Source organism: Cohnella lupini, from assembly GCF_003386205.1.
Taxonomy (GTDB): domain Bacteria; phylum Bacillota; class Bacilli; order Paenibacillales; family Paenibacillaceae; genus Cohnella; species Cohnella lupini.
Map to the genome: position 1 here is coordinate 1 of NZ_QRDY01000019.1, position 106,034 is coordinate 106,034.

Here is a 106,034-nt window from a genome sequence, read left to right on the forward strand (position 1 = left end):
AGACGACTTATATCCCAATTTTAGGGAGTAGAAGTCGTCTTTTTCTTCGCTCATCTTAAGGCTTAAATTAAAACAGTTAGTTCTTCAGTGGCCTCGTTTCTCGGGTTGCTTTTTTGTATTCTCAGAGTGTGCTTATATCACGTATTAAAATCCCACTACTTCGTTCTTGTCACAAATTCGTTAACAGCTTGCGTAAATGGTTCGGTATGCTCAACATGCAGCATATGGCCGCTCTGCTCGAATACAACAAGATGGGATTCAGGAATTTTTTCCGCCATTTCATTGGACCACCGCGGCCCGCAGTTGACGTCATATTCACCGACAAGAATGAGCGTTGGCGTGGTGATCGTGTGCAGGATATCTCGTACATCCCACTCATATGGCTGGCGGTTGGGGTCTCCGAAGAAATCGAGATTAACCTTCCATTTGTCTACTTTATCCTTGACATTCCAATAGTTACCGAAGTATGCAGGCAATAAGCGGTGGAGAACAGCCAAGGCCGATTCTTTGTCCCTCACGTTTTTTGAATCCATCATAGCTTGCTTCGCATCTTGAGCTTCCGCGTTATCAGGCCAACGTTGAGCAAAGTTCTCGATTTGCTTAAACTGCTCCATATATAGATCCATGCTCATTGTTGGAGCACTGGATTGGAGAATCAGTCCGCTAAGTTCGTTCGGATAATCCAGAGCGTATTGAATGCCAACGCCGCCGCCTTGAGCATGACCCAGGAAATAGTACTTTTGAGCTCCGATATGCTCGGCTACTTTATATGCGTAAAACGCATACCGAGGCATACTATAGTTTCCGTCTGGAAGCATATCTGACTTACCTGTTCCTACAGGTTCTAAATACACCATAGTCATTGTTTTCTCCAGCTCTGACATCTGAAGATACTTCCAGTGAAACCCAGGTCCTCCCGAGTGAACCAAACAAACTGGGCCGTTGCCAGCTACATGATAAACTTGACGCACACCTTCGATATAGACTTCATGTTCTCCAACTGACAGCGGGTTATCATTAGATAGATTCATTATTAAATTCCTGCTTTCTTGGTTAAAATGCAAGTCACTTGCCATTAAGGCCGAACGACCTCAAAAATTCCTCTAATTCTTTACGCCATGGACGAAAGTCTTCAAATCCATTAGCAAGAATCGCTGTATGCACCATTGCCGAGTAGCGCGGACGAGGCGCAGGTCGTGGAAAGTCTTTCGTGGAACATGATCCCCGGTTTGCTTTGCCCATATACAAACACGCCGCAAAAACTTACTTATCGGAAGGTAGGTATAACAGCGATTATAAGAGTATAGCTACACACATTTAATATGTCAACCTTTCTAACATTAATGAATTTTAACTATTCAAGCTCACGTTTTCTGAAAAAATATTGTGGAAAACTTACGTTTTTTTCCACTACTTAAAGTATCCTTCCCTAAAGGAGAATCCCGCAAAAGTTATGAATATTACCTTATCCCCGAAACGTTAATACGGTGTTAGATGATGCCGGTGTTTTCTGAAATTCATGTAATTGTTATTAATATTGATCTTCCAATTAACTTGAATTTCTATAATGTTATTAGAATAGCTGTAATCATTCCAATTATTGATATCCATACAAAATAAGATTTAAAAATAGTTCTCACGAATGTATCCTGGTTTTTAGTTACTTCTAAATGGTTATGTTCTTTTAATTGAAGATCAGTTGTTGCACCTGACTCATCTACCATGTATCCCAGCATTCCCCGACCCTTAACAAAAAGAGTAACGATTAGGAGACCTAATGATCCTAAAAATAAATAATCTGATATTTGAGCTAAAGTCATTAAATAACTCCCCTTAAAATAGTAATAGTTCCCATATAGACGGAAAAATTGTGTAAAACCACCCTAAAATCCGATTTGTGCAAGTCGTAAAATACTATGTCTTCGTAAATCCCAGACTTTAAAATATGTGTTGGGATAGTGTCTTTTAATTTCATCCCAACTTTACTCATTACTTTGTAAGATGCTGGATTTTTCGTCATCGCAGCGGCGTAAATGCGATTTAACTGCAACCCTACAAAGCCGAATTGCACTATGGTCTGGGCGGCTTCTGTTGCAAAGCCGTGCCCCCAAAATGGGTGTCCTATCCAGTAAGCCAATTCTGCTTCATTATCTGTTTTGGATACGCGCAAGCTCATGCAACCGATTAATAACTCGTCCACTTTCCTGACAATTGCGAATGAAAATATTTCGCCTTTTTGAGCCGCTTTTAGGATGCGTTCAATCCATGTGCCATAAAGTAAGGACGACTAACTCAAGTAACGATTTCGGATGACCCCCATGTGATGAAGCTCGTGTCCCGCGATGCCGTAAGCGAGGGCGCGCACCGTAATGCTTAAGTTGTTGGCTGTGCCCTTGCGGGACCACGCCTCCGTCGGTAACCCACGCAGTAGTGTAATCGTCGATTGCCGTACGGCCCGGTAGTCTTCGGCCAATTGCGCGGTTGTCCAGCTTTCGAAAGGAGGTATGAACAACTCCTGGTCGTAACCGGGCAGAGGCGTCTGATCCCCTCTTGCAAATCGGAGCAGGCGGTAGGTCATGACGCGTTCACTGTCTGCGATGTGGCCCACGACTTCTTTCAGCGTCCATTTTCCTGCCGCATACCGATAGGCGCTCTGGCTTTCGGTCAACGATGCCAGCAGCTCGGTCATTTGCTTTTCCTGGGCGAGTAGAATATCGATGATGTTGCCTTCCGGCACCAACCGGATATACTCCCCGGCGTCCCCGGCGTATTCTACTTCTGAGGGTCTTTGGTTCATGCGCAATCACCTTTCAATGAAGATATAGAAAACTAAAATGCTCTTTCCAATGCTCTACCGCGATTTTTTTGCGAAATTCATAACTTAGGCATTTCTAATGAATTCGCGAAAGAATAAAACTTTCCTTCTAACAATTGCGAGTAAGCAACACTTAGTTAGTTGGCCGCCACGTTATCCCGCCCGCCCGGATATCAAAGAAAGATTCTTCTACTCTCTGCTGAACGATACTGTTTGTTCAGCGATAATCGACTGGACGACTTATCCCGTTAGAGGCGTTGGGTTTGAAGACAAAAAAAGGCCGCGCTTCGTCCGAAGACAAGCGCAACCTCTTTGTGCGATCCTTCTATTCCACATCGACCTATTGCAACGAACCCTTCAAATCGGGTAACAGGAGGAAATCCGATAATCCGGGAATGACGCTTAGTTCGCGTTCGACGGCCACATTCAGGTTATTTCCCTCGAAGCGGAACGTCCACGTGTCCTTGAAGGGCATCTCGATCAGCCACGTCGTAACTTCGTACGTTTGATCGTCTGTCCATGCGCCGCCCGTTGCCACCCGGAGATCTCCTTCGCTCGTAGCAATGACGTTCTTTATCCATTCCCCGTTGCCGATCGTCAAAGAATGTTCGCCTAAGTGATCGCAGTAGCGGATTACCGCATTTTCGCTGACGAACGATACCGCGAGCGTTTCGATGCATGCCGGGTTGGATTCTATCGAGTAAGTCTGGCCGGACCATCGTTCGGCGGAGGATGGCGTTTCCGACTTGTTCGCTGGCGCATAAGCCAGTGACTTCAAGCGTTCGGTCAGCATGGATTGCTCGGCTTCGTCGATCGGAATAGCTTCCGGTTTCATTCCCGGCAAGAGATGCTCCCAAGCGAGATCCAGAACTTTGCCCATGTTGCCCAGCCCCGAGGTGATCGCGATGACCGCATCCTGCTCAGGAAGCACGACGCAATATTGCCCGAACGCCCCATCCCCTCTGTAACCGTGACGGCTTCTCCAGAATTGGTAACCGTACCCTTGCTCCCAATCGTTTTCGGGATCGACTCCGTTGGACACCTGTTTCGAAGTCGCTTCCTCTACCCACTCCTCCGACAGTATCCTTGCGCCGTCCCATATTCCGCGTTGCAGATACAACTGGCCCAGCTTGGCGACGTCCTCCGTTCTGGCGCTAATGCCGAAGCCTCCGACGTGAATCCCTTGCGGGGAAACGATCGTCGTCATGTCCGTCATGCGAAGCGGATCGAACAATCGCGGTTGAAGGAAGTCCAGAAGCTGCTCCCCGGTTGCCCGGTATAAGATAACGGATAACATATACGTCGCGCCCGTGTTATATAGAAAATGAGTGCCCGGCGGGTGCTCGATCGGCATGCTTAAGAAGGTAACCGCCCAGTTCTCAGAATCCCTCATAGGAGGCATCGTATCGGTCGCGTGTCCGGTCGACATCGATAACAAGTGACGAATTCGAAGCTCGCCCATATTGCTCGCGATCGCTTCCGTCGTTTCCTCGGGGAAGTACGAAATGACGAGGTCGTCCAAGGACAGCTTGCCTTCTTGCGCGGCTAAGCCGATAGCCGTCGAAGTAAAACTCTTGCTTAACGAAAACAACAGATGCGGCAGCTCCCGCTCGTACGGAGACCACCAGCCCTCCGCCACCGCTTGTCCGTGCCGTAACAAGATGAAGCTATGTAGACCCAACTTCTCTCGTTCGACGCCGTCGATGAAATCAAGAACCGATCGGGAAGCGACGCCCTGCTCCTCCGGTTTGCTTCTTGGCAACTTTAATTCTTTCCCCATTCGTGCTGCCTCCTTTAGTGGAACTGGGATTATTATACCTTTTACTCAGGTCCGGAGATAGTCCGATTACGGATGACATGCAGCACGTATGACTATTCCATACTTGAAGTTAACCGGCTCTTTCAAAACTCTGGAACGTTCCGGATTCGCTTAGCTAATATACTCAATAACGCGATGGCTAATAGAGCAAAAATTACATTGCCCATCCAAGCTACTTTGTCATTCGGCCATAAAATCCATGTCATGAAAAAGCCGCCCCATGCATAGGTAAGCAGAGCACCGGCAACTAACGCGAAATGGTGCCATATTCCCCAATTCAGATGACTTGACCAACGGCTAATAAGCAACCATGAAACAATAAGAATAAAGACTCCCAATGTTACGCCTCCCCAATTTTCGGGTTTGGCAAAATACAGGCTAGATACCGCAAACGATCCAATACCAAGGTACAGCGGCTTTATTAGAGCACCTGGCTTATATGTAGCTCTATTTTTTCTCTTCAGAAGAAAGCCTGTCGTGATAAGCCCGACCACGATAAAGGCGGAACTCGTCAGTTGAACTGAAGATGCGATGAATTTTTCCTCAATATAGCTAAAGGAAAATACGATAGCGCAACCGATCAGATATAAAATAGCGGTTATGAACAGACCTTTCTTACCTAACCAAGGAACCTTCCTTCTTGAAGGGGTAAACAATTCGATAATTGCTATAGGTACACCTATACTCCATATAGCATGGCCTCCAATATAAGCCAGGGAGTCATAGGCGTTGACTCCGACCAGAGGGATAGGAGCGATTTTTTTCGAGTCCATATCGAAGAATGAAGGATTAAAAAGGGATTGGTCAATAAGACAGGCTTCAATAACTCCATAGGCAGCACCAAGAATAAGCAGCGTCGGCCAGCCGCGGCCTGCTCGTCGAGTTACTTCCCTTATCAGTAAAGCGCCTCCGCCATACATAGGTAAAAGCAGTACCAAAGCTGCTGCCAAGTTCTGAATAGGGCTGGTACCAAGCAAAAATTCCCCTACCCATGGAGCAAGCAAAAGCAAACCAAACGCGGGAGCATATCGACGAATCGCGGATAAAAAATTAGGCATCTCCATCCCTCCTTATCATTTTTACAACGACCTTTCTACAATCTATACTCCATTGTTGTCATAATTGGTACTGAAAGTAACGATAAATTTAGTTGCAACACTGCGCAACCACAGGTTGCCATAAGATCCTTATATAATCGCCATTAGTTAAAAGGTATGACTTCCTCTAGGTTTGCCGTTAAAATGCGATTGAGCTTAAATTGCCTTTAATGCTCACCCATTTCTCATAATTCTAATCATTGCCGCCCTCTATTTGCTTAAATTGAACTTCCGAACTTTCACAATAACGAACTTTGCGGAAGCCCTCCCTTAAATATCAGCACTTCAAAGGCTAAGTGATTGATTCCGCCCTCATTCAAGACCTACCGTCGGTAATGGGATCAAGTTCTTGACATCGACCAGTGACAAGCACTTGATCCCATAAATGAAAAAGCCGCGAATTACGCGACTTTTAATGGGGCACCGTATTTGACTCCCGACATTAAAAGCCAACACCATTATAGGCGTTGGCTTTTATATGGTCGTTGATAAGCCGATTGAACATAATCATCCAGCCCGTTTGGCAAATGATGTTGCCGCTACGGTCGTAGGCTACGACTACGCTCACTTGCTCCTTAGAGATACCGCGGTTATGTTTCACTTCGCTTTTATTCTCGACCTTGCGTCCCGTTTGCGAGTCGAATATCTGTCCAGAGTCCGCATGTATTGCTCGATAATTGCCGAAGAATCGTTCATCATCCCAATCCTATCCCGCTAATCCCAATTCATTACAGCACCTGTGCAATCTCCCATACATGCCCGTCCGGATCGGCAAAACAAGCCGTCCGCCGCCCCCAGGAACGCGTTATCGGTCCATTCAATAACTTAACGCCCCGCAATTCCAACTCGTCGCATACCCGGTCAACGTTTAGCACTTGGATCGTGAACTGAAACCGTGCGCCATTTCCGCCGCGACCAACCTGCGCCGGCTCAATCAAATTGCGGGCATTCGATTGATTTAACAGATTGATACTGGTATTCCCATAATCGAACACCGCACAGCTTTCATCTTCATATATGATCGCAAGGTTGAAAGTCTCTTGGTAGAATATCTTCGACCGTTGCAAATCTTCCACAAACAATGTGATTTCGGTAATTTTGTTCGCCCAGTCAGCTGTCGCCATCCACATTCGACCCCATTTGCATTTTTATACTAACCTAATTGATCATATGAATTGTCTTTTCAGATGTCAAAGCTAATATGGAGGCTGTGCTCGTCGCTACGATCCTGTAATCCTATGGTTGAGCTTCCTGTCTATCTATGGTTGATCACCTTTGCTGGTGTCATTGGCATCGCGGCGATGACTTGCGTAGTGCTGTATCGAGGTGCAAGTAAAGCCGGTCTGAATCATAGGGGAATCGCTCTTTTCGTATTTATCGCGGCGGCCGTGCTCGGTAGTTGGTTCACCTTCAGTGCAATCTTTGCTGCCAACGGTGGCTACCAAGTCCAGACTGGTAAACATCAGTTGCCTTTGCTACCAGCGGCAGTCGTAGTCTTCCTAGGCGGCTTACTGGTTCTCACTCTTGTCCCCACGGTGAGGCGAACTTTGAAGGCACCCACGATGATCAGTAGCCTCATGTATCCGCATTGGTTCCGGGTCGTCGGCGTCGTATTCCTGACTGCGATGGCTCTGGGTTACTTACCTGCCGCTATCGCCATTCCCGCGGGGGTAGGCGATAGCGCAGTAAGCATCGCCGCGCCATTCGTCGTGCGGAAGCTCGCACGCGGTAAAGGTCGAAGTGCAGCATTGTGGTTCAATGCGCTTGGAATCATCGATCTGGTCCTCGCGTTAGCACTCGGAGCCCTTGTCGCATTCGGGTTCTTCCCGGACACCACGCCGGCTCAGGCGATCACGGAAACCTCCAGTTTCTCTGGACAGAGGTTAAAATTCAAGACGTGCCCCCTTCTTTATCCCGTGGCAATCGGACAATATTCTTGTCATCCGACATTTATTGTCGAGGGACAAGAACATACATCGCTACCCGTTGAAAATAGCGTAAAAAACTGCCGGCACGATCCGGCAGCTGGTGTTAAACTAACATGTCCCGTTAGTTCAAAAATGGAAGCCGCTCATAACTTCCGGCGCCGTAATTTCACTTGATTATAGTAAGTCCGAATGCATAACTCCTGAATCTCACTCCAGCGTCGCGGTCAGACGATCACGCGGTAGTGAAGATGAACGACGCCGCCTTGGAAGCGGCGCTCGTCAAGCAGCTCGAGCCTCATGCTGAGGTTGTCCGTCAATGCTCGCTTCCCTCCACCCAAGACAATCGGATTAAGAAGCAGATGACACTCGTCGATCAGTCCCGCGCTCATCGCCTGCCCGGCAAGCTCGGCGCCGCCAATCGTAATGTCGGCCGCAGAAGACTCCTTCAGCCTCCGGATCGCATCAAGATCGAATTCGCGCTCTATCCTGGTGCTGGCGCTTGACACTGCCTGAAGCGTCCGGGAATATACAATCTTCTCAGCCGCTCGCCAGGTCTGCGCGAATTCCTGCTTTATCTCCGGTTGATCGCCGCCGGCGTCAGCCGTCTCCCAGTACACCATGTTTTCGTAGAGTCGACGCCCGTATAGGTAGGTGCCGATCGGCCGTTGGAAGCCAGTCCAGAACGCATACGTCTCGTCATTGGATATCCCCCAATCGAAATTGCCGCGCTCGTCCTCAATGCACCCGTCCAAAGATATGTTATTAGCGTAGATCAGTTTAGCCATTTCATTAACGCCCTCCAATTATTAGATTCCAACGCCTGCCTGCTGCTTGAGGTTCTGGATCTCTTCCTCGACATTTTCTTTCACCAATCTGGAATTGTTCCATTCGACTTTCTCCAGTGTCGTGGAAAAAACGATTTTGGCTGTCTTTTCGATCCATTCGGCATGATTCCGTTCATGTTGCGAAGCTGATGGGTTCAAAGACACAGATGGCCAATAACTGTGCGTTCCCTGATAAGTTCCACGTCCCCAAATGACAGTGTCGGCAGTACTCAGAATTTCTATTGCGTGTTTCTCCAAGTCAGCTTAGCAGATTTCAGCTTAGGTTGTTTCTTATGAATTGCTAATTTATACTGCTCGTTAGCTGAACGGAGGCAGCCGATCGATTGTGAACAACTGCCTCATGTTTGTTAGTGGAACACCTTGAACGGCAACGGCACGGCTATTTCTCCAACTCGTAGCGCGCCGCGATAATGCCCGACTTGAGCGTTCTGCTGGACAGCAGCTTGAGCCTGATTTTCTCGCCGAAGTCGTGAAATGCCGATTTTCCACTGCCCAAGATGACCGGACCAATCGTCAGCAGGAATTCGTCGATCAGGCCGAGCTCAAGCAACGTCCTCGCCGCCCCCGGACTGCCGAAGATAACAAGATTTTTGCCTGGTTGCTCCTTGAGCGCCTTGATTTCCTCAGCGATATTGTCCTTGATCAGCATCGTATTGTTCCATTCGGCATTATCCATAGAGCCAGAAATGACGATCTTCTTAACATCCTGCACCCATTTGGCATGCTCCATATCGTGCCTCGACGCATTCGGATCGTCGAGCACCATGGGCCAGTGGCTCTCCATCATCCGATACGTCGTGCGTCCGTATACGGGAGAGCCGACTTCGGCTACGATCTCCTCGGCGTATTTCTCAAATTCCTCGTCGTACGGAATCCAATCCAGTCCTCCGTTCGAATCCGACGCATACCCGTCCAACGACACATGCATGAACAATACGAGTTTTCTCATGTTTGCTTCTCCTCCGATTTCGAATTTAATTGTTCGATTTTTTGGCAGTAGGCTTGTTTTCTCCTGTTCTCACGTTCACTATAAATCATTACGTTACGTAAGGATCAAGATGAATTTTCAATAAAAACGTTCATGACCCGAATCGGGTCACAGGCTATGATGAAAATTTATTATAGTCTTTTTTAATTTCACTAAAACTTTCCAATACTAAACAGTGGAACCGAGCGACGTCGTGGCTTTTTGCGGTGGTTAGACCCCGAAATAAAAACGGACGTGGCAACCTTGAAACACAGGATATAGGACTTCGAGTCCGGATAAAAAAATTTCACTTTCCAGGTTGCCATTCGGTTCTCCATTTTGGTATCGGAGCGTAGTTTACGTGATGGATGCGATTCTTAAAAGATGTGCGGGCCTTGATGTTCACCAAGAAACGGTTGTAGCTTGTGTTTTAACAGGTCCGCTAGAACGCTCTCCTGTTCGAGAAATTAGAACGTTTGGAACAATGACCGAAGACTTGCTTGAGCTTGGCGAGTGGCTGGTGGAACAGCAATGTTCTCATGTCGCCAAGGAAAGCACAGGTGTCTACTGGAAGCCGGTTTGGAATGTCCTCGAGGCCTTTGACCTTTCTTTGCTCTTAGCTAACGCCTATCACATCAAGAATTTGCCGGGTAGGAAAATAGACATGAAAGACGCCGAGTGGATTGCCAAGCTTCTACGATGCGGCCTCATCGAGGGCAGCTTCGTGCCGCCCCTTGAGATTCGTGAACTCAGTGATCTTACGCGCTACCGCAAGAAGTTAGTTCAGCGGTACCCTTAATTTCAGCAGGAGCATTTGGCAAGGTAAAGTCGTTTTGCGTGTCAATCGTGATCAATACGGAAGTGCTCCAATTCGAAGTCGTATAACTCATGAAAAGTTCACCTCTTAGTGTCAATTTTGACGAAGATATTAGCTGGATTTAGCTTAATAAAGATAGGTGATCTCTTCATTTGACAGTCCCGATCTGAACGTCGGTAACTTCCTCAGCCGTCACCGGCTTGGAATTCGCTTCGCCTTTTTCGTTGAGACCGATGAATTCCCGAATCAGCTGTCGTCTATATACACGAAGTCATAATGAACTCAAACTAATTTGACGAAGAGGTGTTTTGAAAATGGCATTAACGTCCGCATTCACGAGCTTCAACCTGCCTGTAAAAAACGTAGAACAATCGAAAGCGTTCTTCACAGGACTCGGATTCGAACTCAACCCGCAATACCCGGATAACGAGAATTCGGTAGCCATCGTGATCGGCGACAACCTGCAGGTCATGCTGATCAATCAAACATTCTTTAATATGCTCACGGAGAAGGAATCCGTCGATACGAGCAAGTATGCGCAGATGACGATCGCATTGGCCTTCGAGAGCCGGGAAAAGGTAGATGAAATCGTGAATACCGCGGTCTCCTTGGGCGGGAAATTGCACGCTGAACCTGAAGATCATGGATTCATGTATCATTGGGGTTTCGTGGACTTGGACGGCCATCTGTGGGCCATTAACTACATGAACTTAGAGGCGGCACAAGGTTAAGGCTAACGGGGAGTACGCTCGTACCGCGGTTCAAAAAGAAAGACGCCGGGCATCTTCCCCGGCGTCTTCTTCGCGATGATTAGTTTTGTTCGGTATAGGTTTGGAAATTGTCCATGATCGCTTGCCAGCCTGCTTGCTGGAACTCGACGGGATTGGAGCTTTCCGCGTCGAACGTTTCAATGACCTTCGTCTCGTTCCCTTGATCGATGAAAGCAATATCCACTCTTCTTCCGTCTTCCATGGTGTAGCCGATCGCCTCATGCCGATTCACGACATCGTAGACGCCGCCAAAATCAAAGCCCATACTGCCATCTTTCGCTTCCATCCGCGTCAGAAACTTGCCGCCGACCCGCAGATCGTTTTCGGCTCTCGGCGCATGCCAGTCCGCGGACGCTTGATTCCACTTCGTGATGTGATCCCGCTCGGTCCAATAGCGCCATACCTTCTCGACAGGGGCTTGAATGACGGCTTGCACGGTTACTTTCGTCGGTTGACTCGATTCCATTTTAAATAGACACCTCTCTCATGATATTCGTCGTTTGGTTATTCTCAATGATATAGACGTAAGCTAATGATGAAATTCATCGGTCAATTCGCTCAGGCAGCCCAAATCGAGAAAATAATGGCGTATGAATGAAGTTTTGAACGTGCAGGATTTGATTTTCTTTGGTTTCGATGACGTGAATGCCCCAGGGTACCAGGCCAGAGCCCTCTTTGTCCGGCATATACTGGGCCAAGGCCGGATAACCGCCATTCACCGTAATGGGCACAAATCGCGAACCTTCGCAATGCCAGCGAGTAAGCGAATAGAAGGCGGACAAATCTTCCTTGCCGCGGATCCACATCTCGAAGGGCGGCATCGACATGCAGCCTTCCTCGTGGAACAACGCGACGAGCGCAGCAATATCGAATCGCTCGAAAGCCTCCACATACCGGGACAGCAGCTGCTGATCCGGTTGAACGACCATGCTGCTGAGCTCATCCGAGCGAAGCTGCGCCCGGTCCATCGTCTCTCGGGCTCTTTGCAAGGCGCTGTTCACCGCTGCCGGCGACATCGCCAACGTTTCCGCGATCTGCTTAGAGGACCATTCAAATACATCCTTCAAAATGAGTACCGCACGCTGCCGCGGAGGCAAGGTCTGCAAGAGAGCGATGAAGCACAGTTGAAGGGTATCTCTGCGGACGAGCCGATCCTCCGGACTGCCCCCAAAGTCGGTAGACGGCCAGATCCAGGCAGAGTCCGGCAGCGTGTCGCGCGGCTCGACGATGGCGACGGCCGGGTCGAACAGGTCAACGGGAAGCACGCGGCGTTTGGATTGTCGTAGCTTGTCCAAGCAAAAGTTGGAGGCAATCCGATAGACCCAAGTTTTGAACGAGGAATCCTGTCTGAACGTGCTCCAGCTCTGCCAGACCCGAATACTCGTCTCCTGAACGGCATCGTCCGCATCGTCCATGGAGCCTAGCATTCGGTAACAGAACGAGGTTAAGCCCGGCTTCAAGCTTGCAAATAATGGTTCGTCAAATACGGTCTCGTTCATCGCGGCCTCCCTTAACGATCTCCCCGAAGGGTGGTACCTTCATTATATGCAATGAAGCGGACAGCCTCAATCTGAATAAATATGATTCCTGTCTTTTAATGAAGTTCTCCAAATAACAAAAACACGACCTATGGGCCGTGTTTTTGTTATTTGGGTAATCGGGCGGTCATCACTTGAACAGTGTGAAGATCCGTGGCTATTTATTTTTCACTAAATCATGCCCATACAATTCTTCGTCCTTTAGATTAGGAGTAGGACCCAATATATTTTCTAAAGATGATTCCATCGGAAGACCATTCTCTGCTTTGAAAACCCAGTCATGATTAGCTAGTGCCGCTTTTCCTAGTGAAATCAAATCTGAACCTGCCTCCAGCGCCCTTTCGGCATCCTCTGGCTGATCCAGTTGGCCATTAGCAATAACAGTCGTTTTTCCATATTTTTTCGCTAATTCAGCAAGCGTCGAACCGCTATCCCCGAAGGCCGGTAAAAGGGCATTATATTCAGTGATGTGGATATAATCCGGCTTTTCTGCGCCAATGGCTTCGAAAATGGTTCTTGCGTCTTCTTCACCATTCGCCCACTTGTGCACAAAGTAATTGGCTTTAGCTTGCGAAATTCGAACGCCGACAACAAAACGTTGACCCACTTTTTGCTTGACGGCTCTAATAATTTCGGTTGTAAAACGTACACGGTTCTCAGTTGATCCGCCATATTCATCTTGACGTAGATTTGTGAAATCCGTCAAAAATTCGTCCACTAAATAACCGGCAGCCGCGTGAATCTCTACCCCGTCGAACCCTGCTTGTTCGGCTCTTAAAGCTGATTCCGCAAAACCGGCTATGATAGCTTTGATTTCTGCTAGTGTAAGTTCCTTCGGAGTTAAATACTCGCCGCCATTACCTCCAAATGCTTGTGGTTGCTCACCGTGAGGCTTCACAACCGAAGGAGCCACTGTCCCCTCTTTATAAATATTACCAATAGAGAGAGCCCCAGCATGGGCAATTTGCAATATAATTTTACCACCCTTGGCATGAACAGCTTCAGTTACTTGTTTCCAAGCTCCGACATGCTCAACATTTGCGATTCCTGGTTGATGACTATATCCTTGACTGTATTCTTCATCTGGGTATGTTCCTTCGGTAATCATAAGACCAAACCCACCCGCAGCATAGCTTTGATAATACCGCGCCATTCTATCGTTTGCATTTCCATTCTTTTCGGCAGATATGCGAGTCATCGGGGCAACTACTGCTCGGTTTTTCAAGGTAAGACTTCCTAGATTATAGGTTGAAAGAAGTTTTTTAGGTGTTGTCATGAAAAGTATCTCCTTTGATGCCAAAAGTTATTTTTCCAAAAAAATGATTCGTAATATATCCTAAGTCGGGAGCCGAACCGTAAATTTCCTCGGCACTAGCGTCCCCCTCTAAGTCACCAAGTATGTGAAACAAACAGTGGTTATGCTTTTGTGGCCACGAGAGTCATTATGGGTTATATGTTTCTAAATGAAAAGTACTTACCTTCTGGTTACATAGTAACTGAAAGGTGATATTTTATGCCTAACGCATCAAATGATTGATATGGAATAACATTCCAATTCTTATCGCCTTGATTATTTGAGACTTTCGTTTTCAAGTGTTTTCTGCGAATAATCTTTTCCCCAAGCGCATAATGCCCTTAGCATAGGTTCGAGAGTCTGACCAATTTCCGTTATTGAATATTCGACTTTAGGTGGTCTCTGATTATACACCTTTCGACTAATCAGTTTATCGTGCTCTAACTCCTTAAGGCTTTGGATGAGCATTTTCTGCGAAATGGATTGCAGAAGCGTTTTCAGTTCCCCGGTTCGTTTAGGACCTTTTATTAAAAAATATATAATCAACGGCTTCCATTTTCCACCAATGAAATCCAAAGTTATTTCTAAATCACAAACATAAGTTTTCATTTCTTATATAACATCTCCTGAACTTAGTTTTCATCATTAATCGATGTATAACGGTATCCTTATCAAATGGCAGTCATTCGACATTTTTGCCGGAAGTGAAGAACTTGATCCCTGGGATGTCGAATCAGACTACCTAAGTTAAATAATTGGGGTATTTAGCGGTTCTGTTAATAGTTATTATTTCGTGACGATAAAGTTAGGGATATTTTTTTCAAGATATTTAATTCTTTCCGAATAATCTTGTTTTGCAAAAGTTTCCGAAAGTATATGGCTCGACACTAACAAGTCATAAAATGATTTCAGCATCTGGGCTGATATAGCGGAAGTAATCATCATTCTTTGACCGTCGATCAGGACGGAAGATAATTGTTCAGGCTGTATAAGTTCAATCTGTACGCCGTTCCTGTCGATTATGAAATACATCTCCTTTACGTTTTCAAACACTAAATGATTTACTTCTGCCCCGTTTGCCAAGCGACTCTGAACTTCTTCCATGGAATAGCCCGGAATCGGATCATTGATCAGCAGCCATTTTGCAAAATCTTTTGCATCGACTTCATCTGTATCGTATTTTTTCCAAACCTCGCCATTATCTTTGCTTATCTGTATTGTGTTATCCCTCATGACACGAAGATATATTTCGTTGTCCATATAAACTGCACGATACTTGGATTCCATAAGGCTGTCTATCAACTTCGGCACATCATATTTCTTGTTGTATGTTAAATCGTGCGGCATTAAATCTGTAATGGTGGCACCTTGAGATAATACGGGCACTACATTCGTAGTGATGGCACCATGAGATAATGCGGGCACTATTTCGGCTGAAGGTTCGGCTGCAGCACTGTCGACATCCGTAACAGCTTCCGTTTTATCCCAAGCAGAAGTCGCGAAGATGGTAACGACACCGGCTACAAGCCCAATAGCGAGCAGCATCGTGGCGATCGTGATTTTCTTGGTTTTCATAATCGATATAATCCTTTCTTCGGTCGAGTTTTTGGAAAAGCTACTCATCATCGGCGACAAACCGATTTTCTTTTCTTCCAAACGTACAATTGCCCTAGCATAGGTAGGTTTCGTGTTTTCTCCGAATTTCCGTATGACTGTTTCATCACAGAATAGCTCGATATCACGGTTGGCAAGAATATACATGACCCATACTAAAGGGTTGAACCAATGGACGCATACGCTAGCGGCAAGAATCCATTTTGTTAATGTGTCGAACCGCTTGATGTGCGTAAATTCGTGGGTCAGGATAAGCGCAAGTTGTTCCTCATCGTCATAATCTAAATTTTTCGGCAAGAGTACAACAGGTCGAAAAATACCGTATGTAAGCGGAGTTGAAATATGATCTAGTTGCCTGATTTGAACATTTCGCCATAACAAATTTGAATGCTGCCATTTTCTTATAAAATCATTTCTATTAGGAACAGCCATTTTGTAGATTTTGCGATACCTTAAATGCGGAATGATAAAAAATAAAGCACATAACGTAAAACCAACTAACCACACCCATACAATTGGCGATATTTGTGAAGCCGTCTCCAATGGCATAATCGGCGCGGTCAAATGTTCCGTAATTGGTGGCATGATTACCGTAGTTCCATTAATAAATGTTGAACTTTCCGACGTAGAAATCAATTTGGGCACTGTGAACATTCTGCTTAAATGTTCCGCTGCGGTAAAAATGCTAAATGGCGATTGAACTGTAACAGGCACAAGCAATTGAACTAGCGCAACAGCCCAAAGAAACATAAAGGTCATTTTAGGCAGCCTGTGAATAAGCAAGGAACGTAAGAAAATAACTGCAAGTATAAAGACGGAAGCCGAGATACTTAGTTGAAGTAACGACATTCCCTCACCTCATTCCATGCTATCGATAAGACGTTTCAAGCGGCTAATTTCTTCTGTCGACAGTCGTTTCTGTCCCAACAATGAAGCAATCAGTCTGTCGGGGGCGCCATCATACATTTTATTAATCAGTTCCGTTGTTTCGTGTTCTTGCGCCTGCTCTCGAGTAACAACCGCATGGCAAACGAAATTAGGCTCATGCCGCTCTATCGCCCCTTTATCAAGGCATCTCTTGATAATGGTGTACGTTGTTGTTTTACTCCAACCTACTTTTTCTTTTGTCATTTCCGCAATTCTCTTTGCGGGGGTATCGCCATCTCTCCACAAGATTTCCATGATATTAAGTTCGCTATCGAATAGTTTCATAATCAACTGAATACACCTCGTTCATCATTATTCTACTGCTGTAGAATCATATTTCATTATTCTACTGTAGTAGAATCATTATGTCGAGCGGCTTCGTGCTAGACCCATGTATAGTTTTTTTCGACAAAAAATAATCCCCTCACGGTAAACAGGTTTTATTGCACCTGTCTACCTTAAGGGGAGCATATCATAAGCCGGCAGCCTCGTTCAGATTGAATATTGAGCTATAGTATCCGTTTGGAGTTCAACGAATATTAGAAATCAGCTGTTGCTGTTGAGTACCAAACAACACTATGCTACTGCCCAACTTGCTCCCGAGCTTGATCGGACCACCGGTCGTTGAACACCGCACGCCGCAGCGGGGGCAAAGCTCCGCATAGCCTCAGGAAGCCCTTGCCCGTAATCCGAGCAAGGCGGCCGGCCAATGCCTGCTTTGTATTGCGCATCGAATCCTTAACGGCGGCAAAGCCATACTCCAACATCAGTGCCTCATAACTGTGAATGGCCTGAACAAGGGAGTGTTCTCCTTGCTTAACGCCAATCAGTTTGCGGCAGAGAAGACTTGCGTCGCGCAGTGCGGTATTGGCCCCAATGCCCCCAGCTGGGGTCATACTGTGAATCGCGTCTCCAAGCAGAGTAACATTCGTGCTCTCCCATGGCTTTATCGGAACGGAAGTTTTAAACTCGAATGCCTGGATCGTGTCGGTGCTCGTCTCAACAATCATCTTACGTAAGTCCGGATGCCAGCCTTCGATCAACTGGCCGACTAACTTTTGCAAAGCTTTACCTTGCCCGTTGGCGGCTTCAATTGTATGGTCATCTCGGCGGGTGATGAACGCCCACAGAATATAGTCCTTGTTTTCAAGGCTACGGAAGAGCTGATCAGGGTCCAGACCTGCGGCTCTGACCTTGTCCCCGAGCAACTTCAGCGCTTCCTCGGGCTTGCGCCGCCGGTTAAAGATGGCGGTGAACAAAAAGTGCTTCGGACCCAAGATTACGTTCATCCCGTTCGTAATGCGGTTTGGCAGCCAAGCCCGAGAAAGATCATTCAGTTCGAGCTTGCCGCCTATGCCGACGGCGCCAGTGTCAACTCGCTCAGCCTTTGGAAGGTATTGGCGGCGTACCCTGGAGTTTGCGCCGTCTACGCCAACAAGCAGATCGCCGTTCGCCGTAGTACCGTCTGTGAAGACTGCAGTGACCCGTCCGTTTGATAATTGTTCGTATCGGCTAAACTCTTTGTCAAAGTGTATCACATCGTCTAGTCCTGCCAACAAAATCTGGCGCAGGGTGAGCCTACTAACCGCGTGGTGGCCTCCTGCCGGATCGTTCGCCTCCCCCTTAACGATTTCATCTTCAACAAGCACTAGCTTCCGCAGCTTTTCGTCCAGGAACCCGAAACCGTCGCCTGGATCACCTGCAGTGAAAACAAAAGCATCCCAAAGCGCAGGTGGAAGACAACTGTGCAGTGCCTGGCTTCCGGTCGGGTCAATATGAATACGATAGCCCTGTTCGCGGGCTGTTGGCGTGCGGTCCCTCTCGTAAACCGCTACGCTAATACCGGCTTGCTTCAGTCCTTGGGCTAGGCACAGTCCACCAATTCCGCCGCCGATAATGAGAACATGCTGCGGCATAGGATTAAGCACGGATAAATTCGACATCAAACTAACCCCCGATCTGATTCCGTATATTTTGAACATACTCAAGATCGGACTTCCAAAAATTAATGTTTCGATTCATGACAGTAATGACCGAACTCAGTTGACCATCGCTATTTTGAAGCCTTTGTTGAAGATCATCTAATTCACTCTGAATATAGAACACGTGAGTTTGGCAGTAGTTGATGTAATGATCCAGCAAATAAGTACGCTGTTCTTGCGTCAGCAAATCAAAAAAAATGATTTTGTACCAAAATAATTTCTGGTACTCCCCCTGATTGGAAGTGGTGTCCATAATCACATCGAAAAAGTGTTTTTGACCTGATTCTGTTATTTGAAACATTCGTTGCCTATCTTCATTCGGAGCACCGGCAGGCGTAATGAAAGCCTGTTGTTCCAGCTTTGCAAGCAAAGGATATAGACGTCCGCTGCTGAACTTGGTATAAGGTCCGACAATATCATTAACAATCTTTGAAATCCGGTAACCATGCATGGGGTAACGCATGAAGAAACCTAAAACAATCATTTCGTACACCAGTAATTGATCTCCTTTCCATTCAACTCACATTTTAATAAGACATTATGATATATCATGATGATATAATAAAATGAACTTAAGATAAAGTCAATGGGCGCTGTACCAAAGCTCGTCGCTTGAGAGCGTTGAACTGACTGCTTCCCGTTGATATTGTATCGTTGTACTATCGTTCCTCGTTAGCGTGTCACCAACTTCGAATGAACTTCAACAACAATACTGCCGAAAAGCTTTTCTCCTACATAGGCATCTAATCGCCATAAACCTGGAGATGGCAATGACATCGATGAGGGTTTATGTCCGTCTGCACCGTTATTAGGTTGACCTATTCCTCCCAAAGCATTAAAGACGAGTATACTTTCTCCTGTTTTCATACTTGTACCGATCACCACAAAGGAACCTTTAAGTTCTTCGGGTTTTCCCCAAAAGTGCCACATGTATTTTTGTTTTTTATTTGGATAAAACCGTGACACTTCCCCATCATCATATATAAATCCGATTTTGCCTTCTTCTCCAATCAGGGTATAGCTACCTGATTTAAACAAAGAACTTGCTTTCCAATCCTTGTTTTCAAGAACGGGTTTATCCTTTGCGCATCCCGATAAGGACAGCATTATTAAGATAACAGACAATAATAATCTCATTTTAATCCTCCTCTTACATGTTTTAGTCAATTCATTAATTATACAGCGTTTTCCACTAATCTGTCTGTTAGTCGAGGTCCGACATTTTTTACTGCTCTCCCATTACCCATAGGAAAGAAATTTTAGTAGAGATATTTTACAACTATTTTACAAATTGGAAATCGACGTACGCTGTTTTGGTGAGATATAATTTAATGTACTCTTTTATTACACATACTAATAACATGCACTTACATCTGTTCCCAGTATAGAGGTTGATATGGAGAAAATATTAATTGTTGAAGATGATGTGGCGGTATCTGATCTGATCCGGTTGAATCTTGAGATTGCGGGTTATGACAGTAGACAAGCCTTCAATGGCTCAGAAGCACTACAACTAATTGCTGGCTATGCGCCGAATTTGATTTTGCTGGACGTTAATCTACCAGATAAAGACGGGTTTGAAATAATGGGAGAGCTTAAGTCTTGCAATCTCCCCGTAATTCTCCTAACCGCCCGGGGTAGCGTTGCAGATAAAGTTAAGGGTCTGAGGATGGGAGCCGACGATTATATCGTGAAGCCCTTCGAATCCATGGAACTTATTGCGCGAATCGAAGCCGTACTCCGGCGGTACGGTGTGAAGCACGATCAATTGGTGTTCGGCGAACTTGAGGTCAATCTGGAAGAACGCATAGTGCGTAGCGGGAATTTGGTAATCGACCTTACGATGAAGGAGTTTGAGCTCCTTATCCTCCTCATCCGCAACAAGAATAAAGCCATGTCCAGAGAGCGCATGCTTGAACTGGTATGGGGGTACGAATATATTGGAGAGACACGCACAATAGACATTCATATCCAGAAAATCCGTAAGAAGCTTAAGCTGGAAGATCACATCAAAACCGTTTATAAATTCGGATACCGGCTGGAGGACCATAAATGAAGTTATGGCACAAGGTATTTCTCTGTACCTTCCTCCTCTTCGAGGTGCTGTTTAACGGCGCCTCATTCTATCTTATCGAACACAATTTCAACAGAAATCTGAAAGCCGAAATCGATCGCGGTTTGACCGAGCGACGCGCCATAGCTTCGCAAATGCAGTCCGACTGGTCTTACGTCCTTTCGCTCAGCAATAATTTGGGCGTCAAGACCGATGACTCGATCCAATTGATCCGGAACAATTCTCAGAAATATATACGCACTTTCGATAACGACAGGGTTTTTCTGGAGATTAGTGATTCTGCTCAAATAGAGGTTTTTAATAATTTCAATAGACGAATAAACGGCAAACGACCAGAGCTAGATGCCCCCTCTTCTGATCGGCCGGTGTACATTCTACGTGATATCGGCAAGCAAACGTATCTGTTCGTAACCGGCAAACTGATGCTCGGCGGGACAGGTTTTACCATGAGTTATATTCGGGACATCTCTGGAGTATACAGCGACAAATCCGCACAGTTCCGTTTGTTTTTTCAAATAAACATCATTATTACCTTTATTTTGGGGGTCGGCTTATATTGGGTCATCCGATATTTGACTCGCTCGATCCGATCGCTAACGCAGTCGGCTCAAACAGTTGCGCGTGGTCTTTATTCGCAAAGGGTCCGCGTACACTCGGATGATGAAATCGGCATTCTGGCGCAAAATTTCAATCGGATGGCCGATGCTGTCGAGGAAAAAGTGATTGAGCTTGAGGTGACAGCGATGCAACGCCAGAAATTTATAGATGTTCTTACTCACGAGCTGAGGACGCCGCTAACCTCGATTATCGGGTATGCCGATTTGTTGCGCACAACGAAATATAATGAGGAAGTCTTCTTCAAGGCGATGAATTATATTTACTCCGAGGGTAGACGGCTGGAGAGCTTATCCTTTAAGCTGATGGATCTCATTCTCATTGGGAACGAAATGCCAAAGCTTAAACAGCAGGATATCATGCCGCTATGTCTTGACGTAGAGGAAGCCCTTCAGCCCCGATTAGAGAGATTAAAACTAACGCTGGTTCTGTCCATAGAGCCATATAGGCTGTTTACCGAAAAAGATCTGTTCATGCTGCTCTGCACCAATCTGCTGGACAACGCGATAAAGGCCTCGCGCGATGGCGGAAGAATCTATCTTAGAGGCTATCTCGTTGATCATCATTACTACGCAATTGAAGTAGAGGACGAAGGAATCGGTATTCCGGAGCAGGATGTGCCTAAGGTTTTCGAGCCTTTCTTTATGGTGGATAAAGCTCGGACACGTTCGCAGCACGGTGCTGGTCTGGGACTTGCCATCTGCTCCGAGATCGTAAAGCTGCATGAGGGTAGAATCGAGATCACCAGCCGGGAAGAAGTCGGTACGCAAGTAAAAATACTGTTCCCTCATATTTAACAACTAATTTACAACTTTTCGATAGTTCTGAGATAACGCTTTTTTATAGTAAGGAGGCAAGAAGGAATCGGATTCCGAACTCAATCTATTAAACGGAGGGAATAACATGAGATCAAGCAAATCAAGCAGCGTTAAAAAAATATCGGGTATGGTGGTGGCTTCGGCTATAGTCATCGGCAGTCTCGGCTCCATTGCAGCTTATGCGGCCAACAGCAACGACGCTGTACCTAAAAATGTCTTGCTTACCGCCCCAGAAACGTCAACGTCACCTTCGGCAACGGCGGTTGTGGAACAGGCGCCAGGCAACATCGAACATGTCTTCTCGACCTATGTAGAGGTTGACGGTAGCAAATTTTACGAAAACGAAAGCTGGTACAATACGAAAACCAAGAAGCTACGCGCCGATCACAGAGAATACACGGCCGACCATAAACTTCTCCTGCAAAATAGCACTTATGAAAACGGAAGTGATTCGTCACCGTGGACCTTTAAAGCAAGGAAAGCGAACTTGGAAAGAGCCGAATGGATCCATGTCGGCACCGCAACCTCCGAGGACGGCAAGGAGCTGGAGAAGCTCTCCCTGAACCTCGACACGGAGTCCATACTCATGTATGTCGACAAAGAAACGGGACTTCCGGTGAAAGACGAATTGTTTAAGGTTTCGAACGGACAAGCAAAGCTGTTCAGCAACAGCACCGTCACTTATGATTATCTCAACGATGATGGAAAGATCTTTAATACGGACGGAGTAACTCTTACCCAAAATTAGGTAATACTGAATATTTGGATATTCAAAAAGATAACTCGGATTTGTACAGAACCCACCCTTCTGCCGCACTCGGTATGCGGAAGGGTGGGTTTTATGAATTGGCTTCATCATCGGCCGAGGGCCCGTAGACTCCCGGTACCGGAATATCAAGAAGCCGTAAGTAAACCCCTAACTGCGCACGGTGGTGGATCATGTGGTTTAATCCGAAAGTACGTAGCGCGATCGCCCGCGATTGGCGAAGAATAATAACATCGCCATTCCTCAACGTCCATTCCTCTCCGAGCGTATTCTCATCGCATTCGGCGAACAGTGTATTAAGTTTGATCACGTTCGCATCGAATTCCTCAAGAACGTCTTCAGGTTTATCCAGAGGTTTCCGCTTAGACGGCACGGTGGATAGATCGAATTCCAGGTCACGAAGAATAGCGACTTGCCAGTTCAGCAGGTTGATCAGATGTGTAGCCAATCCGCCCAACGCCATCGATTTCAAGTGCGGCTTCCACGTCATATGCTCTTCGGGTAAGCATTCCAGAATGCGTCGCGTCAAGGTTAGCTCATGGATAGCGTCACCGATGATCATTTGTTTCCACATATTTCCCTCTCCTCCCATTACGAGGTGTCTCCTATTACTAAAACTTCGCTTCGGCCTCTATGGTTTCCTTCATAATTTCCGCACCGCGGTGCATTCGAGCCTGAATTTCTGCGGCAAACGATGAGTTCGCGAACCCTATTGCCATTCAATTCGGTATTGGACATTCTCTTCTCTTGTATCTGTAAGGAAAGTTCGTCGATGATACACAAACGGTGCCTGCTTCCAAAGAAGCGGCACCGTTTGTGTATTCAAGCTTTACTAAACTACCGTGAGCGTCATCTTGGCGGTTTTGGTTTCGCCGGCATCATTGATCAGTATGGCTTCGTAAACGTAAGTTCCCGGAGCTTTCCCTGAAATCGTTGTCGATGCCGATTGCGCGTTTGGAGTACGGTCAACCAGACTTTGCGAATCGATTCGAATGCCATTCTCATACAGCTCATAACTTGTCGCATTCGTGCCCCACCATAAATTCATGGATACATGAAAGCTGCCGTCTTGGTCCCAGTTATCGTTCGACAACACGGCTTGCCCCGGCGATGCATCCGTTACGGTAACGGTCATCGGCGTGCAGGATGTCGAACCGTATGAATTGATCAGCTCGCATGTGTAGACGTAAGTGCCATTCTTTCGAGCGGTAATTGCTGAGTCCACTGTTTGTGCGCCCGGAGAGTAATCGGATAAGTTCACGGTGCGAATAATCGTTCCGTTCTCGTAAAGCTTATACTTCGTGCCGTTATTGCCCCACCATAGGTTCATCTTCACCGTGTACGTTCCGTCTCTTAGCCCCGTATCGTATCCATTGTCGTTCGATAGATCTGGCTTGCCAGGCGCAGCACTCGCATGGTCGGTCGATGGCGTCAGATCGATCGAGAATGAAAGCGATTTCGGATTCTCCTCGTTCCCTTCGCGGTCGACGCTCCAATACCGAACGGTATGATTTCCTTCCGTCTCAATCGTCGTTTGGGTCCCGATTACCGGCTCGTTATCGTCAATTTGATAATAAGTCGAAGCAACGCCGGAGTCTTCATCGGACGATACGAAGGCGATCTGGACGGCCGATCGGTACACTCCCTCCTTCAGATCTCCGGAGGGCACGGCTGACGTAATCGGCGGAACTTGGTCAGTGGCAGGCTCGCCTACCACGCCTTGGTAGAAGACGATGTTGTCGAAGTACCCTTTGCCACCGGCGGCAGTCGCGCCAAGCTTTAACATCAGCTGTACGCTTCCGGTAACGTTCGCGTCGCAAGGACCGGCAGCCACGGAGACGTTGTCCAGATAGAGCGTAAAGTTCCATTTCGCGCCGTCGTGGGTAAACTCCACTTTGAAATGATGCCAAGCATCTTTCGAATAATACTTATTGCTCCAAGTGTTCCACGAACGCAGATTCAAATCGCTGCCCTGCGCCGGGCCGTCGCTATCATAAAATCTCTCGCTCCACCCGAGATAGAGAGCGTTTCCGGTATTTACGCCGCTGCCTCTAAAGTCATATTCCAGGGTGTAGTTAACGTTCGGCTCAAGCGTAATCGCGGGAAATTGATACATGCTATTGCCGTCGGTCTGAGTGATCTCAAGCACCTTGCCGCCCACTCCGCCCGGAGCGGCAACAATCGCGCTACCGGTGCCGGCCCATCCGATAACCTCGTTGGGAGCGCTGTACGGGTCAAAATTTTCCTCAAGCAGGACAGCGTAGTCATCCTCAAACTCGGCCGTTACGGTGATATCTCTGGCTGGCATAATAAATGCGAATTTGTTGCTGCCGACAGGCGTTAACGCGACTTCCATGCCATAACCGTCGATCGTGGCTACGATTTTCTTAAGTCTGTAGCCGTCCTCGCGGGTTATGGTCAACGTGACGGTATCGCCTTCGGCCGCGGTTTCCTTGTCAGTAGAGACAGAGCCTCCATTGACCTCACCGGGCAGCGTGACCGCGTACTCGACCCCCGACTTCTCGCCTTGGTAGAGCTTGACGTTGTCGAAGTAGTTTAACCCGCCAGCCCCGCCAACCTTCAACATCAGTTGCTGGTTGAGAGAGACCGCGCCGTTTACATCGTTATCGTCTACGAGCACGCCATCCAGGAAGATTCTTACGCTCCACTTCGCGCCGTTGTGTTTGAACTCCGACTTGAAATGGTGCCACGAGTCTTTCGTATACGACTTTGCGATCCAGCTCTGCCACATGCGCAGATGCAACTTGCTTGCATCGCCGCCGCCGTCGCTGTCATAAAATCTCTCGCTCCACCCGACATACAGAGCGTTTCCGGTGCTCGTGCCACTGCCCATAAAGTCATATTCTAAGGTGTAGTCGATCCCCGACTCGAACGCGATCGCGGGGAATTGATACAAGCTATTGCCGTCGGTTTGCGTGATCTGAAGCGCCCTGCCACCCACTCCGCCCGGAGCGGAGACGATCGCGCTGCCGGTACCGGCCCATCCCATCACCTCGCCCGGAGCGCTGCGCGAATCGTAGTTTTCTTCATACAGGACCGTGTATTGAACCTCATGTTCCTCGAACGCAGCCGTTACGACGACATCGTCGTCGGGCATGAGGTATACGTGGCTACCACCGGCTATCGCCTGCTCCACGTCGTTGATCTTGAGCCATGACAGCGTATAGCCGTCGTCCGGGGCTATGGTCAGCGTGACGGTTTCGCCTTCCGTAGCCGTAGACTTGTCTGCTGTGACCGAACCTCCGGCGATCTCTCCGGGTACCGTGATACTGTGCGGCGTCTCCATGCCCTCTTGCTGACCCTGATAGAGGAGGAAGTTGTCGTAATACGCTTTGCCGCCTTCATCGCTAAGGTAGCCGTTCTTCAGTTTTACCGTCTGGCTCCCGGTAGCGGTAGCGCTAGCGACGGGACCGTTAGCCATAAGGACGTTGTCGATGTAGAGCGTAAACGACCATTTCACGCCGTCGTGCCTGAACTGCATTTTGAATTGATGCCATTGGTTATGGGTATAAGTCTTCGCGCTCCAGGTGCTAGCCGAACGCACGTTCATCATGCCGTCCACCGGAGCGTCGCCGTCGAAGAGCCTTTGGCTGTCGTTAAAATAAAAGCTGGTTCCGTCGATGCCGCCGTCGCCCCTAAAGTCGAATTCAAGGGTATAGTCGACGCCCGACTCGAAGGAGATCCCGGGGAATTGATACAGGTTATTGCCGGCGCCCTGCGTAATTTCGACCGCCTTGTCGCCCGCGTCACCCTGTGGACGAGCGACGATCGTCGCTCTATCGCCGGCCCATGCCCCTCCGCCGACACTGTTTCTGGCGTCGAAGTTCTCGTCGTACAGGACTGCGTATTCGTCGTCGGCCCCTATCTCGATGAACGAAACCGTCACGGTGACGTCTTCGTCGGGCATGGCGAACAGGTACTTGCTATCGCCGAGACTGGTCAAGCCTGCGGTGCTGCCATTGACCTTGAGCGAGCCAAGCTGCATTTGGTATTCGGGGTTCGGAGCAACGGTGAGGGTGACCAGCTCGCCCTCTGTCGCATGAGCTTTATCGGAGGTGACGTTTCCGTTCACCGTCTGGCCGATTGTAACGTTGCGAGTCGTAGGCTCTGGATTATCACCCGTGTTCACCATGACGAACACCGGTTTTTCGGTGACTCTTACTGTTACCTTTCCGTCGGATAACTGAGACAATATTGATGTGGAGGATCCGGTCTCGCTATCGCGCACCAGCTCGACCAGCGTTATATCCTCGATATCCGTTTGAGGGATTACGGAAAGATCAAGCTCATAATCGACATAGTTGCCGTCAACATCGCCCTTGGAGGTTCCCAACCAGAGCGCGTAGCCTTTGCCGTTATTCTTGTCTTGTTCGTCTTTCCCGATGTTCTCGTCTTCGTAGCCGAACTGAAGGACGTTTAGCGCGTTTTCGGGCGTAGTATTGTTATTGGTGAAGGCGTTGCCCGATGGATCCCATGCTTCTACTTTTTTGGTATAGGCGGGGGTTTCCACTTCCTTCTCGAAGCGCATATCGCCCAGCCAGTTCCGCATGGCCGTTACATAGTACCATGCGGGTTTCTTGGCGGTCGGACCCTCGCCCAGCACTTCTTGGGTATCCAGATAGCCGCTGGTATTGAACTTTCCGGCGGTACCCGTTCCCGAACCGCGCAGCATGAACTGCTGGGCGCGATCCACGCCCCAGGACGCCAGGAGCAGGAATTCCCTGACCATCCAGCGGCCTTGCATCTCGAAACCGCCTACTACGTTCTGCAAGGTTGCCGGATTGTCCTTTCCGGGGAAGCTGGGATAAAGATTCGAATTCAATTCGAGCTCGGCGTTGACGCCGGGATAATAAACCTGATTCGCTTTGGCGGTGGTCGCCGTGCCTTGGGCGCTGTCCCAGCCCAGCTCGGAAAGCCATACCTCGGCGTTCGGATAATACAGCGCCCGAAGATTCATGACCCACTTCATGCCGTACTCCAGTGGAACATCCTGGTTCCATGTCTGGTTGGTCCACTGGTCTTCCTCGGGCGCCACGCCGCCTATCGGCCGGCCGTTCGCGACGTCCTTGGAGTCGGGGGTGTAGTGATGCACGTTCAGCACGTCTACCGGGAACTGCTCGAATCTGTACAGGAAGTTGGCCTGTTCCTCGGGATTTTCCTCTCCCGAGAGGGCTTCCTCTTTGGTGTAGGGCTTCGTCTTCTCGGTATCGTGTCTCCTGTAGTACGAGCCCCCCTCGAATACATAGTTGATGTCAAGGTAATCGCCCGCGGTTCTGTAGGTCAAGAACCATTCTGTCATCTCTTCCATGAACTTGAGGTCGAGGCCGCCCACGCCCGCGATGGACAGCTTGGCGTTCGGGTCGGCATTCTTTACGCCAACGCCGGAGTACGGCTTGCCGGTTGCGTATTCGGTGTAGATGTAATTCCCGTTCCGGGAGTTAACGGCGATGTCCGTATCGTGCATCCACGCCTTCATGGAGTTCATGTGGCCGTCGTAGTCCGCGCTGGTCATGGCCGCGAACTCATAGCCGTCCACGCCCTTGAGGTTCAATTCGTTGCCGTTCTCGTAAGTCTCGATCAGGTTCAACCCGATTTCCTTGGAGGTGCCGGGGGCGACGTGCACCAGATCCGGATCGATTGTGCCGCCCTCCGCCGTGCTCTTGGCGCTTCCGTATCTAGCGACGTGCTGCCATAAGCTCATGGCATGACCCAAATAGGATTTGGGGTTCTCTAAGTCCCCGTCGCCTTGATAATTGGGCATGTTGTATGCAGGATCCGTTCTATCGGCGTCTCCGACATGCAGATTCTGCAGGCACAGATAGACGATCGCGCCGGCTGCCTTCATGTTTCTGTAGAAGGCGTCAAAAGCGCCCCACGTGTTGACGAACGCCACAAGCGGCTTTTCCGGATCGTCGATCAGGCGCGGATCGTTGTCGCCATAGCCCAAGTCGTTGCCGACCATATATTCCGTCCAAGCCCAAGTGTGGTATTCTCTCGTCGTTCCGCTGACCGGGACGACGTACTCATTGAGGTCGGGGTCGTTAAAAAAGCTGTTGGTGCCGACGAACGTACCGAAGTCGATGCCGAACTCGGGCACCGTCTGAGGTTCTTTGTCCCAGTCTATCGGTACGATGTCCCTTTTGCCGGTATCCGCGACCAGCGGTTCAAGCGGCAGACCGAGAATAACGAACTCGGAAAGATTGACGTCGCGATTGACTGTAATGATATCGTCCGCGAAATTCACGTATTTGTACGTGCCGCCGCTCAGCTTTTCGATTTTGATTTTCGAGGCATTCTTAATCTCATCGTAGATGTAGCCGCCGCCGAAGCTGGCGGGAGTGTCGAGATCCATACGTACCCAGCTGTCGTCATTGTTCATCGCATAGGTGAACAGCTCCACATAATGGTCATCCACGTAGGCGGACACCTTGACGGAACCGCCGGCTACCTGCCATTCGCTGGTCTGATCAGGTATGGCATCCGATGTGGAGCCGTACTCCGCACCGTCAAAGAACCACATCTCCTGAAGCGTATGCTTCTGATTGAGTGCGATCTCTAGCGTGCCGCTGCCGCCCTCTCCCGTTCTCCACACGCTGTCGTTGGTTGGAAGCGCTTTCTCTTCTTCGGTAAGTATGGGCTTGAAGCCTTCCGGAGCCGCTGCGCTGATCTCTTCGAACATCGTGAAGTCCTTGTAGTTCTCGTACCCGTCGAATAGCAAGTATGGCGATCCGTCGCCCTCGGCCTTGCCGTCGTTGCCCAGCCACGATCTCTGAACCGCCGCCACCGTGCTGCGGGTGATCGGCTTGCCGAGCATGACGAAGCTCGAAAGGTTTACGTCGGTGTCGAAGTTTCTGTATACGTCGGCTCCTTCCCACCAGTGGTATTTATTCTCGCTCACCTTTTCGATTTTGATTTTCGAGACTCTCTTGATTTCCTCGTAGCTAAGGCTGGTATGGTTGGAGTAATCGCTAAGATCGCTGAGGTCTACCTGCACCCAGCTGTCATCGTTGTTCATGTCGTAGGAGAACAGTAGCTCATACCTCTCCGCGTCTTCCAGATAACCGTAAACATTGATAGATCCGCCGATGACCTCCCACTTGCTGCCCACGCCTTCAGGATCGTTCGGGACGTCGGGCACGGGGTTATCCGGATCCGTGAAGTTCCAATACGCCGAGGGACGGTAAGCTCCTCCGTCGAAGAACCAAAGCTCCTCAAGTTCATGCCGCTGTTTCAGCTCGATCTCGAGCACTCTGTTCGTGTTCCATGCTCCTCCGGCTCCTGATCGCCACACCTTGTCGGTATTGCCGTTCGGGATCAGCTTGTCGGCTTGGCTAAGTATAGGCCAGTAGCCGGACGGACTCGCTGCGTTGATCTGCTCGAAAGTCGTGAAGTCCTTATAGGTCTCGTATCCGCGGAACAGCAGATACGGATTGCCGGAGGTCGTATCCTCGCCTTTCGTGCCCAGCCAGGATCTTTCCACGTCGACAACTTCTGTGTCTCCTATGGCGATCCATCCGTCTTCGGTGACAGCGGTCGTTGCTTTGCTGACGACATTGGATAGAGCGCCGATGTTCGGCACTTCGTCGGAAGCGCGGATCGCGAAGTAATACGTGGTATTGGCCGATAATCCGGTGACGTTATAAGACTCCGTTGTACCCTCGACCGCCGGCGTCGGTTCGCCCATCACTTGCGTGGCGGAAGACCAGTTACCGGTCGTGATCGTCGACGTGCTGTAGCGGATGTCGTAGGACGTCGCCTTGCCGGTCAAGTTGTCGTCGCCCGGAGCCGTCCACGTCAGATTGACGTTTGCGGAGCCCGAAGTCGGAGCGGCCAAGTTGGAGACGGTCGCCGGCTCGGTCGTGTCGCTACTGCCTCCGCCCGAGGGTTCGCCGTAAATCACGATTTCCGAAAAGTTCGTCGTGGTTGTCGTCATACCGACCCGAATATATCGCGTCGTAACGCTGACCGGATGCGCGTTCCACTGCAGGTACTGGGTCAGCGGATCGGTGAACAGCGAGGTCCAATTTCCGGGGCTTCCCGCGTAGATCGTCACGTCGGAATTGCCGGGGCCATCTCGCATATAAATATCGGTCACATCGTAATTCGACCCCAGGTCGATGTACGCGTAGGCTGGGAGAAGCGCGTTGTTCCAGCCCGGCTGCCAGTTGTTCGTCGTCGCACCGCCCGTGCCGCCTCGGGGATCGCCTGATATCGACTGTTCGTCGACAAGCATCGATGCGTCTCCAAGACCGGATTCGTTCGTCACCATGCCCGTGTTCAAAGTGAGCTTCACGCTTGCCGCTTCCGCTCTGTTCGGCGGAGTGACGACAATGCTGCCGACGAGCGTCGCGATCGCCAGCAAGCCGGTTAACCATGCCGATAGACCCTTCTTCAAATCAATTCCCTCCTTTGATTTTAAGAAACATCTAAATCGTATCAATTGGGCCAAGCGGAAGATATCGCGAATCTATGGCTTTCGTATACTATTTTTATCTTAATTCTCATTCGGCAGTAAATTATCGAAGAATAAAGTAAAAGACCGCTCAAGTTCTTTACATCGGCCAATGACAAGAACTTGATCGCATAAATAAAAAGCCGCGATTTACGCGACTTTGATGGAACAATGTTTTTGACTTCCTACAATCACCTTAATTATCTTGAATAAAGTTGTATATTTGTTTGACCTCATGGTATTTATGTTTTTAGAGTCATTGTTCGACAATACAATTTTGATATTAAGGTTTTATTGCCTGTATCACAGCCGATTGAACATAATCATCCAATTTGGTACCAGGCATCCAATCTTTTATGAATGCGCGTGATTCATCTTTTGGTTCGACTTTAATTTCAACGAATCCACTTTCATAAAGCATTTGTTTTACTTCATCTACTGTTGAAGCACCTGATATGCAACTTGCCAAAGAATCTAGATCTCCTTTAATATCGGCTGGCAACTCCGCAGTTGTCACTACATCAGAGATAGCCAATCTACCTCCGGATTTCAGTACTCTAAATGCCTCGTTGAAAACTTGTTGTTTATCGGGAGAGAGATTTATAACGCAGTTCGAGATAATCACGTTGATCGTAGAGTTTGTTATTGGAAGGTATTCAATCTCACCAAGACGGAACTCCACATTGGAATATCCCGTTCTAAGCGCATTACTCCGAGCGCGACTTACCATCTCCGGAGTCATATCGACTCCATAAACCCTACCCCTCTCTCCGACTTGTTTAGAGGCTAAGAAACAATCAAATCCGGCTCCGCTACCCAGATCAAGCACAGTTTCTCCTTCGAGAATAGATGCAATGGATTGCGGATTACCGCATCCTAGACCTAGATTAGCTCCTAACGGAACAGATGAAAGCTCTTCAGATGAATATCCAAGCTTGGATGATACTTCATCTGATGTACCGCAACATCCAGATGTAGATGTGCTAGGCGTGCAGCAACTTTCATCGGAGTTACTTGAGATTGCAATCTGTTTATATCGGTTCCGTACGTGTTGACGTACCTCATCGTTCTGAACTTGACTCATAGAAATCCTCTCCATTCATCAAATTAATTTGATTAATACAGCATTAAAGATCATTAAAGATCATTTCACTAACAACATCCAGTGGGGCGTTCGTCCAATTTGCGGAAAATACAACATAATTCAGGGGATAGTATTCGATTGACCTCATTATGGTTCAATTCATAATAACTCCAAGTCCCTCTTGTTTCGCGGGTAATGAGATTAGCATCCAATAAAATCTTTAAGTGATATGATAATTTGGATTGAGTCATTTCTACGATATCAGTTAGATCACAAACACAAACGCTACCTCTTTGAGTAAGCTCGAACATGATCTGTAATCTTTTTTGATCAGCGAGTGCTTTGAACTTCGCCTCATACTGTGCTAAATCAACTACGGATTTAACTTTTGACTCAATGATGGGCAATTCTTTAATCATATTCATCTGCTCCTTAGCAGCAAACCGCGCAACAAGCAGTGGCAGGTTTCGCTGGAGTGAAAACTTTTGTATTCTTTACCATTTTCTTCGGAATAGTCTTCTGTTTAGCCCACATCCAAGATTTTCGAGCTTCTTTTTCAATTTCTGACTGTTGTTCAAACATTAACATTTCGGTTGAGAACACATTCATTTTGCACGCTCCATACATCAAATTAATTTGATTTATATGAGTATGATAACATGCAAAATAATCCAAATCAATATTAAATCAAATTAAATTGATTTAATTCCGCCCGTTATCTGCCATTACTCTGGATTTCCTCTAAACATTCCGACCAACTCAGACATTTGCAGTTTAAGCCATTATCTAAAATTTGAATCATCGAATTGATTTGATTCTTCCTTGCTTCTAACTCAGAGCGCTTCTGTTTAGCCATTTGCTCCCACTGTTCAGTAAATGAACTGTCTTCTTGGAAACCTTCCAAAAGAACAACAATTTCTTGAATGCTGAATCCAGTCTGTTGTGCGACTTTTATAAAACTAAGCCGGTCTATTAGCTTCACATCGTAACGTCTTTGTCCATTTTTGCGTTCCGGAGATGGCATTAAACCAACGGACTCGTAGTATCTCAAAGTCGATGTATTCAATTCTGCCCTCGATGCTAACTGACCAATACTAAGTTGATTCATGATTTATCTCTCCTTGACTTAAAGCTAACTTGAAGTTTTATAATCGAAGTATAGCTTGAAAAGGGGGTTAAGTAAACGAAGATGCGAAAGGTTTTTTTTAGATCTGAATATCCAGAGTAAATCAAACGAATAACAGCGATAATAAAGAGAAGTAGGAGAATATTATGCTCGCAATCGGTTCATTGATTTTTGTATTCACGCTTGTGTTTGTGATTTGGCAGCCTATGGGATTAAACATCGGTTGGTCAGCTTGTGGCGGAGCTATCATCGCATTGATTTGCGGAGTTGTGAACTTCGGCGATGTCTGGGATGTTACGCAGATCGTTTGGAATGCCACTCTGGCTTTTGTTGCTGTTATTTTGATCTCATTGATTCTCGATGAAATTGGTTTCTTCGAGTGGTCAGCTCTTCATATGGCCCGCTATGCAAAAGGGAACGGCAATCTCTTGTTCGTTTACGTCATTCTTCTTGGCGCGGCAGTTGCTGCATTCTTCGCAAATGACGGCGCGGCTTTAATTTTAACGCCGATTGTCCTAGCAATGGTTAGGGCTCTGAAGTTCGATATGCGAATGATTTTGCCGTTTATCATGGCGAGCGGTTTTATCTCCGATACGGCCTCGTTACCCCTCGTCGTTAGCAACCTGGTTAACATCGTATCCTCGGATTTCTTTGGAATCGGATTTGTAGAGTACGCCAGTCGAATGGTAGTTCCCACGATCTTTGCCATTGCGTCAAGCTTGCTTGTTCTGTACCTTATGTTCCGTAAAAGCATTCCTAAAAATTACGACCTCGCACAATTGAAGAAGCCTAGCGAGGCGATCAAAGATGTTCGGTTATTCCTGATATCGTGGATCATACTCGCCGTGTTGCTCATTGCCTATCTGACCAGCGAATTCATTGACGTTCCTGTCTCGATAATTGCCGGTGCAGCTGCACTAGTTTTCCTACTTCTCGCCAGACAGAGCAAAGAAATTCATACGTGGAACTTGGTTAAGGGGGCGCCTTGGGCTGTTGTCGTATTCTCCATCGGGATGTACGTCGTCGTCTATGGGCTACGGAACGTCGGTCTTACCGATGAATTGGGCAAAGTGTTCGACTGGGTCGGAGATCAAGGTCTATTCGTCGCCACGATCGGTTCAGGTTTTATAGCCGCGATTCTCTCTTCGATCATGAACAACATGCCAACGGTTATGATTGACGCATTGGCTATCCAGGGCACGGATGCTACGGGCATCATCCGTGAATCATTTATCTACGCCAATGTAATCGGTTCTGATTTGGGTCCTAAAATTACACCGATCGGCTCGTTGGCTACCTTGCTGTGGCTCCATGTCCTATCATCCAAAGGCGTAAAAATCGCATGGGGATACTACTTCAAGGTCGGAATTATCCTCACCGTCCCTGTTTTATTCATCACTTTAACTAGTCTATACTTCTGGTTAAAACTCATCCACTAATATAATCTCATCACACTAAAGGAGAAAATCAAAATGGATAAAAAACTCGTGTACTTCCTATGTACGGGCAATTCTTGCCGGAGCCAAATGGCGGACGGATTTCTGAATGCAATCGGCGGACATTTGTACGAAGTCCAAAGCGCGGGTTTGGAAGCGCATGGACTGAATCCTCGTGCCGTTAAGGTCATGGCGGAAGCCGGAATCGACATTTCGAACAACGCTTCGAAGACGATTGATGCAGAAACCTTGAATCGTGCGACTTATGTGGTCACACTATGCGGACATGCTGATGAGCATTGCCCGGTGATCTTAAATCCTAACGTAATCAAATGGCATTGGGGATTCGACGATCCCGCTAAAGCTACCGGTACCGAGGAAGAGATAATGGATCAATTCCGCGCTGTCCGGGATGCCATTAAATTCAGAATCGAGCAATTTGTACAGGATGGTAAATAAGCATGGCCTCGATCAAAAGAATGCATGTTGCCGTTAATTGCACGGATCTGGACAAGGCTCTTGCCTTCTACCGCAGCCTCTTCGGGGCTGAGCCCACTAAAGTGAAGGACAATTATGCGAAGTTTGAACTCGATAATCCTGCTCTGCATTTCTCTTTGAATGTTCGACCTTATGAAAAAAATGGAGTACTGAATCACCTTGGCTTTCAAGTAGACAATACCGAGGATGTATTAGCTATGGGCGAACGGTTACGACAGTCTGACCTGCTTCTCATCGATGAGATGAATACGACATGCTGCTACGCGGTACAGGACAAAGTTTGGGTATACGATCCGGACGACAACGCGTGGGAGATTTTCTACACCAAAGAGGATTCAGAGTTTGAGTCCGCGGGTGATGCACGGGATTTATCGCTATGTTGTGCCCCTCCTGCCGCCACGGTTTCGGTAGAATTCAATAGTTTTCGTAAAAGCAAATAACTAGCACTGGAGAGTTGGCTATGGATCGCAACTATCATTCCCTCCACGAGAACCGGATTTTCATGGGCGGAGCAAAAGACGTTGAAGCGATGGAAAAGAATGAAGGAATAGATGTAGTAATTGATCTGCGCGAAGAATCAACAGGTTGCGCATACCCCGAGTCGAAGGCGAAATGGATCAAAGTCCCGTTAGGCGACAACTCCACGGAAAGTGAGCACCTGTTATTTAAAGAAGCAATCGATGAAGTCGTGAATGCCTATAATGCCGGCCAGAAGGTTGCATTTCATTGCGGCGGTGGAAAAGGCCGTACAGGAACCGTTGCGGCGGGTACCCTCCTCGCTCTTGGCATCTCCAAGGATATTGATGAAGCTGAAGCAGCTGCGAAAAGTATTCGTCCTATTATCGACATCAAACCTGTTCAGAAAGATGCTCTCAAAAAGCTGTTTTCATACTAGTAAAAACAAAAGGAGTGCCGTTATTGTCGGTATTCCTTTTGTTTAAATGCATTAATATTTTTCTACGGCCTGCTCTTCTTAAGCTATGTCCTGCGGTAACTGTTTAACCATTATCGTAGGAGTTCGGATGGTTCATAAGGCGGATAGTCTCCGCTTTCGATCAGAAATAACTCTGTTATGGAGAAGTTTCCGCCTTTCTTCTCTCCACTATTCACTTATAATTTCATTGTAGAAATATGGTCTCTCGTCTCTTCCGTTCCTAGTTGTTGAATCGTCTTGTATATTTCCCTAAGATAATAGTCATAACCATCTTCAAACTCATATGCAGCATCCCCTTGCTGTGACATGATTGTCCTAGATTGTACCGATACATAGTATTTCTGTTTCTCCATGACCTAACTCCTTTTTATTGAGTTGAGAAGATCCAGATCATCGCAATTATGATCGTTATTACAGGAATCGCCACATAAAGAATAAATATCGGGTTGGCGATAATTGGATGTCTCACTGTCGTTAGACTCACTTCTTTATCTAAGGTCGTCTTCTTCTTTTGTTGTTTGCGGAATACCATGATTGATCCAATCAGCAAATACGCACATGCCGCTATGCCCAAAATATAAAGCAGAGCATACATCTATCCATCTCCCCCTCTTTTGCGTATCCTTATTTTGTTCTCAAGCTCATTTATATATTCACCGATTTCTATGATGGCGATAAACAATAAAGCCCGCGGTTTACGCGGACTTCACTCGGACTTCATACTTTTGCGAAATTAATTCAACCTTATCATTATTCCGCACGATTCATCGCGATTGCTTTCGTTTCATGAACTGTACCGTATGGATGCTCAGGCGGCGCATAAATAACATAAATTTTGAGCAGTGTGTTACCTGTATTGGTTATATTGTGCCATTTTCCAGCAGGAATCATAATTGCATAGTCGTCATAGGCCATTTCTTGAAAATCTAACTTATCTTTGCTATCTCCCATTTGTACAAGTCCCTGACCTTCTTCAATACGAATGAATTGATCAGTTGTCGGATGCACTTCTAATCCAATATCATCTCTAACGTTAATACTCATCAGAGTCACTTGAAAGTGTTCTCCCGTCCATAAAGCGGTACGGTAATTATTATTTTGCTTAGAAGCTTGGTCAATGTTAACAACAAACGGTTTGGGTCCATAATCACTTAAAATGATGGCTCCAGTATTTCTGTTGTAATTGTACCAATTGTAATAAAAAGGATTCCAATTATTACTCCAATTGTTGTTATTCCAGTTGTTTTGAATGGGAATAGACCCTTGATCGTAATACCATGAGTTACGGTACATATTCATCCTCATTTCATGTTTTCATTCTTACCATGTATTCTATGCGGTTGCCTATTAAAGGGAAATTATAATAGGCAAGAGCCTAGCGGTAACAACTAAAATGTTATAGTATGATTGTCTTGCTCATTGCTTTAATATTTATAATGTTGTTTTAACTGAAGGAGGTCACTTTTATTGTGCTTAATCCAATTGCTCTGACACTTGGACCAATCCAAATTCATTGGTATGGAGTCATCATTGCCGTTGGAGCTATGCTCGGGCTCTACTTAGCTATTAAAGAAGGCAAAAGATTCGGTATCTCGCAAGAGTTTTTCTTCGACTTATTGGTGATAGGACTCCCATCTGCTCTTATCGGCGCACGGCTATATTATGTTGCATTTGAATGGGAGCAATACAGGGATAACCCTATAGAGATCATAGCTATTTGGCATGGGGGAATCGCGATTTATGGAGCGCTCATAGGCGCAATTATCGCTGCCCTAATTTATACGCGTCGTAAAGGTTATAGCTTTCTTCGTATTGCAGACATTTGCGCACCAGGTCTAATCGTAGGACAAATGATGGGACGTTGGGGAAACTTTATGAATCAAGAAGCCCATGGAGGACAAGTATCTGAAAGTTTCTTGAGAAACACCTTACATCTACCTAACTTTATTGTGAATCAAATGAACATCGAGGGTTCGTATTATCATCCAACATTTCTATACGAGTCTATATGGAGCCTACTGGGGCTCTGCGTTCTGTTACTGTTACGCCGAGCCAAATTCCTTCGCGTTGGAGAGTTGTTCATGAGTTACTTCATTTGGTATTCCATCGGTCGTTTCTACGTGGAGGGCGTTCGGACGGATAGCCTTGTTTTTGCTGGACCGAGTTGGGTAGCAACGTTACTCAAAACGATATGGGAACCGATGTCCTCATTCGGTTGGGGAGCTATGGAGGCAGGAAAGAATATTCGAATATCGCAGTTATTAGCCGTATGCATAATAATTGTCGCGGTAGCAATCATCATCGTGCGTAGAGCAAAAGTGAAGCAACTCGAGTCGTACTCGGACTCTATTAATGTAAATGTACGTCAAGGAACTCTTACTCAACATGTTGAGAGTTAACAATCACATTGCTTGATTTGAATGTGCTCAAGATCAAAGCAAAAGCCACTGACATATTTAAAATTGTCAGTGGCTTTTGCTTTTGTGCTGTTTCATGTTTTCACCCAAGCATCCGTGTCGTATCCTCTTTCTTCCCAGTAACCGATATGATCCTTATCGATTAGCTCGATCCGGTTAAGCCATTTCACTGATTTATAAGCATACATCTTAGGAACGATTAATCGTACAGGGCCGCCATAGTCCCGATGAATAGGCTTTCCGTCGTGCAGTACCGCCACCAAGACATCTTCCATATCGGCTTGTTCCAAAGTTAATGTATCGGTGTAAACGCCGTCACCGGAGTAGAATTTAACGAACTTAGCGCTTGGTTTCAAACCGGCTTGTTTTAGCATAACCGATAACGGGATCCCCTCCCATGTATTCTTATATACAGACCACCCCGTGACACAATGGAAGTCGCTCACCTGAACGGTTCGGGCCATCTTAATGAACGACTCCCAATTCCACGCGGAGGGGATATCCACTAAGCCGTCGATCGAGAATTTCCAAGTCTTTGAATCGAATGTAGGTAAAGGAGTCACGGAGTAGACGCGAAAATAACCCTTAGCGCCTCCCCCGATCACGTTAACCGAATCGGGCAAAGGCGTAGGATTGGGTAGCATGAGATTCGCATCGTCTGCGATATCCTTCGTGGTACCCGTTACATTGGTAATCGTTCCCCCAAAAGACGTTGTCATCCACCGGAAAAAGGACGGTGCAACAGATACCGTTAATGCCGCACCCACAGACCATTTCAGAAACTGGCGGCGATTGATCCAAGGTGAACGCTCCGTATAAGAGACATTCGAATGCGCGGCAATTTCATGGTTGGGGCGAGTGGGTATCACATCTTCCGCCTGGGATGATTTGATTGACCTTCGTTCAGGCTTTTTCATCCATTTCAACCGGGTCAGCGAATGAAAGATGATATAAGGAACGCCAATCCAAGTAAGTAAATCATGCGCGATAATCGCCCCGTTCGCCCATTGAGGCGGAAACCTGCGAATTTGCCATAAAATGATTCCGGAAAGCAACCAACCGACAAGAAGAATCACCATAAAACCCAAATTACCCTTTTGTTTAGTCCGTTTCTTGATTTGCTTTAAGTGTTTTTTCATAAGCGGGATGTAAAGGAATAGGATTACAGCGCTTAGAACACCTAGAATAATGTGCAATTGTTTAACAGGATTGCGGAAATGGCCATCTAACCATCCTCTCACGACATCCCATGGCAACAGAAGTCCGGTGACGGCAAGAAGGAGTACGATCCATCCATTCCAGCGATGTAAATCCGCAAGTTGCTTGCCGAATCCGGGTTTACGTCTACTCATCCTTGCTCCCCCTTAGATGCGAAGTCTCTTCCGAAGGAACGGTGAACCAGAATACGCTTCCTCCCCGCTCCGCTGGATTCACTCCTATCCGCCCGCCTTGACGTTCAACGAGCGAGCGCGCGATCGCAAGCCCTAACCCCGAACCGCTACCGTCTCGTTTACGACTATGATCCGTTCGGTAGAATCTTTCGAATACTCTTTCTCTGTCCAGTTCGGCAATGCCATCTCCCTCGTCCTCAAGACGAATAATCAGTTCATCATTCAGTCCGTATTCTGCGGAAAATACGAGACGAGCTCCTATAGGAGAATGACGTATCGCATTGTCGAGCAGATTTCCAAGTATTCTTCGCAAATACGTTTCCATGGAAAGGACGATTGGCGAATGTTCCGGCAACTGAACGTTGACTTGTAAATTCTTCTTCTCCAAACTCGGCGCGAAGGCATTTAATGTCTGTACCAGCACGTCTTCCAAGGCAACTCTATGTGGCACGAACGGTTCTTGACCAGCGTCGATTCTCGAGAGCTCGAACAAATGCTGTACCAATGCCCCTAATCGAATAGCCTCCAAGCGTATGGTCTGCAAATATTTATGTCGCTCCTCTTCTTGGACAAGACCATCTTGAATCGCTTCCGCATGGGACTGTAATAGAGCCAAAGGAGTCCGCAAATCATGAGCGACATTCGCTACCAACTCACGCCGAGAATTCTCGGATTGTTGAATTTGTTCGAAGCTTGCTTTTAACTGTCGACTCATCGAGTTAAATCGCTCCGCAAGCTGGCGGAACTCGGTTGGGCCTACGATCGGCACTTCCATACCGAGTTTACCCGATGCAATATCGCCCGCCACGTCTCCTATTCGCGTTACGGATTTTTCCAATGGACGAATCAATACGAAGTTCAATACAAACGATAACGCCCCGGCGAGGAGTGTCGCTCCGCCAAGCCAATAGAGCGTGCTAACATCCAATAGCATCCGACTATAACAGAAAAATAAGAATCCAAGAATAACGGCAATACTAATCGCGTTCGTCATAAGCAGGTAAGTTTTTAATTTGATAGGGAAAAGTCTCATCATAACGGCTTCCCTTCGAATTTGTATCCAATGCCCCATACGGTCTTTAGGAATTGCGGTGACGAGGGCTGCGACTCGATCTTCTCGCGTAAGCGCCTAATGTGGACGGTCACCGTCGTCGTGTCGCCTTCGAATTCCATATCCCATACACGGCTTAGAAGTTGGTTGCGCGAGAAAACTTGGCCTGGATGCCGGACGAATAAGTACAGAAGATCGAACTCTTTCACTGTAAGATCAACCTCTAGCCCTTGAATCATGACCCTTCTGCCGGATGGGAAAATCGATAAACCTTCGAAATGCTTGTCAGGAGTCTGCTGATCTCCCTGTTCTGCCACGTTACGCTTATTGCTTTCGGCAAGGTTGTGACCATTAGTACGGCGCAACAGATTCCGTACTCTAAGTACCAGCTCCCTCGGACTGAAGGGTTTCGTCAAGTAATCATCGGCGCCTAGCGTTAAGCCCATGATTCTATCGCTTTCTTCTCCTCGGGCGGTGAGCATGATGATGGGAACATCTTCTTGGTGCCGGATCGCGGTACATACTTCCCAACCTGTTTTGCCCGGCATCATAAGATCGAGGATAACAAGTTCCGGCCGATTCAATTCCCAAATTTCAAGAGCCTCGTTACCATCATTGGCGATCAATACTACATATCCTTCACGTTCCAAATACCGCCTGCATACGTCGGTAATATCTTTTTCGTCATCCGCTACCAATACGGTTGTAGTCGTCATGTTACACCCCTCAGCCCATTCCATATAGCCGAATTATAGCACAAGGTACTAATCGCGTTTTATATGAACGTTATGAATAGAAAAGGTTATCCATAGGAAATCGCATAGACTTTCCGTCTGAATAACCATGAATTATGCCGCTAGCTTACGATTTTTACTTGCTCATCATTGAATTCAACAAATAAGTTTCAACGAATTCCTTCGAGACGTATGTCGTATTTTTAATCAACATAGGCGCTTTCATCATCATCATTTTGTCCATGCCTATCATGAATTCCTTTTGACCGGGTTTGATGACGATCGAGTACATTTTCGGGATCTTGTCCATGTCGCCCATCGTGTCCATATCGTTCTTCATGTCCATGTCATCCATCATGTCCTTTTCTGGCATCATTTCATCCATCATTTTCTTGGTTAGCATGATGCCGTCCATTTTACTCCAATGAACACTGTATCCTAAAGATTGTGCGATTTGACGTAGAGGCACCCAGCTTTCACCGTTCTTTTGAACTACGTTAAACTTTGAATAATCCACTTTAGTCATCATGTCTGCCGCGGATGCGAACCCGGGAATCATAATTGCTGCTGCTACCAGAGATACCGCTACTGTTTTCATTGTTTTGTTCATCGATAACGCCTCCTTGGGATGGGCTTACTACATTAATTTAAACCCAAGTTATTATCGAAGGCTAAAGCAATTATTAATTATTTCTTACAGGATTCCTACGAAAGTTGAAGGCTCCATAAAGTTTAGATTAGCAATCCACAAGAAACAACCCTTTACTTCCTACGATGCTGATTTGGAGAAGCACGCGAAAGAAATTCTGAGTACTGCCGACACTGTCATTTGGGGACGCGGGACTTATCAGGGAATGTACAGTTATTGGCCATCTGTGCCTTCGAACCCATCAGCTTCGCAGCATGAACGGAATCATGCCGAGTGGATCGAAAAGACAGCCAAAATCGTTTTTTCCACCACGCTTGAGAAAGTCGAATGGAACAATACCAGGCTGGTGAAAGAAAATGTCGAGGAAGAGATCAAGAACCTCAAACAACAGCCAGGCAAGGATATGGTCATCCTCGGCAGTCCTAGGTTCGCACACTACCTTATGCAGCTTGATTTAATAGATGAGTATAAGATTACGGTTTCTCCCGTCCTGATCGGCAGCGGGTTGCCGTTATTCCAAGGTCTCAAAGAGAAGATCAATCTTAAACTTATCGAGAACAAGACATTTGATTCTGGAGCCATAGGCCTCGTTTACCAGACGGTTAGATGACCTAGTCTCCCTAAAAGTAGATTACGCTAACGGATTACGTTAGCACAATAAAAGCAGCGGCAGTCTAGGTCTTTCGAGTTCCTAGTCAGTCGCTGCTTTTTTAACGAGTCCGATCAAATTTTGGCTAAATACTCGATCGAAGTCACTTGATCGTTTTCGATGACGAACCGCAATTGGGACTTGCCTTGGTCATAAACGTACAAATTCAAGTTGTTGGTGAACTTGTCGCCGTAGGCTTTGATCACGTCGCTTTTCTTGTTGAACAAGGTGACGCCTTCCTTGGTGGTCACCGTATCGTCGAACAGAATAACGGACGCGATATAGTCGACGCCGTCCTTCTCGTAGGCATACACGTCGAAGCTGCTGTATTGGTAAATTTTATTGAGTCCCGGGAACGCGCAGGCTTGCGATTCGAAATAACTTTGCGGTTTTCCGAGTTTGTCCAAGATCGGCGCCGCTTTGGCATGCATCGGAATGGAGATGCCGTTCGCCTCGAACACGAAGCCGTCGTCGCTTGCTTGCTCGGGCGTCTCGGAGGCCGGGGTGGAAGCAGCCGGCGAAGTAGCGGCTCCTTCCGTCTGCGACAACGCACTAGGCGAAGCGGCTCCCTCCTCCGTCGGTTTGTTCCCGCAACCGGATAGCAACATTAGGAGGGCGATCAGCCCTATACTTGCTTTTTTCAAAGTAAACACTCCTCTTCCATTCGTTATCACGTTTCGGCTTTATAACGTTTCAGGTATCCGTATTTCGCGAGCTCATCCAATTGATCCTGCTTCATCCGATCGTAAAAGTCGATTTTCTTTTGCCAGATCCCGCTCCACGTTTCGTCGGTACGATGATCTTGCAAGCGGTACGTATCCGCCAGGAATGCTCCGAAGTATGTCGCCAGCTTTTCCGCTCCGTATACGTTCAAGTGCAAGCCCGCGTCATAGGTATCCGTCTGCAGGTCGATTCCGGCGTCATCCATGTGCTTGAGAAAATTGATGTAGGTTAAATCGTGGGCCGCGGCGTATTGCTCCATCTGGGTATCCCACTCGTCGTACCAATTCGGGTAGATCGTCGGCGCTTTGACCAATACGAGTTCGATTCCGTTATCCTTGCACAATTTCGTCAATCGATCCAGGTAACTATAGGCGTTCGTACCGAATCGATAATCGGGCAGCCTCGGCGCTCTCGGAACTTTTCCCGCCGGCTTTACGTCCACCCGCATATAATACCCATTGTTGAACAACTTCTCCTTGCCGAACAGGTTCGTGAAGTCGTCTTCGCTTAATTGATCCCATCTGGAATGAAAACGCAATAAGGGCGCAAGGTAATCGACAACATGCTCGCCCGCCATCTTGGACGCTTGAATACTCTTCAGCTTGATTGCCGAGAGTTTCATCCCATCCAGCGACATACGGTTATACTCTTCTTTTTGCGGTTCGTTGTACTTCATGGCAAGAACGTTATAGACGACGACTTTCGGCTTCTCGTATTTCAGCGTCTCCTCCAGCAAATAGTACGACTGCCAGATCAACTGTTGCGCGCTACCGCGGATATAGCTCGTAATACCGTATTTCTCCCACAGCGTAACCGGCGAGAAATTCTCGTACACTTCGCAGTCCCCGAGAAATACGACGTCGAAATCCTTGCGGTCTTCTTTGTAATATTCGCCGATGAGCGAACCCTCGACGATGCCGGATACGTATTTGGGCATCAGCAGGCGTTGCAGCACATACAACGAGCCGAGCAGCAGAACGATCGCGACCGTTCCGATTATAAGCTTCTTCCGTACCAACATCCCCTCATCCCTCCGCCTTGATCAGAACTGATTATAGATGAATTGCGTCGCGTCATAGCCGACGCCGTAAGCGCCGAAGACGAGGATCGATAGGATCAGCAGGCCATAAAGCGAATACCGTAGGCCGATCGGTTGCGCCGCTATCTTCTCCCTCACGCTTCCGCTTCTTTGAAGCAAGCTGACGATTCCGACGACCGTTAGGCTCGACAGGATCAAGATGTAGTGACTAAACGTGATGCCCAGATGAAGCAACGAACCGTCGAATAAGACTTGATAATTGAAGGTCGTGAACATGGACCCGAACATCCTGAACGTCAGCGGCACGTCCATGTAACAGTCGAACAGCCGGATCGCGCTCATCAGAAGCAGCGTTCGCACGATTTGGAAAGAGCGGAATCCGAACGTACGCTTCACATTGAACTTCCCGTGGAACCGATCGTATAATGGTTCCAATTCTTGCGAGATCAGGATGATGACGCCGTTGGCAAGTCCCCAGGCGACGAAGTTCCAGCTGGAGCCGTGCCAGATGCCGGTGGCGAACCAAGTCGTTAAAGTCGCGAGATACACAGGCGCGCGTTTGCCGATCGTATCGCCGAATCGCCTGCGGGAGAACTTCGACAAGGCAAGCATCGGCTTCGAGACGGACATCGGGAAGAAGACGTAATCACGGAACCAAGCGCCCATCGAGATATGCCATCTGCGCCAGTAATCCGTGATCGACTTGGCGAAATACGGCCTGCGGAAATTTTCCTGAACCGTGATGCCCAGCATCTGGGCAATCCCGATCGTAATATCGATTCCGCCGGAGAAGTCGGCCAGCAGTTGAAACGCGTATAACAACATGCCAATCAACACGAACGCACCGTTATAGTGTTCGGGATCGTCGAAAATTGTGCGAACGGCGACCGTCAGCTGATCGGCGATGACCAGCTTTTTGAAAAATCCCCATGCGACCCGCTGCAAGCCGAACTTTACGTTGCGGCCATCGAAGGCGTGCGGGCCGTACAACGTCTTACCCAATTGATCGAATCGGCTAATCGGTCCCTGTATGACTTCAGGGAAAAAGGAAACGAACAACGCGAACTTGAACGGATTGCGCTCCGGCGGAAATTTTCCCCTGTAGACATCGATCAGGTAAGCCGCGCTCTTGAACGTATAGAAGGAAATGCCGAGCGGCACGGCGATCGTCCAGAAGGAAATGCCGCCTTCGCTTCCGAAAGCCCGGGCGATGTAATTGATGTTCGCGATCGCGAAATCGGAGTATTTGACGAAAGCAAGGATGCCCAAAGCCACGAACAAGGCGAGCAGCATCGGGATCCGTTTTCTTGCTTTCATCTTGGACTTATATTCGTTGATCTGGGGCTTGGTCAATTCGTGCTTATGTTCGCGCAAATACTCGGATTCGGTCTGCCGCAAGTCGCCGATTCGGCGTCCGGCATAGTAGACGCAAACCGTCGTCGCCGCGATATAAGCAAGAAATTGAAGCCCGGATAGCGCATAGAACAAGTAGCTTGCACCAAGCAGCAATACCCACTGGAATTTTCTCGGAATAAGGTAATAGACGACGAACAGGATAACGAGAAAGAGAATGAAACCGTATGAGGTTAAAAGCATTGTCTCCCCCTATAGATCGTCGGATAGTCTGGTGATTAACGCGTACAACGCTTGGGCGGAATCGAAGTTATCCGGCGTGATCTCCTCCACGGGAATCGTCACGCCGAATTCGCCGTCGATTTCCGCAAGCAGCGTGACGATGTCGAATGAATCCAACACTTTATCCTTGATTAAATTATCGCATTGACGAAAATCGACGTCAGGGTGCATATCTTCCAATATTTTCAACAACTCGTCCATCGTAGTTATCTCCCCTTCTTGCTACTAGCTTCTTTGAGGTAAACGCGATCGATTTTTCCGTTCGTCGTGAGCGGCATCGCGTCTAACGGTTCTATCCGATTAGGAATCATGTACTTTGGCAGCAACTGCTTGAGCTCCTTTACGATCGATCTGGCGTCCGTCTCGCCTACGAAGAATAAGACGATTTTCTCCGTGGTTTTGTCGTAAACGCAGCAAGCGCTCTTGATGCCTTCCAGCCTAGTCACGTTCGCCTCGATTTCTCCGAGTTCGATGCGATACCCCATATGCTTGATCTGGTAATCTTTACGCGAGACGAACATCAGCTCGCCATGCTCGTTATATTTACCCAAATCCCCCGTCCGGTAGATCAGGTCGGGATAAAGCGAGTTCAAAGGATTTTGTACGAAGACTTCGTTCGTCTTGGCGAAATCCTCATAATAACCTAACGTCAGGCAAGTACCCCGAATGCAGATTTCTCCGACTTCCCCGGGAGCGGCTTCGCGATCGTCCGAACCTAGCAAGAGGATTTCGGTATTCCGGAACGGCTTGCCGATAGGTAAAATCTCGTGTTCCTCGAACTCCCGTTCCACCTTGTAGTAACACGACATGCCGGTCGCCTCGGTAGGGCCGTATAAGTTAACGAACTTCGCGCCGGGCAACGCGCTTCTCCACAGATTGAATTGTTTTACCGGGAATACTTCGCTGCCGAACGCGACGGTATGCAGAAATTGCGGAACCAGCTTGTCCAGCACTTTGAAGGAAGAGATCATCGTTAATGCCGATACGACCCAACATACGGTGTTTATGCGATATTCGTTCAGGAATTCCACCAATTTGAGCGGGAACATAAACAAGCTCTTCGGAATGATATAGGTCGTCGCTCCGAACTTCAGAGTCGGGAATAGCTCTTTGAAGCAAGCATCGAGATACAGCGGCGTCTGGTTCCCGAATATCGTGTCTTCGCCAAATGCAAGCACGTCGGATAAGTTCTCGATATAATCGATGACCGATCTATGGTTGGCGATGACGCCTTTCGGAACGCCCGTCGAGCCGGACGTGAAGACGACGTACAAAGGATCCGTGTCCAAGGCGGAAAGGCGTACTCGTATTAATGCCTCGTCGTCGACGGGACATTGAATCAGGTCGTCGAACAGATGAACGTTCCCTTGAAAGTCGATGGCATCAACGGTTTCCTTCGTCGACTCGTCGCAGATGATCGCGCCGGGATTTACCTTCCGAACGATCGTCTCGATGCGGCTGCGGGGCATCTCGTCGTCGAGCGGCACGTAGAAATTGCCGCTGTAGATGACACCGTAATAAGCCGCGATCGCTTTCGGACTCCTGTTCATGAATACGACGATCGGTTGCTTGTGCAAATTGTGTCTGTTCAGGAACGTGCCTATCGCTCTGGACTGCCCGTACACTTCTTCGAACGTAAGGCCGAACTCGTCGTTCGCATAAGCTAGTTTGTCCGGTACTCTTCGTACTGTATGCTCCAAATACTCCATGACGTTAAACTGCATTCGCGAATCTTGCCCTTCTTATTTAGAGATACTTGCTTCTTTCTTCGAGCGGTTTGGTTGGCGTAGCCGGATGTTTGGTCTTATCGAATAAGTAGTAGTTCTTAAATTCATTATTGAATAACGCCAGCTCTTCATCCGTAAGCAGGAAGGTCGTATTCTTTCTGATCGTTGGAGTCGTATCGAAATGATACCAGGTATCTTCGACTTTGACCAAGCTCCAGAAATGTTTCGATTTTCTGCCTTTGTCCCGGATCACGGTTTGCGTTTCGAAGCCGCTTCTCTCCATCAGTATCTTTGCGGTGGAATAATAAACGAAGCAGTCGCCCGTACCTTGTTTAAACCCTTGAAGCGCGCCTTTCCGCCAATCGTCGTGGCTGGAACTGTCGATGTAGCCGATGTTGTACTTCGTCCACTTGAAGATTGCCCATAATTTGTCGACTTCCGTCATGTCTTCCGTTATGATTTTGGCGAGTACGGTATCCGCCAGTTGATTCAATTCGTCTTCATTGAGGGGGCTCGCAGGTTTTACCTTGACCGTAACCGTAGCCTCAGCTTGGGCAACGTTACCCGCGGCGTCCTTGGCCGTATAGGCAATTTTGTAAACGCCGACTTTCTTTAGGTTGACGGCGCTCGTGTCTACGACCAAAGCGACGTTCGTATCGTGATTATCCACAACGGTTACGCCGGTCTTGTAGGAAACGCGGTCTCCGGTAAAGACGGTTACATTTTTGACTCCCGTGATTTTCGGCGGCTCCTTATCAGCTTTGGTGTCCGATGTGGTAGTCGGTGTGGCAGCAGGCGTGACAGTCGGCGTGGCCGAGGGCTTCGTTTCCGTCTGGGCATCCGCCGATGTTCCGTCGACCGAAATCCGAATAATGACCGCGGCAATAAGAACGAAGGCAACTCCTATGATGACCTTGCTAAGTTTAGTGCGTCTAGTTCGTTTAGCGCGCATGTGGTAACCCCATTTATGTCGAAATTTTACGAATAATTACAATCGGTTTTCATTATACTATAGCAAAACTGGATTTCGAGAAGCATAAATTTCCATTTTAATTGAAAAATCTTGTTAAGATAAAAGTTTTAGACGAATTTAGCGTAATTTTGAAGTCGTCTTGCTACGCTTCCCGGATTCTCATAGAATAAGTACATGAAAAACATGACAATACAAAATAAGGTAGAGATGATGAATGGAACCCAATTAGGCGTAATCGGCGGGATGGGACCGAAGGCGACATCCGTTTTTTTCGACAGAGTCATTGAATTCACCGAAGCGGAAGCGGATCAAGACCATATCGACATGATTATTTTGAATCATGCGTCATTGCCGGACCGGACGAGCTCAATCCTGCAGCGGAAAGATCATCAATTCCTGCGGATGATTCAAGCGGACATCGCGCTGCTCGAGCACGCGGAAGTGGCGAACATCGCGATGCCTTGCAATACGGCACACCGCTTCTTCGACGCCCTTCAATCCATGACGGCTATTCCGATCGTCAACATGGTAAGCGAAACAGTCGAAGAACTGCACGCGAAACACAAAGCGAATCGTAGAATCGGCATTCTCGCGACCGACGCCACCCTTCAAACCGGTATCTATTCGGATGTCCTGCGGCAATACGGCCTTGAGCCGTTCATCCCGAGCGCGAGCATGCAACAACGCATTATGAACATCATCTATGAAGATATCAAGAAAACCGGACATTCGGATGCTCGCGTGCTCGAAGGTATTATGATGGAAATGCTCCAGCGGGAGAAATGCGACGGCGTCGTTCTCGCGTGCACGGAATTATCGTGCATAGAATTAGGCGAATCCGTAAGGCCTTACTTTATCGACGCATTGGATGTGCTCGTGCATAGGTCCATTACGTTATCCGGCGGGACGATCAAGCCCGCGATCATGAAACGTCTGTCCATAGAGAAATCATGAATAACGTTTACACAAATAAAGACGCAGTGGTCGAGAAATAGTTACATCTTTTTATTTATTAGCTCGGTTAACTGAAATAATAAAAGGCCGCCAACCGGCAGCCTAATCAATGAATTTAATAACACGAACAAAGGGGGCATCCCTCACAGGATAGTAGTCGAATGAGGAGGCGAGTGAACGGCAAGTCCGATTACGACAATTTTGCTTCCCTTTTTATATCTTTGAACCACCAGAGGAGTTCTTTTGCCATTTGGAGCGACAATAGTAATGGTAACCGATGCATTGTCTATCTTCGCCACATAGATGGCTCGATTATTTTTCTTGAATATTCTTCTCCAGTTTTTATCGAAATAATAGATCTCGTCTTTCAAATCCGATAACGTATAATTCCTAGGGAGAGCCATGAGTAACACCTCCACTCTATGCCGATATTTAACTACAAGGTGTTACGATACTAAATTGGGAGAAACTATCCAGCACAATAATCACCTCGCATTATACTTTTAGTATACGGAGGTTAGATTTTTTTGCTTGGATAAGCATGAAAAATGTATAATCTACTCTTTCTTTTCGCGCTACCATTGTCACGCGCAAAAAAACAACGCCAGCTGCCATCTCGAGCAGTTGACGTTGCCTTTCGGTATCATTATTCGAATGTCCTACCCAAAGCGAAGATATAATTAAGCTGCTCATTGTACATACCTGAACTGAAATCTAATGTTCGCTCAAAAATAGCACCCTTATCAATGAACGGTCTCTCTCGTACGGGCTGATCCGGCATCGGAACATCCATCTCCATCATCGTACCCTTCTCGAATGAAAAGATGACATGGAGATCCTCTTTACCGGCTGAAATGTCTTGACCACTGACATTTTGGGCACGAAGTGATAAAGTCCCCGTGGTTAGTTTGCCTAGTGTCGGGCCTGTCATTTGAATATTTGACCATAAAGGCAGAATGGCATTGTTATCTGCTACTTTAGGTGTCACATTGATATCGGTAATCTGAGAGAATATCGTCATATCATTGAGTGACTCATCCACAACCTGAATCACGGCTGTTTCCTTATCCCATTTTACCGGCAGGTTCATACTATCTATTAATACTCGGATTGGAATGTAAAGATGATTTTGAACGATTTCTGGAGCGGTATCCATTGAAATTACTGTCCCGTTATTATCCGCCTCCGTTGAGTCGACTTTCAGCTTCAGGGAATTACGTCCCTTACTAATCGTTGCTTCTTGCAATCTTCCGTTATAATTTACATTTGCGCCCAAAAGTTCGCTTACGAACCGTACCGGAATCATTAGACGATTATTTGGGTCCACATACGGTGCCTTGGGGGATGTGTATAACACAAAGAAATCATTGATCTTAAAAATAGGCTTTGTGGAAGGATCACTGGAAGCGAATGATACGTTCATAGGCGCAAGACTAACCACCATCACCATAAGCGAAAATAACATGCGAATGAATTCTTTTCTCATACGAACACTCCGCTTCTTGTCGTTGTGCTATAGTTTTCCGTTATGGCAAACTGCTCCTCGTCCGTTCAACATCGTTTCCCATCATTGTATATGACAACGTATGGTATATCCTCTCAACCTACATTCTCCGCTAGTCAATAACGAAAAAATTACTTTATGCAATTGTATTTCTGATAGTCGTCAGAAAACCGTTTTTTGTGGCGGTATCAATTAACTGACCAATGGATTGTATTTTCATATCGCTAAACAAGTACCACTCATCTTTAGAAACGTCATGAACCAAGCTTTCTGGATACTCTGTTAAAAGTTCAGATGGAAAATAACGATTTAAAGAATAAACATCAATGCGAACTAGGCTATTCCCTTTTGGGTCTAAAAAATCATATTGCACATTTTTATAGTAAGATCCAGGAGTGTCCATGTTTTCTCTCCAAGAGTAGTTTGCAGGTGCTTCGACCTTTTCACTTTTGTTTTCTACCAAAGTATTGTAAATGGTTTCGTTATATGCATTTCCAATAATTTGATCAACAACGCCGCCCATAGTCATATGGATTTCTTTTTGCAATGCTTTTACCTTTACGCCGTCTATGAACAATGGTTTAGTTTCGACAGTCACTCCAAAATCACTGTAATTGACAGTGCATCCAAACGTCTCTGCAATAAAACGAAGCGGAACAAATATGCGACTATTTTTCATGTATGGTTTGACATCAAGAGACACCTTTTTTCCGTTCTTATCCGCCGTATTACTGTTTAATCTTAATAATACTTTCATATCGCCTTTAGTGAGAATAACTTCGGAATTGGACCATTTGACGTTTGCTCCCAAATTTTCGCTGATAACACGTACAGGCACCATTGTGCGATCGTTATTATTTTCGGGCTTCACATCGGATGCAATAGAAACGCCGTCAATTTCTATTAGATTTCCTGCTGCTGCATAAGTAGTTGACGATGAAGTAACTAGAATGATTGCAAGAAAAAGCCCATAGAATGCTTTTTTCATATATGATAGCTCCTGTTCTAGTCAAGTTTGACGAGTATTAGCTTTCCTCACATATTAGGCGCTACCTAACAAGCGTATTGCGGTCTTCTCTATGAATTTAATGCGTGGGCATTGGCAATAATAATAGATTAATAGGCAGCATCATACCTGCGGCGGGAACGAAGGTAATGATCACCGATTCTGTCGTATCCCCTGTCTTGTATAACATTCCTACTTCGTTCGGATTGGCGAGAATGCTAGTGTTCGTCGCATACACGACTTGTCCGTTGATGATAAAAGCCCCTGCATAGTGTCCGCCTCGCGGATTCAAGGCTATCGCCGTATGCGGCATGACGTTATTCATTCTGAGCGTATACAATACGCCGTAATTTCCGAAATTGAGTACCGGGGTATTTGTCGTTTTGTCGATTCCGCTAATTCTCGTGTCTTTAACGTTATCGGCTATTATAATACGGCTCTTCTCCATGCCAATCGTTTGATTAATCACGATCGTACGGTTTGCTTTATCGAAAGTACCGCGAATGTGTACATCGTGGCTAGGCAAAACCTGCAAGGAAGGAAGCGAACTCGTCAGGTCGCGGCTAGCGTCGATCGCCACTACTTGAACCTTAAGACTCGCATTCATCTGCACGTCGGCGAGCATGGAGTAAACTTGACCCGGTTTAACGGATTGGCTGCTGAATTCTTGGAACAGCAGGCGACTTTCCCCCGGGGGAATCTGTACGTAGGAATACTTGGGATTCTGCAATGCTTCGAGGTACCTCCCCGTGCTCGCGCGCCCTACCGTCGATACGTATACATTAGGCCCGCCGCTCCCCGTTGCTCCGATTCTCACGGTTGCCGGAACTGCGGTCTCGTTGGTGACAAGAATGTATATTTTCATCGGTACCGTGCGATTGTTGATATTATGCAGTAGGAATCTCACGTTTCCGGACACAGTATCCTCGTAATAGATTCCTTCGTCTATCATCGTTTCTGGGCTGTTAGCTCTAATAAAGGTTTGTTCGTGATCGTTGATCGTATAGTTAATTTCAGGAAATCTTAGTACCGAAGAACCTACGATTCCGAACTTCTCGCCCGGCTCCGTATACAGCAGATCGAATTCTTCCTTAGTGTAGAGCGTTTCATCCAATATCGTAATGGTCCTGAAGAATTCGCTAATTGCTCCATTCGCATCCGTAACGACTAATTTAATGATTTGCGGTCCGGGCACGAAAAATCCGCGTTCGTTATTCGTCCATAACGAGCTCTCGATCCGGTTCTCATCGTCCGTGCTCAGATCCGTATAGCGGATGAATTCCCCCATCTTGTACGTGTCCTTATCCGTCGTAAAGGAAGCGACAGGCGGTTGATTCGGCGGTTTGACCGTTATCGTAACGGTGTAGGGATCGCTCCAGATTCCGTTGGAGTCCTGTACCCAATGGGATACCGTATATGTACCTGCTTGATCGAATACCTGAATCTTATTCTCCCAACGTTCATCCATAATGGATAGACCTCTTGGGTGATAGGACATATCCGTATAATCGACCTGAGTCTGCGTAGCGTAAGGATTCAAATCCGATACGGAGAATTCGGCCACGGGCTTTGAATCCCAGCTCAATTCGATCTTCTTCTCCTTAGGGATCGACTTTAAGTTAATGCCGAAATGAAGCGTAAGAGTTCTCAAAGGAACCATGAGCGTGCCCTTCAGTAGATAAGGCGTCCCGACTCCCTTGTATCCGGAGTTCCCGTTGAGCGCGTAAGAAGAGTTTCCAACCGTGAATCGAAGCTCCGTTTCCCCGTTGCTTAAACGATATTGTTTGCTCTTCGAATCGTAAACGGTAGTACCGTATACTTCTTTCATAATAGACCTTGCTGCAATGTAGGTTACGCCTTTAACCGCAGTGAGCGGTTGCGTAGCCATGACTGTCAAACCATTATGTATCATCTGTTTCGAATTCTGGATGAGAACGAGCTTCTCCATTCCGTCGGCGCTTCCCTCTGCATGAACCGGGAGTGCAATCGAGAATATCAGCAATACCGCAATGAATAATGGCGTAATCCTGTGTTTCATAATTTGCTCCCTCTGATCTGAATCGTTAATCAAACATCCGTTTATTTAATCTATAGTAAAGACACCTCTTTCTGGGAAAGGTTGCTATATTCCTGAAATTATTCTAACTTCCATATTCTATTATTTTCTCGTAGTGCTGACGTGCCAAATATTCGCATCAAGCATATATCGAACGATTGATTCAGTTTAAAAAAGAAAAGAGAGCGAAGAGTTTTCACTTCACTCTCAATTGAGAATCCGACTTGCTTCAGACAGCCCGATAACGGGGCCGGAATGCTAGATTACCCTTTAACTCCACCCGCTGTCATGCCCTCGATAAAATATTTCTGAAAGAAAAGGAATACGGCCAGAATCGGAAGAATCGCGAGAACCGCTCCGGCGATCAGCATGTCGAAGTTATTGCCGTATGGAGTCAGCAGCGTGGCCAGCCCGATCGGAATCGTAAGTTGTTCGTTGGTGCGAAGAACGATGAGCGGCCACAGGAAGTTGTTCCAACTGAAAAGGGCTTGCAGAATGGCCATCGACGAGAAAGCCGGCGCCATCAGGGGCATCATGATCCGAAAAAACGTTCCGAGCTCCGTACAGCCGTCTACGCGCGCGGCATCCAGAAAATCCCGGGGCAGCCCGGAGGCGTATTGCCGGAAGAAAAAGATCGGCAGCGGCGCCACGACGAACGGAAGAATAATTCCCCACATGCTATTAATTAGATTGAGCGTTATCGAAAGCTTATACAGCGGAAGAATGATGATTTCAATGGGGATCATCGTCATCACTAACACGAGAACGAAGACCAGGTTGCGGAAACGGAATTGATAGACGGCGAGTCCGTATCCGACCATCGACGAGAGCAAGAGGCAAAGTACGGTAAATACGGCCGAGATCAGCAAGCTGTTCCAGTACCAAGTTAAATAGAGCGATTCGCCGGTGAACAAGTAGGCATAGTTCTTGAACGAAAACAGCGCGGGGTCGATTTTCAGATTCAGTCCGAAACGCATCAATTCCTGGGCAGGCTTGAAGGAAGCGATGATCAGAGTGACGATCGGGAACACCGCGAATGCGCCGAACAAGGTGAATAACAGAACCAGAAGTACGGAATTGACCGACCATTTACGTTTTTCAATGGTTTCCACCGTTCATTCCTCCTTCCGGAACATGCCGAACAGCTTGAGCTGCACGATGGTAATCGCAAAGGTGATCAGGAGAAGCACGATGCCGACGGCCGAACCGAGACCGAGATTATTCTGCTCGAGGCCGTTCCGGTATAAGTACCCGACGATTGTCAGGCCGATATCATTCGGTGAGCGATTGCCCGCCCACAGCATGTAACTTTCGGTGAACATGGAATAGCCGCCGTAAATGCTGATCGTAAACACATAGATGCTTATCGGTTTCAGCAGGGGCAGCGTAATGCGGCTGAATTTGTTCCAGGTGTTGGCTCCGTCGATCTCCGCGGATTCATACAGTTCTATTGGAATGTTCTGAAGACCGGCCATGAAGTAAAGCAGGTTCACGCCGATCCACCGCCAACACGCCAACAGAACAAGCGCGAACATGGCAAGTTCTTCACGGCGCAGCCAACGCTGCGGTTCAAACCCGATCGAGACGGCTATCGTATTCATCAGCGATCCTTCCAGTTCGCCGAAAGCCAGACGGAATACGGTACCGGCCACCACGACCGAAGTGAGTGCCGGGATGAACAACGTGGATCGGAAGAAGTTTCGGAGCATCATCGCTTTCGAATTTAAGAAGACGGCCAGAACGAGCGGTACAGGAATGAGGATGAGTAAGGTATACAGTGTATACTTGCTACTGTTGACGATGGCTTTCCAGAATATCGGGTTCCACAGCTTCTCATAGTTTTCGAGTCCTATGTATTCGACCTGTCCGGGCAGTACCTGCTGAAAGCTCATATTCATCGCGGAAATAACCGGATAGACGAAAAATAGCGCAAACGAAATAAGAAATGGCAGGATGAAGAACCACGGGGCGATTTTTTTCGAATACAGGATTCCGGTCAGCTTTCGTCCTTTGAACCCGCCCGTTTTGGTAGATGTTGCCGGGGAAGTGCTCTCCATAGGAGGCCCGCCTTTCGTATCCCGGCACCGCCGGCCCAGACAAGGCCGCGCGGTGCCGGACGTTATGCTATTTCAGTTGAGCCGCAGTATCGGATAACACCTTATCAACATCCTCGTTGTCCAGGAGAATGCGCGTCATTACGCTTGTTTTGAAAGCGTCCGAAATCGTCGGCGTTTGTTCGTTAATGATGACACCTTCTATCTCGCTCTTCACTTGCGTAAGAACATCGAAAATATTAGGCCCGAAATAATCCGTGAATTTGTTCGACTCCTTCAGCTCCGGCGCATCCCAGACATCCGAACGGAGCGGGTCGAAACCGAGTTGTTTCCAAATCTCGATGTTGCCTTCCTTGGAGAGCTTGGCGTAAGCCAGGAAAGACTTCGCTGCCTCCTGGTTTTTGGACGTTTTGGTCACCGCCGTACCGGTGCCTCCCATGCCTGCGGAACGGGGCTCACCCTGGTTCCACATCGGCATTGGCTTAATTACGATCTTCCCTTTGAGATCCGGCATATAGTCGGTGAACCGACCCATGTACCACATCGGCATCCAAACCGAAGCGGCCCCGCCTCCGTTCATCATGCCGTAATACTCTTCTGCGTGATGGTTGCCTCCTGGCGTCAAAACCGCGATTTTGGACTTGATCAGATTCTGCTGCCATTTCAACGGTCCGGAAACGATTGGGCTCGTGATGTTCAGCTGTCCGTCGGCGGTTTGCAGATCATCTTTTCCGGGAGCCTGCGCCACTTGAGGCATGAGCGACCAAATGTCGGATGTCTCGAGCGTCGTCATCGGAACGCCCGCGGAATCCAGCACTTTTTTGCCCGCCGCTTCATAATCGGCCCATGTCACGATTTCATCCGGATTCACTCCGGCTTTGTCCAGAATTTCTTTGTTGTAGTAAATGACCGCCGCTCCGACGTGAAAGTCTATGCCATAGTACTGACCGTCCTTGGCGTAGATGTCTAATCTGGATTTGACTAGGTTGCCGAGTTCCGGATCGACGATGTCGTTGAGAGGAACGAGCTGAGGTTCTCCCTTGAGGAAGTTAGGAAATTTGTTAAGCTCGATATCTGCCAGGTCGGGCGCCCCGGTGCCCGACTGAAGGGCTACGAGCAATTTGTTGTGCATGTCGTCATACGGATAGACATTGACGGTGAGTTGAATTTTCTTATCCGAATGGGCTTCGTTCCAACGTTTTGCCATGTCGTCATAGAACGTCTTGTGCAGTTCGTTGAACGTCCACATTTCCAACTTGGTCTCCCCGGATGAACTTCCTGAATCGGAAGAGGAAGCGGATGGTGAACTTTCCGAATTGCCCCCGCTTGAACAAGCGGTCATTACCATAACAAGCGCAACCATCAGACACAACATTGAAAGCAAATGCTTTTTCACATCTTATCCCCCTCGAAATTAGGTTGGTACATTTGCATCCCGTGCAGGATACAAGACGGAGTTGCCGTGTCAGACTGACCCGGAAGTTTTACTTTAATAAAACCTAAATCTGTTTACTGATTTATCATAAATACCAGCATTTAACTTTGTCAACACCTAAATAAAAGCGCTTACTATTCATTTATGTAACTGCTGATAGGCATGAATGTTGATCTCCGATTTAATATATTGACATTATATGGCGAAAATAAGCCCAAGCTATTCTCAATATTTCGCTTTTTGTTTATAATGTATTAAAACAATATTGATGGAAATTACGGGAGGTTTTCCGGTTGATCCATATCAAAGAACTTAGATCCGGTCTAAAAATTTTTAAAGCCTTGAGCTCCGAAATTAGAATTGAGATTCTGGAAATGCTGGCCAAGCACAACAGCCTCAATCTAAACGAAATTGCCGAGAAGCTCGGGCTGACCAACGGCGCCATCACTATGCACATCAAAAAGCTAGAAGAAAGCGGCTTGATCGATATCACTACGGCAGTCGGCAAACACGGAATCCAGAAGATTTGTTATCTGAACGAGGATATGCTCTCTGTCGATCTGCACCATGAAGGCGCGGGCAATAATCTGTATGAAGTCGAAATTAAGGTCGGTCATTACACGGATTACCGGGTGGAACCGACATGCGGCCTGGCGACTGAAGACAGTATCATTGGAGAATTCGACAATCCCAGCTATTTTGCGGATCCTCAGCGAATCAACGCGGGAATCGTCTGGTTAACACGCGGTTACCTGGAATATCGGATCCCAAACTATCTGAAGCCGCGGCAACGGTTCAGCGAGCTGCAATTCATTATGGAGCTCGGCTCCGAAGCGCCGTGTTACAATAACGACTATCCTTCCGACATCGTCTTCTCGGTGAACAATAAAGAAGTCGGCATGTGGACGTCGCCCGGGGATTTCGGCGGCGAGAAAGGGAAAGTCGCGCCCAATTGGTGGCCTCCCCATCTGAACCAATATGGTTTGTTAAAAATGGTTCGTATCAACGAAAACGGCACCTTCCTCGACGGCATACGGATATCCGAAACGACTATCAACGACGTCTCGCTGCAGCAGAACTCCGACATCAAGTTCCGGGTAGGCGTCTGCGAAACCGGACAGATTGGCGGGCTTACGATCTATGGCTCGCATTTTGGAAATTATAATCAGGATTTGATCGTCAGAGTACTTTACGATGTAGTCGAATGACCGCTTGAGCTGGTTTATCGGAGGAAATCGTCCGATGTATAATCGAAATCCCGCTCGCTTAAGGAGCGGGATTTTCGTTTAGATCCGCTGGATTAGCCGGTATAGAATCACCGCGGCTTGCGCCCTGTTCGCTTGCGCTTTCGGTTCGTATTTGCCGTCCGCCATGCCTTGGATTAGTTCGCCTTTCTGCATGGATTTGACGGCTTGTAACGCGTATGCGGAAACAGCCGATTGGTCGGAAAATGAAGCCGGAGCGGTCCCCGTGCCAATCCCCAGGTCGGCTTTCAGAGCCTCGGCAGTCTGGAAGATGATAACTGCCATGTCCTGCCTCGTAATGGGGTCGTTCACCCCGAAGGTGCCGTCCGTCTTGCCTTTCACGATGCCCAACTTCTGCGCGGACGCGATTGCGCTCTCATACCACGCGCCTGATTTGATGTCGCGGAACGTGCTTGTGGCGTCATCGTCGATCAAATCGACCGCGCCCATGAGCATCCGGATGAACTCGGCACGGGTGATCAGTCGTTTCGGCTGGAACGAGCCGTTGCCCGTTCCGGCTGCGATGTCGCGGGCGGCTAGCGCCTCGACGCTCTCCTGCGCCCATGCGAAGCCGGACAAGTCCTTGAAGGATACTTTCGCGAGAGCGGCGGCATAGGAGCCAAAGCGCCCGGGCTTGAAGATAACCGTTTCGGAGGAAAGGCTGTAACGGGCGTTCTTCACGACTTCCGTATGTCCGTCGATGTCGATGAAATAGGCGACTACCCGGCCCGGAGCTTCCCCGGACTTCAACCGGTACGGAATCTCCACCGAGATCGGGCGCCCCTGCAATCCGTCGAGAGGTACGCCGTCGACCGATAGCTTAAAATTTAATATCGCAGAAGAGCTAATGAGATTCCTAACGCTTGCGGGCAAAGCCGCGGGATCCAAGGTGTTGACCGCCAGCGTGATCTTCCGTGAACCGGCTGTCAACACGCCGCGAGCCGGATCGACGGGGATCGTGACGACGGCCAGCCCGGTATCGATGAGGATTTCGTGAATCCGGGCGCTTTCCTTTAGCACCCTATCGACAGGCAGGGTGATCTCCGCGTTCCGGAACGGCAGTCCGTTCTCCTCCCGCACGACAATCCGCAGCTTTCCGTTCGCCGCCGTCTGAATCGCCTGCTCCATATCGCCGGATTGAAGCTCGATCTTCAGCGTCCCTTCTGCGTTCGTCTTGCCGTACATCGGAAAGCCGCCGTTACCGTCTCCAGGCTGGATGGAGAAATTCGAATGCTGGGCGGGAGTGAACTTATCCGCCATGACGTCAGAATGCACCAATTTCACGGAGGATAGCGTGATGGCCGCGTCTCCCGCTTTTTTCGCTTGGAAATCGAAAATCGCAATCGGCTTATCCCCGCTTACGCCGGATATCCGCCCTATTTTGGTATAGGCAAAGGTCACCTTGTTGCCGGAAACTACGGGGGATATGGAATATCCGCTCAGTTCGTCCGAGTTGCCTTTGGGCAATGCGTTCTTCGCCGAGAGGAACGTGAATTTGTCCGTGTCGTAGGTCACGACCGCCTCATATCCGTATACGTCGCTGAGCCCCGTCCCGCTGACCGTCAGACGAACCGTGTCGCCAGCGGAAATTTCCGATCGATCGGCATTGATTCGGAATACGGACGCAGCCGCATTCGCCGAAGATTGCGGAAAACCTGAGAAGGACAGTATCGCAGCCAAGCAAAACAAGGTCCATTTCTTCGTCATCTTGTCCAACCTCCGCAGAGGAAAGAGGAAGAGAAGGCTCTCTTCCTCCCGCCTTTATTAATCGCCTAGAATGAGACGCGCGATGAAGACCAAATCTTGAATGTCGACGACGCCGTCGCCGGTTACGTCGAGCTTCGTGTTCGCCGTACCATAGCCGGCGGAAATGAGAGCAAGGTCGTTCAGGCTAACGCGACCGTCGCCGTTCACGTCACCCGGTACGGTAGGAATCGTGTAGGTGATCTGAACCGAAATCGGAGCAGCCGGCAACGCTAATCCCTCAGAGGCACCGTCCGACAGCATCGCGCTTACGATCTTGAAGTTGCCGCTTCTCGTTTCCGTCAGCGGCTTCGCTTTCCAATTCAATCGCAGGACGTCCCCTCCCGTAGTCATCGCATGTTCCGCGCCTTCGCTGGCTAGCAGAATTCGAACAATTCCGGGCGTTTCGGATTTCGATCCGACGATGCTTATGCCTTCGATCAGGGAGTCCGCTCCCGTAAATTCGAACAATGCAGGATCATACTGGAATTGCACGTCTTGCGCGTAGACCGCATCAGTCACGCCGGTTAGCGCGTACGTCAGCGAGAACGCCGCTCCTGGATTCACGTTCGCAGTGCCCGAGAGTGTTGCCGATACGCCTACCGGAGGCGAAGTTGGTGAAATCGCGAGCGTGTTGGTCACCGATGCCGTTCGGCCTGCGGTGTCCGTCGCCGTAATGGTAACCGTATACGGACTGGACGCATCCGTTCCCTCAGCCGGCGTGCCGGAGATCTTCATTGTAGCGGAATCGAAGCTCAGGCCTTCCGGTAAACCCGTCACGCTCCAGGTGTAGGGCTTGGTGCCGCCCGTTGCCGCAAGTTCAAGCGCATGTTCGTAAGCGGCTCCGACCTGACCGGCCGTCAACGCGGCATTCGTCTCGGGTTTGTTGACCGTCAGGGCGTTAACGAACGCATCCGGCTTCCACAAATAATCTTTGGCATAGATCGCGAATAACTGGTTCCACGTATTAAAGTCGTGGCCGCCGGAAACGACGAGATTTCTATATTTCGCGTCTGTAGCATCCAAAGCGGCAAGTTGAGTCGGATTGGGCAACCCGAAATCATATCGTCCGCCGCCGAAGAGAATATGTGGCACTCCCAGATTCTTCGCATCGGTGCGGACGCCCACTCCGAGACTCCATACGCCGTAATAGCCGAATCTCGAAGCATCGGCGTTGATGATGTTTGCCGTCATTCCCCCGCCCATCGACAGACCGGCAAACGAACGATCTTCGGCTTTCTTCGAGACGTTATAGCTGTCTTCTATAAACGGCAGGACGATATTGAACAGATTGGGATAACCGGCTTGAGCGCTTCCAAGGTAAGTGGAGTCTGTCGTAACAACGATCGCGGGTTCGGTAAGGCCTTCTGCGAGCAGGTTATCCATTATGTTCGGCACGCTGCCGATGTTCATCCAGTCGGAGGCGTCCTGACCGCTACCATGCTGCATATAAATCGTTTTATACGGTTGTGCTCGGTTTTCATCATACCCGAGCGGGAGATACACGCCCACATATCGCGTCTTGTCGCCGATTTGTGTCGGTATTGCTACATAACTCCAAGTACCGGCCTTTCCATCGGTTCTAGGGTTTTCAACCTCGCGCGCCTTCATGAATTCGTCTTGTTTCTCCGGATCATGCGGTGCATACACCGCGTTAAAGGCACGTCTGGTCGTACCCGTGAGACCATCCGGAGCGTATCTCGGCGAATTCGCGGGATCGGTCACCCAGTGATTGCGGTTGCCGTCCACGTAGAACCAGTATTGGGTAGCTCCGGTCGTAAGAGGCACATCGGTCACCCAATAACCGCCTTCGCGCTTCACCATCGCCACCTCGTACGCGCCGCCCCCGCGCATCAAACCATGCTTATACTCGAACGGCGAGTATACTTTCGTATCCGTAGGATCGACCCAGTTTCTCATCATCATGTCGCCGGCGAAAGTTACGCTTGTAGCGGTTTCGTTCTTGTAAACGAACCGTGCGGAGTAACCGGTCGGCGATTCGGGATCCTTCCTAACGGTCGGTCCCTCGACCAGCTCCTCGGCCACGAACGCATGAGGCTTCCACAGATAGTCTCTGGCATACATCGTGAATAACTGGCACCAGGTATTAAAGTCATGACCGCCTGCAACTACTAGATTCTTATATTTCGCGTCGGTAACGTCCAATGCGGCTATTTGGGTCGGGTTTGGCAGCCCGAAATCATATCGCCCGCCGGCGAAGAGGATATAGGGTACTCCCAGATTCTTAGCATCGGTACGGACTCCCACGCCGCCGCTCCATACGCCGTAATATCCGAACTTCGAAGCGTCATAGTTTATGATGTTTGCCGTGATTCCCGCGCCCATCGACAAACCCGCAAACGACCGATCATCCGCTTTCTTCGACGCATTATAGCTGTCTTCAATAAACGGCAGGATAATTTCGAACAAATTGGGATACCCGGTTTGAGCGCTTCCAAGGTACGTAGAGTCCGTCGTAACGACGATCGCGGGTTCGGTAAGACCATCCGCGAGCAGATTATCCATAATGTTCGGTACGCTGCCGATGTTCATCCAGTCGGAGGCGTCCTGGCCGCCGCCATGTTGCATGTAAATCGTTTTATACGGCTCAACTCGGTTTTTATCATATCCATACGGTAGATACACGCCCAAATACCGTGTTTTGCCACCGATCTGAGTCGGTATTTCTACATAGTTCCATGTGCCGGTCTTTCCGTCGGTTCTGGGGTTTTCTATCTCGCGCGCCCCCATGATTTCGTCCTGTTTGTCCGGATCATACGGCACATACACCGCGTTAAAGGCGCGTCTGGCGTTCCCTGTGAGGCCATCCGGAGCGAATTTCGGCGAATTCGCGGGATCGGGTACCCAGTAGTTGCGGTTGCCGTCCACGTAGAACCAGTACTGGTTGGCGCCGGCTGCAAGCGGTACTTCGGTAACCCAATAGCCGCCGTCGCGCTTCTCCATCGCCACCTCGTATGCGCCGCCACCGCGCATCAAACCGGGCTTATACTCAAACGGGGTGTATACTTTCGTATCCGCGGGATCGGCCCAGTTTCTTAATTGCATGTCGCCTACGAACGTCACGCTGGTCGCGGTTTCGTTCTTGTAAACAAACCGCACGGTGTAACCGGTCGGCGAATCGGAATCCTTCATAACGGTCGGACCCTCGACCAGTTCATCGGTCAATGACGTATTCGACTTTCCGACAGTAATTTGATCTGCCAGTGCCGTCACGGGCATGCTCAATACCATCGCCAAAGTTAGTGCCAAAGCCGTGATTTTAATAGAAATGAGCTTTTTTAAGCTAAGGCCCATGCTTTTCATTAATAACTCTCCTTCATAATATTTATTTTATTAAGAATATTTTCCATAAAAATCGATAAGAAGGTTCATTCCTTTGTTATGACATGCGGAATGTCATTGAAACGTCTTGTGAAGCTCATTGAACGTCCGTATTTCCAACTGCTTTCTCGCATCCCCCCCTCGTAATTAGGCTGGTACGCTCGCATACCGCAGGATTTAAGCCGAGGTTGTTGTATCTGACTGACATAGATGTTTATTTTAATAAAATATAAAACCGTTTACTGTTTTATCATAAATACCAGCATTTAACTTTGTCAACGCCTAAATTAAAGCGCTTTCTTATTGCTTTACGCTATATTTCGCCTTTAATTAGCGGATATTCGACGTGAAGTTTTATCTCCAACCCGATTTTATTGACCGTATTTGGCGAAATCGCACCTTAACTATTCTAAATATTTTTCTTTATGTTTATATTGTATTAAAATAAAAAGTTTACAGAATGGAACCGGCATGCGGCCCGTCGACCAATTGTAGTGTGTGTTTGGTTCTCCGGTACTATCACTACGGAGATCATTTTTAATAGCTGGCTGACGTATTCCGGTAGTCATTCATATGACGATAACATCCGATAACTAAAAAAGTCCGCGGTTTACGCGGACTTCATTCGGATCGATTACAACTTTGTTTGATGAGACTGTTCTCGTTATTCCCTATCTCTTAACGGCTCGAACCCATTTGTCGCACAGCTCCTTCGAATCTCCTCAACAGGAAAAGGCGTAGTCCTGCTAACAGAACCGAGATTCGCGTAGAAGTCATTCATCACTAAGGCTATTGGAGCATACCTCTTGATAATCACCGTTGCTGCATTCATCAGCTCTGGTGACTTGTCGCCTTCAGCATATCTACGAATGAGTTCTACGCGTTCTGATTGATTCTTCGCACCGCCTAAGACCGTTACAAGCCAATTCACGAACTCTGTAACCACATAACACCCATCATGAGATTTGTTCCGATCGAGAAACTCCAACTCACTTTCTGAGAGCTCAAACCGAGAAGAAGTCGCAAGACCGAAGTCCGTAATATATACACGGTGTCCGTCGGTTAAAATGTTTCTAAAGTGAACATCGAAATGGAATAACCCATTCGCATTCATAAACGAGACAGCAGACCGCAAGTTGGAATCCACCATGGCAAATGCTGAGGTGGCTGTCTTCTCTCCAATAGCGACCTGTTCGATAAGCCAGTCGTGAAGGTTATGGGGAATGTACTCACAGAACAGCACAACACTATCCACTGCTTGATTAATTGCCTCGATACGATTCCCCACTGTTTGGGACCCCCAAAACTCAACCATGCGGGAAACATCGCTCAGTTCGTCAGAAATGGGAGTAAGTCGTTTCGAACCATGTAACACCCGCCAGTGATACATCATCGGGAAGCTCTCACACTGTTTCGCCAGCACCCAGTTGGTGGTCATGTTGTGGGCGGCGATCTCACGCCACACGCCACCTGCCGGTGAACCTATGCCATAGTGGCAATACGGAGGGAGTTCGAATACGTTTCTTGTGGACATTACATTCGGAACGAGTCTTTCTATTTCCGTAAGCGGTATTATTTTCACGAAGACAGGCGTGTCTTCAAGTTGCAACAACGCCGTTGTACCACCTATGCCAGTCCCCATAACCGCAGCTTTTTCCACTCGCTCTCGAAGTTGTTCATCACTGAGCAACGATAAGGCAGTGGATACGGCGGCATAGCCGGTAAGCCTAGATTCGTTAGACACATATAGCATAGGAATATCGTCCTTCCGCTCGAAAATGTTAGTGAAATTAGGAATTAATTTATCTTAGCCTCTTTCTTATGAATCGGAAAAAATATCATATCCCCTAAATACTAATTACATTCGACCGCAGTGTCTGCATGAACGGCGTCTTCGGAGGTAATACGCGAATGTTGCCGCACCTAGCGATATGCCCCAAGGAAGCCAGAACAATCCAGGTCCTAATTCTCCCCAATTCTCAAGATTCACGGAACCACCCTGAAACAAATCGACCCAAAGCTTAAGACCCGAAAAGATCGTCATAGCGGATGTAAGCGTTGCAGGAACGACTGCCAGCCAGATAGGAACACGCTTGCCGGATAGGAATAAACACCAGCGGGGAAAAACCTCGCCCCACCGCTGAATGAGTCCCAGGGTGAGTATCGCACCGCCAATCGGTAGAGCGCCCAAGACGGCCACTATCAAACTTTCAGTAAGGGTCTGAGTTTCTATTCCTGTCGGATCGCTTACTCCTAATGGAATACCGGCAGCCCAAATTAAGCGAACAAGTCCATAAGGAAGCGCAGTAACGACTGCTATATAAGTAACCCATTTCCCCCATTTGGCCGCTGTGATCGACGATGTTCCCTTCCCTTCTTCCGTCCGCCCGCAGTTCATGCATGCTTCCCGAGAGCGGCGCTGATAGATCAGTGCCACGGCTCCCCATAGGAACCCGCCGGCAATGCATAGAAGCTGATTCACCACGGGCCAGTCGAAGAGTTCAAAGTACAACATGAACGCATATGCAAAATTTTGCATGATTCGGATATCGGGAACCAAGACGATAAGCGCTGCGCTCGCCGACCAAGCGAAAGCAAGCAGAACACTTCTAATCATTCGGCTCTTATACTGCCGCTTCATTGCCATTGCAACTACCGTTCCAACTAATCCTGCAATAATGATTGCCGCCCCGCCAGTATCTGCTCTTACATTAGCCAAGAATGACCCCATCATATGTCCGCGAGGATCGTTCTCACCAAAGGGAAATCCAGTGCCTCCCATAACCCAATACGATCCGAGCACACCATAGAACAGTGACCAGATCGCTGCCGCATACAGGGCCCAGCTTGGGTGGTGCCGTGACAGCCATGATGACCGTTTTGGAGGTAAGATATCATTCATTAGCGGATTGTCGTAGGACTTCCGTGAAGACTCTGTCTTAACTTCCATACAAACCAACTCCTCATCAAGGCGAAAGTATAATTCCTTCACCGTTTATTAATTTTGATGATACAGGAGAGAAGTTGGTTTGAACCGCGTCTGCAGGTCTGTTAATACACACGTCTAGAGATCTGATTGCGATTGGAAATCAGAGCGAAAGTAAAGTGGCCCTTTCACTCCTAGTCCGGGTTCATGAGCCCCTTCTCCCAAGCAAAAACGGCAGCTTTGGTACGGTCCAACAAATGCAGCTTACTTAAAATATTACTGACGTGGCCTTTAACCGTCTTCTCGCTGATGAACAATTGCGCGGCGATCTCGGCATTCGTAAGACCGCCTGCAATTAGACGCAGCACCTCAAGCTCGCGGTCGCTCAGCTCAACGAACGGGTTGGAAGCCGCCTGCTTTGGAGTGCGAATCTCTTGAACCACTCGCGCGGCTACGCGCGGATTCATCATCGATTCGCCATGTACGGCCCGGCGTACTGTCTCAACCAATTGACCGGGGTCAATATCTTTGAGCACGTAAGAAAGCGCTCCGGCTTGCAGAGCCGGAAAGATGTGTTGATCCTCGTGAAACGAAGTAAGCACGATCACTTGCGATCGTGGACTGACTTGTTTCACGCGCCGGGTAGCTTCTACACCATCTATACCAGGCATCATCAGATCCATAAGCACGATATCGGGCATAAGCTCGCTTACCAGGGTTACGGCCTTCTCTCCAGAATCGGCTTCACCGACCACCTGGTAATCGGGCTGTATATTGAACAGAGCGCGTAAACCTTGTCTCACGATTGCATGATCGTCCACTATAAGAATCCTAATGAGTCCCTTTGACAATGCGCTCACCTCTTAGGAATAAAAAGAATTGGAAACTCTTTATTTTAATTCGCGCGATCTTGGATCTCTGTTTGCATGCAGCTTATCGTTACGGTCGTGCCGCTCCCCTTGTTGCTCCTTATCTCCATTTGACCGCCCAGAGCCTGAATACGCTCCCGCATAGAAGAGAGACCGACACTGTGCCGAGTTATGTCTTTGATATCAAAACCGCATCCATTATCGCTTATCGATAGCATCACGCGATTACCGCATTCCAGTCGGAGCTTGACAGTAGTTGCCCCGCTGTGACGCGCAGCATTGAACAACGCCTCCTGCGTTATACGGAAGAAGGCTTCTTCTATTACCGGAGGCACCAATTGTTCGCCAACGACTTCCAAATCTACGAGAATCCCCGTTTGTCCCTGCCAGGCATGAACATAATCTACTAGAGCACGAGACAGATTCTTCCCTTCCATGGCAACAGGGCGTAATTCCAATATCAGTGCGTTCAGCTCCCGCTGAGTGTGGCTGATTAAACTCTCCGCCTCTGCCAAATTCGAACGAGCGGCATCCGCATCCCGTCCGATTAAAGATTTCCCGTTATTCACCCAGATCGAGACCGCAAACATCTGCTGCTTGATGCTATCGTGCAGTTCCCGAGCTAGACGATTGCGCTCTTCCATAGTTGCCAGTGCTTGACGTGTCTTCAGCAGTTGCTTAAGCTGCATCGCCATTTGATTGAGCCGATTTACCAATTGCCCCAACTCGTCACCGGAAGCATCGTTTATGAAAATCGTGAAATCGCCTTGACTCCATCGATTTGCGGAGGTCAATATCCTTTGAATCCGACGCACAAGAATTCGTGATGTAATTATACCAAACGCGAGACCGACAATCGCCGCCCCAATAAAGAAGCCTAATAGACTAATGCCAAAAAGTTGAAAAGCTATGGGGATAAAATCCCGAAAATTCTGGGAAGCAAAACGCACATGCTCCGCTTTAACCACCATAGCTCCTCTAATCGCCTTTTTATTGGCTATCGGAGCCACAATATAAATGGTGCTCTTATCGTTATACGTGTATGTCGTTATCGTTTTAGCCGCGGAAGGGTCAAGTGCCAACGCTGTCCGAATGTGTTGCCGCACGCCGGCAGGCAGCTCCAGCCCCTCTCCCGTCTCATTTCCAGGAATATAATCTCCTGCCACGGTGATCAGTTGGCCGTCATGATCGACGGCTGCGGAGTATCCTTGAAATTCAGATCCCAATTCTGAAGGCCAATCATTTAGCGCCTGATGAAGTTTTTCTTTGTTAATGAATGGTCCGCTGAAGCTCGCAGATGTATTTTGTGCCACTGAACCTACCTGACTCGCGAACATTCGATTTGTATTATAGTTCATATAAACGTAGAGACCTAAGACAACAATCATTTCGAGCAGAACCATGACTACAATCGTTGTTAGAATGTAGTATAGGGTTAATTTCCATTGTAATCGACGGAATCGCCCGGCAAACTGGAGTATCGCTCTCATTTACTTATTCCTTCCATTAGGATCCCCCTATCTATTTCCTCATAACGACATACGAAAAAAGCGGACGTTTGTTGCATGATCCTCCCGCTAGCGTAATGCTCCCCCTCGAATAGTTACTATTCCGTGGGTGTCGGTTAATGTTTTTGTCTTCCGAGAAGAGTTCAGAAGAAAACATCTTTATTGTTATAAGTGGCTTAATTCATATAATGCTTTGGCGTAGATGGCCGTCGCTTTAATTAAATCATCGATTTCTATGAATTCATCGATTTGGTGAGAGCTATCTACCTTGCCAGGGAAAAGCGCACCGAAAGCCACCGCGTTTTTCATTAACGTCGCATACGTTGCCCCGCCCGATGTTAAAAGCGTGGGTTCTTCCCCTGTAATCGATTGATAAGCCGATTGTAGTGTTTTTATCATGGGATGATCGGCAGGGATATAATGCGTGGAGAATTGCCGCGCATCAGCGATTGTGAAATTGCAGATCTCTGCTTTTTTCGTGATCGTTTCAATGGTATGTTGGTAATCATTATTTAATGGGACGCGAATGTTCAACTGAATTGAACCACCATCTACATGATCGTAATTGATAATGCCGGCATTAACCGTTAAAGGTCCGAGCACGTCTTCCCTGTAGTGGATTCCCAACTTTTCCCCAAAAGGATCTCTATATAGGCAGTTTTCGGCAAATGCGATAAAGGATTGGTCGCTACCGGAAAAACTTAATGTGGTTAAGAAGTGCAGGCACTCAAGTCCGGCATTCACTCCGTTTTGCGGTTCCATACCATGCACGGTTTTACCGTAAAGGGTTAAAGTAATCGTTTCATCGGAATTGCCGACCTCGCCACGTAGTCCCTGTTCCTTGCAATATGTCTTAAAACGATTCATAAGTTCCTCAGGTTGATTCGTTTTAATTTCGGCAGAGGCTTGTCCAGGTACCATGTTCCCCCTGTCGCCCGAAGAAAAGTTAACTAAAATAGTTCCCTGTTTTTCACCTTCGCTGCCACTTAAAGTTAGTTTCATGTTTATTTGCCCTTTTTCGGCGTACACCATTGGAAATGCATCATCAGGAGAAAAACCGTAAGTCGGCTCGGGCTCTACGTCAAGATAATGCTGCACGCAGAGCATACCGCTTTCCTCATCTGTGCCATAGATCATGCGGATCTTCCTTTTTAGAGGAAGGCCTAGGTCCTTCAATATCTTCAACGCGTAAAATGCAGCCATTCCCGGTCCTTTATCATCAATGGTACCGCGGGCATAGAGCTTTCCTTCTCGAATAGTCGGCTCATAAGGTGGCGTTGTCCATTCACCGGGAGCTGGAACGACGTCTACGTGGGCAAGTACTCCAATGTATTCTTCAGACTCTCCCCATTCCGCAAACCCGGCTAATCCGTCTAAGTTTTTAGTTTTAAAACCCTCGTTTTGGGCTAATGCCAATACATAATCCAATGCTTCGCCAATCTTTTCCCCCATTGGATATTCGGGAGTACTCGTTGTTAGATCCTGTACGCTTGCGATACGCAATAGGCCTTCAAGGTCCTTTAATAGATCCCCTTTTCTTTTTTTCGCTTCCGCCAGCCAATTGATTTCCATGACATCCTCCACTCCCTAAATAAATACTTCGCGTTGTGAGCGGAGTATTTATTTATATGTTCTTGTGTCCTACGACATTTGTTGGCGTGTGATTCTGTCCATATCAAAGAAAAGACAGTTGTAATTTTTAATAAGATCGAGCAAATTTGGCAATGAACCGATTCGGATATTCGGAAGGAAGCGCGCTGATTTCATCAAGCCGATTCCATATTTCGGTTGGCATCGTCCATCCTATAGCACCCATATTATCGGCAAACTGCTCAAGATTGCTGGCTCCAAAAATCGGAGAAGTGATTCCTTTTCTTTGAAGCAGCCAGGCGAGAGCGATTTGTGCCGGTGTCTTGTCCAGTTCCCGAGCGGCCGCTTGAACGGCATCCAGTATAGCAAAATTAAGTTCCGTTCCGCGCAATGCCCACGAGCTCTCGCCTACCTTTGATGATAATCTGCCCGATGTCGGCTCTTCCTTGCTATATCGACCTGTAAGAAACCCGCCTCCAAGCGGAGCCCAAGGGATAACTCCAACATTCTCTTCCAAGCATAACGACATCATTTCTCTATCCATTTCACGACTTACTAGACTATATTGCGGTTGAATGGAAATAAACCGTACATAACGGTTGGCATCGCTGCAGGCAAGTGATTTCATTAGCTGCCAGGCAAAAAAATTGGAGCATCCGATATAACGGACTTTACCCGAAGTGACCAGATCATCTAGAGCACGAAGCGTCTCTTCAATAGGAGTCAGATGATCCCACACATGGACTTGATATAAATCGATAAAATCCGTTTGCAGGCGCCGCAAGCTCTCTTCGACGCTTTGTATAATATGTTTGCGTGAGACGCCTGCCCCATTGGGATGGTCAGCCGTAACCATCCGTACTTTTGTGGCGAGGACAACCTCTGATCGAAAACCCTTTATCGCTTCGCCAACAATCTCTTCCGATCGGCCGGATACATATACATTCGCCGTATCAAGAAAGTTACCTCCCCGCTCCATAAACTGATGGATCATCCGAATAGAATCGCTTTCATTGGTTGTATTTCCAAAACTCATCGTCCCCAGACAAAGCTCCGATACGGCAAGCCCGCTGCGTCCAAGCAACTTGATTTTCATTGTGATAGTTCCTCCCGAATAGTTGATTGAATCATAAATTTACTTCAAGCTGTTTTAATGTTTGTTGCTGCTGTAACTCCAACATCGCGGTCAGACGATCACGCGGTAGTGAAGATGAACAACGCCGCATTGGAAGCGATGCTCACCGAGCAGATCGAGCTGCATACGGAGGTTGTCAGGCAATGCTCGCTTACCTCCACCCAAGACGATCGGATTAACAAGCAAATGACACTCGTCGATCAGTCCCGCGCTCATCGCCTGCCCGGCAAGCTCGGGGCCGTTTATCGTCAAGTCGGCTCCTGAAGATTCCTTCAGTCTCCGGATCCTATCAGGATCGAATTCGCGCTCGATCCTTGTCCTGGCGCTTGAAACGGCCTCAAGCGTCCGGGAAAACACGATTTTCTCAGTTGCTCGCCAGATCTGCGCGAAATCCCGTACGACCTCCGGTTGATCGCCGCCGGCGCTCGCCGTCTCCCAGTACACCATCGTTTCGTATATTCGACGCCCGTATAAGTAAGTGCCAATCGGCCGCTCGAATTCAGTCCAGAACGCATACATCTCGTTATCGGAGATCGTCCAATCGAAATTGCCTTGCTCGTCCTCAATGTAACCGTCCAAAGAAACATTAGCAGCGTATTTTAGCTTAGCCATTTCACTAACGCCCTCCAATTCGTAGTTTCCGATTAGACCAAGGCCCGACCACTGAATATGAACGAAGATTCACCCGCTTTTATATTAGCACATATTGGAAGTATTCTGCCTGTTAGCGGTTGCCGACTTTTTACTTCGTTTACATCACATTCACGACTACAACTGCTGGCTCACCAAGTAATAATAGAGTCCCTTGGTCTGCAGCAGCTCTTCATGGGTTCCGCTCTCTGCGACCGTGCCCCGATCGAGTACGAAGATCCGATCGGCATGCCTGACCGTGTTTAGCCGATGCGCGATGATGATTGTCGTTCTGTTCTTCACGATCGCCGCCAAATTGTTCTGTATCGCTCTCTCCGATTCGGTGTCCAACGAGCTTGTCGCTTCGTCGAAAATGAGAATCGACGGGTTGCCGAGCAATGCTCTCGCAATCGCGATTCTTTGGCTCTGCCCGCCTGATAGACGCATGCCGCCCTCTCCAATCTTCGTATCGTACCCTAGCGGAAGCGACCGGATGAACTCATGAGCGCCTCCCAGCACGGCCGCATTTTCAATTTCGTCATGGGAAGCGTCCGGCATGCGATAGGCTATATTCTCGCGAATCGTTCCACGAAATATCGCCGTTTCTTGCTGTACGACACCCACGGTTTGGCGAAGCGATAGCACATCGATGCTTTGTACGTCGAAGCCGTCCAGCCGGATCGTCCCGCTCGCGGGAACGAACAGCTTCATCACCAGATGGGCTAATGTTGATTTCCCAGATCCGCTTCGACCGACCAATGCGACGGTTTGTCCGGGGAGAATCTCGAGCGTGACGTTCTGCAGGACATTGTTTCCTTCCTCTTCATAACGAAAGCTTACATTATTGAAGGCGATATGCCCGTTTACTTGGACGAGCCCTCTCCTATTATCGGTCTCCGCTTGCTCGAGCGGCGCCTGAAACACATCGTCCAACCGTTCGATCGATATCCGTACTTCCATCAAATCGTTCAACATCTGAATCATGTAGGAAACGGCTTGCGTGACTGTCGAGAGCAGTATGGTAAAAGCAACGAGCTCGCCTGTCGACATGTCGCCATCCAGAACATAGCCGGAGCCAAAATACAATACGGCAATAGTGCCGAACGTACGGATCAAGTCTCCCGCCGTCTCCGCAGAAACCCACAAGAGCGAGCCTTTCAATCTCAGCTCCATCGTCTTTGTGAACTTATCCATCAGTTGAGCGAATACCGACTTCTCGGCAGTGAGCGCCTTGACCGTCGCGATATGCTGGACGACCTCGACCGTCGCCGAATTGGATTCGGCATTCGCTTGGAACTGCTTGCGGCTATTTTTACGCATGAGCGGCGAGAATACGCCGATGACGACCCCATACAAAGGTAGAATCGCGAAAACGATCAAAAATAGATTTGCGTTATAAATCAACATAAGCGAACCGTAAACAATGATCGTAATCAGATCGAGAGTCAAGCTGACGAAGCCGGTCGTAAGGAGGTTGCGAATTTTTTCGTTCTCGTTGACCCGCGTCAGAAAATCGCCCACCGTCCGCGAGTTGAAAAACGACAAGGGCAACCTCAAGATTTGTTTATAGAAGTCTTCAACCATGCTTAGGTCGATATGAAGCGCGGTTTTGGAAACCATCCACTGCCTCGCGAAACTAAAAAATCCGTTAACGAGAGAAATGACGACCATCGTCAGCATGATCATCGAAAGCATGCGTTCCTGTCCGTCTTCAAGTAAGAGATCGATGACTTTCTGCGTAAAAACAGGCAACGAAAGCGAGACAATCTGAATCGCTACGGAGAGCAGCAAAATAATCGAAAGCAAACGTCGATGCGGTTTCATGTAAGCTGTGTATCTTTGCAGCGTCGAACGTCGAACGCCAGGCTCCTTGAGCGCCGCTGTTGGCCTCAACTCCAACAAAATACCGTTCCAAAACTCAGCGAATTGCTCCCGAGTGAGCTTTTCCACGCCGATGGCAGGATCCGCGACGATCACATGCGTCCGGGTTACGCGATAGACGACGATGTAATGGTTCCCTTTCCAGTGAGCTATCGCGGGGAGCCGAATATTTGACAGATCATCGAGAGACGCTTTCTTCCCATTCGCTTCGAACCCGAGCGCTTGTGCCGTGTCCGCCAATCCTTGCAATGTCGTTCCCGATTTGGAAGTTGCTGCGATCGATTTGATCTCGTTAATCGACAGTGCTGCGCCGTAAAATTTCCCGATCATGCTTAAACAGGCCGGCCCGCAATCCATTTCACTTTGCTGCAGTACGAACGGCGTCCTTCTCCATCGCGCGTGACTAAGCCAATCCGACACTCTTCTCGCAAACGGAATCGCCGTCCCTTCGGGACTGCTTCGTTCTCTTTGCTGGAGGGCTATTTCATGATCCATTCGTTCGGTCTTCATCTTGATGCCGCTTGTGTTGTAATTCGAAGTTATTCGGATGATCGCTTCTTTAATGAGTGGATAGGTGTCTATGAGCTCCTTAAAGTCCGCTTTGGATAGGCGAAACAGCGTCGTATCTCCTACCGCTCGGACGGACGCTTTCCTCGGACTATTTTCAAGCAGCGATAATTCGCCGAAGAAGTCTCCTTCGCCAAGCCGATTCAGCAGTTCTCCCGAGCTTTCCTTCATGACCTCAGCTTGTCCGGAACGGACGATATAAAAGGAATCTCCCTGATCTCCTTCCGTGAAGACGTTAGTACCGGATGAATATCGATGAACCGTAATTTTATCCAGCAACGAACGCAGAGCCGCAGAGCCCATATCGGAAAACACGGTCGAGCTGAGCAGAAAAGTCTGCATCGTATTATTCGCGATATATTCATTCAAGTAAACGTCCAGTTCAGGATTCGCCTTGAGCAGACTATTGAATTCTTCCTTGGCCAGTTTCCATATCCACATCTCCGTGGAAGCTCGAATGGTCATGTCCATCACGTTACTATGAAGTAAGCCGCTTTCCCCGAAATGCTCCCCCGGATAGAGAAGTCCAAGATTCACCAAGTTACCTGTTGGTAGTTCCTTGATTCTTCTCGCTTGGCCGGATCCGATCAGATACAGCGCACTGACTTGCTCGCCGGCTTGAACGATCGTTTGTCCCATCTCGTAACGTTCGGCGATAAGGCTTTGCGAAATGAGCGACTTTTCCTCTTCGCTCATGATATCGAATAACGATACTCGGTTAAACAGCGTTTCCATTATCATTCACATCCAATAGGTTGGTAATCGATAATTGATCCCAAAGCGGAAAAGCTAGGTCCAACGTGTTCCATTGCTCCGTTACCCATTCTTCAAAAAGCATCGAGCTAATGCGCTTCCGCAGATTCTCATCCAATACCGCCATTTGGATCTTCTCGACCTTATATAGGCGGTATTTATCGCCCGACTTGACCGGACCTACGACTTCGCCAGCTTTCGCGCCGAAGACGGCCGCCGCATCCGCGGGCGACAATGACAGGCGAAGTACTTCGCCGAAGAAGCCGCCCGCCTGTCTCGTCGTTTCATCTGTCGAATACTCCCGGGCAAGCGAATGAAAATCGCCACCTTCCTTGATTCGGAACATGATTTCCCAAGCCGCCCCGACTTCTTTCATTTCCATCATCGAGATCTCGGCCGAATCGAACGCCAAGCGGTGTTCGTAATAATAGGGCTCAACCCGATCTTGGCACACGGCCATCTCGACTTTGGCTTGAATGAGCCGATCGTGAATCGCTTCCGCCAAATCGTCTAGCGTCATGCCGTGGCTTCCGAGCCATTCTTTCGCCGCGGCCACTTGTAGGAGTCCGTGCTCCCGGCGAAATTCGTCGATCCCTTGCTGCAACTCCTCCAAATCAACCGAGATGCAGGCGGTTCGTGCATATCGCTCGATTAGAATCTGTCTCGTTTTGCTCTGTAACGCGGTGAGGATCCGATGGTTCCTCGCATGGCGCAGAACCTCCAGTAAGCTAACGCGTTGTCCATCGATAACAAGAGCATCTATTTCATTTAAGCTCATAGCTGCCTCTCCAATCCATTGGTTTCAAGCAAAAGGCACCCGCGACGGGATGTCGGAGTGCCTTGCGTTTCCTTTTTTCAATTGACCGTCTATGCGAACAAATCGGCAGATCCGCGATATCTATGCGAGACTGCCGCCGGATGCTTGTCTATTGCCTTTGCTAACGGCCTTGTGGGCGGCTCCTGTTCTATTCAAGGCTCCCGCGCCGCCAATAACCTGTTTCATCTCTTTCTCGCTGAGTTTCTTGTCTTCGTCGCGCAATTCTTCCAGACGAAATTTTTCCGTTTTTTTCATTTCGGCCATCGCTTATCTCTCCCTTTAGATGAAATCCTTCTATCTCCATCGTATTGGAGATTGGAAATATGTACAAGCAACTAAAGTTGTATGCGGCGTTCGCCTACAATAATTGCAATTGCTTCGCTCTGGACACGGCTTGAATCCGATTTTTGGCTTCGAGCTTCTGATAGAGATGATGAATATATCGTTTAACCGTTCCTTCGGAAAGATACAGACCTCGGGCGATTTCCTCGTTCGATCTACCCTCTGCGATCAACCTCAATACCGTTTCTTCCCGATTCGTAAGCGATATTGGCAACGAGTGGGTAAGAAGTTCGGCGCGCGGTTTGCCCTCATCCTGAAATATTCGGACATAACCCTCAGGTTCCGCCAATTCGTGCGCTTCCTTTAGGGACTCGGCAACCTTTGCCGGGTTCCCCTGAATTTCGTATGCCGTCGCAAGCAAGAGGTGAATTTCGATTCGGCTGCCCAGTCGATCCGCGAGCTTTGCTTCTTTCTCCAAATGAAGCAACAAATGAACCGCATCATCCGTTTGTTCCTGTTCAATGAGTAGTCGCGCTAACGTAAGATTCACATACTCCCTTGAAACGCTGGTCTTGTCCGACGCTAAAATATGCCGACGCAACACCCAACGTTCTCCTGCGGCCCGATCTCCTTGAACCAACCGAAGCCGAACTAGGCAGGCCTCCAATAATAGCTGCCAATGCGGGGAATGGAACGGTTGTATATCCTGAATGGCTTGCCGAATCAGGGTCTCCGCTCCCGCGACATCGTTTTTTGCTCGGAAAATTTTCGACAACAGAATAATGCCGGGAGTTATAACGCCGAGATTGTGCTGAGTGGGAGGCATCGTGAGTGCTTGCCGCAGTATAGCTTGCGCTTCGTCTAGTTTGTTCCGTTCGTAATACAGGTCCGCAAGGAACACGTAACCGTAACCTTCCAGCGTATAATGAAGCGCGCGCTGTCTTCTTTCCGACGATGCGACCTTCGCCGATAGTTCTTCCATCTTGCTTAGTCTTCCTCCGAAGCCGATCGGTCCGCGATACAGCAGCGCCTCGCCTAGGTTAACGACCTTAACGATCGAAGAAAATTTCTCCAGTCCTTCGAGATTTTCGTCAAGCAGTTGCACGAAAGTATCAATATCCCCTTGGTAGAAAGCAACTGAAGCCCGATATAGTCCCATCCTCAGTTCCATGTCTCTTCGAGCTTCCGGAGGGAGTAAGCCCTCACTCGTGGCGAGTAATCGCAATGTTCGCTCCAACAAACTTTTCGCTTCATGGATCTGTCCGGACGCCGCCATCTTCCCAGCTTGAAAATAAAACAAATCGGGACGAAGAATGATGCTTTCAAGCGGCAGCGCGGCTAGCCACCTCAGCAAGGCCGCTTCCTCCCCGCTCTTGATGATCGCCGAGAAATGGCGTTCTATGCATTCCGCGGCCCCCTCGTATTCTCGGGCCTCCAGCGCATGATCGATTGCTTCCCTGATTGAACCGTTATGTTCATACCACTGATATGCTCTCCAGTGAAGCGCCTCGATTTCCGCTCGATTCATCTTTATTTGCAGCCGTGCCCTCAGCATGTCTCCAAATAAGTGGTGGTACCTGTACCATGTTCGCGTATCATCCAAGGGAATAAAGAAGAGATGGGAGCGGTCCAACAAGTCGAGCATGCGGCCGGTATCTTCTCGCTCGGTAACGGCCTGAGCGAGTGGGGAACAGATATGATTCAAAATTGAAGTTTGCAACATAAAGGATTGAATATCTTCCGTCTGGCGGTTGAGCACCTCGTCCACCAGGTAATCGATAATATAACGATTGCTGCCGGAGAATGATTCGAGATAGGAAGCAATATCGCTCCTTCCCTCCAAGGAAAGCAGAGCGAGAATGAGACCTGCCGCCCAACCTTCCGTCTTCCGCTCTAGCAAAGCGATTTCTTCCGACGTGAGAGTCATTGTCGACACTCGGTTCTGTAGTGCGTCTATTTCGTCGCTCTTAAAACGCAGTTCGTCAGCGTCGATATGGGCAAGCTGCCCCTGAAGTTTAAATCGGGACAATGGCAGTGGCGGAAGCGTTCGGCTGATAATGGGCAGTTGCAATCGATTGGGGATATGATGGATGAAAAAAACAATGCTTTCCAGTATTCTGGCATCCGCAATCGTGTGAAAATCGTCCAAAACGAGAACGCATGCCTCTGGAAGCTCGCTGATTTCATGGATAAGAAACGAGATAGCCGATTCTTCGGAAGAACCTCGAAGGGACATTAATATCGATTCAGATCGGAGCGCAAAATCGGGAAAGCATTGAACGATAGCGGCTACGACGCAGCTCCAGAAGCGGACGAAATCTCCGTCTCCTTTTTCAAGCGACACCCAAGCCGCTTTGTCTGAACAGGAGGATCTCAGCCAACTGCCTACAAGCGTCGTCTTCCCAAAACCCGCCGGCGCAGTGATAACCGTTAGTTTGAGCCGACCGCCTTCATCAAGCCTCGTCAATAAACGAGTCCGAACGACTTCTCCATCCCTCGGTCGCGGCAAAGCAATTTTCGAAGAGAGAACCCTGTTTCTTGAAATATGGAGCATGTCCTTGTCTGTTTGATTATCCATATTTAACTCACTTCTTTACCCTGGATTAGCCGTACTACCTTGAATAATTCTTCACATTAAGTAATAATCCTTCACTCTGTCGGATGCCGTCGCTCTCTCGAACCGCCTTGTACAGAAAGAACATCGCACAAAAACTTGCCGGTCAACGACGCGTCGGTCTTCGCAACTTCTTCGGGCGAACCGCTTGCAACGACCAATCCCCCGTTTTTCCCGCCTTCCGGTCCCATGTCGATCAGATAATCTGCCACCTTAATCAAGTCTAGATGATGTTCGATAACGATGACGGAGTGTCCTGCGGCCACAAGCTGGTGCAAGCAGTCGATTAGTTTTTGGATATCGCTCAAATGCAATCCGGTCGTCGGCTCGTCGAGAACGTACAGGTTATGTGCTCCGCGAATCATTTTGCTAAGCTCGGTCGCGAGCTTAATACGCTGCGCTTCTCCCCCCGACAAGGTCGTGGAAGACTGGCCAAGCCTCAAATAGCCGAGACCCAGTTGATGCAAAACTTTTAATTTATGCGATATGTAAGTTTGATCGGAGAAATAAAGAATCGCTTCCTCGATACTCATCTCCAGCACTTGCGCGATGTTCCTGTCGCGGATGCGAATCTCGAGTACGTCTTCGTTGAATCTCGACCCTTGGCATACCGGGCAAACGGATTCGACGTCGGCCATGAATTGAAGCTGGGTCGTCACGACTCCTTCGCCCTGGCAGTTTTCGCATCTGCCTCCGTTTTTTTGATTAAAACTGAAGTCCTGCTTTGCCAGCGGTTTTCCCGCCTCGGCGGCGGCTTCCGCGAACAGGTCCCTGATTTTATCGAAAAAACCGACATAAGTGGCCGGATTGGATCGGGTGCTGCGCCCGATCGGGGATTGATCGATTTTGACGATTGCCGACAAATTCTCGTGTCCGGTCAGTTCATCGTGTTCTCCCGGAACGATGCGGGCATCGTGGAAGTAAGAATGCAATTGCTTGCAAATAACTTCGTTAATAAGCGTGCTTTTGCCTGAGCCGGAAACACCCGTCACGCATACAAGCATCCCCAGTGGAATATCGACGTCAACGTTACGCAGATTGTTTGCTCTAGCCCCTCGCAACGATAGCTTTAAACCGGAAGGTTGCCGACGAACGGAAGGCGTCTCGATCTTCCGAGCCCCCGACATGAACATGCCGGTATTGGAATCGGGATGTAGTCGCAGCTGCTCCGCGGTTCCTTCGGCGATGATTCGCCCTCCGCTCGCGCCTGGGCCAGGTCCGATCTCGATAATATGATCGGCGCTGCATATCGTTTCCATGTCATGCTCGACGACGATGATCGTATTTCCGATATCGCGGAGCTTTTTGAGCGTTTGGATGATTCGTTTGCCGTCTCTCGCGTGCAAGCCGATACTAGGCTCGTCTAGTACGTACAACATGCCCATCAAGCCGGAACTGATTTGCGTCGACAACCTGATTCTCTGCGCTTCCCCGCCGGATATCGTATCCGATCGACGACCAAGGCTCAGATAGTCGAGTCCGATATCGAGCAGCAAATCCAGACGCGACTGAATTTCCGTGACGATTTGCTTCCCGACTTGGGCTTTCTCCGGCTCGAACGCAATCCCCGTTAATCGCTCTTTAAGTTCCGCGATCGAACATTCGCATAGCTCGTGAATATCCGCACCGCCCACTTTCACGTCGAAACGTTGACGCCGAAGTTTTTTTCCTTCGCAGTCGGGACAGGCGTGTTCGACCATGACCCGTTTGTAAAATTCCTCTTCGCCGCCTCCCCGCGTCTTGCGCTTCAAGAACAGCTTGTACCACCAGTTGGTAATATGTACGAATCCGCCGAAGCCCATCATTTTCCCCTCATGCCTGAATTGCGATTTGGATGCATCCTCTCCCGGTTGAAAGAGAAACTTCGCACCTTGGGTTCCGTACATCAACAGGCTTTGAACCGATTCGGGAAGCTCCTTGTACGGCGTATCGAGACTGAACCCGAAATGATCGGCCATGCACCGGACTAGTGACCAATGCCAGGTACCCGTTCCGGGACCGAGCAGCTTCGGATCGATCGCGCCTCTTCGGATGCTTTTGTCCGCGTTTTTGACGAGAAACTTCGCTTCCGCTCGCATGAACGTTCCGATTCCGCCGCATGTCCGACAGGCGCTGCCGGGATCGTTGAAAGAGAAAAAGTTCGGCAGCAATTCGCCCATCGTCAGATGGTGTTCGGGACACGCGAAGCCGCGGTAAAAACCGATTTCGTCAACGAACGCATTTGGGGGCGTCTCCGCGATTTCGAACCGAATAAAACCTTCTCCTACGAGCTTTAAGCTGTTCTCTATCGTTTTCGTTAACGATTTATAAATGTTCGGCTCGACGACGACTTTATCGACGATCGCTTCGATTTGGTATTCCGCTTCTTCGTCAAGTTCGATCGGATCGCTTAAATTGATTCTGTTGCCGTCAATGCGGACCGTCCTGAACCCTTTCGCGCGAATTTCATCGAGCGTCGTTTCGTAAGATTCTCCGTAAATTTTGTGCGCGGGAGCAAGCACTTCGAGAACCGTGCCGTTCGGCAGCTGCCGTATATGGTCGATCATTTGGCCGGGAGATCGAATGGGTACAGCATGATCGCATAGCGGACAATTCGCTTCTCCGGCAGAGGCGAATAAGAGCCTCATGAAATCGTAAATATCGGTCATCGTGCCCACGGTCGACCTCGGGTTAACGATTCCTTTTTTCTGCTCGATGGCAATAACGGGAGATAGACCTAACACGACATCAACGTCCGGTTTCTTCAATTGGTTCATCCGGCTTTTGGCGAACGTCGACAAGGATTCCAGGAAACGGCGTTGTCCTTCCCCGTAAATAACTTCGAAAGCGAGCGAGGATTTCCCCGATCCGCTGACTCCGGTGACGACCGTCAGCTTATCCCGCGGAATGTTGACGTCGATGTTTTGCAAGTTGTTCTGCCTCGCCCCGCGTACTTCGATGAATTGCCTCATTCCGAATCACTTCTCCCATTTCGGCTCTTCGAATAGATCATAACAATAGGCTGGTTCAAGCAGACGAATGCGGCTCTTCGGCGTCGGTTTCGTTTCCATTTCAAGCTTGGAGATGAGCCCCATTTCCGCAAGCCAATCGCATCCCGTCGTCACGGAACCGGTGTCGATGGAAATGACGGCGCTGAATTTCATGACAATGTCGGTTACCGTGCGAACGTCAGCCTGAACTTTCAAATATCCCAAGATCGGCTTGAACAATTGCTCCGCCCGTTCTTTCAAATAATCGTTTATCATTCGAAGAGCGAGCCGCACTTTCTCTTCCGTCGCTTGCTCTTTCACGAAGTCCGTATAGACCGCATGAAAAAAAGCAGGATTATACTTAATAGCCTGGTGGACCGACTCCCTCATGGGAACCTCTTTATGGATCAATACCTCGATTTGCGAGAGTACGTCGACCATTTTAATGACCCAGAAAGCACTATAGACGGCATCCTCTTTCACGTACATCCATTTTTCCGCTTTAGCCAGTAGACTGAGTGTGAAACACCCGAGCCGCTGAAGCTGAAGCTGCCTGTCACGATCGCCGACATAACGGATTTGTTCGAAATAATCCGTGATCGAAGCGTCCTTCGCGAACAATAAAGTGCTTCGAGCAAGCATCGATTGGTCGAAGGAACCGCTTATCGACCGCTCAATCCACCGCTTGAATTCGTTTCGGGTTTGTATGCTCGCGTTGATGGGAACCTCGTTCTCGACGAAAGTCATGTAATCCGAGTTAAGCTTCTGATCTTGAACGATCAGCTTGAGATCGATGTCCGATTTCTCCCAAACTTGATCGTACGAAAGACTTCCTAGCAACACGGCAGCGATCACTTGTTCGTCTTGTTGGACTTTGTCGATGAACTGCCGCAAAGCCTCGCGAAACATCGCTGTTGCTTCCTCTCCGCTTTTCCCCGTTACCACGAATATCCTCCTCGTACCACGTTAAATGCTTTAGATGCCAGCAATTTCGAAATTCTAACAAAAAAGAGCACGACATTTTCAAGTGTGCTCTACGCCATACTATTATCTCAATAAACTATATTTTGGAAAAGAAGTTTTTCGGCGGTATTGAATCTGGCCGATTCTCCTGCACTGCTAGTTGTGGATCAATTATCCTGCATGATATAATTTATAAAAATGGAAAGAAGGGATAAACGTTGAACGCAAAAACAAACCTTCGCCATCAACGTTTCAACGCATTTCATAATAAACATAATCAACGAGTAGCAGAATTTCATAAACGTCACGCTACTCAAATCGCGAACGGGGATAATGGAAATAGTTTAATAGCGAGATGGGAAAGATTTGTTTATAATAAAGCACTGGATATTTTGAAGATACTTAAAAAATAATTTAATTGAGGCTGTTCCTACGTGAAGCAGCCTCTTTCATTCTTTTCAAGTTAACCTCACGTTAGTTGAATCAAAAAGGATCAGGCCACAGTAGCGATATCTTAATCAAGAAAATTGTTTTGTTTAATTACATCATCAGTGTATGAAAAATAGACTATATCTCCACGCTTCAATTCATAAAATGCAGGATCAACAACTAATTTATGGGTCAATAATGCCATAAATATCAATAACTTTCTCGGTGAAATTAGTCAAGCTTTATAATTTTATCAAAGCAGTATGAATCTTTATCATAGCCATTATGTTCATAGAAAGCATGGGCAACAGTTCGCTTCATCCCTGTACATAGAATAATGCTGGATATTCCTATGTCTTTCGCATAATTTTCAGTGAATCGTAGCAGTTCAGTGCCTATCCTATGACGCTGAAAATCATTATGAACAGCAAGTCCGGTTATATGCAGATAACCATTCCCAGACCCAACAGCTAATGCATGAACGGTAGATATGAAACCAACAACATGTTTATCAAGTAACGCTACAAACGTTTTGTAATTGCCGGCTTTAATCATCTGTTCCATCGTAACGCGAAAGTTCTCATCCGTAACTGTACGAACGCCAAGTACAACGTTCCATAAGAAAACAACTTTAGTATAATCGTTTGCTACAACTTCTCGTATCTTAATTTCCATACCCTGCCCCCGTTAATAGAAATATTCATGAACAAAGGACTCGACAATTGATGAAGCTACCTGTTACTTCAATGTAAAAAGCAGACTGTCGCTGCAATCCGCTTCATTCCTCTATAGTTCCCCGTCGTCTTTGTTAGTTTATACATGTCGTATTATCGCGATAGTTAGACTATGAAAAACTAGGAAATTGCTATTGATTCATAATCCCATCCATTTTTAATTTTTCTTTATCCATCAAGGAGAATACTCCTGGAAGAAAATCATCTAATCTTCCGTACCCTCCAATAACATCTCCATTTATTTCATAAATTGAGGCGTGTATTTCTTTTCCTGTTTTTTGTTTTTCCTTTAAAACGTAGGTGATAATATCCATTTCTTTATTGTTGTATGGCTCCAAATCGATTCCTGCGTCTCTTGCACTTACATAATTTCGCCAATTATTTATCAATTCCGTTTCTTTGCTTTTTTTGTCCTTAATATGCCAGCCAAACGACTCTAGGTATTCAATGTGCTTTTCCGGATTCTCTTCGTCTAATTCTTTACCGCAACCAATAAGTAGAACAAAACTACATAATGAAAAATAAACAATCATCTTTTTAACCATAATGTAGTTACACCCCTAAAGAGAATCATCATTTGATATGAGACGTGAACACCTCATGAATTTTGTATATTCAACCAGTCTTGGGGTTGCGGCTGTTCCAATGAAATTGGTCCATAACTACGTGTATCATTGATCGTTTTACGTACAACGATATCCCCTCTAGCATTAAGTGCTTCAATCTCAAATGGAGTTGAGACAGACAGTGGAAGAAATGCGAACCAGATCGTATGGCCAACTTCGGAACCTGCTGATTTGGCCGCGTAAACTCCAGGCACTTGTCCGTCTATGACGATATTTACACTCTTAATGGAAGGATCCAGAACTTCACCGACCACCATTGGGAAAGGGGTATGGATTCCCTCAATCTTCGGCATTACCATATAATTTAGCATTGCTTTTACGGTTGTGCTTCCTCCGATTCCGTATCCGCCACCCCAGACCCATTTCCATCCAAGCCACGTTTTCCTTACATACTCGATTTGAAGGTCACTACCCTCTTTCTGATAAAAACGCTTAATGAATAAAAGAACACCTCCATCAACAGATTCTTTGTGTATTACCTGCATTACTGGAAATTGTCGTACCTTTTGAACAGCCTCTTCTGGAGTCTTACCTAGCGGTATACGAATCGTTCCCCCAATTACATGTGACATTCGTCGATCCTCCAATCCTCCAGGAAGATCCTTTGCAACGGCATAAGCAAAACCCAGGATAATACAGGTTAAAAGCGCTCCGACACCGATCCGAATGAGCCGACTACTGTGTTGTTTCGGCATGCCCTAGCACCTCGTCAATTTGTATTATTGTTAAACCCATTTTAAAGTATTTTTCACCATAGCTTATTTTTATCACCTTTGAATTATTTCCCATATATTAGGACGCTTGAAATGAGTAATCGTTGCGTTATCCCGCCAGTGCATCTCTTATTGCATGCACAAAAAAACTCCGCGAGACGACGGAGTCTAATGCTCAGATCGATGTTCTTTATTGCTAATCATGGACGACTTCCCAATTCGCATTGACCGTTGCTTCGATCGTTCTTTTTTCAAGGATATAGGTCGTCAGCAGTTCCGAAATATCGGTTGGAAGCTCGCGAACAACCTGTTTTCCTTGAAACATGGAATAGTTACCTCCGCCGCCTGCCCGGTAATTGTTCATTGCCACATCGAACGTAGCTTGGAGATCTATCGGGCGTCCATCATAATGAAGCTTCGTCACTCGGCTACCAATCGGACGAGAAATGTTGATCTGATAGTCGATCCCTTCCCACATATCGTAGTTATAGTGTTGCGGTTTAGGAACTGAGAATTCATCGCTAACCTTATAGTCTTTTCCATCGTATTTCGCGAAATAGCCGGCTGATTGCTCTAATGCGTCCTTAATATCTTGGCCGGTGACGCGGATTACCTTTAAGGTGTTCGGGTAGATATAGTTGGAGACAACGTCTCGCACGGTAATATTCGGTTTGAATCCTCTCGCTTGATCGTCGAACAAGGCCGTGTTCGATAGGCTTACTCCTCCATAAAACATCTGTACCTTATTTATGAACTCAATAATGGCATTATCACGAGTACGTGCTTCCATGGGATTGGAAATGCTCATATCTCCTATCGTTTGCCCAATGGGGGTATCCAGCCATTTCTGCGTTTTTGTTTCATGATTCCGCACCAGATCAATAATACCGCTATCAGGCGTGACATCCTTCACGGAAATAAGCTCAGCCTTCTTATCAATGACATGCCAACGTCCTTCCTCAAATGCCAAACGAAGCGTAGCTTTTCCCAAAAAAGCTCCTTGATGGCCGGGCTGGAGAACGGTTATGCCATTAATCTCTTCGGCGATTATGCGATGTTGGTGCCCGGTCAAAAGCACATCTATGCCTTCTACCTCGTGACATAGGCGGTAGGCGAGGTTCTCGCCCGTTAACGGTTCGCTCGGTTGACCGGATTCCAAATCGCGCTCGAACCCCCCGTGATAAGCAACGACTACCGCGTCTACGCCCTCTACCTCTCGTAAGTGGCGAACCCCCATTTGCGCCGAATCCATGACGTCAAGAAAATCAAAGTCAACGATATTCGAAGGATTTTCCCAATTGGGAATATAAGAGGTCGTAAGGCCAAGCAAGCCGATCCTAACTCCATCCTGCAACTCTTTGACGAGATAAGGCTTTCCGTAATACGGATTTTTAGTTGATTTCCTAACGACATTCGCCGATAACCAAGGGAATTCGGATTCTTGAATAGCCTTGTTAAGCACCGCTCTTCCATAATTGAATTCATGGTTTCCGAGAACGGCCGCGTCATACTCGAGCTCGTTTAAGCACATCACCATAGGATTAAGAGGCGAGTTGTCGATTCTGGCATGGTGATAAGCTAGCGGCGTACCTTGAATCAGATCGCCATTGTCGACCAAGAGAACATTCGGGCAAGCTCGGCGTTCTTGATGAATAAGCGTGGCGATCTTAGCCAAGCCCACTTCGTTATCGCTATTGTCGGCATATTGGATCGGCAAAACGTGTCCATGTAAATCGCTAGTTTCCAATATCGTAATGGTGATTTCTTTCGAATGATCCATGTATATCTCCTCATTCAAATCAATTTATAATGGATTAACGCGGATTCGATCCCATCTTCATCGACTGATTTTGTTACATATTGCGCGATATCTTTAATGCTCTGCTCGGCATTGCCCATTGCGATTCCATGTCCGACTTCCAGAAGCATATCCCGATCGTTGAAACCGTCGCCGAACGCGAAGGTTTGCTCTTTAGTAAAACCGTATTTCTCCATGCACCATCGAATCGCTTGCGATTTCCCTGCCGATTTCGGAATCAAATTGACGAGAAAAGGATCGGACCAATTCAATACGTAATCGTTCAAATGGGGTTCGAAGAACGAAGCTTCATTTGTTGTGATATATAGATGCCCCTGGTATAAAGGCGTATCCGTTTCGAAGTTATTTTTAAAAGCCGGCATTGGGGCATTAAAGTTACGCCAAACTTGCCGTACTCGATCATTAATATCATTAACGATCTCTCCGTTCTTATGGTAACCGCCATAAACGATTTTATTTTCTTTTGCGATTCGGATGATATGTTCCATAGAAGAGAGACGAATATGATTGTCGTAAACAATATTCCCGGCTTCGTAGATCAATTGCCCGTTTGAAACGACGATCGTATCGAATCGGATCGGAATGGCTTCTTGAATAAAATGAACGAATTCCGTTCCGCGTCCCGTCGCCACGATGAGGGTATGCCCTAACTCCTGAAGGCGTCTCAATACTCTCGCGTTGCCCGAAGACACGCTTTTCGTTGAATGGCTGAATAAAGTGCCGTCAAAATCGAAAAATATCAACTTCTTATCCATACAATCACACACATCTTTCTCATTAATTTACAGTCAAGCGCCATGAGAGAGCCATGGCGCTTGATCCGAAACTGCTTTATTTCAGCTTTTCCGCTGTTTGCGGCAACAATGCTTCTATGTCGCCTCCGCCAATCATCGTCGCTTCCCATAGATTTCCGGTCTCCAACGACACGGAACTGGATTTAACGGTCACTTTATTGTAGGTCATATAATCGTTGGAAATCGCCGCGTTAACGGCAGCTGCCATATAGTAGGACTTAGGGTTCGTTTTATCCGAATCGAGAAACTGCTTATAGGCAGGTACATCGAGCATGGCTTTGCTGATAGGAAGATTTCCCGTGTTTACGAGCCAATCCGTATTCTCTTCGGGGGTGGACATGAATTTGATCAGCAGCCAAGCGGCAACGCGTTCTTCATCGGTCGCATTCGAGAAAATCGCGTAGTCTTCGCCCTTCGACAGCGCGATCGGCTTGGTGAGATCTTGTTGCGGTACCGGCGCTACTCCGATTTCAAAGTCTTTGTGGCCCGATGCCGGATTAGGAATGGCGAACGTAACGCCTGCGGCCGCCCCGACGAACATATAAGTTTCTTCCATCACAAAGCCGTCGCCGCTGTTTTTACCGCCTGCGCTTGGCATGAGAGCGGGCATCGTAAAGGTTCCTTTATCCATATTTTCTTTGTAGAATTTCATTGCTTCTTTCGTTGCCTCATTGTTAATGTCAATCGTTCCATCGGCCGCGATGTAGGGGCTTCCCCATTGTTGCGACATCAGCTTAAACGCGGCATCACCATAAGAATTATCGAAGCTGAATCCCGGTTTTCCCGTTTCTTCCTTAATAATCTTGCTGTATTCCGCCACTTCATCCCATGTTTGCGGCGCCTTCCAGCCTTTTTTGTCGAAGAAGGTTTTGTTATATACCAAGACGTCAGTCGTTTTCTTATTGGTAGGAAAACCGTACATCGTCCCTTCGGGACCGAAGCTTTTGGCTTCGTTAATATAATTCGGATAGAAATTTTCTTGCTCTTCGTTCGTGAATCCGATCGAACTATTCGTGTAATACGGCAATAAGTCCACGATCGCATCGCTGTTGATATATTCCGGGAAACTGCTCGGATCCAGATTGGATAAAGTCGGAGTGCTCTTAGAGACGATGTTCTGCGTCAGTTTTTTCGTCAGCTCGTCGATTCTGCCTTGATTGGAGAAGTCCACTTTAATATTCGGGTATTTCGTTTGAAAGTCTTTAACCATACTCTCCAGGAAGGGGAAGTTATTCGCTCCGGTGCCTGTCCAGAACGAGATGGATACCTCTTTTTTGTCCGTGACTACGGCTTGAATGGCTTTCTCGAGATTCGATGTTTGTTCCTGCTCGCTGTTTGCGCCGTTTACGTTACCGTTACCATTGTTGCTGCAAGCAACCATTGCTCCTGCCAATATCAAAGCGACACCTGTTTTCACTAACCTTTTCATTGTCGTTCCTCCCGAATTTTAGATGATTGTTTTATATGAAGGGTGAAAATAAAACCGTTTTCCGGGTTTCATACACGCCGCGATTGAAGCGTTGGCTAACCTTTGATTCCCCCCTTCACCATTCCCGATATGATATATTTCTTGAGCATCAGAAAGAGGAAGACGAGCGGTAAAATGACTAATGTCGAAGCAGCCATTTGGATCTCGTACTGAATTCTTCCGGAATCGTTCGTGAACGCGTTTTGCAAGCCGTTGGAAACAAGCCTCATGCTATCTTTTGTCGTGACAAGACTGGGCCATGCGTACGTGTCCCATATCCAAATCACGGATAGGATCATTACGGTAACGATCGTTGACTTGGATAGAGGCAACATGATCTTCCGTAAAAACCGAAAGTTGCTTACCCCGTCCACTTTGGAGGCGAGATATAATTCATCGGGTACTTGTTTGAACGTCTGCCTGAGCAAGTAGATGTTAAATGCGTTAATGCAATACGGGGCAATAAGCGCCTGCCAGGTGTTCATCCATCCCAAATCCGCAATGGTCATGAAATTGGTAATGATCAGCATTTCTTGCGGCACCATCATCGTGCCGAGAATGACAATAAATAGAATTTGTTTCCCTCGAAAGTTTAATCTGGCAAATGCGAACGCCGCCAACACGCTGACGACCGTGCTAATCGCTACGACGCTTAAAGCGACGACAACCGTATTGAGGAGATACGTGAGAATCGGCGCCTTGACGATCGCATCCGCAAAGTTTTGAAAGCGAAATTCCGATGGAAATAGCGTCGGTGGAATCCTTAATATTTCCGCGTTCGTTTTTAACGAAGTGTTGATCATCCAGTAAAACGGGACGAGTATGATCGCGGCCGACAACGACAATAGAAAATACCGGAACAGATTGCTCATCGATTGTGGTTTCAATTGTAATGTACCCACTTCTTGGAAATTTTGATTTGTACGGCGGTAACGATCATGACCATCACGACGAGGATCATCGCTGCCGAACTAGCTTTACTGATGGAACCCGGCGATAAATAATCTCCCATCGAATCCATCATATAGCCGACGATCGTGATCATCATTTTGGAATCATCGCCTGCCGGTCCATACTGATTGCCGAACAAGGCGACGACTTGCGCATAGGCTTTGAATGCCGTGATAACGGAAGTAATAAATACGTAAAGGGTCGTCGGCGATAAGAGAGGAAGCGTAATTTTCCTGATCATGCGCCAAGTGCTTGTCCCGTCGACTTTCGCGGCTTGATAATATTGCTTGTTAATATTTTGAAGTCCGCTTAGAAACAAAATGATCTTGAGCGATATTCCTTGCCAAACGGTATAAACGAATACGATGAACAAACTCCGTGCATAGGCTTGATGATAGAGCTTCGGCGAGGAAGCTATGCCTTGTCCGCTGATCCATGCTACGGGATCGATGCCGAACCATCCTAATATCATATTGATCACTCCGAAATTCGTGTTGAACATAAAAGCGAACACGATACCGGCAGCAATGACATTCGTCACTTGAGGCAAATAGAATAAGGTCATGAAGAATCCTTGCCACTTTTGAATGGAATTCAAGATCAAGGAAAGGAACAAAGCGATAGCCATCGATGCGGGAATGCACACGAAAGCGATAAATAGCGTATTCAGTATCGCTCTCCTGAAAATAGGATCCTTGATGATCTCGACGTAATTTTGCCAGCTATATCCCTCGAAATCGCCGGTTAGAAATCGATACTCGCCTTTAAATGAAGTAATCAGCGTATTCATAATGGGATAAACGATAAATACGGCAAGCAATAGAAGCGCCGGGAGCAAATAGAAATAGGCCGAGTTGTCGTAACGATTTCTCCGCGCAGTTCCTTTTGGCCTTAACATTGCAGAATCTTCTCCCCTTTTTGGTTAAAGACGAGAATCGATTGCGGTTTTACGACTAGGTTCAATCGTTCCGATTCGCGGAGCGACTCATCGTGGTCATTAAGCAAGGTGATTTGCTGTCCGTCGGCTAGTCGAACCTGAACGGTTGAAATGCCGCCTATTCTCGCCTTCGCGGTCACGCTTGCCGTAAATGAGCGCTCGATATTTTCCATGGCGTGTTTGATATTCTCATATCGAAGCCCGATAGTAACTTCTTGGTCCATTAACGGTGCGGGAAGCGGAAACCATTCTTCTTGGCCTAGATACAGCTTGTTGGTCGCTATTTTTCCGTGTACCATGTTAATTTGCGATCGGCTTATGAATTCGGCGACGAATTGATTAGCCGGATTGTCGTATACGTCCTGCGGTGCCCCCTGTTGCTGTAATAACCCATCCTTAAGAACGATGACTTCATCGCTGATTGCTAACGCTTCTTCCTGATCATGGGTTACCATAATCGTCGTAATACCGGTTTGCTGTTGAATTCGTTTGATTTCATCCCGGGTTTGAATGCGAAGGCGAGCATCCAGATTGGACAACGGCTCGTCCATCAGCAGGATGGACGGACTTTTGACGATTGCCCGGGCGATCGCCACCCGCTGCTGTTGTCCGCCGGAAAGCTCCCCCGGCTTCCGGTCTAGATAAGCGGTAATTTCGACCAACTTGGCCGCATCCTCGACGAGCTTGTTGATATAGGCCTTATAATTTGGAGAGTTCGAATGCTGCTCGGCGAATTGCTTTTTCAAACGTTTTTTCATATCTTTCGAATTCAGAAGCGGGAATGCAATGTTGTCCCACACCGATAGATGCGGATAGAGCGCATAGTTTTGAAAAACGAGCCCTATTCCCCGTTTATCCGCGGAAAGTTCGGTGACATCCCGATCGTCGAAATAGATTTTACCGTCGGTTACGTCGTGAATGCCTGCGACCATAAACAAAGTCGTTGATTTCCCGCAGCCCGAAGGGCCTAAAAGTCCGATCAATTTCCCGGATTCGATCGTCAAGTCTAATTTATTTACGGCGATAACCGAGTCTTTTTTCCGACTTTCAAACGCTTTGGTCAACTGTTCTAATCTCACTTGCATTCGCTTATTCCCCCTTTATAGGTTTTTATTTTTAATCGTATAATGGCGGGGAATGCTCGCTTCTAAATGACTCATGTTCTTAATGCGTTGAACCATTCCGTCCCTAACGGATTTCCCGGTATGGAGCCGATCCAATCCATTGGAAAAATCGTAGCCTATCTCGTTGGAAGCGATATATTCATCTACGGCAATATCGTAATAACGCTCGGCATCCAAAGGCTGCCCGTTCTCAAGGCAGATGGTTTCAATTCGATGACCGAAAGGCTTGGCGTAATCCGCGGTTACCTTTAAGCCGCCGAAGGCTAAAGGGGATGCCCCCTCTTGTTTCAGCGTACTTATGCCGTTCTCGATATTCTTGATGATGTCTTTTCCTTTGAGCTTCATCGTTACGATGCCACTATCGATGTACACGATTTTGTAGAGCATATATAACGTGATGTTGCCTTTCTTGATGCCTTGACCTATGCTGCCGGAAAAGAACATCGCAATCTGGCTATTCGTCGTCTCCAGCAATACGCGGATGGCCAACTCGGAGAGCGGCGAGCCTTCGAGATAAACCTCGTTGCCGGATGGCGATCGATGAACAATGTCGGTCTTGGCAACGCCGATAACTTCTCCAAGCTCATTATCCATAGCTTTTTTGTAATAAGCTTCAACTTGATTTTGCGTGTTGGTATCCGGACATATTTCATGCAGTCGAGCACTGAAGTCGAAGTATCCAGGGGTAACGTTCAGAATACGATGATCTTCTTGCGATAAGCGAATCGTTAGGACGGCAAATCCTTTACCGAATGACCCGCCCTGCGCAACCGCTACATGATTGATTTCGAGACTCATAAATTGATGCCAATGGGCCGTAAATACTCCCGATAATTCCGGGATCTGCCGACAAAGCGTTATGGCTTCGTCGCCGACAGGCGTGATCTGATCGGCGCCGTACTTGAGTCCGTAATGGGTAAGGGCTATGATAACGTCCGGCTTGCCTAATTCGTCGTTTCCGTCATTCAAATAGTCTACCCATTTCCTGGTTATTTCCGTCCCGTCCGCAATTTCAAGCGAGTGCAAATCGGTCGATCGATTAGCTTTGTTTAACGGCTCCATCGTGGCAAGACCGATCATGGCGATTTTAACGCCGTCCACGCAAACCATATAATAAGGCTTAACAAAATCGGGAGCGGCTTGGGTCGATCTGTCTAACAAGTTCGCAGCGAGAAAGGTATAATTGCCTTGCCGTTGCCACTCCTTGAACTTGTCCCTCCCATAATCGAATTCATGATTACCCACGGCGGATGCCACGGCGCCAACGGATTTCATCAGACAAGAGACCGGCTCTCCCGAGAAAAATTCCGAAATGGGATCGCCTTTGTAGTTATCTCCGCCGAACACGACGAGGGTATTCGGATTTTCCTCTTTGAATCGATTGATAACCGATACGAGCTTTGCGCTCCCAAGAACACGATCCGTCGGGAAGATTTCCGCATGAAAGTCGTTTACGCATAGGATCGAAATGACCTTGGTATCCAGCATCCGTTATCCCCCTTTAGGATTAGGCTCCAACATAAAAGTCGCCATTTTCTTAAACCGCTTGCCTTTACCCGTATTTAACACTTCATAAAGATGGAAATTCAAAATTCGAATAACGACTTCGTTAATCTTACAAGCTAAAAAGACTTCTTCGGTCGCTTTTCCGATCTTGTGCCCGTAGGACAAGGTGATATGCGGATAAAAACTCGAATGGTCAGATGGAACGTAAAGGCTGGCCAATTCTTGCTTGATTTTTTGCTGTAGCTCATCAAGCGCTTCGAGCTCGTTTTTCACATTTATCCAAAGGACGTTTCCGTCCGCGTTTTCGAAAGAGCCCAGCTGATTTAATTGCAAATGAAAACGGCTATGCTTTATATTCTCCAGCTTTTCAATTACCGATTGATGGTCGTCCAGTTGGTTTAAATACAGCAGCGTCAGGTGATAATTTTCCGTCGGTTCGAATATGCCCATATTGTCATGCTTAGTTAGATAATTCTTAATCTGATTGAGCTCGTTAAGAACCCGTGCATGAAAGTCGATTGCAACAAATAGCTCCATGTGATTGATCGAATTCCCCTTCTTTAGGCTAAGAACTTACAATCTCGTACCTCTGCCAAAAGCTAATCATTGTCGAATTTCGAGTGTCTGAAAATCGACATTACGCCAGAATACAATAGATCAAACTTCCCCGTCAATTATTTTATTTTCTTGTTTTTTACATATTTAACGCTGATTTTACAAAACTATTGATGAAATTTTACGCAAATATGATTTTTCAAAAAGTAATGAACAAAAATCCATAAAACAATAACCTCCGCGCTCAGCACGGTGGTTTATCATTTTAAGGATCAATGTTCGTGATTCCCTACATTAAAACGTCATGAAATAATAAGAGAGTGAAGCAGCGGCTTCACTCTCTTCGTTTGGTACACTCCAAAACATCCCATGAAACTTTTCCATCCAATCGGAGAGGTTCTCCCCCCGATCCATGTTACAGCGATTATGACGCTTTCGACAGTTGGCTGGACAATTGGCTAAATCAGGTATACCCCTCACGCAATTTGATCCTTTTCTTTCTCCTTTCGTAACTATTGAGCCTGCTGAAGCATTGCCAAGTATTCAGCATAGCGTTCCATGGATGCAATTGCGCCTTGCTCCGCACCGGAAGCAATGGAACCTTGAAGAGCTTCAGCAGATGCGTATTCCGTGCGCATAGTCAGTTTGGTTCGGCCAACATCAAGTTGTTCGAACGAGTCGAATATGAGGGACTCATGCTCGTTATACGGGGCCACATCAAATATCATGGTGTAATTCAACCGTTCATGCTTGGCAATCTCGCGATAGGTGCCAGTGAAAGGAAACTCTGTCCCGTCCTGGCCGCGTTGAACATATCGGTAGGTGCCTCCTACGCGCAAGTCGATCTCGCAAGTGAACAGAGGTACTCCGCCATATCCCCACCACCTGGCCACATGCTCCGGCTTTGTCCAGGCATCCCATACCAGCTCTCGCGGCGCTTGAAAAATGCGTTCGACGATCAGTGCTTGACCTTCTACTCGAGTTGTTGCTATTGCTGAAAGTTGATTCATAATAAATTCCTCCTAATAATGGTATGGGTTCTCCAGAGGGAACCGAGAAAAGTTGAATGATTTTCCGAAGATCGAAGTAGTGCCTGAAAATTATTCTCCTTCATTGGAAGCATCCAGAAATCGGGTGAATAAGGCAACAATCAAATCCGTATTCTCCATTAAGGTCACATGAGTCGCACCGGGCAACACAGCCAACTGAGCTTTGGGAAGGCCAGTCAGATCTCCAGCTACACCACCTCCAAGCAACTTAAACATCTCCAATGCATGTTCGGGACGAACATTGTCAGAATCCCCAATGACAGTGAGTACGGGAGCTTTAATGGATTGGATCAGAGGCGTCCAATCTAGCTTTACGCTACCCATCGCCTTGATTTTTTCAACCAGCTTGGGGAAATCTTCCGGACGCGGTGCCAGCTTTTTATATTCCTCTTCAATTGGTGTACCTACGAAAATTTCCGGCGTGATGAGATCCATCATTCCATTAATCTCATCGTACATGCCGTCGCTCTTAAACGTCGACGAGGCTACTACAAGCTTTCGAACCTGCTCCGGATGCCGGGCAGCCATTTGAATTCCGACTGCACCACCTAAGGAATGACCGATAATATCGACATTCTTGATCCCGATTTGATGCAGTAATTCAGCGACATCGTCGGCCATCTGCTCGCTGCTTAACGGGCGGTCAATGTCAACGGTACGTCCGTGACCTTGCATTTCGAGGGCAATCACCTGTCGGCTCTCGGATAGTTTGGGAATGAGTGTGCCAAACGCGGTGTCAATAGACATAAATGCGCCATGGAGCAAGACTACCGGATGCCCGCCCTTACCATGGATTTCATAATACATGTCGAGCCCATTCACCGTGGCGTAATGTCCGCGTTTCTCTATTGATTGCTGCGACTCGACAAATTGAATGGATTTATGTAACCACAATGCTGCTTCTCCCCGGGTTATAGCCTCGTTATTTAGGTCCTCGAAGAAGACGGGATCGCTTAGGTCTAACCCTTTGATGCCAACGGCTTTTATCAGAAACTCCGCATATAGCTGTCTTGACAAATCAGCGTTTGGATTAACGTCACTCGAAAGCTCCAAACCGTTCACACGTGCGATTACAAAGGAATCGCTATACCATTCGTGATTCGAAATCGTATGAAACAAATCTGTTGCGACCGGCTTTTTACCCGATCCGGTCTGTTCAAGTTTCAGATTCAAGCCTTTCACAATCATATTGACACCTTGTGCAACACTGGCTTTCTCTCGCGGTGCAAACCGGCTGCTCGTGATGCCGGATATAATACCTCGGTCCTTTAGCTGAAGAATGGCTTCGCGTTCAGCATTATTTAAATCGGTGAAAGCTAACACGGGACTACTGGCCAATGCTCCAAGCAACACGACAACAACTATCAGGAATGCCAACCTCTTCAATCCAAATCACTCCTTTTTCTTACGTATCAGTTCTTGTTTAGAATATACTCCACTGGGAATATTCCTGTCAAGGAATATTAAGAAATTCTTTTGTGCGTGTCGTAAATGAACAAAATAGGAAAGATACGTCTATTCCGATTTTTTTGTATTTTCAATGTAAGGTTCATGTATAATAGAAGTTAACGGTTCTAAGGGGAAGGGGGAATTTGCTTGGAAATTCAAGTCGCGGACCAACAAGACAAAACCAAGATTAAAAGCTTGAAAAAACTCATCACCCCCGTTATGAGAGATGGGTTTCAAGCTTTACGTATGGACGATATAGCCAAGCTTATGGATGTCAGTCGAGCCACGTTATACAAGCACTTCTCTTCTAAGGAAGAAGTCATGGAGGGCGTCGTTCGCCTCTTCGCGGATTACGTCGCCAATCTCGAGGACTTAGGCCCGGAAGAAGACGACAACGTCTACGCAATCGGATTCCAACGCTTGTTCGAGCAGTCCGTGACGCTTGCCGGGAAAATATCGGAAGTGTTTATGAAGGAGCTCCAAGCGGTCTATCCGGAACTATACGACGAGCTTAAGAATGCTTTGAACGAACGGGAAGAACGTATCGTACGGTTTTACCGTCACGGGCAAAGCAAGGGAGTTTTTAATCCGATTAACGAGCACCTGCTTGTGCTCCAAGACGTTATTCTACTAAGGGAAATCATGAACCCCAAATATTTGCTTTCCCGTAATATTTCGATCCGGCAATCTCTTGTCGATTATTATCGGTTGAAAAAAACGCAGCTGTTCATAGCGGAAAAAGCATCCATCGTCGACGATTCGAAAATCGAACCGGTGATCGACTATCTCGTCGATAAATTCACCAGTACCTTATAGACGAACAACAAAAAGAAGGAGTCGCGGTTAATTCCGCGACTCCTTCTTTTCTTGATTCCAACGAGGTTCAGACGGCTTCGCGTACTTTGCCTTCCGGTTGCGCGGAGGTTTTCTTGACCGGCTTCAGGTCCGGCATGAACCAGACGAGCACCACGATGAGCGAAGCCGTCAGAAACGCCGCCGAACCTAGGATCGCAGCAGAAGTCGCGTGAGCGAAAGCGGACTTGGAAGCTTCGCCCCCGCCCTTCGCGGCTTCGAATACCGTGACCAATATCGCGAGCCCTAGCGACCCGCCGGTTTGATGGGCGGCGTTGACGAGACCCGAAGCCGCGCCCGCGTCCCTCGCCTCCACTTCGGAGATGCCGATCGAAGTGAACGGGGAGAACACCATCCCCGCCCCGATTCCCATAATGATTAATGGGACGAACATTTCGGGGAAGTATAACGTATGGGATGAAAGCGGGCTAAGCAATAGCGTGCCGATAATCGCGATCGCGATTCCCGCGATCAACACTTTAAGATTTCCGAACCGGGAAACGAGTCGGGGCATCGCGTACATCATCCCGAACATCACGACCGACATCGGGAGAAAAGCGAGACCGGCTTGGAACGCGGTGAATCCGAGTACGTTTTGCAAATATTGAGGCAGGAAGAAGAAGAGCGAGAAGTTCCCGGCAACCATAAGAAACCGGCCGAGATAAGCTCCGGATCTGCGCCGGCTGGCAAATAACCGTAGCGGCGTGATCGGTTGCTTCGCTCGGGCTTCGATAAAGAAGAAAGACGTCAACATGGCGGCGCCGACCGCCAGCGAAATCAAGGTGAGCGGCCGACCCCATCCTTCGGAAGCCGCCTGGATAAACCCGAACACGAGCGCCGACATGCCCAAAACGGAAGTCAAAGCGCCCATCCCGTCGAAATTGCCCGCGTTTTTGTCCGTTTCCTTCAGAAACCGCGGTGCGAGTATGAGCAAAGCGATGCCTATAGGAACGTTAATGAACATCCCGACTCTCCAGGATACGAATTCGGTCAGCCATCCGCCTAGCACGAGACCGACGCTGCCTCCCCCGCCCGCGATGGCGCTATATACGGCAATCGCCTTCGCTCGCTCTTTCTTTTCCGTGAAGCTGATGGATAGCAACGCTAGCGTGGAAGGCGTGGCGAATGCGGCTGCGAGCCCTTGAAGTGCACGGGAGAAGAGTAGGAATTCGGCCGATTGCGCGATGCCGACGAGCACGGAAGCAACCGTAAACAGCGCGACGCCCAAGCTTAAGGTTCTCCGTCTTCCGATAATGTCTCCGGTCCGCGCGCCTAACAACAGCAATCCGCCGAAGACGAGAATATAAGCGTTCTGTACCCAAGTCAGGCTCGTCGTCGATAGATGCATCGTCGCTCCGATTTCCGGAAGCGCGGTGACCATAACGGACGAGTCGAGAATAATCATCAGTTGGCAGGCAACGATAAGTATCAAGATCATATGATTTGAAGATTTCAACTCGATCATCCTTTCGCGATGGTGTCTTTGTCGAGTTGAATCATATCACGCCCTTAAAACAAAGTAAACAAAATGCATACTTTTTGTCTAATTTAATTTTATGGAAAATAGTCTGTTAACGAAAGTATCATCCCTCAAAACATTAGGCGCCCCTGAATAGTTTCGGCCTCATTAACCATTCTTTTTATCAACTCGGACACGCTGGGAACATCATGAATTAAGCCCGTCACCTGACCGGCCCAGCCAAACCCTTCTTCTTCAAGGCCGTCATGAATCCAGCGTTTGTTAGCCTCGCCGCTAATATGGTGCCTGAGTGCTTCATAATCGGGAGTGTTGCTTTCCGTTTCTAGAATATGTTCAGCAAAGGCGTTTCGCAGGACCCTTGCCGGAAAACCGATGGATTCTTTAATAATCGCCGTATCTGACTCTGAACTTCTAACCAAAGCGCTTTTATAAGAATCGGACGCATTAACGCATTCCTGCGTCGCGATAAAACGGGTCCCCATCAGAATACCCTCTGCACCGAGTGCATGGGCAGCCATCCATCCTCGACCATCGCCGATCCCTCCTGCAGCTATCACTGGGATTCGAACCGCATCAACTACGCTAGGTACAAGAACCATTGTGCCCACACCGTCTCGTCCGAGGTGCCCTCCGCCTTCATTGCCAACCACGATGACTGCCGACGCACCGAGCTGTTCAGCCTTCCGCGCTTGTCTGCGCGAGGAGACGAGTACTAAAGTTTTCATACCAATTGTCGCCAGCCTATTGAGGATCATTGTCGGGTCCCCGCCTGAGATGGATACCGCCGGGACTTTCTCCTCAACGAGAACCTTCAGTCGATCTTCGAAGTCGTTACCATGCATGCCTAAAGCCAAATTAACTCCGAAGGGCTTGTCCGTCAAAGTGCGCGTGCGATAAATCTCCTGCCGCAGCATACTTGCATTCGGAAGGCTCATCGCCGTAATCTGCCCCAGCCCTCCCGCATTGGATACGGCCGCTGCAAGCTCGGCATATCCCAAGTAGGCTAGTCCGCCTTGAATAATGGGATATTCGATATGCAATAATTCAGTTATTCTCGTTTTCCAATTCATGTACTTGATCACCGTTCCTATCTTTCCATGTCTTGAAAAATTCCTCGGGATCTTTCTTCGACCAAGCTATTGTGGGCTTTTGCCACAGCGTCGCTAGGGAACCATTTATCCCGAATATCTCTCCTGTTAAATTCTCATCGGACCGTTCCAGGAGAATTTGAACAAAGCGCGCAACCTCATCCGAATCGCCTAAGTCCCAATATGCCGGAAAGGGTTCGTTCCGACGGGTATATTTTTCTTTCAGATGTTCGATCACGGGCCGGGTCATGTCCGTTAAAGCGGCAGGGGCAATGGCATTGATTCGGATATGACGATGCCGCAGCTCCTCCGCAAGCGTCCATACCATGCCGAGTATTCCAGCTTTGGCAGCACTGTAGTTTACTTGTCCGACGGAACCTTTCAACCCTGCCGTTGAAGTTAACAAAAGGATATCGCCGCCTTGATCGGTAATGTAGGGCAGCACCCGACGAATGCAATAAAATGCGCCATTCAAGTGAACGTCAATCACGGATTTCCATTCTTCGTCCGTCATATGTATACATTTGCGATCCTGCAAATTACCGGCGTTATGAATCAGAATATCAATGGAACCGTATTTCATGACGATCGCATCAACCATGGCTGCGACCTGTGCGGGGTCTGCAACGTTTGCGCAATAACCCGATGCTTCTCCTCCATTCCGATGTATTTCTTCAACAACTCGGTCAATACTGGATTGCTGCGTTCCATTAATAGCCACCCGATATCTGCTTTTTGCAAGCTGTATAGCTATGCTACGCCCAATACCTCTGCTAGAACCGGTTATTAACACAGTCTTATTCAATGTTCAAACCTCCTTCCACCGAGAAACTTCCGCTGGCTATGATTTCATCATTCTCACCCGTAATCGTTACATGAACCTCTTCGTTCAAAGTCTCAAATTCAAAGCGCACAACCGTTTCCGACAAAAGCGGGCTTAGAAAAGTCATTCGGGCGGATTTGATCCATTGCGTCGGATTCATGCTCAGGTACGCGGAATGAGCTAAGCCCATGATATACATGCCTTGTGCAATGGGGCGGTTGAACCCGGCTTTCATTGCGGCTTCGGGATCGAAATGAAAGGCTGCCGGATCATTGGAAGCATCGGCGTATTGTTGGATGGCTTCTGCCGTTATCTTTTTTTTCATAAAGGATCGCCTATGGATATTAACACCGTTTCAGCTGTCACGATCGGTTCACCCTTGCATGCGCATGTAAGTACATGGGTATACAAAATCAACTCTCCGCTTCTGCCTACCTTCTTTTCCATTTTAGTTAGCGATAGATCGCAAACAAGATGTGAGTCTGCTTTAAGTGGGACCTTGTATATAAATGACTGCCTGCCATGAATGAATGTGTTATCCTTGTCGAGCCATGGGACATCCGCGATTTTCCAAAAAGTAATCGGCATCGTGGATGGGGCAATCAATACGTCTCCCATCTTCTGTATGGGGGCCTCGATGCTAAGTGAATAAGCTATAATGGTTTCTGCTGTAAGATGATACCGAAAGGTTAACCTACTCATTCGACTGCCTCCACCAAGGTTGCAAGACCCATCCCCCCACCGATCCCAAGTGTAGCTACTCCGCGTTTAAAGGGTTTCCTCAGCATTTCCGAATATAAACGAGTAATCAAGATCGCGCCGGATGCACCATATGGATGGCCTAAAGCGATTGCTCCTCCGCCGATATTCACCTTATCCGTTGATATTCGAAGCTCCTGCAAAGACGCCAGCACCTGCGAAGCAAATGCTTCATTAAACTCCACGATATTAAGGTCGGCTTCCGTCAGTCGGTGACGACTTAACAGACTCCGAATAGCCGGAACTGGGCCTATTCCTAAATGATGCGGAGCTACTCCCGCTACTCGCGCATCTACGAACCGCAGAACGGCTTGCAGATTTAGTTCCTTGCATTTCTCAAGCGACATGATGAGGACAAGCGCAGCTCCATCATTAATGGGACATGTATTTCCAGCCGTTACGGTGCCTTGCTCGAGAAAAACAGGCCGCAACCTTTGCAGTTTGGCCAAGCTGGTATCCGCTCTTGGGCATTCATCCTCGCTGATCCAGCTTCCATCCGTTTGAAACGGGACGATTTCCTGTCGAAATCGTCCCGTTATCCGAGAATGAACCGCCTTTTGATGACTGCCTAAAGCATAAAGATCCTGTGCCTCTCTTGAGATGCCAAAGGCCTCGGCCACGTTTTCCGCAGCCACCCCCATATCCGGATCACCATAGGAGCTTGGCGTAAAATGGGCACGTGTATACACCTGCGGAGTTCCCATTAGAGTCTGTGGCTTGAGCATTTTCCAGGGTGCACGGCTTGCGCTCTCGACTCCGCCTGCAAGGTATACTTCACCGGCGCCGCTTTGAATGAGTCGAGCAGCCATGTTGATGGCTTCCAGGCCCGACCCGCACTGCCGGTCAACGGTAACGCCAGGTACAGTTACGGGAAGCCCTGCTTCCAGGGCCGCCACGCGTGCAATGTTCCCTCCCGGACCCACAACATTTCCGATGATCACATCATCAATGATGTCGTGCGGCAGGTTCGTTTCCGTTAAAATGTGCCGAATAAGCGGAGCGAGCAGCGCTTCAGGCTCATAGTTGCTTAACGCTCCCCCGATTCTGCCGATCGGCGTTCGTTTAGCCATGACAATGACCGCATCCGTCATAATATCGCTCTTTTCGCATCATCCATCATGACTTGACGCGCGACTTTACCGCTGTTTGTATAAATAAATTGTTCCACTGAGAGGAGTTCTTTGGGTGTCTTATAACTAGCTAGATGCTCCATGCAATATTTCTTGACTTCATCTAAGGTCAATCGCCGTTCATCGCGCCATTGAATAATGGCCGTTACTTGCTCGCCCCAGCGATCATGAGGCATACCGAAAACCATGACCTCCCGAACATCCGGAATGCGCTGCAATACAGATTCTACTTCCTCCGGGAAGACTTTCAAGCCGCCCGTTTTGATCATATTTTGTGAACGGCCTACCAGATAAAGATAATCGTCGCTATCGATATACATGTAGTCTCCCGTCCTCAGCCAACCATCCCGAAAAACTCCCTCCGTCTCTTCGGGTGATTGATAGTAGCCATTGAAAACCATATCGCTCCGAACATAAAGCTGACCGATCGTACCCCTAGGCACCTCCTGGAAATTTTCATCGCGAATCGAAATGTCCACTCCGTCGAACTGTCTTCCCAGTGAATCGGACTTTTCTTCCCCATTAACATCCCTATAACTGATATAGCTCGCTTCGGAAGAACCGTAATATTCATAAAGATTAATCCCGTTAAATATCTGTCGGCACCTTTGCTTCGACTGGTTGCTCCAAGTTCCGCCTGAACTGATTAATGCTTGAATGGAAGTTGTTCCGGGATCTGTTAATTGCAATAACGAATCAATCATGGTGGGAACCACGAATAAAATCATATCCGGTACCGCGGAGCACAACTTAAGTACTTCGGCAGCATCAAACTCCTGCAGGATATGAAAGGTTGCACCGTTGTATAGGGTCTGTAACAGCGCAAATAACGATAAAGAATGAACTAAAGGCCCTGGAGCCAATACATGCTCCATCTTATCCAAATGGAAAGCAGCATTTGTTGCCTCAAAACTTCGAATCCAGGAATTATGCGACCGTATATACCCTTTCGGAATTCCCGTTGTCCCAGATGTAAAGCCTACAAATAAGGCTATATTGGTTATTTCGACGAGCACGTCGGACTTACAAGAGGATAGCCACCGATCATAGCTGCCAGTCTCTTCATCGGAGAAGGTCAACTGCTGGATGTGGCTATGTTCACCCGATATGATTTCGGCAAGTTCTTGTTCTAAGAAAATCATGCTTGGCTGACATTGTCGGATTACTCTGTTCACTTCAGTCGGATTCCATATGGGATCTAGCAGAACGGGCACATACCCTGCATAAATAGCACCGATAAACACTTCGACGAACTCTATTCGATTACTGGATAGAATGGCTATCTTATCGGAGTCGGAGCGGCATTTCTGGAATCCAGTGGCGATCCTCTTGACCCGCTCAATGAGTTGGGAATATGTATGTTGCCTCTGTCCGTGCGAAATAGCGACTCGGTCCGGTTCCTGCGATACACGGTTTAGTATAGTCAATGCCAGATTCATTTTCAGTCACACCTTAATAAGGATTGTTTGTTGCGGAAGCCCACCCACTAATGTTTTGAATTATAAGTCGGCGATCCTGAATTGTAAACCAAAATAATATTATAGGTTAACATTTAGGCGCGCAAGAAAAAAGCCGCTGGATATCCCGAGGCCACTGAAGAACTAACTGTTTTAATTTAAGCCTTAAGATGAGCGAAGAAAAAGACGACTTCTACTCCCTAAAATTGGGATATAAGTCGTCT

At 47.8% G+C, this 106,034-nt stretch carries 93 protein-coding genes and 1 pseudogene; 15 read left to right on the plus strand and 79 right to left on the minus strand.

Annotation, left to right across the window (positions count from 1 at the left end):
• Positions 1–155: 155 nt before the first annotated feature.
• The 8 genes from DFP95_RS22440 to DFP95_RS22480 form a co-directional block, all read right to left on the minus strand.
• Positions 156–1,031, minus strand: coding sequence for an alpha/beta fold hydrolase (locus tag DFP95_RS22440; protein WP_181907564.1), 876 nt, complete (start codon positions 1,029–1,031; stop codon positions 156–158).
• 34 nt (positions 1,032–1,065) lie between these two features.
• A complete protein-coding gene (locus DFP95_RS29655) occupies positions 1,066–1,242 on the minus strand; it encodes a sugar nucleotide-binding protein (protein ID WP_115994936.1) in 177 nt (58 codons plus the stop codon).
• 320 nt (positions 1,243–1,562) lie between these two features.
• Entirely contained in the window at positions 1,563–1,820 is a 258-nt protein-coding gene (locus DFP95_RS22450; RefSeq protein ID WP_115994937.1) for a hypothetical protein, read from the minus strand.
• Entirely contained in the window at positions 1,820–2,263 is a 444-nt protein-coding gene (locus tag DFP95_RS22455; protein ID WP_115994938.1) for a GNAT family N-acetyltransferase, read from the minus strand. Before DFP95_RS22455 ends, DFP95_RS22450 begins: the two co-directional genes overlap by 1 nt.
• Positions 2,264–2,287: 24 nt before the next feature.
• A complete protein-coding gene (locus DFP95_RS22460) occupies positions 2,288–2,797 on the minus strand; it encodes a DinB family protein (RefSeq protein WP_115994939.1) in 510 nt (169 codons plus the stop codon).
• A gap of 358 nt (positions 2,798–3,155) precedes the next feature.
• Complete coding sequence (locus DFP95_RS22465; RefSeq protein WP_115994940.1) at positions 3,156–4,595, minus strand: serine hydrolase domain-containing protein; 1,440 nt, start codon at positions 4,593–4,595, stop codon at positions 3,156–3,158.
• Between the two features lie 122 nt (positions 4,596–4,717).
• Positions 4,718–5,692, minus strand: a complete 975-nt coding sequence (locus DFP95_RS22470) for a hypothetical protein (RefSeq protein WP_115994941.1) — start codon at positions 5,690–5,692, stop codon at positions 4,718–4,720.
• Positions 5,693–6,459: 767 nt separating this feature from the next.
• The gene (locus DFP95_RS22480) at positions 6,460–6,855 is read right to left on the minus strand and encodes a VOC family protein (protein WP_115994943.1); all 396 of its coding nucleotides are present in this window, start codon (positions 6,853–6,855) and stop codon (positions 6,460–6,462) included.
• Between the two features lie 114 nt (positions 6,856–6,969).
• On the opposite strand from DFP95_RS22480, the gene DFP95_RS22485 reads away from it, so the two are divergent.
• Complete coding sequence (locus DFP95_RS22485) at positions 6,970–7,833, plus strand: hypothetical protein (RefSeq protein WP_115994944.1); 864 nt, start codon at positions 6,970–6,972, stop codon at positions 7,831–7,833.
• 50 nt (positions 7,834–7,883) lie between these two features.
• Here DFP95_RS22485 and DFP95_RS22490 read toward each other — a convergent pair whose 3' ends face one another.
• Entirely contained in the window at positions 7,884–8,444 is a 561-nt protein-coding gene (locus tag DFP95_RS22490) for a dihydrofolate reductase family protein (protein ID WP_115994945.1), read from the minus strand.
• A gap of 439 nt (positions 8,445–8,883) precedes the next feature.
• Positions 8,884–9,453: a dihydrofolate reductase family protein gene (locus tag DFP95_RS22500; protein ID WP_115994946.1), complete on the minus strand. Its 570-nt coding sequence runs from the start codon at positions 9,451–9,453 to the stop codon at positions 8,884–8,886.
• A gap of 382 nt (positions 9,454–9,835) precedes the next feature.
• Between DFP95_RS22500 and DFP95_RS22505 the strand changes: the two are divergent.
• A pseudogene (locus DFP95_RS22505) lies at positions 9,836–10,255 on the plus strand (IS110 family transposase); the annotation flags it as partial.
• Positions 10,256–10,602: 347 nt separating this feature from the next.
• Positions 10,603–11,019, plus strand: a complete 417-nt coding sequence (locus tag DFP95_RS22510; protein WP_115994947.1) for a VOC family protein — start codon at positions 10,603–10,605, stop codon at positions 11,017–11,019.
• Between the two features lie 79 nt (positions 11,020–11,098).
• Here DFP95_RS22510 and DFP95_RS22515 read toward each other — a convergent pair whose 3' ends face one another.
• The 9 genes from DFP95_RS22515 to DFP95_RS22555 all read right to left on the minus strand — a co-directional run bounded on the left by DFP95_RS22515 (position 11,099) and on the right by DFP95_RS22555 (position 19,550).
• A complete protein-coding gene (locus tag DFP95_RS22515) occupies positions 11,099–11,524 on the minus strand; it encodes an SRPBCC family protein (RefSeq protein ID WP_115994948.1) in 426 nt (141 codons plus the stop codon).
• 76 nt (positions 11,525–11,600) lie between these two features.
• Positions 11,601–12,557, minus strand: a complete 957-nt coding sequence (locus DFP95_RS22520; RefSeq protein ID WP_115994949.1) for a sigma-70 family RNA polymerase sigma factor — start codon at positions 12,555–12,557, stop codon at positions 11,601–11,603.
• 196 nt (positions 12,558–12,753) lie between these two features.
• Positions 12,754–13,872, minus strand: a complete 1,119-nt coding sequence (locus DFP95_RS22525; protein ID WP_115994950.1) for an oxidoreductase — start codon at positions 13,870–13,872, stop codon at positions 12,754–12,756.
• 294 nt (positions 13,873–14,166) lie between these two features.
• Complete coding sequence (locus tag DFP95_RS22530) at positions 14,167–14,499, minus strand: winged helix-turn-helix transcriptional regulator (protein WP_115994951.1); 333 nt, start codon at positions 14,497–14,499, stop codon at positions 14,167–14,169.
• A 177-nt stretch (positions 14,500–14,676) separates the two neighbouring features.
• Positions 14,677–16,353, minus strand: a complete 1,677-nt coding sequence (locus tag DFP95_RS22535; protein ID WP_115994952.1) for a M56 family metallopeptidase — start codon at positions 16,351–16,353, stop codon at positions 14,677–14,679.
• A gap of 9 nt (positions 16,354–16,362) precedes the next feature.
• A complete protein-coding gene (locus DFP95_RS22540) occupies positions 16,363–16,716 on the minus strand; it encodes a BlaI/MecI/CopY family transcriptional regulator (RefSeq protein ID WP_245987875.1) in 354 nt (117 codons plus the stop codon).
• A 296-nt stretch (positions 16,717–17,012) separates the two neighbouring features.
• Entirely contained in the window at positions 17,013–18,374 is a 1,362-nt protein-coding gene (locus tag DFP95_RS22545; protein WP_181907565.1) for an FAD-dependent oxidoreductase, read from the minus strand.
• Between the two features lie 4 nt (positions 18,375–18,378).
• Entirely contained in the window at positions 18,379–18,897 is a 519-nt protein-coding gene (locus DFP95_RS22550; protein WP_245987877.1) for a PadR family transcriptional regulator, read from the minus strand.
• 188 nt (positions 18,898–19,085) lie between these two features.
• Positions 19,086–19,550 (minus strand): DUF4871 domain-containing protein, encoded by a 465-nt coding sequence (locus tag DFP95_RS22555; RefSeq protein WP_115994956.1) that lies wholly within the window; start codon positions 19,548–19,550, stop codon positions 19,086–19,088.
• Between the two features lie 259 nt (positions 19,551–19,809).
• Here DFP95_RS22555 and DFP95_RS22560 point away from each other — a divergent pair, with 259 nt between their 5' ends.
• The 3 genes from DFP95_RS22560 (at position 19,810) to DFP95_RS22570 (ending at position 22,668) form a co-directional block, all read left to right on the plus strand.
• On the plus strand, positions 19,810–20,469 hold the full coding sequence (locus DFP95_RS22560; RefSeq protein ID WP_115994957.1) for a response regulator transcription factor: 660 nt from the start codon (positions 19,810–19,812) through the stop codon (positions 20,467–20,469).
• The gene (locus tag DFP95_RS22565) at positions 20,466–21,899 is read left to right on the plus strand and encodes a sensor histidine kinase (RefSeq protein WP_115994958.1); all 1,434 of its coding nucleotides are present in this window, start codon (positions 20,466–20,468) and stop codon (positions 21,897–21,899) included. The genes DFP95_RS22560 and DFP95_RS22565 overlap by 4 nt, the downstream gene beginning before the upstream one ends.
• Before the next feature lie 106 nt (positions 21,900–22,005).
• The gene (locus DFP95_RS22570) at positions 22,006–22,668 is read left to right on the plus strand and encodes a hypothetical protein (protein WP_115994959.1); all 663 of its coding nucleotides are present in this window, start codon (positions 22,006–22,008) and stop codon (positions 22,666–22,668) included.
• Positions 22,669–22,759: 91 nt separating this feature from the next.
• On the opposite strand, the gene DFP95_RS22575 is transcribed toward DFP95_RS22570, so the two are convergent.
• The 5 genes from DFP95_RS22575 to DFP95_RS22595 all read right to left on the minus strand — a co-directional run bounded on the left by DFP95_RS22575 (position 22,760) and on the right by DFP95_RS22595 (position 33,351).
• Positions 22,760–23,260, minus strand: a complete 501-nt coding sequence (locus DFP95_RS22575; protein WP_115995019.1) for a DinB family protein — start codon at positions 23,258–23,260, stop codon at positions 22,760–22,762.
• A gap of 258 nt (positions 23,261–23,518) precedes the next feature.
• Entirely contained in the window at positions 23,519–31,102 is a 7,584-nt protein-coding gene (locus tag DFP95_RS22580; RefSeq protein ID WP_115994960.1) for an InlB B-repeat-containing protein, read from the minus strand.
• Between the two features lie 340 nt (positions 31,103–31,442).
• Positions 31,443–32,243: an arsenite methyltransferase gene (locus tag DFP95_RS22585; RefSeq protein WP_115994961.1), complete on the minus strand. Its 801-nt coding sequence runs from the start codon at positions 32,241–32,243 to the stop codon at positions 31,443–31,445.
• 68 nt (positions 32,244–32,311) lie between these two features.
• Positions 32,312–32,662 (minus strand): ArsR/SmtB family transcription factor, encoded by a 351-nt coding sequence (locus tag DFP95_RS22590; RefSeq protein ID WP_115994962.1) that lies wholly within the window; start codon positions 32,660–32,662, stop codon positions 32,312–32,314.
• Between the two features lie 296 nt (positions 32,663–32,958).
• Positions 32,959–33,351, minus strand: coding sequence for a MerR family transcriptional regulator (locus DFP95_RS22595; RefSeq protein ID WP_115994963.1), 393 nt, complete (start codon positions 33,349–33,351; stop codon positions 32,959–32,961).
• Between the two features lie 164 nt (positions 33,352–33,515).
• On the opposite strand from DFP95_RS22595, the gene DFP95_RS22600 reads away from it, so the two are divergent.
• From DFP95_RS22600 to DFP95_RS22615, 4 genes are read left to right on the plus strand one after another with little or no spacing between them, the layout of a single operon-like run.
• Positions 33,516–34,808 (plus strand): arsenic transporter, encoded by a 1,293-nt coding sequence (locus DFP95_RS22600; protein WP_115994964.1) that lies wholly within the window; start codon positions 33,516–33,518, stop codon positions 34,806–34,808.
• 33 nt (positions 34,809–34,841) lie between these two features.
• Positions 34,842–35,264: an arsenate reductase (thioredoxin) gene (gene arsC / locus DFP95_RS22605; RefSeq protein WP_115994965.1), complete on the plus strand. Its 423-nt coding sequence runs from the start codon at positions 34,842–34,844 to the stop codon at positions 35,262–35,264.
• Positions 35,265–35,266: 2 nt separating this feature from the next.
• Positions 35,267–35,743, plus strand: a complete 477-nt coding sequence (locus DFP95_RS22610; RefSeq protein WP_115994966.1) for an ArsI/CadI family heavy metal resistance metalloenzyme — start codon at positions 35,267–35,269, stop codon at positions 35,741–35,743.
• 20 nt (positions 35,744–35,763) lie between these two features.
• Positions 35,764–36,198 (plus strand): protein-tyrosine phosphatase family protein, encoded by a 435-nt coding sequence (locus DFP95_RS22615; protein WP_115994967.1) that lies wholly within the window; start codon positions 35,764–35,766, stop codon positions 36,196–36,198.
• A 215-nt stretch (positions 36,199–36,413) separates the two neighbouring features.
• Here the strand turns inward: DFP95_RS22615 and DFP95_RS29025 are convergent, their stop codons facing one another.
• From DFP95_RS29025 to DFP95_RS22625, 3 genes are all read right to left on the minus strand, one after another.
• Positions 36,414–36,590, minus strand: coding sequence for a hypothetical protein (locus DFP95_RS29025; protein WP_181907566.1), 177 nt, complete (start codon positions 36,588–36,590; stop codon positions 36,414–36,416).
• A gap of 14 nt (positions 36,591–36,604) precedes the next feature.
• The gene (locus DFP95_RS22620; RefSeq protein ID WP_115994968.1) at positions 36,605–36,832 is read right to left on the minus strand and encodes a hypothetical protein; all 228 of its coding nucleotides are present in this window, start codon (positions 36,830–36,832) and stop codon (positions 36,605–36,607) included.
• 155 nt (positions 36,833–36,987) lie between these two features.
• The gene (locus DFP95_RS22625) at positions 36,988–37,530 is read right to left on the minus strand and encodes a cupin domain-containing protein (protein ID WP_115994969.1); all 543 of its coding nucleotides are present in this window, start codon (positions 37,528–37,530) and stop codon (positions 36,988–36,990) included.
• A 176-nt stretch (positions 37,531–37,706) separates the two neighbouring features.
• Between DFP95_RS22625 and lgt the strand changes: the two genes are divergently transcribed.
• Entirely contained in the window at positions 37,707–38,636 is a 930-nt protein-coding gene (gene lgt, locus DFP95_RS22630; RefSeq protein ID WP_115994970.1) for a prolipoprotein diacylglyceryl transferase, read from the plus strand.
• Positions 38,637–38,728: 92 nt separating this feature from the next.
• Here lgt and DFP95_RS22635 read toward each other — a convergent pair whose 3' ends face one another.
• From DFP95_RS22635 to DFP95_RS22650, 4 genes are all read right to left on the minus strand, one after another.
• The gene (locus tag DFP95_RS22635) at positions 38,729–40,006 is read right to left on the minus strand and encodes a molybdopterin-dependent oxidoreductase (RefSeq protein ID WP_115994971.1); all 1,278 of its coding nucleotides are present in this window, start codon (positions 40,004–40,006) and stop codon (positions 38,729–38,731) included.
• Positions 39,999–41,081, minus strand: a complete 1,083-nt coding sequence (locus tag DFP95_RS22640; RefSeq protein WP_245987860.1) for a sensor histidine kinase — start codon at positions 41,079–41,081, stop codon at positions 39,999–40,001. The genes DFP95_RS22635 and DFP95_RS22640 overlap by 8 nt, the downstream gene beginning before the upstream one ends.
• Entirely contained in the window at positions 41,078–41,812 is a 735-nt protein-coding gene (locus DFP95_RS22645; RefSeq protein WP_115994972.1) for a response regulator transcription factor, read from the minus strand. The genes DFP95_RS22640 and DFP95_RS22645 overlap by 4 nt, the downstream gene beginning before the upstream one ends.
• A 154-nt stretch (positions 41,813–41,966) precedes the next feature.
• Positions 41,967–42,440 carry a stalk domain-containing protein gene (locus DFP95_RS22650; protein ID WP_115994973.1) on the minus strand — a complete coding sequence of 158 codons (474 nt, stop codon included), beginning with the start codon at positions 42,438–42,440 and terminating at the stop codon, positions 41,967–41,969.
• 115 nt (positions 42,441–42,555) lie between these two features.
• Between DFP95_RS22650 and DFP95_RS22655 the strand changes: the two genes are divergently transcribed.
• Positions 42,556–43,089, plus strand: coding sequence for a dihydrofolate reductase family protein (locus DFP95_RS22655; RefSeq protein WP_220376442.1), 534 nt, complete (start codon positions 42,556–42,558; stop codon positions 43,087–43,089).
• Positions 43,090–43,202: 113 nt separating this feature from the next.
• On the opposite strand, the gene DFP95_RS22660 is transcribed toward DFP95_RS22655, so the two are convergent.
• From DFP95_RS22660 to DFP95_RS22685, 6 genes are read right to left on the minus strand one after another with little or no spacing between them, the layout of a single operon-like run.
• Positions 43,203–43,772: a hypothetical protein gene (locus DFP95_RS22660; RefSeq protein WP_115994974.1), complete on the minus strand. Its 570-nt coding sequence runs from the start codon at positions 43,770–43,772 to the stop codon at positions 43,203–43,205.
• A gap of 26 nt (positions 43,773–43,798) precedes the next feature.
• Positions 43,799–44,872: an SGNH/GDSL hydrolase family protein gene (locus DFP95_RS22665; RefSeq protein ID WP_115994975.1), complete on the minus strand. Its 1,074-nt coding sequence runs from the start codon at positions 44,870–44,872 to the stop codon at positions 43,799–43,801.
• 21 nt (positions 44,873–44,893) lie between these two features.
• Positions 44,894–46,486: an MBOAT family O-acyltransferase gene (locus DFP95_RS22670; protein WP_115994976.1), complete on the minus strand. Its 1,593-nt coding sequence runs from the start codon at positions 46,484–46,486 to the stop codon at positions 44,894–44,896.
• 9 nt (positions 46,487–46,495) lie between these two features.
• Positions 46,496–46,726: a phosphopantetheine-binding protein gene (locus DFP95_RS22675; protein ID WP_115994977.1), complete on the minus strand. Its 231-nt coding sequence runs from the start codon at positions 46,724–46,726 to the stop codon at positions 46,496–46,498.
• A gap of 5 nt (positions 46,727–46,731) precedes the next feature.
• Positions 46,732–48,249, minus strand: coding sequence for an amino acid adenylation domain-containing protein (locus tag DFP95_RS22680; RefSeq protein ID WP_115994978.1), 1,518 nt, complete (start codon positions 48,247–48,249; stop codon positions 46,732–46,734).
• Between the two features lie 22 nt (positions 48,250–48,271).
• Positions 48,272–49,204, minus strand: coding sequence for a transglutaminase domain-containing protein (locus tag DFP95_RS22685; RefSeq protein WP_115994979.1), 933 nt, complete (start codon positions 49,202–49,204; stop codon positions 48,272–48,274).
• Between the two features lie 195 nt (positions 49,205–49,399).
• On the opposite strand from DFP95_RS22685, the gene cuyB reads away from it, so the two are divergent.
• The gene (cuyB, locus tag DFP95_RS22690) at positions 49,400–50,179 is read left to right on the plus strand and encodes a cysteate racemase (RefSeq protein ID WP_245987864.1); all 780 of its coding nucleotides are present in this window, start codon (positions 49,400–49,402) and stop codon (positions 50,177–50,179) included.
• Positions 50,180–50,322: 143 nt separating this feature from the next.
• Here the strand turns inward: cuyB and DFP95_RS22695 are convergent, their stop codons facing one another.
• The 7 genes from DFP95_RS22695 to DFP95_RS22725 all read right to left on the minus strand — a co-directional run bounded on the left by DFP95_RS22695 (position 50,323) and on the right by DFP95_RS22725 (position 58,174).
• Positions 50,323–50,583 (minus strand): hypothetical protein, encoded by a 261-nt coding sequence (locus DFP95_RS22695; RefSeq protein WP_115994980.1) that lies wholly within the window; start codon positions 50,581–50,583, stop codon positions 50,323–50,325.
• A 242-nt stretch (positions 50,584–50,825) separates the two neighbouring features.
• Complete coding sequence (locus DFP95_RS22700) at positions 50,826–51,665, minus strand: copper amine oxidase N-terminal domain-containing protein (protein ID WP_115994981.1); 840 nt, start codon at positions 51,663–51,665, stop codon at positions 50,826–50,828.
• Between the two features lie 154 nt (positions 51,666–51,819).
• A complete protein-coding gene (locus DFP95_RS22705; RefSeq protein ID WP_115994982.1) occupies positions 51,820–52,671 on the minus strand; it encodes a copper amine oxidase N-terminal domain-containing protein in 852 nt (283 codons plus the stop codon).
• A 97-nt stretch (positions 52,672–52,768) separates the two neighbouring features.
• Entirely contained in the window at positions 52,769–54,727 is a 1,959-nt protein-coding gene (locus DFP95_RS22710; RefSeq protein WP_115994983.1) for a stalk domain-containing protein, read from the minus strand.
• A gap of 281 nt (positions 54,728–55,008) precedes the next feature.
• A complete protein-coding gene (locus DFP95_RS22715) occupies positions 55,009–55,848 on the minus strand; it encodes a carbohydrate ABC transporter permease (RefSeq protein WP_425453317.1) in 840 nt (279 codons plus the stop codon).
• 12 nt (positions 55,849–55,860) lie between these two features.
• Positions 55,861–56,802, minus strand: a complete 942-nt coding sequence (locus tag DFP95_RS22720; RefSeq protein ID WP_115994985.1) for a carbohydrate ABC transporter permease — start codon at positions 56,800–56,802, stop codon at positions 55,861–55,863.
• A 67-nt stretch (positions 56,803–56,869) separates the two neighbouring features.
• Positions 56,870–58,174: an ABC transporter substrate-binding protein gene (locus tag DFP95_RS22725; RefSeq protein ID WP_115995023.1), complete on the minus strand. Its 1,305-nt coding sequence runs from the start codon at positions 58,172–58,174 to the stop codon at positions 56,870–56,872.
• A gap of 353 nt (positions 58,175–58,527) precedes the next feature.
• On the opposite strand from DFP95_RS22725, the gene DFP95_RS22730 reads away from it, so the two are divergent.
• Positions 58,528–59,442 carry an ArsR/SmtB family transcription factor gene (locus DFP95_RS22730; RefSeq protein WP_115994986.1) on the plus strand — a complete coding sequence of 305 codons (915 nt, stop codon included), beginning with the start codon at positions 58,528–58,530 and terminating at the stop codon, positions 59,440–59,442.
• Positions 59,443–59,520: 78 nt separating this feature from the next.
• Here the strand turns inward: DFP95_RS22730 and DFP95_RS22735 are convergent, their stop codons facing one another.
• The 28 genes from DFP95_RS22735 to DFP95_RS29175 all read right to left on the minus strand — a co-directional run bounded on the left by DFP95_RS22735 (position 59,521) and on the right by DFP95_RS29175 (position 98,158).
• Entirely contained in the window at positions 59,521–61,185 is a 1,665-nt protein-coding gene (locus tag DFP95_RS22735) for an S-layer homology domain-containing protein (RefSeq protein ID WP_115994987.1), read from the minus strand.
• A gap of 57 nt (positions 61,186–61,242) precedes the next feature.
• Positions 61,243–64,545 (minus strand): alpha/beta hydrolase-fold protein, encoded by a 3,303-nt coding sequence (locus DFP95_RS22740; protein WP_115994988.1) that lies wholly within the window; start codon positions 64,543–64,545, stop codon positions 61,243–61,245.
• A gap of 682 nt (positions 64,546–65,227) precedes the next feature.
• Positions 65,228–66,316, minus strand: a complete 1,089-nt coding sequence (locus tag DFP95_RS22745; RefSeq protein WP_115994989.1) for a protein kinase domain-containing protein — start codon at positions 66,314–66,316, stop codon at positions 65,228–65,230.
• Positions 66,317–66,421: 105 nt separating this feature from the next.
• On the minus strand, positions 66,422–67,282 hold the full coding sequence (locus DFP95_RS22750; protein WP_245987866.1) for a hypothetical protein: 861 nt from the start codon (positions 67,280–67,282) through the stop codon (positions 66,422–66,424).
• Between the two features lie 401 nt (positions 67,283–67,683).
• On the minus strand, positions 67,684–68,310 hold the full coding sequence (locus tag DFP95_RS22755) for a response regulator (RefSeq protein ID WP_281273442.1): 627 nt from the start codon (positions 68,308–68,310) through the stop codon (positions 67,684–67,686).
• Positions 68,311–68,384: 74 nt separating this feature from the next.
• Positions 68,385–69,848: a sensor histidine kinase gene (locus DFP95_RS22760; protein WP_115994991.1), complete on the minus strand. Its 1,464-nt coding sequence runs from the start codon at positions 69,846–69,848 to the stop codon at positions 68,385–68,387.
• Positions 69,849–70,031: 183 nt separating this feature from the next.
• Positions 70,032–71,438, minus strand: coding sequence for a dipeptidase PepV (pepV, locus tag DFP95_RS22765; RefSeq protein WP_115994992.1), 1,407 nt, complete (start codon positions 71,436–71,438; stop codon positions 70,032–70,034).
• Positions 71,439–71,565: 127 nt separating this feature from the next.
• Positions 71,566–72,552, minus strand: a complete 987-nt coding sequence (locus DFP95_RS22770; protein ID WP_115994993.1) for an aldo/keto reductase — start codon at positions 72,550–72,552, stop codon at positions 71,566–71,568.
• Positions 72,553–72,642: 90 nt separating this feature from the next.
• On the minus strand, positions 72,643–73,203 hold the full coding sequence (locus tag DFP95_RS22775; protein ID WP_115994994.1) for a dihydrofolate reductase family protein: 561 nt from the start codon (positions 73,201–73,203) through the stop codon (positions 72,643–72,645).
• 156 nt (positions 73,204–73,359) lie between these two features.
• Positions 73,360–76,404: a peptidase domain-containing ABC transporter gene (locus DFP95_RS22780; RefSeq protein ID WP_181907567.1), complete on the minus strand. Its 3,045-nt coding sequence runs from the start codon at positions 76,402–76,404 to the stop codon at positions 73,360–73,362.
• Complete coding sequence (locus DFP95_RS22785; protein ID WP_115994996.1) at positions 76,388–77,200, minus strand: peptidylprolyl isomerase; 813 nt, start codon at positions 77,198–77,200, stop codon at positions 76,388–76,390. Before DFP95_RS22785 ends, DFP95_RS22780 begins: the two co-directional genes overlap by 17 nt.
• Positions 77,201–77,320: 120 nt before the next feature.
• The gene (locus DFP95_RS22790; RefSeq protein ID WP_115994997.1) at positions 77,321–77,503 is read right to left on the minus strand and encodes a TIGR04149 family rSAM-modified RiPP; all 183 of its coding nucleotides are present in this window, start codon (positions 77,501–77,503) and stop codon (positions 77,321–77,323) included.
• A gap of 94 nt (positions 77,504–77,597) precedes the next feature.
• Entirely contained in the window at positions 77,598–80,099 is a 2,502-nt protein-coding gene (locus DFP95_RS22795; protein ID WP_115994998.1) for a winged helix-turn-helix domain-containing protein, read from the minus strand.
• 71 nt (positions 80,100–80,170) lie between these two features.
• Positions 80,171–83,086 (minus strand): excinuclease ABC subunit UvrA, encoded by a 2,916-nt coding sequence (gene uvrA, locus DFP95_RS22800; protein ID WP_115994999.1) that lies wholly within the window; start codon positions 83,084–83,086, stop codon positions 80,171–80,173.
• Positions 83,087–83,092: 6 nt separating this feature from the next.
• The gene (locus DFP95_RS22805; protein WP_115995000.1) at positions 83,093–84,049 is read right to left on the minus strand and encodes a hypothetical protein; all 957 of its coding nucleotides are present in this window, start codon (positions 84,047–84,049) and stop codon (positions 83,093–83,095) included.
• 678 nt (positions 84,050–84,727) lie between these two features.
• The gene (locus DFP95_RS22815) at positions 84,728–85,171 is read right to left on the minus strand and encodes a GNAT family N-acetyltransferase (RefSeq protein ID WP_115995002.1); all 444 of its coding nucleotides are present in this window, start codon (positions 85,169–85,171) and stop codon (positions 84,728–84,730) included.
• Between the two features lie 190 nt (positions 85,172–85,361).
• The gene (locus DFP95_RS22820; RefSeq protein WP_115995003.1) at positions 85,362–85,775 is read right to left on the minus strand and encodes a DUF4830 domain-containing protein; all 414 of its coding nucleotides are present in this window, start codon (positions 85,773–85,775) and stop codon (positions 85,362–85,364) included.
• Positions 85,776–85,828: 53 nt separating this feature from the next.
• On the minus strand, positions 85,829–86,551 hold the full coding sequence (locus DFP95_RS22825; protein WP_181907568.1) for a hypothetical protein: 723 nt from the start codon (positions 86,549–86,551) through the stop codon (positions 85,829–85,831).
• Between the two features lie 214 nt (positions 86,552–86,765).
• Positions 86,766–88,349: a bifunctional metallophosphatase/5'-nucleotidase gene (locus tag DFP95_RS22830; RefSeq protein WP_115995004.1), complete on the minus strand. Its 1,584-nt coding sequence runs from the start codon at positions 88,347–88,349 to the stop codon at positions 86,766–86,768.
• A 14-nt stretch (positions 88,350–88,363) separates the two neighbouring features.
• Positions 88,364–89,143 carry an HAD family hydrolase gene (locus DFP95_RS22835; protein ID WP_115995005.1) on the minus strand — a complete coding sequence of 260 codons (780 nt, stop codon included), beginning with the start codon at positions 89,141–89,143 and terminating at the stop codon, positions 88,364–88,366.
• 76 nt (positions 89,144–89,219) lie between these two features.
• Positions 89,220–90,611 carry an extracellular solute-binding protein gene (locus DFP95_RS22840; RefSeq protein WP_115995006.1) on the minus strand — a complete coding sequence of 464 codons (1,392 nt, stop codon included), beginning with the start codon at positions 90,609–90,611 and terminating at the stop codon, positions 89,220–89,222.
• 95 nt (positions 90,612–90,706) lie between these two features.
• Positions 90,707–91,537 carry a carbohydrate ABC transporter permease gene (locus DFP95_RS22845; protein WP_147304209.1) on the minus strand — a complete coding sequence of 277 codons (831 nt, stop codon included), beginning with the start codon at positions 91,535–91,537 and terminating at the stop codon, positions 90,707–90,709.
• Positions 91,534–92,499, minus strand: coding sequence for a carbohydrate ABC transporter permease (locus tag DFP95_RS22850; RefSeq protein WP_115995008.1), 966 nt, complete (start codon positions 92,497–92,499; stop codon positions 91,534–91,536). Before DFP95_RS22850 ends, DFP95_RS22845 begins: the two co-directional genes overlap by 4 nt.
• Positions 92,493–93,623 (minus strand): ABC transporter ATP-binding protein, encoded by a 1,131-nt coding sequence (locus tag DFP95_RS22855; RefSeq protein ID WP_115995009.1) that lies wholly within the window; start codon positions 93,621–93,623, stop codon positions 92,493–92,495. Before DFP95_RS22855 ends, DFP95_RS22850 begins: the two co-directional genes overlap by 7 nt.
• Before the next feature lie 15 nt (positions 93,624–93,638).
• The gene (locus DFP95_RS22860) at positions 93,639–95,150 is read right to left on the minus strand and encodes a bifunctional metallophosphatase/5'-nucleotidase (protein ID WP_115995010.1); all 1,512 of its coding nucleotides are present in this window, start codon (positions 95,148–95,150) and stop codon (positions 93,639–93,641) included.
• Between the two features lie 3 nt (positions 95,151–95,153).
• The gene (gene thpR, locus DFP95_RS22865; protein ID WP_115995011.1) at positions 95,154–95,705 is read right to left on the minus strand and encodes an RNA 2',3'-cyclic phosphodiesterase; all 552 of its coding nucleotides are present in this window, start codon (positions 95,703–95,705) and stop codon (positions 95,154–95,156) included.
• A 530-nt stretch (positions 95,706–96,235) separates the two neighbouring features.
• On the minus strand, positions 96,236–96,733 hold the full coding sequence (locus DFP95_RS22870; RefSeq protein ID WP_115995012.1) for an SRPBCC domain-containing protein: 498 nt from the start codon (positions 96,731–96,733) through the stop codon (positions 96,236–96,238).
• 90 nt (positions 96,734–96,823) lie between these two features.
• The gene (locus DFP95_RS29175) at positions 96,824–98,158 is read right to left on the minus strand and encodes an alpha/beta fold hydrolase (protein WP_220376440.1); all 1,335 of its coding nucleotides are present in this window, start codon (positions 98,156–98,158) and stop codon (positions 96,824–96,826) included.
• Positions 98,159–98,368: 210 nt separating this feature from the next.
• Between DFP95_RS29175 and DFP95_RS22880 the strand changes: the two genes are divergently transcribed.
• Positions 98,369–99,037 (plus strand): TetR/AcrR family transcriptional regulator, encoded by a 669-nt coding sequence (locus tag DFP95_RS22880; protein ID WP_245987868.1) that lies wholly within the window; start codon positions 98,369–98,371, stop codon positions 99,035–99,037.
• A gap of 67 nt (positions 99,038–99,104) precedes the next feature.
• Here the strand turns inward: DFP95_RS22880 and DFP95_RS22885 are convergent, their stop codons facing one another.
• The 7 genes from DFP95_RS22885 to DFP95_RS22915 all read right to left on the minus strand — a co-directional run bounded on the left by DFP95_RS22885 (position 99,105) and on the right by DFP95_RS22915 (position 105,792).
• Positions 99,105–100,529 (minus strand): MFS transporter, encoded by a 1,425-nt coding sequence (locus DFP95_RS22885; protein ID WP_245987870.1) that lies wholly within the window; start codon positions 100,527–100,529, stop codon positions 99,105–99,107.
• Positions 100,530–100,663: 134 nt separating this feature from the next.
• On the minus strand, positions 100,664–101,623 hold the full coding sequence (locus DFP95_RS22890; protein WP_115995013.1) for an NAD(P)H-dependent flavin oxidoreductase: 960 nt from the start codon (positions 101,621–101,623) through the stop codon (positions 100,664–100,666).
• The gene (locus DFP95_RS22895) at positions 101,598–102,446 is read right to left on the minus strand and encodes an SDR family oxidoreductase (RefSeq protein ID WP_115995014.1); all 849 of its coding nucleotides are present in this window, start codon (positions 102,444–102,446) and stop codon (positions 101,598–101,600) included. Before DFP95_RS22895 ends, DFP95_RS22890 begins: the two co-directional genes overlap by 26 nt.
• Positions 102,439–102,789 (minus strand): MaoC family dehydratase, encoded by a 351-nt coding sequence (locus DFP95_RS22900; RefSeq protein WP_115995015.1) that lies wholly within the window; start codon positions 102,787–102,789, stop codon positions 102,439–102,441. The genes DFP95_RS22895 and DFP95_RS22900 overlap by 8 nt, the downstream gene beginning before the upstream one ends.
• A complete protein-coding gene (locus DFP95_RS22905; RefSeq protein WP_115995016.1) occupies positions 102,786–103,166 on the minus strand; it encodes an FAS1-like dehydratase domain-containing protein in 381 nt (126 codons plus the stop codon). Before DFP95_RS22905 ends, DFP95_RS22900 begins: the two co-directional genes overlap by 4 nt.
• A complete protein-coding gene (locus DFP95_RS22910; protein ID WP_115995017.1) occupies positions 103,163–104,314 on the minus strand; it encodes a thiolase family protein in 1,152 nt (383 codons plus the stop codon). The genes DFP95_RS22905 and DFP95_RS22910 overlap by 4 nt, the downstream gene beginning before the upstream one ends.
• Positions 104,311–105,792: a class I adenylate-forming enzyme family protein gene (locus tag DFP95_RS22915; protein WP_115995018.1), complete on the minus strand. Its 1,482-nt coding sequence runs from the start codon at positions 105,790–105,792 to the stop codon at positions 104,311–104,313. Before DFP95_RS22915 ends, DFP95_RS22910 begins: the two co-directional genes overlap by 4 nt.
• Between the last annotated feature and the right edge of the window lie 242 nt (positions 105,793–106,034).

Coding starts and splice junctions, on each gene's coding strand:
- DFP95_RS22440 (WP_181907564.1), bottom strand. CDS start 1,031: ATGAATCTATCTAATGATAACCCGCTGTCAGTTGGAGAACATGAAGTC.
- DFP95_RS29655 (WP_115994936.1), bottom strand. CDS start 1,242: ATGGGCAAAGCAAACCGGGGATCATGTTCCACGAAAGACTTTCCACGA.
- DFP95_RS22450 (WP_115994937.1), bottom strand. CDS start 1,820: ATGACTTTAGCTCAAATATCAGATTATTTATTTTTAGGATCATTAGGT.
- DFP95_RS22460 (WP_115994939.1), bottom strand. CDS start 2,797: ATGAACCAAAGACCCTCAGAAGTAGAATACGCCGGGGACGCCGGGGAG.
- DFP95_RS22465 (WP_115994940.1), bottom strand. CDS start 4,595: ATGGGGAAAGAATTAAAGTTGCCAAGAAGCAAACCGGAGGAGCAGGGC.
- DFP95_RS22470 (WP_115994941.1), bottom strand. CDS start 5,692: ATGCCTAATTTTTTATCCGCGATTCGTCGATATGCTCCCGCGTTTGGT.
- DFP95_RS22480 (WP_115994943.1), bottom strand. CDS start 6,855: ATGGCGACAGCTGACTGGGCGAACAAAATTACCGAAATCACATTGTTT.
- DFP95_RS22485 (WP_115994944.1), top strand. CDS start 6,970: ATGGTTGAGCTTCCTGTCTATCTATGGTTGATCACCTTTGCTGGTGTC.
- DFP95_RS22490 (WP_115994945.1), bottom strand. CDS start 8,444: ATGGCTAAACTGATCTACGCTAATAACATATCTTTGGACGGGTGCATT.
- DFP95_RS22500 (WP_115994946.1), bottom strand. CDS start 9,453: ATGAGAAAACTCGTATTGTTCATGCATGTGTCGTTGGACGGGTATGCG.
- DFP95_RS22510 (WP_115994947.1), top strand. CDS start 10,603: ATGGCATTAACGTCCGCATTCACGAGCTTCAACCTGCCTGTAAAAAAC.
- DFP95_RS22515 (WP_115994948.1), bottom strand. CDS start 11,524: ATGGAATCGAGTCAACCGACGAAAGTAACCGTGCAAGCCGTCATTCAA.
- DFP95_RS22520 (WP_115994949.1), bottom strand. CDS start 12,557: ATGAACGAGACCGTATTTGACGAACCATTATTTGCAAGCTTGAAGCCG.
- DFP95_RS22525 (WP_115994950.1), bottom strand. CDS start 13,872: ATGACAACACCTAAAAAACTTCTTTCAACCTATAATCTAGGAAGTCTT.
- DFP95_RS22530 (WP_115994951.1), bottom strand. CDS start 14,499: ATGAAAACTTATGTTTGTGATTTAGAAATAACTTTGGATTTCATTGGT.
- DFP95_RS22535 (WP_115994952.1), bottom strand. CDS start 16,353: ATGTCGTTACTTCAACTAAGTATCTCGGCTTCCGTCTTTATACTTGCA.
- DFP95_RS22540 (WP_245987875.1), bottom strand. CDS start 16,716: ATGAAACTATTCGATAGCGAACTTAATATCATGGAAATCTTGTGGAGA.
- DFP95_RS22545 (WP_181907565.1), bottom strand. CDS start 18,374: ATGTCGAATTTATCCGTGCTTAATCCTATGCCGCAGCATGTTCTCATT.
- DFP95_RS22550 (WP_245987877.1), bottom strand. CDS start 18,897: ATGATTGTTTTAGGTTTCTTCATGCGTTACCCCATGCATGGTTACCGG.
- DFP95_RS22555 (WP_115994956.1), bottom strand. CDS start 19,550: ATGAGATTATTATTGTCTGTTATCTTAATAATGCTGTCCTTATCGGGA.
- DFP95_RS22560 (WP_115994957.1), top strand. CDS start 19,810: ATGGAGAAAATATTAATTGTTGAAGATGATGTGGCGGTATCTGATCTG.
- DFP95_RS22565 (WP_115994958.1), top strand. CDS start 20,466: ATGAAGTTATGGCACAAGGTATTTCTCTGTACCTTCCTCCTCTTCGAG.
- DFP95_RS22570 (WP_115994959.1), top strand. CDS start 22,006: ATGAGATCAAGCAAATCAAGCAGCGTTAAAAAAATATCGGGTATGGTG.
- DFP95_RS22575 (WP_115995019.1), bottom strand. CDS start 23,260: ATGTGGAAACAAATGATCATCGGTGACGCTATCCATGAGCTAACCTTG.
- DFP95_RS22585 (WP_115994961.1), bottom strand. CDS start 32,243: ATGAGTCAAGTTCAGAACGATGAGGTACGTCAACACGTACGGAACCGA.
- DFP95_RS22590 (WP_115994962.1), bottom strand. CDS start 32,662: ATGATTAAAGAATTGCCCATCATTGAGTCAAAAGTTAAATCCGTAGTT.
- DFP95_RS22595 (WP_115994963.1), bottom strand. CDS start 33,351: ATGAATCAACTTAGTATTGGTCAGTTAGCATCGAGGGCAGAATTGAAT.
- DFP95_RS22600 (WP_115994964.1), top strand. CDS start 33,516: ATGCTCGCAATCGGTTCATTGATTTTTGTATTCACGCTTGTGTTTGTG.
- arsC (WP_115994965.1), top strand. CDS start 34,842: ATGGATAAAAAACTCGTGTACTTCCTATGTACGGGCAATTCTTGCCGG.
- DFP95_RS22610 (WP_115994966.1), top strand. CDS start 35,267: ATGGCCTCGATCAAAAGAATGCATGTTGCCGTTAATTGCACGGATCTG.
- DFP95_RS22615 (WP_115994967.1), top strand. CDS start 35,764: ATGGATCGCAACTATCATTCCCTCCACGAGAACCGGATTTTCATGGGC.
- DFP95_RS29025 (WP_181907566.1), bottom strand. CDS start 36,590: ATGGAGAAACAGAAATACTATGTATCGGTACAATCTAGGACAATCATG.
- DFP95_RS22620 (WP_115994968.1), bottom strand. CDS start 36,832: ATGTATGCTCTGCTTTATATTTTGGGCATAGCGGCATGTGCGTATTTG.
- DFP95_RS22625 (WP_115994969.1), bottom strand. CDS start 37,530: ATGTACCGTAACTCATGGTATTACGATCAAGGGTCTATTCCCATTCAA.
- DFP95_RS22635 (WP_115994971.1), bottom strand. CDS start 40,006: ATGAGTAGACGTAAACCCGGATTCGGCAAGCAACTTGCGGATTTACAT.
- DFP95_RS22640 (WP_245987860.1), bottom strand. CDS start 41,081: ATGATGAGACTTTTCCCTATCAAATTAAAAACTTACCTGCTTATGACG.
- DFP95_RS22645 (WP_115994972.1), bottom strand. CDS start 41,812: ATGACGACTACAACCGTATTGGTAGCGGATGACGAAAAAGATATTACC.
- DFP95_RS22650 (WP_115994973.1), bottom strand. CDS start 42,440: ATGAACAAAACAATGAAAACAGTAGCGGTATCTCTGGTAGCAGCAGCA.
- DFP95_RS22665 (WP_115994975.1), bottom strand. CDS start 44,872: ATGTTGGTACGGAAGAAGCTTATAATCGGAACGGTCGCGATCGTTCTG.
- DFP95_RS22670 (WP_115994976.1), bottom strand. CDS start 46,486: ATGCTTTTAACCTCATACGGTTTCATTCTCTTTCTCGTTATCCTGTTC.
- DFP95_RS22675 (WP_115994977.1), bottom strand. CDS start 46,726: ATGGACGAGTTGTTGAAAATATTGGAAGATATGCACCCTGACGTCGAT.
- DFP95_RS22680 (WP_115994978.1), bottom strand. CDS start 48,249: ATGCAGTTTAACGTCATGGAGTATTTGGAGCATACAGTACGAAGAGTA.
- DFP95_RS22685 (WP_115994979.1), bottom strand. CDS start 49,204: ATGCGCGCTAAACGAACTAGACGCACTAAACTTAGCAAGGTCATCATA.
- cuyB (WP_245987864.1), top strand. CDS start 49,400: ATGAAAAACATGACAATACAAAATAAGGTAGAGATGATGAATGGAACC.
- DFP95_RS22695 (WP_115994980.1), bottom strand. CDS start 50,583: ATGGCTCTCCCTAGGAATTATACGTTATCGGATTTGAAAGACGAGATC.
- DFP95_RS22700 (WP_115994981.1), bottom strand. CDS start 51,665: ATGAGAAAAGAATTCATTCGCATGTTATTTTCGCTTATGGTGATGGTG.
- DFP95_RS22705 (WP_115994982.1), bottom strand. CDS start 52,671: ATGAAAAAAGCATTCTATGGGCTTTTTCTTGCAATCATTCTAGTTACT.
- DFP95_RS22710 (WP_115994983.1), bottom strand. CDS start 54,727: ATGAAACACAGGATTACGCCATTATTCATTGCGGTATTGCTGATATTC.
- DFP95_RS22720 (WP_115994985.1), bottom strand. CDS start 56,802: ATGGAGAGCACTTCCCCGGCAACATCTACCAAAACGGGCGGGTTCAAA.
- DFP95_RS22725 (WP_115995023.1), bottom strand. CDS start 58,174: ATGTTGTGTCTGATGGTTGCGCTTGTTATGGTAATGACCGCTTGTTCA.
- DFP95_RS22735 (WP_115994987.1), bottom strand. CDS start 61,185: ATGACGAAGAAATGGACCTTGTTTTGCTTGGCTGCGATACTGTCCTTC.
- DFP95_RS22740 (WP_115994988.1), bottom strand. CDS start 64,545: ATGAAAAGCATGGGCCTTAGCTTAAAAAAGCTCATTTCTATTAAAATC.
- DFP95_RS22745 (WP_115994989.1), bottom strand. CDS start 66,316: ATGCTATATGTGTCTAACGAATCTAGGCTTACCGGCTATGCCGCCGTA.
- DFP95_RS22760 (WP_115994991.1), bottom strand. CDS start 69,848: ATGAGAGCGATACTCCAGTTTGCCGGGCGATTCCGTCGATTACAATGG.
- pepV (WP_115994992.1), bottom strand. CDS start 71,438: ATGGAAATCAATTGGCTGGCGGAAGCGAAAAAAAGAAAAGGGGATCTA.
- DFP95_RS22770 (WP_115994993.1), bottom strand. CDS start 72,552: ATGAAAATCAAGTTGCTTGGACGCAGCGGGCTTGCCGTATCGGAGCTT.
- DFP95_RS22775 (WP_115994994.1), bottom strand. CDS start 73,203: ATGGCTAAGCTAAAATACGCTGCTAATGTTTCTTTGGACGGTTACATT.
- DFP95_RS22780 (WP_181907567.1), bottom strand. CDS start 76,404: ATGGAAACGCTGTTTAACCGAGTATCGTTATTCGATATCATGAGCGAA.
- DFP95_RS22785 (WP_115994996.1), bottom strand. CDS start 77,200: ATGAGCTTAAATGAAATAGATGCTCTTGTTATCGATGGACAACGCGTT.
- DFP95_RS22790 (WP_115994997.1), bottom strand. CDS start 77,503: ATGGCCGAAATGAAAAAAACGGAAAAATTTCGTCTGGAAGAATTGCGC.
- DFP95_RS22795 (WP_115994998.1), bottom strand. CDS start 80,099: ATGGATAATCAAACAGACAAGGACATGCTCCATATTTCAAGAAACAGG.
- uvrA (WP_115994999.1), bottom strand. CDS start 83,086: ATGAGGCAATTCATCGAAGTACGCGGGGCGAGGCAGAACAACTTGCAA.
- DFP95_RS22815 (WP_115995002.1), bottom strand. CDS start 85,171: ATGGAAATTAAGATACGAGAAGTTGTAGCAAACGATTATACTAAAGTT.
- DFP95_RS22820 (WP_115995003.1), bottom strand. CDS start 85,775: ATGGTTAAAAAGATGATTGTTTATTTTTCATTATGTAGTTTTGTTCTA.
- DFP95_RS22825 (WP_181907568.1), bottom strand. CDS start 86,551: ATGCCGAAACAACACAGTAGTCGGCTCATTCGGATCGGTGTCGGAGCG.
- DFP95_RS22830 (WP_115995004.1), bottom strand. CDS start 88,349: ATGGATCATTCGAAAGAAATCACCATTACGATATTGGAAACTAGCGAT.
- DFP95_RS22835 (WP_115995005.1), bottom strand. CDS start 89,143: ATGGATAAGAAGTTGATATTTTTCGATTTTGACGGCACTTTATTCAGC.
- DFP95_RS22840 (WP_115995006.1), bottom strand. CDS start 90,611: ATGAAAAGGTTAGTGAAAACAGGTGTCGCTTTGATATTGGCAGGAGCA.
- DFP95_RS22850 (WP_115995008.1), bottom strand. CDS start 92,499: ATGTTAAGGCCAAAAGGAACTGCGCGGAGAAATCGTTACGACAACTCG.
- DFP95_RS22855 (WP_115995009.1), bottom strand. CDS start 93,623: ATGCAAGTGAGATTAGAACAGTTGACCAAAGCGTTTGAAAGTCGGAAA.
- DFP95_RS22860 (WP_115995010.1), bottom strand. CDS start 95,150: ATGCTGGATACCAAGGTCATTTCGATCCTATGCGTAAACGACTTTCAT.
- thpR (WP_115995011.1), bottom strand. CDS start 95,705: ATGGAGCTATTTGTTGCAATCGACTTTCATGCACGGGTTCTTAACGAG.
- DFP95_RS22870 (WP_115995012.1), bottom strand. CDS start 96,733: ATGAATCAACTTTCAGCAATAGCAACAACTCGAGTAGAAGGTCAAGCA.
- DFP95_RS22890 (WP_115995013.1), bottom strand. CDS start 101,623: ATGAATTGGAAAACGAGAATAACTGAATTATTGCATATCGAATATCCC.
- DFP95_RS22900 (WP_115995015.1), bottom strand. CDS start 102,789: ATGAAAAAAAAGATAACGGCAGAAGCCATCCAACAATACGCCGATGCT.
- DFP95_RS22905 (WP_115995016.1), bottom strand. CDS start 103,166: ATGAGTAGGTTAACCTTTCGGTATCATCTTACAGCAGAAACCATTATA.
- DFP95_RS22910 (WP_115995017.1), bottom strand. CDS start 104,314: ATGACGGATGCGGTCATTGTCATGGCTAAACGAACGCCGATCGGCAGA.
- DFP95_RS22915 (WP_115995018.1), bottom strand. CDS start 105,792: ATGAATCTGGCATTGACTATACTAAACCGTGTATCGCAGGAACCGGAC.